Annotated in this window: 100 protein-coding genes (2 of these 100 running past the window's edge); 44 read left to right on the top strand and 56 right to left on the bottom strand. The window is 60.9% G+C overall.

Annotated features, from left to right (window positions below):
• Positions 1-570, bottom strand: the 5' portion of a protein-coding gene (locus tag ACQY1P_RS02340; protein ID WP_430253803.1) for a helix-turn-helix domain-containing protein. Its footprint begins 330 nt before the window's first position; only the first 570 of its 900 coding nucleotides appear in the window; it begins with the start codon at positions 568-570; the stop codon falls past the left edge of the window.
• A 116-nt stretch (positions 571-686) separates the two neighbouring features.
• Here ACQY1P_RS02340 and ACQY1P_RS02335 point away from each other — a divergent pair, with 116 nt between their 5' ends.
• The 3 genes from ACQY1P_RS02335 to ACQY1P_RS02325 are packed head-to-tail and all read left to right on the top strand — an operon-like array spanning position 687 to position 3,908.
• Positions 687-2,396 carry an FAD-dependent oxidoreductase gene (locus ACQY1P_RS02335; protein ID WP_430253801.1) on the top strand — a complete coding sequence of 570 codons (1,710 nt, stop codon included), beginning with the start codon at positions 687-689 and terminating at the stop codon, positions 2,394-2,396.
• Complete coding sequence (locus tag ACQY1P_RS02330; protein ID WP_430253799.1) at positions 2,393-3,172, top strand: SDR family NAD(P)-dependent oxidoreductase; 780 nt, start codon at positions 2,393-2,395, stop codon at positions 3,170-3,172. The genes ACQY1P_RS02335 and ACQY1P_RS02330 overlap by 4 nt, the downstream gene beginning before the upstream one ends.
• On the top strand, positions 3,165-3,908 hold the full coding sequence (locus ACQY1P_RS02325) for an SDR family NAD(P)-dependent oxidoreductase (protein WP_430253797.1): 744 nt from the start codon (positions 3,165-3,167) through the stop codon (positions 3,906-3,908). Before ACQY1P_RS02330 ends, ACQY1P_RS02325 begins: the two co-directional genes overlap by 8 nt.
• Positions 3,909-3,948: 40 nt before the next feature.
• On the opposite strand, the gene ACQY1P_RS02320 is transcribed toward ACQY1P_RS02325, so the two are convergent.
• The 8 genes from ACQY1P_RS02320 to ACQY1P_RS02285 form a co-directional block, all read right to left on the bottom strand.
• Complete coding sequence (locus ACQY1P_RS02320; protein ID WP_430253795.1) at positions 3,949-4,671, bottom strand: ABC transporter ATP-binding protein; 723 nt, start codon at positions 4,669-4,671, stop codon at positions 3,949-3,951.
• Between the two features lies 1 nt (position 4,672).
• Positions 4,673-5,431 (bottom strand): ABC transporter ATP-binding protein, encoded by a 759-nt coding sequence (locus ACQY1P_RS02315; RefSeq protein WP_430253793.1) that lies wholly within the window; start codon positions 5,429-5,431, stop codon positions 4,673-4,675.
• Positions 5,428-6,402 (bottom strand): branched-chain amino acid ABC transporter permease, encoded by a 975-nt coding sequence (locus tag ACQY1P_RS02310; RefSeq protein ID WP_092663273.1) that lies wholly within the window; start codon positions 6,400-6,402, stop codon positions 5,428-5,430. Before ACQY1P_RS02310 ends, ACQY1P_RS02315 begins: the two co-directional genes overlap by 4 nt.
• Positions 6,399-7,277 carry a branched-chain amino acid ABC transporter permease gene (locus tag ACQY1P_RS02305; protein WP_062459345.1) on the bottom strand — a complete coding sequence of 293 codons (879 nt, stop codon included), beginning with the start codon at positions 7,275-7,277 and terminating at the stop codon, positions 6,399-6,401. Before ACQY1P_RS02305 ends, ACQY1P_RS02310 begins: the two co-directional genes overlap by 4 nt.
• Before the next feature lie 101 nt (positions 7,278-7,378).
• A complete protein-coding gene (locus ACQY1P_RS02300) occupies positions 7,379-8,506 on the bottom strand; it encodes an ABC transporter substrate-binding protein (protein WP_174197604.1) in 1,128 nt (375 codons plus the stop codon).
• A 116-nt stretch (positions 8,507-8,622) separates the two neighbouring features.
• Positions 8,623-9,435, bottom strand: coding sequence for a shikimate dehydrogenase family protein (locus ACQY1P_RS02295; protein ID WP_325264729.1), 813 nt, complete (start codon positions 9,433-9,435; stop codon positions 8,623-8,625).
• Between the two features lie 108 nt (positions 9,436-9,543).
• Positions 9,544-10,431 (bottom strand): NAD(P)-dependent oxidoreductase, encoded by an 888-nt coding sequence (locus ACQY1P_RS02290; protein ID WP_325264731.1) that lies wholly within the window; start codon positions 10,429-10,431, stop codon positions 9,544-9,546.
• Positions 10,428-12,158, bottom strand: a complete 1,731-nt coding sequence (locus ACQY1P_RS02285; RefSeq protein ID WP_325264733.1) for an FAD-dependent oxidoreductase — start codon at positions 12,156-12,158, stop codon at positions 10,428-10,430. Before ACQY1P_RS02285 ends, ACQY1P_RS02290 begins: the two co-directional genes overlap by 4 nt.
• Positions 12,159-12,297: 139 nt before the next feature.
• Between ACQY1P_RS02285 and ACQY1P_RS02280 the strand changes: the two genes are divergently transcribed.
• The 6 genes from ACQY1P_RS02280 to ACQY1P_RS02255 all read left to right on the top strand — a co-directional run bounded on the left by ACQY1P_RS02280 (position 12,298) and on the right by ACQY1P_RS02255 (position 18,974).
• Entirely contained in the window at positions 12,298-13,395 is a 1,098-nt protein-coding gene (locus ACQY1P_RS02280; RefSeq protein ID WP_192087253.1) for a Gfo/Idh/MocA family protein, read from the top strand.
• On the top strand, positions 13,392-14,228 hold the full coding sequence (locus ACQY1P_RS02275; protein WP_192087254.1) for an IclR family transcriptional regulator: 837 nt from the start codon (positions 13,392-13,394) through the stop codon (positions 14,226-14,228). The genes ACQY1P_RS02280 and ACQY1P_RS02275 overlap by 4 nt, the downstream gene beginning before the upstream one ends.
• Before the next feature lie 51 nt (positions 14,229-14,279).
• Positions 14,280-16,022 (top strand): FAD-dependent oxidoreductase, encoded by a 1,743-nt coding sequence (locus ACQY1P_RS02270; RefSeq protein WP_430253788.1) that lies wholly within the window; start codon positions 14,280-14,282, stop codon positions 16,020-16,022.
• Entirely contained in the window at positions 16,019-16,630 is a 612-nt protein-coding gene (locus ACQY1P_RS02265) for an NIPSNAP family protein (protein WP_174197614.1), read from the top strand. Before ACQY1P_RS02270 ends, ACQY1P_RS02265 begins: the two co-directional genes overlap by 4 nt.
• Before the next feature lie 200 nt (positions 16,631-16,830).
• Entirely contained in the window at positions 16,831-18,000 is a 1,170-nt protein-coding gene (gene pobA, locus ACQY1P_RS02260) for a 4-hydroxybenzoate 3-monooxygenase (protein ID WP_430253786.1), read from the top strand.
• Positions 18,001-18,314: 314 nt separating this feature from the next.
• Entirely contained in the window at positions 18,315-18,974 is a 660-nt protein-coding gene (locus ACQY1P_RS02255; protein WP_082471789.1) for a helix-turn-helix domain-containing protein, read from the top strand.
• Here ACQY1P_RS02255 and cydC read toward each other — a convergent pair.
• Both cydC and cydD read right to left on the bottom strand, forming a co-directional pair.
• A complete protein-coding gene (gene cydC / locus ACQY1P_RS02250; RefSeq protein ID WP_430253784.1) occupies positions 18,968-20,629 on the bottom strand; it encodes a thiol reductant ABC exporter subunit CydC in 1,662 nt (553 codons plus the stop codon). The two genes, ACQY1P_RS02255 and cydC, sit on opposite strands and share 7 nt — an antisense overlap.
• Positions 20,626-22,392: a thiol reductant ABC exporter subunit CydD gene (cydD, locus tag ACQY1P_RS02245; protein WP_430253782.1), complete on the bottom strand. Its 1,767-nt coding sequence runs from the start codon at positions 22,390-22,392 to the stop codon at positions 20,626-20,628. The genes cydC and cydD overlap by 4 nt, the downstream gene beginning before the upstream one ends.
• Before the next feature lie 160 nt (positions 22,393-22,552).
• Between cydD and ACQY1P_RS02240 the strand changes: the two genes are divergently transcribed.
• The 5 genes from ACQY1P_RS02240 to ACQY1P_RS02220 all read left to right on the top strand — a co-directional run bounded on the left by ACQY1P_RS02240 (position 22,553) and on the right by ACQY1P_RS02220 (position 27,375).
• Complete coding sequence (locus ACQY1P_RS02240; protein WP_430253893.1) at positions 22,553-24,133, top strand: cytochrome ubiquinol oxidase subunit I; 1,581 nt, start codon at positions 22,553-22,555, stop codon at positions 24,131-24,133.
• A 24-nt stretch (positions 24,134-24,157) separates the two neighbouring features.
• Positions 24,158-25,306 (top strand): cytochrome d ubiquinol oxidase subunit II, encoded by a 1,149-nt coding sequence (gene cydB / locus ACQY1P_RS02235; protein ID WP_113166115.1) that lies wholly within the window; start codon positions 24,158-24,160, stop codon positions 25,304-25,306.
• A 12-nt stretch (positions 25,307-25,318) separates the two neighbouring features.
• Positions 25,319-25,477, top strand: coding sequence for a cytochrome bd-I oxidase subunit CydX (gene cydX / locus ACQY1P_RS02230; protein WP_062578213.1), 159 nt, complete (start codon positions 25,319-25,321; stop codon positions 25,475-25,477).
• The gene (gene hemN / locus ACQY1P_RS02225) at positions 25,474-26,805 is read left to right on the top strand and encodes an oxygen-independent coproporphyrinogen III oxidase (protein ID WP_430253780.1); all 1,332 of its coding nucleotides are present in this window, start codon (positions 25,474-25,476) and stop codon (positions 26,803-26,805) included. The genes cydX and hemN overlap by 4 nt, the downstream gene beginning before the upstream one ends.
• Before the next feature lie 123 nt (positions 26,806-26,928).
• Positions 26,929-27,375 carry a pyridoxamine 5'-phosphate oxidase family protein gene (locus ACQY1P_RS02220; RefSeq protein ID WP_430253778.1) on the top strand — a complete coding sequence of 149 codons (447 nt, stop codon included), beginning with the start codon at positions 26,929-26,931 and terminating at the stop codon, positions 27,373-27,375.
• Positions 27,376-27,459: 84 nt separating this feature from the next.
• Here ACQY1P_RS02220 and ACQY1P_RS02215 read toward each other — a convergent pair whose 3' ends face one another.
• Genes ACQY1P_RS02215 through ACQY1P_RS02205 form a run of 3 tightly spaced genes read right to left on the bottom strand, consistent with a single transcriptional unit; the run spans position 27,460 to position 33,079 of the window.
• The gene (locus ACQY1P_RS02215) at positions 27,460-30,528 is read right to left on the bottom strand and encodes an efflux RND transporter permease subunit (protein ID WP_430253776.1); all 3,069 of its coding nucleotides are present in this window, start codon (positions 30,526-30,528) and stop codon (positions 27,460-27,462) included.
• Positions 30,525-31,655, bottom strand: coding sequence for an efflux RND transporter periplasmic adaptor subunit (locus tag ACQY1P_RS02210; protein WP_430253774.1), 1,131 nt, complete (start codon positions 31,653-31,655; stop codon positions 30,525-30,527). The genes ACQY1P_RS02215 and ACQY1P_RS02210 overlap by 4 nt, the downstream gene beginning before the upstream one ends.
• Positions 31,655-33,079, bottom strand: coding sequence for an efflux transporter outer membrane subunit (locus ACQY1P_RS02205; RefSeq protein WP_430253772.1), 1,425 nt, complete (start codon positions 33,077-33,079; stop codon positions 31,655-31,657). Before ACQY1P_RS02205 ends, ACQY1P_RS02210 begins: the two co-directional genes overlap by 1 nt.
• A 145-nt stretch (positions 33,080-33,224) precedes the next feature.
• On the opposite strand from ACQY1P_RS02205, the gene ACQY1P_RS02200 reads away from it, so the two are divergent.
• The 5 genes from ACQY1P_RS02200 to ACQY1P_RS02180 all read left to right on the top strand — a co-directional run bounded on the left by ACQY1P_RS02200 (position 33,225) and on the right by ACQY1P_RS02180 (position 38,817).
• Positions 33,225-33,911, top strand: a complete 687-nt coding sequence (locus ACQY1P_RS02200) for a response regulator transcription factor (RefSeq protein ID WP_062459393.1) — start codon at positions 33,225-33,227, stop codon at positions 33,909-33,911.
• Between the two features lie 2 nt (positions 33,912-33,913).
• Complete coding sequence (locus tag ACQY1P_RS02195) at positions 33,914-35,206, top strand: HAMP domain-containing sensor histidine kinase (RefSeq protein WP_062578202.1); 1,293 nt, start codon at positions 33,914-33,916, stop codon at positions 35,204-35,206.
• An 83-nt stretch (positions 35,207-35,289) separates the two neighbouring features.
• On the top strand, positions 35,290-36,303 hold the full coding sequence (locus ACQY1P_RS02190) for an NADP-dependent oxidoreductase (RefSeq protein WP_062578200.1): 1,014 nt from the start codon (positions 35,290-35,292) through the stop codon (positions 36,301-36,303).
• A gap of 251 nt (positions 36,304-36,554) precedes the next feature.
• On the top strand, positions 36,555-37,676 hold the full coding sequence (locus ACQY1P_RS02185; protein WP_184655454.1) for an alpha/beta hydrolase: 1,122 nt from the start codon (positions 36,555-36,557) through the stop codon (positions 37,674-37,676).
• 127 nt (positions 37,677-37,803) lie between these two features.
• Positions 37,804-38,817, top strand: a complete 1,014-nt coding sequence (locus ACQY1P_RS02180) for a DUF4105 domain-containing protein (RefSeq protein ID WP_430253769.1) — start codon at positions 37,804-37,806, stop codon at positions 38,815-38,817.
• Positions 38,818-38,841: 24 nt separating this feature from the next.
• Here ACQY1P_RS02180 and ACQY1P_RS02175 read toward each other — a convergent pair whose 3' ends face one another.
• The 8 genes from ACQY1P_RS02175 to ACQY1P_RS02140 all read right to left on the bottom strand — a co-directional run bounded on the left by ACQY1P_RS02175 (position 38,842) and on the right by ACQY1P_RS02140 (position 50,016).
• Positions 38,842-40,569 carry a M14 family metallopeptidase gene (locus ACQY1P_RS02175; protein ID WP_430253768.1) on the bottom strand — a complete coding sequence of 576 codons (1,728 nt, stop codon included), beginning with the start codon at positions 40,567-40,569 and terminating at the stop codon, positions 38,842-38,844.
• A gap of 31 nt (positions 40,570-40,600) precedes the next feature.
• Positions 40,601-41,449 carry an ABC transporter permease gene (locus tag ACQY1P_RS02170; RefSeq protein ID WP_062459423.1) on the bottom strand — a complete coding sequence of 283 codons (849 nt, stop codon included), beginning with the start codon at positions 41,447-41,449 and terminating at the stop codon, positions 40,601-40,603.
• Between the two features lie 6 nt (positions 41,450-41,455).
• Complete coding sequence (locus ACQY1P_RS02165; RefSeq protein ID WP_092663235.1) at positions 41,456-42,379, bottom strand: ABC transporter permease; 924 nt, start codon at positions 42,377-42,379, stop codon at positions 41,456-41,458.
• Between the two features lie 67 nt (positions 42,380-42,446).
• On the bottom strand, positions 42,447-43,979 hold the full coding sequence (locus ACQY1P_RS02160; protein ID WP_430253766.1) for an ABC transporter substrate-binding protein: 1,533 nt from the start codon (positions 43,977-43,979) through the stop codon (positions 42,447-42,449).
• Between the two features lie 42 nt (positions 43,980-44,021).
• A complete protein-coding gene (locus ACQY1P_RS02155) occupies positions 44,022-45,839 on the bottom strand; it encodes a dipeptide ABC transporter ATP-binding protein (protein WP_430253891.1) in 1,818 nt (605 codons plus the stop codon).
• A gap of 2 nt (positions 45,840-45,841) precedes the next feature.
• Complete coding sequence (locus tag ACQY1P_RS02150; protein ID WP_430253764.1) at positions 45,842-47,608, bottom strand: acetyl/propionyl/methylcrotonyl-CoA carboxylase subunit alpha; 1,767 nt, start codon at positions 47,606-47,608, stop codon at positions 45,842-45,844.
• Positions 47,605-49,203, bottom strand: a complete 1,599-nt coding sequence (gene pxpB, locus ACQY1P_RS02145; protein WP_430253762.1) for a 5-oxoprolinase subunit PxpB — start codon at positions 49,201-49,203, stop codon at positions 47,605-47,607. The genes ACQY1P_RS02150 and pxpB overlap by 4 nt, the downstream gene beginning before the upstream one ends.
• A 45-nt stretch (positions 49,204-49,248) precedes the next feature.
• Positions 49,249-50,016, bottom strand: coding sequence for a LamB/YcsF family protein (locus ACQY1P_RS02140; protein WP_062578181.1), 768 nt, complete (start codon positions 50,014-50,016; stop codon positions 49,249-49,251).
• A 309-nt stretch (positions 50,017-50,325) separates the two neighbouring features.
• On the opposite strand from ACQY1P_RS02140, the gene ACQY1P_RS02135 reads away from it, so the two are divergent.
• Positions 50,326-50,988, top strand: coding sequence for a GntR family transcriptional regulator (locus tag ACQY1P_RS02135; protein WP_430253889.1), 663 nt, complete (start codon positions 50,326-50,328; stop codon positions 50,986-50,988).
• Positions 50,989-50,992: 4 nt separating this feature from the next.
• Here the strand turns inward: ACQY1P_RS02135 and ACQY1P_RS02130 are convergent, their stop codons facing one another.
• The 4 genes from ACQY1P_RS02130 to ACQY1P_RS02115 form a co-directional block, all read right to left on the bottom strand.
• Positions 50,993-51,973 (bottom strand): L,D-transpeptidase family protein, encoded by a 981-nt coding sequence (locus tag ACQY1P_RS02130; protein WP_430253759.1) that lies wholly within the window; start codon positions 51,971-51,973, stop codon positions 50,993-50,995.
• 109 nt (positions 51,974-52,082) lie between these two features.
• A complete protein-coding gene (locus tag ACQY1P_RS02125) occupies positions 52,083-52,679 on the bottom strand; it encodes a hypothetical protein (RefSeq protein ID WP_430253757.1) in 597 nt (198 codons plus the stop codon).
• On the bottom strand, positions 52,676-53,866 hold the full coding sequence (locus ACQY1P_RS02120) for a glycosyltransferase family 4 protein (protein WP_430253887.1): 1,191 nt from the start codon (positions 53,864-53,866) through the stop codon (positions 52,676-52,678). Before ACQY1P_RS02120 ends, ACQY1P_RS02125 begins: the two co-directional genes overlap by 4 nt.
• Entirely contained in the window at positions 53,866-54,936 is a 1,071-nt protein-coding gene (locus ACQY1P_RS02115; protein ID WP_430253755.1) for a glycosyltransferase family 4 protein, read from the bottom strand. Before ACQY1P_RS02115 ends, ACQY1P_RS02120 begins: the two co-directional genes overlap by 1 nt.
• A gap of 31 nt (positions 54,937-54,967) precedes the next feature.
• On the opposite strand from ACQY1P_RS02115, the gene ACQY1P_RS02110 reads away from it, so the two are divergent.
• Genes ACQY1P_RS02110 through ACQY1P_RS02095 form a run of 4 tightly spaced genes read left to right on the top strand, consistent with a single transcriptional unit; the run spans position 54,968 to position 59,681 of the window.
• The gene (locus ACQY1P_RS02110) at positions 54,968-57,034 is read left to right on the top strand and encodes an HAD-IIB family hydrolase (RefSeq protein WP_430253753.1); all 2,067 of its coding nucleotides are present in this window, start codon (positions 54,968-54,970) and stop codon (positions 57,032-57,034) included.
• Positions 57,016-57,882, top strand: a complete 867-nt coding sequence (locus ACQY1P_RS02105; RefSeq protein ID WP_430253751.1) for a galactosyltransferase-related protein — start codon at positions 57,016-57,018, stop codon at positions 57,880-57,882. Before ACQY1P_RS02110 ends, ACQY1P_RS02105 begins: the two co-directional genes overlap by 19 nt.
• A 12-nt stretch (positions 57,883-57,894) precedes the next feature.
• Positions 57,895-59,031 (top strand): glycosyltransferase, encoded by a 1,137-nt coding sequence (locus ACQY1P_RS02100; protein ID WP_430253749.1) that lies wholly within the window; start codon positions 57,895-57,897, stop codon positions 59,029-59,031.
• A gap of 2 nt (positions 59,032-59,033) precedes the next feature.
• Positions 59,034-59,681, top strand: coding sequence for a hypothetical protein (locus ACQY1P_RS02095; protein ID WP_430253747.1), 648 nt, complete (start codon positions 59,034-59,036; stop codon positions 59,679-59,681).
• Between the two features lie 30 nt (positions 59,682-59,711).
• Here ACQY1P_RS02095 and ACQY1P_RS02090 read toward each other — a convergent pair whose 3' ends face one another.
• The 3 genes from ACQY1P_RS02090 to ACQY1P_RS02080 form a co-directional block, all read right to left on the bottom strand.
• Positions 59,712-61,508, bottom strand: a complete 1,797-nt coding sequence (locus ACQY1P_RS02090; RefSeq protein WP_430253745.1) for a PAS domain-containing protein — start codon at positions 61,506-61,508, stop codon at positions 59,712-59,714.
• Between the two features lie 137 nt (positions 61,509-61,645).
• Entirely contained in the window at positions 61,646-62,053 is a 408-nt protein-coding gene (locus ACQY1P_RS02085) for a response regulator (protein ID WP_062459470.1), read from the bottom strand.
• Between the two features lie 13 nt (positions 62,054-62,066).
• A complete protein-coding gene (locus ACQY1P_RS02080; RefSeq protein ID WP_430253886.1) occupies positions 62,067-63,176 on the bottom strand; it encodes a PAS domain-containing protein in 1,110 nt (369 codons plus the stop codon).
• Between the two features lie 377 nt (positions 63,177-63,553).
• Here ACQY1P_RS02080 and ACQY1P_RS02075 point away from each other — a divergent pair, with 377 nt between their 5' ends.
• Positions 63,554-63,856 carry a hypothetical protein gene (locus ACQY1P_RS02075; protein WP_156461779.1) on the top strand — a complete coding sequence of 101 codons (303 nt, stop codon included), beginning with the start codon at positions 63,554-63,556 and terminating at the stop codon, positions 63,854-63,856.
• 465 nt (positions 63,857-64,321) lie between these two features.
• The gene (locus ACQY1P_RS02070; protein ID WP_430253742.1) at positions 64,322-65,143 is read left to right on the top strand and encodes a DUF1206 domain-containing protein; all 822 of its coding nucleotides are present in this window, start codon (positions 64,322-64,324) and stop codon (positions 65,141-65,143) included.
• A gap of 157 nt (positions 65,144-65,300) precedes the next feature.
• On the opposite strand, the gene ACQY1P_RS02065 is transcribed toward ACQY1P_RS02070, so the two are convergent.
• Together ACQY1P_RS02065 and ACQY1P_RS02060 are read right to left on the bottom strand one after the other, a co-directional pair.
• Positions 65,301-67,394 carry a catalase gene (locus tag ACQY1P_RS02065; RefSeq protein ID WP_430253740.1) on the bottom strand — a complete coding sequence of 698 codons (2,094 nt, stop codon included), beginning with the start codon at positions 67,392-67,394 and terminating at the stop codon, positions 65,301-65,303.
• Between the two features lie 248 nt (positions 67,395-67,642).
• Complete coding sequence (locus tag ACQY1P_RS02060) at positions 67,643-67,927, bottom strand: hypothetical protein (RefSeq protein ID WP_062578156.1); 285 nt, start codon at positions 67,925-67,927, stop codon at positions 67,643-67,645.
• Positions 67,928-68,147: 220 nt separating this feature from the next.
• On the opposite strand from ACQY1P_RS02060, the gene ACQY1P_RS02055 reads away from it, so the two are divergent.
• The 5 genes from ACQY1P_RS02055 to ACQY1P_RS02035 all read left to right on the top strand — a co-directional run bounded on the left by ACQY1P_RS02055 (position 68,148) and on the right by ACQY1P_RS02035 (position 74,628).
• Complete coding sequence (locus ACQY1P_RS02055) at positions 68,148-69,347, top strand: efflux RND transporter periplasmic adaptor subunit (protein ID WP_113111521.1); 1,200 nt, start codon at positions 68,148-68,150, stop codon at positions 69,345-69,347.
• Positions 69,348-69,359: 12 nt separating this feature from the next.
• Positions 69,360-72,494, top strand: a complete 3,135-nt coding sequence (locus ACQY1P_RS02050; protein ID WP_062459487.1) for an efflux RND transporter permease subunit — start codon at positions 69,360-69,362, stop codon at positions 72,492-72,494.
• Between the two features lie 26 nt (positions 72,495-72,520).
• Entirely contained in the window at positions 72,521-73,132 is a 612-nt protein-coding gene (locus ACQY1P_RS02045; protein ID WP_062459490.1) for a TetR family transcriptional regulator, read from the top strand.
• A gap of 5 nt (positions 73,133-73,137) precedes the next feature.
• A complete protein-coding gene (locus tag ACQY1P_RS02040) occupies positions 73,138-73,683 on the top strand; it encodes an RNase H family protein (RefSeq protein ID WP_430253737.1) in 546 nt (181 codons plus the stop codon).
• Between the two features lie 189 nt (positions 73,684-73,872).
• Positions 73,873-74,628, top strand: coding sequence for an outer membrane protein (locus ACQY1P_RS02035; protein WP_062578150.1), 756 nt, complete (start codon positions 73,873-73,875; stop codon positions 74,626-74,628).
• A gap of 54 nt (positions 74,629-74,682) precedes the next feature.
• On the opposite strand, the gene ACQY1P_RS02030 is transcribed toward ACQY1P_RS02035, so the two are convergent.
• The 6 genes from ACQY1P_RS02030 to ACQY1P_RS02005 form a co-directional block, all read right to left on the bottom strand.
• Complete coding sequence (locus ACQY1P_RS02030) at positions 74,683-74,820, bottom strand: hypothetical protein (protein ID WP_156461778.1); 138 nt, start codon at positions 74,818-74,820, stop codon at positions 74,683-74,685.
• Between the two features lie 24 nt (positions 74,821-74,844).
• Positions 74,845-74,994, bottom strand: coding sequence for a hypothetical protein (locus tag ACQY1P_RS02025; RefSeq protein WP_156466530.1), 150 nt, complete (start codon positions 74,992-74,994; stop codon positions 74,845-74,847).
• Positions 74,995-75,004: 10 nt separating this feature from the next.
• Positions 75,005-75,172 (bottom strand): hypothetical protein, encoded by a 168-nt coding sequence (locus ACQY1P_RS02020; RefSeq protein ID WP_325264804.1) that lies wholly within the window; start codon positions 75,170-75,172, stop codon positions 75,005-75,007.
• Positions 75,173-75,186: 14 nt separating this feature from the next.
• The gene (locus ACQY1P_RS02015) at positions 75,187-75,357 is read right to left on the bottom strand and encodes a hypothetical protein (protein ID WP_156461775.1); all 171 of its coding nucleotides are present in this window, start codon (positions 75,355-75,357) and stop codon (positions 75,187-75,189) included.
• 183 nt (positions 75,358-75,540) lie between these two features.
• A complete protein-coding gene (locus ACQY1P_RS02010) occupies positions 75,541-76,617 on the bottom strand; it encodes a catalase family protein (RefSeq protein WP_430253734.1) in 1,077 nt (358 codons plus the stop codon).
• Between the two features lie 116 nt (positions 76,618-76,733).
• Positions 76,734-77,303, bottom strand: coding sequence for a type 1 glutamine amidotransferase domain-containing protein (locus tag ACQY1P_RS02005; RefSeq protein WP_430253732.1), 570 nt, complete (start codon positions 77,301-77,303; stop codon positions 76,734-76,736).
• A gap of 499 nt (positions 77,304-77,802) precedes the next feature.
• On the opposite strand from ACQY1P_RS02005, the gene ACQY1P_RS02000 reads away from it, so the two are divergent.
• Entirely contained in the window at positions 77,803-79,500 is a 1,698-nt protein-coding gene (locus ACQY1P_RS02000) for an FAD/NAD(P)-binding protein (protein ID WP_430253730.1), read from the top strand.
• Between the two features lie 453 nt (positions 79,501-79,953).
• On the opposite strand, the gene ACQY1P_RS01995 is transcribed toward ACQY1P_RS02000, so the two are convergent.
• The 4 genes from ACQY1P_RS01995 to ACQY1P_RS01980 all read right to left on the bottom strand — a co-directional run bounded on the left by ACQY1P_RS01995 (position 79,954) and on the right by ACQY1P_RS01980 (position 82,870).
• Positions 79,954-80,202 carry a hypothetical protein gene (locus ACQY1P_RS01995; protein ID WP_062578146.1) on the bottom strand — a complete coding sequence of 83 codons (249 nt, stop codon included), beginning with the start codon at positions 80,200-80,202 and terminating at the stop codon, positions 79,954-79,956.
• Between the two features lie 48 nt (positions 80,203-80,250).
• Positions 80,251-80,769 (bottom strand): YidB family protein, encoded by a 519-nt coding sequence (locus ACQY1P_RS01990; protein WP_113166086.1) that lies wholly within the window; start codon positions 80,767-80,769, stop codon positions 80,251-80,253.
• Between the two features lie 252 nt (positions 80,770-81,021).
• The gene (locus ACQY1P_RS01985; RefSeq protein ID WP_062578142.1) at positions 81,022-81,459 is read right to left on the bottom strand and encodes a BA14K family protein; all 438 of its coding nucleotides are present in this window, start codon (positions 81,457-81,459) and stop codon (positions 81,022-81,024) included.
• Positions 81,460-81,571: 112 nt separating this feature from the next.
• Positions 81,572-82,870 (bottom strand): Gfo/Idh/MocA family protein, encoded by a 1,299-nt coding sequence (locus tag ACQY1P_RS01980; RefSeq protein ID WP_430253728.1) that lies wholly within the window; start codon positions 82,868-82,870, stop codon positions 81,572-81,574.
• A 249-nt stretch (positions 82,871-83,119) separates the two neighbouring features.
• Here ACQY1P_RS01980 and zwf point away from each other — a divergent pair, with 249 nt between their 5' ends.
• A complete protein-coding gene (gene zwf / locus ACQY1P_RS01975; protein WP_343060980.1) occupies positions 83,120-84,631 on the top strand; it encodes a glucose-6-phosphate dehydrogenase in 1,512 nt (503 codons plus the stop codon).
• A 118-nt stretch (positions 84,632-84,749) separates the two neighbouring features.
• Here zwf and ACQY1P_RS01970 read toward each other — a convergent pair whose 3' ends face one another.
• From ACQY1P_RS01970 to ACQY1P_RS01920, 11 genes are all read right to left on the bottom strand, one after another.
• Positions 84,750-85,604 (bottom strand): D-amino-acid transaminase, encoded by an 855-nt coding sequence (locus tag ACQY1P_RS01970; RefSeq protein WP_430253725.1) that lies wholly within the window; start codon positions 85,602-85,604, stop codon positions 84,750-84,752.
• 27 nt (positions 85,605-85,631) lie between these two features.
• Positions 85,632-86,546, bottom strand: a complete 915-nt coding sequence (locus ACQY1P_RS01965) for a LysR family transcriptional regulator (protein WP_092663154.1) — start codon at positions 86,544-86,546, stop codon at positions 85,632-85,634.
• A gap of 5 nt (positions 86,547-86,551) precedes the next feature.
• Positions 86,552-87,211, bottom strand: a complete 660-nt coding sequence (locus ACQY1P_RS01960) for an aspartate/glutamate racemase family protein (protein ID WP_430253723.1) — start codon at positions 87,209-87,211, stop codon at positions 86,552-86,554.
• Entirely contained in the window at positions 87,208-88,668 is a 1,461-nt protein-coding gene (gene hydA / locus ACQY1P_RS01955; RefSeq protein ID WP_430253721.1) for a dihydropyrimidinase, read from the bottom strand. The genes ACQY1P_RS01960 and hydA overlap by 4 nt, the downstream gene beginning before the upstream one ends.
• A 12-nt stretch (positions 88,669-88,680) precedes the next feature.
• Positions 88,681-89,607 carry an N-carbamoyl-D-amino-acid hydrolase gene (locus tag ACQY1P_RS01950; protein WP_430253719.1) on the bottom strand — a complete coding sequence of 309 codons (927 nt, stop codon included), beginning with the start codon at positions 89,605-89,607 and terminating at the stop codon, positions 88,681-88,683.
• 22 nt (positions 89,608-89,629) lie between these two features.
• Positions 89,630-90,295 carry an amino acid ABC transporter permease gene (locus ACQY1P_RS01945; protein WP_192087302.1) on the bottom strand — a complete coding sequence of 222 codons (666 nt, stop codon included), beginning with the start codon at positions 90,293-90,295 and terminating at the stop codon, positions 89,630-89,632.
• 9 nt (positions 90,296-90,304) lie between these two features.
• On the bottom strand, positions 90,305-90,979 hold the full coding sequence (locus ACQY1P_RS01940) for an amino acid ABC transporter permease (protein ID WP_430253717.1): 675 nt from the start codon (positions 90,977-90,979) through the stop codon (positions 90,305-90,307).
• A 5-nt stretch (positions 90,980-90,984) separates the two neighbouring features.
• A complete protein-coding gene (locus tag ACQY1P_RS01935; protein ID WP_430253715.1) occupies positions 90,985-91,728 on the bottom strand; it encodes an amino acid ABC transporter ATP-binding protein in 744 nt (247 codons plus the stop codon).
• A gap of 145 nt (positions 91,729-91,873) precedes the next feature.
• Positions 91,874-92,725 carry a transporter substrate-binding domain-containing protein gene (locus ACQY1P_RS01930; RefSeq protein ID WP_430253713.1) on the bottom strand — a complete coding sequence of 284 codons (852 nt, stop codon included), beginning with the start codon at positions 92,723-92,725 and terminating at the stop codon, positions 91,874-91,876.
• Positions 92,726-92,904: 179 nt separating this feature from the next.
• Complete coding sequence (locus tag ACQY1P_RS01925) at positions 92,905-93,960, bottom strand: sensor histidine kinase (protein WP_082471784.1); 1,056 nt, start codon at positions 93,958-93,960, stop codon at positions 92,905-92,907.
• A 305-nt stretch (positions 93,961-94,265) separates the two neighbouring features.
• Positions 94,266-97,268: a DEAD/DEAH box helicase gene (locus tag ACQY1P_RS01920; protein ID WP_430253711.1), complete on the bottom strand. Its 3,003-nt coding sequence runs from the start codon at positions 97,266-97,268 to the stop codon at positions 94,266-94,268.
• 493 nt (positions 97,269-97,761) lie between these two features.
• On the opposite strand from ACQY1P_RS01920, the gene ACQY1P_RS01915 reads away from it, so the two are divergent.
• The 3 genes from ACQY1P_RS01915 (at position 97,762) to ACQY1P_RS01905 (ending at position 100,375) form a co-directional block, all read left to right on the top strand.
• The gene (locus tag ACQY1P_RS01915; RefSeq protein WP_325264835.1) at positions 97,762-98,166 is read left to right on the top strand and encodes a gamma-glutamylcyclotransferase family protein; all 405 of its coding nucleotides are present in this window, start codon (positions 97,762-97,764) and stop codon (positions 98,164-98,166) included.
• Positions 98,167-98,190: 24 nt separating this feature from the next.
• The gene (locus ACQY1P_RS01910; protein ID WP_092663136.1) at positions 98,191-98,460 is read left to right on the top strand and encodes a hypothetical protein; all 270 of its coding nucleotides are present in this window, start codon (positions 98,191-98,193) and stop codon (positions 98,458-98,460) included.
• Positions 98,461-98,581: 121 nt separating this feature from the next.
• A complete protein-coding gene (locus tag ACQY1P_RS01905; protein ID WP_430253709.1) occupies positions 98,582-100,375 on the top strand; it encodes a YbhB/YbcL family Raf kinase inhibitor-like protein in 1,794 nt (597 codons plus the stop codon).
• A 74-nt stretch (positions 100,376-100,449) separates the two neighbouring features.
• On the opposite strand, the gene ACQY1P_RS01900 is transcribed toward ACQY1P_RS01905, so the two are convergent.
• Both ACQY1P_RS01900 and ACQY1P_RS01895 read right to left on the bottom strand, forming a co-directional pair.
• Positions 100,450-100,887: a BLUF domain-containing protein gene (locus ACQY1P_RS01900; protein ID WP_062459555.1), complete on the bottom strand. Its 438-nt coding sequence runs from the start codon at positions 100,885-100,887 to the stop codon at positions 100,450-100,452.
• A gap of 13 nt (positions 100,888-100,900) precedes the next feature.
• Positions 100,901-102,439, bottom strand: coding sequence for a putative bifunctional diguanylate cyclase/phosphodiesterase (locus ACQY1P_RS01895; RefSeq protein WP_430253707.1), 1,539 nt, complete (start codon positions 102,437-102,439; stop codon positions 100,901-100,903).
• A gap of 422 nt (positions 102,440-102,861) precedes the next feature.
• On the opposite strand from ACQY1P_RS01895, the gene ACQY1P_RS01890 reads away from it, so the two are divergent.
• Complete coding sequence (locus tag ACQY1P_RS01890; protein WP_430249777.1) at positions 102,862-104,679, top strand: methyl-accepting chemotaxis protein; 1,818 nt, start codon at positions 102,862-102,864, stop codon at positions 104,677-104,679.
• A gap of 153 nt (positions 104,680-104,832) precedes the next feature.
• Here ACQY1P_RS01890 and ACQY1P_RS01885 read toward each other — a convergent pair whose 3' ends face one another.
• Positions 104,833-105,588 carry a GntR family transcriptional regulator gene (locus tag ACQY1P_RS01885; protein ID WP_062459564.1) on the bottom strand — a complete coding sequence of 252 codons (756 nt, stop codon included), beginning with the start codon at positions 105,586-105,588 and terminating at the stop codon, positions 104,833-104,835.
• A 162-nt stretch (positions 105,589-105,750) separates the two neighbouring features.
• On the opposite strand from ACQY1P_RS01885, the gene ACQY1P_RS01880 reads away from it, so the two are divergent.
• From ACQY1P_RS01880 to ACQY1P_RS01855, 6 genes are read left to right on the top strand one after another with little or no spacing between them, the layout of a single operon-like run.
• Positions 105,751-107,016, top strand: coding sequence for a M20 family metallopeptidase (locus ACQY1P_RS01880; protein ID WP_430253705.1), 1,266 nt, complete (start codon positions 105,751-105,753; stop codon positions 107,014-107,016).
• 39 nt (positions 107,017-107,055) lie between these two features.
• The gene (locus tag ACQY1P_RS01875; protein WP_430253703.1) at positions 107,056-108,606 is read left to right on the top strand and encodes an ABC transporter substrate-binding protein; all 1,551 of its coding nucleotides are present in this window, start codon (positions 107,056-107,058) and stop codon (positions 108,604-108,606) included.
• 58 nt (positions 108,607-108,664) lie between these two features.
• Positions 108,665-109,612 (top strand): ABC transporter permease, encoded by a 948-nt coding sequence (locus ACQY1P_RS01870; protein WP_092663122.1) that lies wholly within the window; start codon positions 108,665-108,667, stop codon positions 109,610-109,612.
• Positions 109,605-110,429 (top strand): ABC transporter permease, encoded by an 825-nt coding sequence (locus ACQY1P_RS01865; RefSeq protein WP_062459577.1) that lies wholly within the window; start codon positions 109,605-109,607, stop codon positions 110,427-110,429. Before ACQY1P_RS01870 ends, ACQY1P_RS01865 begins: the two co-directional genes overlap by 8 nt.
• A gap of 10 nt (positions 110,430-110,439) precedes the next feature.
• Entirely contained in the window at positions 110,440-112,083 is a 1,644-nt protein-coding gene (gene nikE / locus ACQY1P_RS01860; protein ID WP_430253701.1) for a nickel ABC transporter ATP-binding protein NikE, read from the top strand.
• A gap of 22 nt (positions 112,084-112,105) precedes the next feature.
• Complete coding sequence (locus ACQY1P_RS01855) at positions 112,106-113,326, top strand: M20 family metallopeptidase (protein WP_430253699.1); 1,221 nt, start codon at positions 112,106-112,108, stop codon at positions 113,324-113,326.
• A 58-nt stretch (positions 113,327-113,384) separates the two neighbouring features.
• Here the strand turns inward: ACQY1P_RS01855 and ACQY1P_RS01850 are convergent, their stop codons facing one another.
• Positions 113,385-114,308 carry an AraC family transcriptional regulator gene (locus ACQY1P_RS01850; protein ID WP_325264855.1) on the bottom strand — a complete coding sequence of 308 codons (924 nt, stop codon included), beginning with the start codon at positions 114,306-114,308 and terminating at the stop codon, positions 113,385-113,387.
• Positions 114,309-114,430: 122 nt separating this feature from the next.
• On the opposite strand from ACQY1P_RS01850, the gene ACQY1P_RS01845 reads away from it, so the two are divergent.
• Positions 114,431-114,885, top strand: the beginning of a protein-coding gene (locus ACQY1P_RS01845) for an NAD(P)-dependent alcohol dehydrogenase (protein ID WP_325264857.1). 583 nt of this gene lie beyond the right edge of the window; 455 of the gene's 1,038 nt are visible here — the first part of the coding sequence; it begins with the start codon at positions 114,431-114,433; the stop codon falls past the right edge of the window.

Raw genomic sequence — 114,885 nt, 5'->3', positions numbered from 1 at the left:
ACCCCGGTCTGGCGTGGATATACCGGTCTCGTCGTGGGTGATGTTAAGCCTCAGCACGATCACGAGCAGCCGCATGTAGTGCGCCATCATCGATATGCGCCGGCCGGGTGCCGACCAGATGAATTCCCGATGCAGCCAGTGAAACGTATCGACGACGGCCGGAATGCTGACGCCGGTTCCTTCGATCGGGTAGACTGCCGGTCTCGATGCGGCCGTTTCGAGCCGCGGGTCCGAGCTTGACGCTGCCTTCAGGCAACCGAGTGCGGCCGTCACCACGTAGCCGTCAGTCCCCGGATCAAAATCGATCTGGTGAACAATTCCGGCTGGAACGACCATGATCGCAGGCGCAGGTATGAATGAGATCTGATCCTCCATGCGGATCGTTCCACCCCCCTCTCTGACGAGCAGAACCTGCATGTGGTCGGGATGGGCATGCGGACGAATTCTCCAATCGTTTGGCCCGCTGCGGTCACGCAGGGGTTCGATATGCAGGAAGTCCAGATCGACGTCGGCATCCTGATCGCCATAGAGATAGTAAAGCGGAATGCCGCCTGCGGCCAAGCTTCCCATGTGTCCTCCTCATTATCTCCCTGCCAAATAGTGCAACAATTGCGCGACGGCGTCCATTGGTCATCCCCGGTATGCGGGTTAGCAAGATCTCCATCAAACGCGACCGGGAGAAGCGGATGGAGCCGAAGAGGGAGGAGGGGCACGTCTGTGACGTGCTGGTCGTCGGATCGGGCGCGGGAGGGCTTGCCACCGCGATCACGGCGAGGAAACACGGCCTGTCCGTGATCGTGATCGAGAAGGAGCCTGTGTTCGGAGGCACGACGGCGTTTTCGGGTGGCGTGCTGTGGATACCCGGAAACCGGCACGGGAAATCGAACAACCCGAGCGATACGCGCGACGCGGCGCGCCGTTACCTCAAGGCCGAGACCGGGAACTGGTTCGACGCGCAGACGATCGACGCGTTTCTCGAGGCCGGTCCGAAAATGCTCGACTGGTTCGAACGCGAGACGGTGGTGAAATTCGTCCCCACGCTTTACCCGGACTATCACCCGACGGTGGATGGCGGCGTCGATGTCGGGCGCTCGGTGCTGGCGGCGCCTTTCGACAGCAGCGTGCTCGGCAGCGATCTTGCGCGGCTGCGGCCGCCGCTCGGCTCGATCACGTTCATGGGCATGATGTTCAACTCGTCCAATGCCGATATCAGGCATTTCTTCAACGCCACCAAATCGCTGACCTCGTTTTCCTACGTGATGAAACGCCTTGTCGCGCATGCCGGCGAGGTTGTGCGTCACGGCCGCGGCGTCCAGGTCACGAGCGGCAACGCGCTGGCAGCGCGGCTGGCCGCAGCCTGTCTCGATCTCGATATTCCGATCCTGACCGATACGCCGGCGCTACGGATGACCAAGGACGGTGGTCGTATCACCGGTGTCGAGGTCGGTGGCGCGTCACCCGGCCTTATCGTCGCCCGGCGGGGCGTAGTCCTTGCTTGCGGAGGATATGCGCAGGATCTCGCGAGGCGAGCCGGGATCTACGCCCATCTCAAGGCAGGCGGTGAGCATTTTTCGCCGGTACCGGAGGGCAATACCGGTGACGGCATCCGTCTCGGCGAGGAGGCAGGCGGCGCATTCGATGCCGAATTCGCCCAGCCGGCCGCCTGGATGCCGATCAGCCGCGTGCCGGGCAAAGGCTATTTTCCGCATCTGCTCGATCGCTACAAGCCGGGCATGATTGCCGTTCTGTCCAATGGTCGCCGATTTACCAATGAGAGCGAGAGTTACCACGATGTCGGCGCTGCCATGGTTGCGGCGGGCGAGGCGGGGGCGTGGCTGATCTGCGATCATCGGGCGATCCGCAAATATGGTCTTGGCCACGCAAAACCGGCGCCGGTGCCACTTCTGCCGTGGCTTCGCAACGGGTACCTCAAGAAAGGCAAGACACTTGCCGATCTCGCCAAGGTCTGCGGGATCGATGCGACCGGTCTGGTGGCGACCGTGGCCGAATTCAACCGGGGCGCCAGGCACGGACGGGACGAACAGTTCCATCGCGGCGAGACGACCTTCAACCGATACCTTGCCGATCCCGACCACAAGCCCAACCCTTCGGTTGCGCCTGTGGAGCAAGGGCCGTTCTACGCCGTCCGGCTGGAAATCGGCGACCTCGGAACGTTCGACGGATTGAAAACCACAGTGGAGGGCGCGGTCGTCGATCGGGATGGCCGGGTGATCGATGGCCTGTTTGCGGTTGGTAACGACCGGGCCTCGATCATGGGCGGCAATTATCCCGGTGCCGGGATCACGCTCGGCCCGGCAATGACATTCGGCTGGATTACCGGGCGCTATCTCGCAGGGATCGCACCGGCGGCCACGGGGGAGGGAGGCGCGGCATGAGATGGCTTGGACTGGAGGGAAAGACGGCCGTCATCACCGGAGCTGGAGGCGGCATCGGTCAGGGGCTGGCGCGCGCCTTCGCTGCGCAAGGTGTGCGGGTCGTGCTGCTCGACCGTGACGAGGCGCAGACGGCGTCGCTCGCTGTCGAACTGGGTATGGGGAGTCTTTCGCTTAGCTGTGATGTGTCTCGGACAGACGAAGTTGCAGCAGCGGCGGAGGCGGTCGAGGCGCAGGGAGGCGCTGATATCCTCATCAACAACGCCGGAATTCTGCGGCCCGGCCCGCTCGAAATCGTGTCCGAGGCCGACTGGTCGGCGATGCTTTCCGTCAACCTTACGGGTTATCTCGTGACCGCTCAGGCGTTCGGTCGCGGCATGATGTCCCGCGGACGGGGCGCCTTGGTGCATGTGGCTAGCATCTCGGGCAGCCACCCTCAGCCTGCAAGCGGCGCCTATTCAGCGTCGAAGGCGGCAATCCTGATGCTGTCGCGCCAGCTTGCCTACGAATGGGGACCCAAAGGCATCCGCTCGAACACGTTGAGCCCGGGACTGGTGCGAACGGCGCTTTCCGAAACCTTCTACGCCGATCCGCAGGTCAAAGCGCGACGCGAAGCCATGGTCCCCGTCGGCCGTATCGCAAGCCCCGAAGATCTGGCAGATACAGCCTTGTTTCTCGCCTCGCCGCGCGCATCCTACATCACGGGACAAGACATCCTCGTCGATGGGGGGCTGTCGCAATCGCTGATGGGACTGGTACCGAGGCCTGGTTATGCGTGAAGCCCTCGTCACCGGCGGCGCCGACGGGATCGGCCTGGCAATTGCCCAAGCGCTTGCTCAAAGCGGCCACCGCATCACCATCGCCGATATCGACGGCGATAAGGCTGCTGAGCGGGCGGCCGAATTGGGCGATGTCCATCGCGGCATGGCCTGCGATGTGACCGATGAGGCGCAGGTGGCCGCGGTCGCGGGTTCAGCTCCGTTCGATGTCCTGGTCAACAATGCCGGGATCGGCGACAGCCACCTGCCAACGCTGGAGCAGGGGATCGAGGTTTTCCGGAGGGTGCTCGATGTGCATCTGGCCGGCACGTTTCTGATGTCGCGGGAAGTGGCGCGTGGCATGGTCGCGCGGGGTGATGGCGCAATCGTTAACCTGTCCTCGATTGCAGGGCTGACCGGTCTTCCCAAGCGCAACGCCTATGGCGCTGCCAAGGCCGGGATTGTTGCAATGACACGGGCAATGGCCTGCGAGTGGGCAGGGCGGGGTGTGCGGGTCAATGCCGTTGCGCCGGCTTTCGTGCAGACCGCGTTGGTGGAAAAGCTGGCCGCCGCAGGCCGGATCGATCTGCCCACGCTTCGCCGCCGCACGCCGATCGGGCGACTGATCATGGCCGAGGAGGTGGCTGCCGCCGTCAATTTCCTAGCCTCACCAGCGGCATCGGCGATCACCGGTGTGGTGCTGCCGGTCGACGGCGGCTGGACCGCGTTCGGTGATTTCGGCGACGCGTCCCCTTGAGAACGCTTCGCCGAAAAGGTTATGCGATCGCGAGGATCAATCAGGCGGCATCCTCGATGTGACCGCCGAGGAAGAGCTGGCCCACACGCGGGTCATTGAGCAGCTTGTCCGACCTGTCGAACATCCGCGTCTGGCCGAGTTCCAGGACCAGACCATAATCGGACATGGCGAGCGCCGCCTTGGCATTCTGTTCGACCATCAGGATCGTTACGCTCTGGTCGCGCAGGCGGGTCAGCGTCTGGAACACTTCCTGCACGAGATTGGGCGACAGGCCGATTGACGGTTCGTCGATCAGGATCAGCTTCGGATCGAGCAGCAGCGCGCGGGCGATCTCAAGCTGTTTCTGCTGGCCGCCGGAGAGCTCGATCGCCTTCTGGTCCTTGCGCTGGCGCAGCATCGGGAACTGGTCCATCACCTGTTCCATCCGCATTTTCACCCGCGCCTGATCCTTGGCGGTAATGCCGCCGAGTTCGAGATTGTGCAGCACGGACAGTTGCGGCACGACATTGCGGCCCTGCGGCACGTAGGTAACGCCACGGGCAATCATGTCGGCCGGGCGCTTTCGCGTCACGTCCTCGCCTTCCAGGTGGATGGAGCCGGAATTGATGTTGAGCAGTCCGAAGATCGCCTTGAACACTGTGGACTTGCCCGCGCCGTTCGGACCGATCACTGTGGTGATGGACGCCTTCGGTATGCTGAAAGACGTCCCGTTGAGGATTGTGATACGGCCGTAACCGCCATTGAGGTTTTTCACTTCCAGCATGTCAGCCTCCGAGATACGCGTCGATGACCAATTGGTTCGCCCGGATTTCATCCGGTGTCCCCTCGGCGATGATCTCGCCCTGCGCCAGCACGATGACGCGGGTGCAGAGCGACATGACGAATTCCATATTGTGTTCGATCACCACGAAGGTTGTGCCGTGTTCGCGGTTGTAGGTGATCAGCCGGTCCTTGAGGTGCCCAAGCATGGTCAGGTTGACGCCGCCCGCCGGCTCGTCGAGCAGCACGATCCCGGGCCCTGCCATGAAGGCCATGGCCGCATCGACCAGCTTTTGCTGGCCATAGGAGAGCGAGCCCGCCGGCGTATCGCGGTAAGGCGTCAACCGGAAGAACTCGATCAGCTGTTCGGCCTTCGTCGTCAGTCCCGCATCCGATTTGCCGAACAGGCGCGACAGCATCGAGCCTTCATGTTCCTGGCCTGCCACAATGATATTGTCGAGCACCGTCATGTTGGGGAAGACCGAAAGCTGCTGGAAGGTGCGGCCGACACCCATCAGAGACAGGTCGGCAGGCCTTACGCCGTCGGTGGACTTGCCGTTGATCTGGCAGTGACCCTCGGTCGGCTTCGACTGGCCGAGAATGCAGTTGAACAGCGTCGATTTGCCAGATCCGTTCGGGCCAATCAAACCAAGAATTTCGCCTTTGTGCACGTCGAAGCTGACCTGGTGGACGGCACGGATGCCGCCGAACCGTTTCGAGATGTTGTGAACCGAAAGAATGACCTCCTGGGCCGCCGCATTCATAGCTGGACTCCCTGTTTGAGATCGCGGCGGGCCTCATGCTTGGGCCGGAACCTTTCCGCGAGTTTCTTGCCGGCCCCGATCAGGCCGGTTGGCGAAAACACCATCAGGACGATCACCAGCGTCGAGTAGATGATCAGGTAATAGCCTTCCGTGAAGCGCAGCAGTTCCGGCAGGAGAATCACCACGGCGGCACCCAGCATCGGGCCGAAGAAGAAGCCCGAACCGCCGACCACCACCATCAGCAGGATTTTCAGGGAATGGATCAGTGCAAAGCTGCTGGGCTCGATGAACTGCACCAGCGGTGCCTGCAGCGCGCCGGCAAGACCGCCGAACGCAGAGCCGATGGCAAAGGCGAGCAGTGTCTGGCGTCGAACCTTAAGGCCGAGGCTTTCGGCGCGGATTGGATTTTCCCGCAGCGCCCTGAAGGCTCGCCCCCAGGGAGAGCGCAGGATCCACCACATGGCGCCGGCGGAAACGATGAAACACACCAGCGTGAAATAGTAAAAGGCGATGTTGCTGTCGGTGGTGATACCGAAAAACGACGGCCGAGGCATGCCCACAAGGCCGAACGACCCGCCGGTTATCTCTTCCTCGTTGCGCAGCACGAGGAACAACAGCGTGTTGAAGGCAAGCGTGACGAAGGCGAGGAAGTGGTGCTGAACCCGCAGCGCGGGGTAGCCGAGCAGCAAGCCGACCGCGAAGCTTGCTGCGATCGACACGATCACGGCCAGTCCCCAGTGAATGCCGTTGAGTGTCATCAGCGCGGTGATGTAGGCGCCGATGCCCATGAAGGCGGCCTGCGCCAGGCTGACTTGGCCGGCATAACCGAGCGTCAGGTTGAGACCCATGGCGGTGATCGAGAAAATCAGCCACGAGGCCAGCGTGTAGACAATGTAGTTGCCCTGGCCGATCGGAGCGGCGACGAGGGCAGCAATACCCAGCAGAAGCAGAAACGGTTTCAGGCGGATCATACGGTTCTCCCTTCCGAGGTGCCGAGCAGGCCCTGCGGACGCAAGAGGATGATGGCGATCAGCAGCAGAAGCGGCATGGCCGAGCGGTACTGGGCGGAGATGTAAACGGCTGACAGATTGTCGATCACGCCAATCAGCAGACCGCCGACCAGAGCGCCACGGATCTGGTTGAACCCGCCGACGATGGCGGCGATGAAAGCGACGAGGCCGAGCGTTTCACCATTGGAAAACTTGGCAAGATAGATCGGCGAGATCAGCACAGAGGCCACGGTGGCAAGGCCGGCATTGATCAGAAATGTATAGAGCACCATGCGCTTGACGTTGACGCCGAGGATCTCGGCGACCGCCGGATTCTGGGCGCTGGCCTGCATGCATCGGCCGGTCCGTGTTCGGTTGAGAAACAGCTGCAGGCTGCCGATCGCGAGCATCGAGACAACGAGATTGCCGATATCCTGCATAGAAACGCTGGCGCCAGCGATCTCGTAGACCGTCTGCGGAAAGATCGCAGGGAAGGGCTGTGCGGTGGCGCCGTAAAATTCCTTGACGCTTTCCTTCATCAGGAGGCCGAGCGAAATGGTGGCGATGACCAGCGGCAGCGTTCCGTGCGGCAGCATCGGTTCCACGATCAGCCGCTTGAAGGCGACACCCAGAATGAGAAGAGACAGGGCGAGCGCCAGCGCCACGGACGGCCATAGCGGCAGGCCAAACACTGTCATACCAACCAGCACGAAAAACGCTGGCAGCATGACGAACTCGCCCTGGGCAAAGTTGATGGTTTGCGATGCCTGCCACAACAGGGTGAAGCCGACTGCCGCAAGCGCGTAGATGGAGCCGGCGGCGAGACCGGAGACAATAATCTGGATAAACTCGGCCATGGGGTCGTCCTCACGGGCTGGTAATCGGCGTGACGTGCAGGATTGATGACGACGTGCCGGCGGCGCGAACCGCCGGCACTTGTCTCGTCATGCGATCAGCATCAGTTCGGCGGCAGCACCGCCTGGACAACCTGTTTGCCGTTCTCGACTTTCACGACAAAGCTTTCGCGCGACATCTCGCCGGTGTCGTCCCAACTCACATCCATCAGGACGCCGGGATGCTCCTTGGCTGTCAGCTTGAGACCGTGCAGCTTTTCCGCGATGGCCTTGCTGTCCGGCTTGCCGACCATTTCCGTGACGTATTTCAGCGTCCAGGCGGCGGTGTAGCCTTTGATTGCATTGTGGTCGGGCGTGTACTTGAACTTCGTCTTGAAGCGCTCGACCATTTCCTTGACGGCGGGGATATCGGCATCGGGCGTCAGGCCGACATGGCCCATAGCGCCGTTGGCCGCATCGCCGGCAAGTTCGATGACCTTGTGGCCGATCAGAGTAGTTTCGCCGAGAAGGGGTTTGTTCAGGCCTTGCTTGCGGGCTTCGCGCAGGAAGCGGGCGCTTTCTTCCTCGGTGTAATAGATGAAGAAGGCTTCGGCCGTGGAGCCCTTCAGCTTCAGCACGTCGGCGGAAAAGTCAGCCTGCGCCTGCTCGGACGGCACATCGACGACGATCTCGATATTGGCAGCCTTCATCGCATCGACGAAAGCCTTGTGGCCGCCCTTGCCGAATTCGGTATTGGCCCAGGCGACGCCGACCTTTTTCAGGCCCATCGTCTCGGACATGTATTTGGCAAGTTTCGGCACGCCCTTCTGCGAGCCGAAGGCGGTGCGGAAGATGTAGGGGTTTTTCATGGCAACGATGGACGGAGCCTCGGAGCCGGTGAACTGCGGAATGCCGGCCTGACGCGCGACCAGCATGTTGACCACGGTTGATGACGAGAACACCGTTCCCATGATCGCGTAGATACCGTCGTCAATTCCCTTCTGGACCATGGCGCGCGAAACCTGTGGGTCGGTCTGGCTGTCATATTCCAGAACCTTGACCGGCTCCTTGAGAATGCCGCCCTGGGCATTGATTTCCTCAAAGCCCATCTTCACGCCATCGCGGAAGTTGGTGCCGGCCGCGGCGCCGGGTCCGGACAACTCGACGATCGAGCCGACCTTCAGTTCAGCAAGCGCCGGCATTGCGCCGAGCGCCAGTACCATTGCAGTCGTGGTGATAAGTTGTCTGATCATGACCTTCCTCCTTGGCTGATCGATATTTCCGTCCCGGCGGCCAGGTCTCCTCCCTTGTCGCCGTATCCTCATGCCCGGGCGTAGACCCGGGCCTGCGGTGTCTCCGTCTCGATCGCCTAGGCGTCGATCGTGCGTGTCCCCATCAACAGATCGGCCAGCAGCACGGCCTGGGCGTCGAACATGCCTGACCCCGACATGGTGCCGCAGCCCTTGTCGCGGGCAGCAGCAATCAGCGGCGGCACGGCCGGCCGCGTCACGACGTCCGAGACGAACTGGTCTGCGGTCAGAAGATCCGTCTGCACCGGCAGGGGATCGGTCTCACGCATGCCAAGTGGCGTGGCATTGGCGACCAGTGCAAAACCGCGTGGATCTGTTGAGCCTATCCGCGCACGACCCGGAAATGCCTTGTTCAACTGCGCGATCAACGCATCGCGTTTGTGCGTGTCGAGATCGTGCAGGGCCAGTTCCGAGGCGCCGCGTGCCAGGATTTCGTAGGCGATGGCCGCTCCGGCGCCGCCGGTACCCACCAGAAGCGCAGACTTGCCGGCGATCTCGAAGCCTTGGGCCGCGACACCGTCAAGGCAGCCGTGTCCGTCGGTTGCGTCGCCCACCCAGTCGTCGCCATCGCGGATCATGATGTTGACGGCGCCGGATGCCTTTGCGCGGGCCGATATGCGGGCGCAGAATTCGAGGCAGGGGACTTTGTGCGGTACCGTGACAATGATGCCCGCGACATTGCGCATGCTCTTTGCCTGCGACAGCCAGCCGGCCAGGTCTTCGGGGAGAATATGGACCGGTGCGACGATGCCGTTAAAGCCGCGATCGGCCATGATCTGGCTGAGCGAAGCGGGCGATTTCACCTGTCCGATCGGATGGCCGATGATCGGGAAGAGCTTGGTCTCCCCATCGACCTTTATATGTATACTCACGCCTTCCTCCCCTCGGCATGCGATCCGACCCTTGTCCGGTCGTTCTCAAGCTCGACAAAAACATAGGCCCCGTCATCGGCAAATGGACGATGGGGGCGAAACGTTGGACTATTCAACACCGGCGGTCTCCTTCAGTTCGGCCAAGGCCCGGGCGATGCCGTTGCTGACGGTCGTGACAGGCTGATTGCCGAGGATGTGCGGCACCGGGTCCGACGCCAAATCGGCGGGAATACGCAAGGGCGGTCCGCTGATCCGGATCTCGTTCCAGCCGGACTGGTGACTGAGTTCGGCGACAAAATCGGTCATCTCCACCGTATCGCCGACTATTGTCAGAACGGTCGCTCCTTCCAGCGGCACTGTCATCGCGGTCGAAAGGATCCGGGCCACGTCGTCGACGTAAACGAAGCCGACGCGGCCGGAAAAACGGATTTCAGCCGGTTCGCGGCGCACGGCTGCTCCAAGCGCGATCGACGGACCAGCCGCGATGCCAGCGCTTTCGCCGGGGCCGTAGACGATGTAGGGGCGAAGGCCGAGGCTCGGGATGCCGTGGTCGAGCAGATAGGCCCGCGCCATGCCTTCGACCGCAAGCTTTGTCGCCCCATAGACCGTCATCGGCCTCGGATTGACGGCATCGTCGAGTCCGAACACGCCGGCCGAACTCAGATAGGCAATCGGTAGGCGCTTTGCCTTTGCCGCCTCGAACACGTTGATGCTGCCTAGAAGATTGACGCGCGTGCCGAGCGCCGGGCTGCGGGCACAATCGACCGTCATCAGGCCGACGAGATGGACAATTCCGTTGCATCCATCGGCAGCTTTCGCCACCGCGGCGGCATCGGTGATGTCGCCCGAGACGATCTCAACGCCATCCATGACGGATAGTCGTTCCGGCTTGGGAGCTAGGTCAAAGATCCGGACCCGGTGCCCGGCCGCCTGCAATGCCCTGACGGTTCGCAGGCCGACGAAGCCGGTTCCGCCGGTCACAAGGACGAGGCTCATGCAGCTTTCCCCTTGCGAGCAGCGACGGCGCGGCGGGCTGCATGACGGGCGGCGATGGCCCCGAACACGATAGCCGGGCCAACCGTGATGCCTGGGCCGGGATAGACCCCGCCCATGATCGACTGCAAATCGTTGCCGCAGGCGTAAAGGCCTGAGATCGCCGATCCGTCGCGCCGCAGAAGCTGGGCATTTTCGTCGCCGACCAGGCCTATGGCCGAGCCGATATCGCCAGGCCAGAGTTTGACGGCATAATAGGGAGCCGTCTCGAGCGGCCCGAGCGTCGGATTGGGCCCATGCGTCGGATCGCCATTGGCCTTTTCGTAGACGGTGGTGCCGCGGGCGAAATCGGCGTCCGTGCCGCTCCTCGCATAGGCGTTCATCCTGGCCACGCTGTCGTTCAGGCCGGCAGCGTCGATGCCGAGCTTTCCTGCCAGTTCATCGAGCGTTGCAGCCTCGGTCAGGTAGCCATCGGCAAGATAGGGGGCAATGTTCGCACCGCCGGGCCGTATCATCCCCATGCCGTATTTCTTCAGCGCCGCAGCGTCGGCAATCAGATAGGTGGGCACATGGCTGCCGTCCTTGTTCGCCGCATACATGGCCGACACGAACAGGTGGTAGCTGGTGCTTTCGTTGACAAAGCGACGACCGTCGCGGCCAACCGAGATGATGCCGGGTTTGGAACGGTCGAAGACGAAATGCGGAAAAACCGCGATCGAGCCATCGGCGCGCTTGCGATGCGAGACCGGCGCCCAGAAGCACGGCTGCGCCGCCGTGTCGCCGTGATAGGCGCCCGCGTTAAAGGCGAGATCATGCAGCGTGCCCGTATGACCGGGTGCCGACGGGCTAAATTCGGGCAGTGGTTGCGGCAACTTGTCTGCACGCATGGTCGGGTGACGGGCAAAGCCGCCGGAGGCGAGGATCAAACCGCCCGTGACGTGAATCTGCCGTTCGGTATCCTTCTGACGGAGTGTCACGCCTGTTACGCCGTGAGGCCCGGTCGTGAACGCCAATGCCTCGGTTTCGGTGAGGATGGCGACCCCAAGCTTGCGCGCGGCAAGCAGCATCCTGCCGATGAGAGCATTGCCCATCACCAGCCGCGTTCCGCGGCCATGGCGGATCTTGTCCAGGTAGTAATGTCCGATCAGTCGAGCCGAGTAAGCGGTCGACTTCGCCGATTTGCCGATTTTCATCAGATGGGCGATGTCGTCACGGTCCACCATGAGGCCGCCGAGAATAGTAAATTCCGGGATGGGCGGACGGATGAGATGCAGGTCTTTCCCGAGCGCCGATGCATCGAACGGCAAAGGTTCGAGAGCCCGCCCGAAGGACGTGGCGCCCTCCAGCTCGTAAAGATAGTCGGGGTGAAAAGGGCGCGCACGGAATTTGACGTCCGTTTTGTCTTCCAGCGCATCGACCACACCTGTGCCGGCTGCAACAAACGCATCACGCACGGATTTGGAGCTGTGGTTGCCGACAGAGCGATCGAGAAAGCCTGAAACCTTATCGCGGCTGTCGTCGGCACCCATGGCCTGCGCGTGACGGGTAAGCGGGATCCACGTGGTCGCGGCGGAATAGGAGGTCGTGCCGCCGAGATATTCGGTGCGCTCGACCAAAAGGACACGTGCGCCTTCCATTGCGGCAAAGATGGCGGCAGACATGCCTCCTGCGCCAGCTCCCAGTACGACGACATCGTAATCCGGCCCGACCTCCGTCAGTGCATGTTGCATGTGGCAATCCTCCCAAAAGACGAGACAGACCAATCTTCTATGGCCACCATCACAAATAATGGAATGACATTCAAGAATAAAAACCAGTTCCATTTTTGTTATTCGTCTGATACCTCACATTCGATCGGGGAGGATTTGGATGGGACGTGTAATCGACATTGCGGTAATTGGTGCCGGTGCCATCGGCGGTACGCATATCGATACGCTGGCCGGAATGCCCCGTTTTCGCCTGACTTCGATCGTCGACCCGATGCCGGCGGGAGCTGTTCTCGCTGCCTCGCTCGGCATTCCCTGTCTTCCGTCCGCAGAGGCGTTGATCGATTCGGGTCTCGCTCGCGCGGCGATCGTTGCTACGCCGAACGAGACGCATCTCCCCGTATCCGAAGCTTTGTTGCGGGCCGGTATTCCTGTGCTTCTGGAAAAGCCGGTCGCCGAAAGCCTGGCTTCGGCGCTGAGGCTGATCGCGATTGCCGACGAGACCGGTCTGCCGCTTCTGATTGGCCATCACCGCCGCCATAACCCGATCATCCGCGCAGCCCATGCGGCGGTCCATGCCGGCCGGATTGGCGATCTGGTGATGGCGACCGTGACCTGTTCGCTGGCCAAGCCGGCCGGATACTTCGAGGCCGCGTGGCGCAGAACTCCGGGAGCCGGCGGGCCACTGCTGATCAACATGGTCCATGAAATCGATCTGCTGCGGCATTTCTTCGGCGAGATTGCGCAGGTCCAGGCGATCGCCAGCCATGCGCGCCGCGGGTTCGCCGTCGAGGATACGGCGGCGGTCAATCTCTCCTTCGTCGATGGCGGGATCGCGACCCTGTGCATATCCGATGCAGCGGTCGGCCCCTGGGCCTGGGACCTGACAGCGGCCGAAAATCCGGCACGCTTTCCGGCTCATCCGGTAACCGCCCATCATTTTGCCGGCAGCAAAGCTGGCCTCTCGCTGCCCGATCTGACGCTCTGGGAACCGAAGGGCGAGCCGGACTGGACTAAAGAATTGCGGCCGACCGTACTCGATGTCATCCAGGCCGACCCCTACGAGCGGCAGCTTTCCCATTTTGCCGATCTGATCGACGGGTCAGGCACGCCGATCGTGTCAGTGCGGGACGCGACGGCCAACCTGATCGTGCTCGATGCGATCCGCGCGGCAGCCGATACCGGACAGTCCGTCACAGTTGACCTTTCACCGCTCGAAAGCCTTAGTGGAACCGTGTTCAACAACGGAATGGGTCCATGAGCAGCGTTCTCGGAAAATCCCTCGCCATCATCGAACTGCTGGTCAATCATCCGGCCGGCCTCACCGTGTCGGCGATCGCCAGCGAAATCGATCAGCCGGCAAGCGGCGTACACCGGACTTTGCAGGAGCTCGCGCGGCTCGGTTACGTGCGCCAGGCGCAGGCGCAGGGCGATTACGCCCTGACTATCAAGCTGCCGGCCATGGGCGTCGGGTTTCTCGGCCGTGCCGGCATTACGGATGTGGCGCAGCCGGTGCTCGACGAACTGGCAGCCCATTCCGGCGAGTTGATCCGGCTTTCGGTCATCGATGGCGACCGCTTGACCTGGGTGGCGGTGGCGCAGGGGGCAACACGTGGCCTCCGTTACGATCCGGGCCAGGAACAGGGCGTGGTCGTGCATCTGGCGAGTTCCGCCGGCGGTAAGGCGTGGCTTTCGTCGATGAGTGATGAAGAGGCGCTGTCGCTTGTCTCCGGCCAAGGGCTTTTGCGACAGGCGGAAGGCACGGGACCGAACGCCCCGCGCAGCCTTACGCTCCTGTTGGAACAACTGGCTCAGGCCCGCGCGCTCGGTTACGCGACGGCGGTGGATAGCTATATCGCCGGCATGGCGGCGATGGCCGTTCCGGTCCGGTATCACGGCCATGGTCAGGTGCTCGGATGTCTCTCGATCGCCGGCCCGGCCGTGCGGATGACCGCGGAGCGGATGGCGGTGCTCGCACCCCGGCTCCAGGCCGCGGCCATCGAACTTGGCGAGGCAGCCTCGGGATCGCAATATTTTCAGGCAGTCGTGAAGGCGGTTGAGCCGGCCAGCGGAATGGAACGAAAGACCGCGTAGCAACGCGCCGTTCCACTGTCTTGTCCGGGCATGTACGTAAGGCGGGGATGGATGGAACGGCAATCTGTGATTACCATGACCTGTGATGTTCTCGTCATCGGTTCCGGCGCTGCCGGGCTCGCGGCGGCGGTGACGGCAGCGCACTACGGCTGCAAGGTCATCGTCGCTGAAAAGGCTTCTGTTTTCGGCGGCACATCAGCCTGGTCGGGCGGCTGGCTCTGGATACCCCGCAATCCTCTGGCGCGGGCCGCCGGAATAGACGAACCACCGGAGGGGCCCCGCGGATACCTGCGCAGCGAACTCGGCAACCGTTACGGTGATCCGCGCGTCGCGGCCTTCCTGGACAATGGTCCGGAAATGGTTTCCTTCTTCCAAGATCATACGGAGGTCCGCTGGGTGGACGGCAATCGCGTGCCGGATTTCCACGACACGCCCGGTGCTCTGATGGGTGGCCGGTCGGTGACGGCAGCTCCGTATGACGGGCGGCGGCTCGGGCCATGGATCGACAAGCTTCGCCCGCCGCTCGACGTCGCCAGCCTCTGGGGCATGGGGCTCGCAAGCGGTGCCGACATCGGACATTTCTTCAAGGCAACCCGCAAGCCGCGTTCGGGGCTCTACGCAGCGGGCCGTCTCGTCCGGCATCTCCGCGATCTTGCCCTGCACCGCCGCGGCATGCATCTCGTCAACGGCAATGCTCTTGTTGCACGCTTGTTGCGATCAGCGCTCGATCTCGGCGTGTCGATGATGGAACAGGCGCCGGTAAAAGAGCTGTTGCGGAATGGCGATCGGGTCGTCGGCGCGCGGCTGGGCACCGACGGTGGCGATACGATCGTTCATGCGGCGCGGGGCGTCGTGCTGGCGACCGGTGGTTTTCCGCATGACCGCGACCGTCTGACTGCGCTTGCCGGATCGGCCGGCGGCGGCGAGGGGCATTTTTCGGCCGCACCCAGCAGCAATACGGGCGACGGATTGCGGCTGGGGGAAACCGTCGGCGCCACCGTTTCCGCAGATCTCGCATCGGCCATGGCGTTGGCGCCGGTGTCGCTGGTGACACGGCCGGATGGCAGCGTTGCCCATTTCCCGCATCTGATCGAACGCGCCAAACCCGGCATCATCGCCGTCAACGCGTCGGGCAGACGGTTCGTCAACGAGGCGGACAGTTATCACGACTTCACCAAGGCGCTGCTCGATGCGACGCCGCAGGCAAGCCCGCCCGTTGCCTGGCTGATTGCCGACCACAAGGCACAGCGGCGCTGGGGCCTTGGATGGGCAAAGCCGTTTCCGTTTCCTCTCGGCCCCGCGATCCGTTCCGGCTACCTCAAGAGAGGTCGAACGCTGGCCGAGCTTGCCGCGGTCTGCGGCATTCCCGAAGCAGCTCTCACAGACACGGTCGCGACTTTCAATCGACATGCCGAGCGTGGCGAAGACCCCGAATTCGGGCGTGGCCGGTCCGCCTACAACCGGGTCCAGGGCGATGCCGACCACGCGCCCAATCCATCGCTTGCCCCGCTTACTCATGGGCCGTTTTACGCGGTGAAAATCGTGCCCGGATCGCTCGGAAGCTTCGCCGGCCTACGCACCGATCCGCAGGCGCGGGTTCTGGACGCGGGCGGCGAGGCAATCCCCGGTCTGTTTGCTGTCGGCAACGACATGACGTCGATCATGGGCGGCAATTACCCGTCCGGCGGCATCACACTCGGTCCGGGCATGACGTTCGGATACATCGCCGGTCGGGTTCTGTCCGGCCAGCCCGTCACGGTATCCGAGACAATTTCACAGGAGGAAATGGAATGAGCCTTTATGAACTTGCGACGCTCGACACGGTGATCTTCGGCGCTGGCAAGGCAACGCCTGGGATCGAAGCCTGGGTTGCCGCAGGCGAGGGGCGCCTCTGCGGAGCCTGGGGCACCGATATCGGCTCGCTGAACCGTATCTTCCTGCTGCGCGCCTTCGACAGTCTCGATAGTCTCTACGGCGAGCGCGAGCGGGCGTTGCGTAGCGACAACCCCTTCGGCTGCGTCGAGCAACTGGTTTCGCTCAGCATGGAAAGCTACCGCGCGCTGGAATTCCTGGCCCCCATCAAGGCCGGCACGTTCGGTCCGATCTATGAGTTCCGCACCTATCACACCCGGATCAACGGCATCACGCCGACCGCGGAAAAATGGGCCGATGCGGTGCCCGGGCGCGAGGCCTATTCGAAGCTCACCGTTGCCATGTATGGGCTCGACGGCAGGCCGCGGCTCACCCAGATCTGGCCCTATGCCAGCCTTGCCGCCCGCACCGACGCCCGCGGAAAATCGGTCGCCGACGGCAAGTGGCCACCGAAGGGCGGTCCCGACTGGCTGACACCTGAAATGACCAGCCAGATCGCCATGCCGCTACCCTTCTCGCCGCTGAAGTGAAGGCACTGATCGGGCAGGCCATCATCGCGACGGCCTGGTACGAGACGTCTGGACGTCATCCTACGGCTCTCCGTGTCCGGCGAGCGTTGCTTTTCTCCGTGAAGGTGGACCGGCATTAGTCCTATAGATTGGCCGTATAATCCATTGTTCAAACGCCTGCGGGTGCGCTTAAAGAGACCCCAAGATCTACGGAGGATTTCATGCGCACCCAAGTCGCCATCATCGGTTCTGGCCCTTCGGGTCTCTTGCTTGGCCAATTGCTGACCAATGCCGGTATCGAAAACGTCATTCTCGACAGGGTGAGCAAGGACTACATCCTTGGCCGGGTGCGGGCGGGCGTGCTGGAGGAAGGCATGGTCAGCATGATGGAGCGTGCCGGTGCGGCGGACAGGATGCACAGGGACGGCCTCCCACATGACGGGTTCTCGCTTGCCTTCGACGGCCGCGACCACCGCATAGACCTGTTCGGGCTAACAGGAAAACGCGTGCTGGTTTACGGCCAGACCGAAGTCACCCGCGACCTGATGGATCAGCGCGAAGCCTCCGGCGCAACCACGATCTATAGTGCCGAAAACGTAGCGCCGCATGACTTCGATGGAACGAACCCGTACGTGACATTCGAAAAAGAGGGCGTCAGCCACCGGATCGACTGCGATTTCATCGCCGGCTGCGACGGTTACCACGGCATCAGCCGTAAATCGGTGCCGGAGCACAGTCTCACGACGTTCGAACGGGTCTATCCGTTCGGCTGGCTCGGGATCCTGGCGGATGTGCCGCCGGTCAGCCACGAACTGATCTACGCCAATCACAGCCGCGGTTTCGCACTGTGTTCGATGCGCTCGGCCAGCCGCAGCCGCTACTATATCCAGTGCGGACTGGACGAGAAGATCGAGGATTGGTCGGATGAGCGCTTCTACGACGAACTGCGTCGGCGGCTGCCGGCGGAGCATGCGGAAAGCATGGTCGTCGGCCCCTCATTCGAAAAATCGATCGCGCCGTTGCGGTCCTTCGTTGCCGAGCCGATGCGGATCGGCCGCCTGTTCCTGGTCGGCGATGCCGCCCATATCGTGCCCCCGACCGGCGCCAAGGGGTTGAACCTTGCAACCAGTGACGTGTTCTACCTGTTCGAAGGTCTGCAGGAGTATTTCTCAGAGAAATCAGCCGCGGCAATCGACGCCTATTCGATGCGAGCCCTCAAACGGGTATGGGGCGCCGTGCGCTTCTCCTGGTCGATGACGACGATGATGCACCGCTTTCCCGAAGCCGGCGAGTTTGACCGGAAAATCCAGGAAGCGGAACTCAATTACCTCGTAGGCTCGAAGGCTGCCGCAACAGCACTCGCCGAAAACTATGTCGGCATTCCCTATTAGGCTCCGTCGGAAAGAGTTGTAGGCCGAAGCTGCGGAGCGGCCGCCATACACGCCGATCGCGATCATTGCCCATCGCAAACGTGATAATATGTTGTATTCGTCGACATGCGTCATACACTTGGCAGGATGGTTGGGCGTTCCTGATCGTCGGCATCCGCAATATCGGTTGTGTGTCCCACTGAATATTTTATGTTGAAGTGACAGCAGACGAGAACGATCGATTGGTAGATACGCACGACAGTCCTTTCACCACTCAGAAATCGGTACATCGGCGGAAAGCGTGCAGCGCTTGTGCCAACTGCGATGTGCGCACAATGGCTGTTTGTGCTGCGTTGGCTGACGAGGAACTTTCCGAACTCGACAAGATCATGACCTCTCGGCATCTTGCTCCCAACGAGATGCTTGTGAGTGAAGGCGACCCTTTGCATCGGACCTACAGCCTTACTGCAGGCATGTTGCGACTATCGATCGCGCTCCCCGATGGACGCCGCCAGATCACCGGCTTTCTGCTGCCGGGCGACTATCTTGGCCTGGCGGATGAGGACGTCCATTCCTCCACGGCGGAAGCGATTGGTTCAGTCCAGCTCTGTTCGTTCTCGACGCGCGAAATGCATGCGCTGATGGAACGCTACCCCAAGCTGAAGGACCGGCTGCATTCCTTTACCCGCTCGGCGCTTCGCCAGGCCCGTGATAATCAGATGATCCTCGGGCGCCTGGCGCCGGTCGAAAAGCTTGCGAGCTTTCTTCTGGCGCTGTCTGCAAGGGCTGCGGAGCATAAGCTTTCCGCCAATCCTCTGTCACTGCCAATGTCGCGGACCGACATAGCGGACTATCTTGGGCTGACGATCGAAACCGTCAGCCGCTCCTTCACCAAGCTGCGCAATACTGGCATGATCCGGCTGCCCGATCCGCAAACCGTCGAACTGATCGACATGTCCGCGCTTGAGGCCGTTGCAGGCATCAACGTTCACTGATCTTCGCGCAGACGTCCGTCCGTCAGATGGAGGATGCGGTCAACGATCCCGACCGGCAAGTACGCATGGCTGATGAGGAGGACGGTTCGTCCCACCGTCGCGTTCCTGAGATCACTGAAGAACGAGAGTTCGGTTTCCCGGTCGAGACCGCTGGTCGGCTCATCGAGAACGAGGATCTCCGCCTTGGACAGAAGTGTTCGGGCGAGGCAAAGCCGCCGCGCCTGTCCAACGGAGAGTGTATGACCGGCTTCTCCGACCGGCGTTTCCAGACGGGAAGGCAGACTGCGCACAAAGTCGGCGAGACGCGCCTTGCCGAGAGCGAACCAGCATTCGTCATCGCTCGCTCCGTTGCAGCCGATCCTCAGATTGCCACCGATCGTGCCGATGAAGACCGGCGCGTTCTGTTCGAGCAGGGCGATCCTGGCGTGAAGATCGGACTGCGCGATGTCGCGGATATCCGTACCCGCAACGCGCACGGCTCCCGCGATGGGATCAGCGAGGCGCAGGAGAAGGGCGCCGAGTGTGGATTTTCCGGCGCCGCTTTCCCCCATGATGGCGACGCTGCTTCCGGCGTTCACCGTCAGATCGAGGTTCCGTAGGACAGGCCGCCGCGGATTGTAGCCGAAGGTCAGGCCTTCGATTGAGATACTTCCCCCGGCGGGAAGGGCTGCCGGGTGGAGCGTATCGACGACAACAGGTGGTGTCTCCGCCAGTCTCCTCAGTCGCTCCGCCGCGGCGATCGCGCTACCGAACTTTGCGACCTGACGGGTGACGGCCGCCGTTGCCTCGAAGCTCCCGAGCGAGGCGAGAAGAAGGCCGACGAGAATAGGGCCGCTGATCAGGCCACGTTCCAGAGCCGTCAGCCCGGTCAGCAATGTGCCGACGACTGCAAGTCCTCCGAGGACGGCGATTGCTGTTGACGCCGATGCCGAGGCACGGGCGAGACGCAGCCTCGTCCTTGAAAGATCTGCAGCGATTGCATCGGAGCGTGCCCGCATCCGATCGGCAGCACCGAATGCAATCAGATCGGCGTGGCCGTCGACCATGTCGAACGCCGCCACACGCAGTTCGGTCGAGAGGTCTATGATCCGGGCGCCCAGCCGGCGCGTTCCGCTTGAAAGCAGAATCGGAACGACAAACAGAGCTGTCGCCATGAAGACCGCATATAGGACTGCAGCTGCCGGCAGCATGACGGACAGGAAAACGGTCACTGCCGTTGCTGTGAGTACACCCGTCACGAGCGGACCGGCTGCAACGATGAACACACTGTCGAGCGCATCCACGTCTGCCGTTAGCCGTGAAACCGCATCGCCCTTGCGGAGCGTCTGGCTGGCTTGGTGCACGCCGGGACCGAGGCGTCTGAACAGCCATTCTCTGATGTCGGCCAGCACTCGAAGCGTCGTGTCGTGACCGACGAGCTTTTCGCCGTAGCGCGACAGAATACGCAGCATCGACAGGCCGCGGACGGCAGCCGATGGGCCGAATAGGTTAAAGCTCATGGCAGCCGTGGTCAGGAATGCCGCGGTCAGGAACCAGCCGGACAGGCCCAGCAGAGCAACGCCCGCGAGAAGCGTCGCAAGCGAGAGGCCAAGGGCAATGGCGAAGCCTGCCAGATGCCGCCGAAACAGCGGGTGGAAAGACAGGAGCGCTCTCATGCGGCAAACTCCCGACCAGAGGAAACGACAGACAGGGTCGGCTTCATTGGCAAGAGATGTCCGTTCTCGAACCGCACTGTCGCGTCCATGCGGGAAGCGACCGTCATCGAATGCGTGGCAATGATCATCGTCCGCCCTTGGGCGAAACCCTGGAGGCGATCGAGCACGGTCGCTTCCGTCTCGGGATCGAGATGCGCGGTCGGCTCATCGAGCAGGATGATGGACGGATCCGTGAGATAGAGGCGGGCCAGGCCGACGCGATGAGCCTCGCCGCCCGACAGGCCGAGACCACCTTCTCCGATGCCGGTGGCAAGGCCGTCCGGAAGGCCATCGCTGAACGCCGTGACCAGGGCCAGATCGGCCGCGCGGCGGATCTCGTCGTCGCTGGCGCCGGGATTAGCAAGGCGGATATTGTCGGCGATCGTGCCGTGAAAGAGATGCGGTTTCTGACTGACGAAGGTCAGCATCCGGCGGAGCTCGCGCTCATCGATGTCATCGAGCCGGCGATTGCCGAACTCGATTGTTCCCTCAGTGCGCGCAAGCCTTGCCAGCACATTCAGCAGCGTCGACTTGCCGATGCCACTGCGGCCGACGAGAGCGATATGCTGGCCAGCCGGGATGGAAAGTCTGCTCGATGTGAGCAGAATGGAGCAACCGTCCGGCGTTTTGATGCTGAAATTGGTGGCGAGGATCGGGACCGCGGAGGAGACAAGCCGCACCGGTGCCGGAGGGATGATCACAGCCGCGGGCATGGGAAGCTCGCCGAATTGCCGCACGATCTCTGCGACCGCCCCCTTGGCATGGGCGCGGTCGTGGTAATGTGCGGCGAGCGATCTAAGCGGAAGATAAACTTCCGGAGCCAGCAGCAGACAGAAAAGCCCGGATTGGAGCGACAACTGCGTACCCGGCAGGTCGACCATGCCGAGATAGCTGAGGCCGACGTAAAGTGCGACGCCGGCAACGCCGAGCGCTGCGAAGAATTCGAGCACCGCCGATGACAGGAACGCGATGCGCAGCACGCGCAGCGTCCGCCGGCGAAGCTGGTCTGTCGCTTCGTGCATGGCTCCAGCCTCGATCTCCATTCGTCCGAACAGCTTCAGCGTGAGGAGGCCGCCGAGACGATCGGCAAAATACTCCGACAGCCGCGACAGCGCATTGGCCTGTGCATCGCTCGCGGCCTGCGCCCCGAAGCCGACCAGCGCCATGAACAGCGGGATCATCGGCGCAGTGAACAAGAACAACAACCCGACCACCCAGTCGAACGGCATGACGGCCGCGGCAAAGACGATGGGGAGCAGCGCGGCCTGAATGGTTGCGGGCAGGAACCGCGAAAAGAATCCCTCCAGAGCCTCGACCTGATCGACGACCGTGCTGGCAAGCGCGCCGGACGACCGGTCTTGTCTCCAGTCTGGACGGGGGGCGAGCAGCCGTGTGGTCAGGCTGTCGCGCACCGTTCGCTTGATCTTTTCGGCAGCGAACGATCCCGCCACTTCGGCAGCAATGGAGAGGGCGATACGGAGTGCAACGAGGGAGGCGAAACCGAAGATCTGCGGCCAGAGCTGGTCTAAGGGAACGCCATCCTCGATCGCCCGGCCAAGCACCTGCGACAAAAGCAGCACCTGCCCGATCAGCAGCAGGCCGGAGAGTATAGGGAGTGCGACCGCGATGCCGAGGGCGATGCCGCCGTGTCGGCGCAGGGCGGAAAGCGCTTTCCGGTCGCCGCCATCTTCACCCATTTCCTGCTCGTCTGTGATTGTGGTCATCGGTTTCCGCACTGCCCTGATCGTCGTGGGACTATCTAATCCGGCATGCAGGAGGGCTCATTGATTGCAATCAATGCACGGGGCCCGTGCGGTGGATTATGCCGCTTTCAGACCGGGGATTTCGAACCGGAAAACCTGAAAACAGGCGGGTAGACACATGATCGACTTTACGGTTGTCGACCTTTCGCGACTGCAGTTCGCGGCGACGGCAATGTACCACTTCCTCTTTGTTCCGCTGACCTTGGGGCTGTCCTTCCTGATGGCCATTATGGAAAGCGTCTATGTGATGACCGGGCGCGAAATCTGGCGGCGCATGACACTTTTCTGGGGCACGCTGTTCGGCATCAACTTTGCGCTGGGCGTCGCAACCGGCATCGTCATGGAGTTCCAGTTCGGCATGAACTGGAGCTATTACAGCCACTATGTCGGCGATATCTTCGGGGCGCCCCTGGCGATCGAGGGCCTGATGGCCTTCTTCCTGGAAGCCACGTTTATCGGCATCTTCTTCTTTGGCTGGGACAGGCTTTCCAAAGTCGGCCATCTGGCCGTGACCTGGCTCGTGGCGCTCGGCGCCAACTTCTCGGCCCTGTGGATCCTGATCGCCAACGGCTGGATGCAGAACCCCGTCGGCTCGACCTTCAATCCCGATACCATGCGCATGGAAATCACCGATTTCGCCGCTGTCATCTTTAATCCCGTGGCGCAGGCAAAGTTCGTCCACACGGTCAGCGCCGGCTATGTCACCGGCTCCATGTTCGTCATGGCGATCAGCGCCTGGTTCCTGCTGCGGGGACGCCATCTGGATCTAGCCAAGCGGTCGATGGCGGTCGCTGCGAGCTTCGGCCTCGCCTCGGCTCTTTCCGTCGTCGTCCTTGGTGACGAGAGCGGCTATGTGGCGACCGAGCACCAGCAGATGAAGATCGCTGCGATGGAAAGCATGTGGGAAACAGAACCGGCACCTGCCGGCCTCAATGTCTTTGCCATCCCGGGCGTCCGCGAGAACAGCTATGAGGTGAAAATCCCTTACGTCCTTGGCCTCATCACCACGCGATCACTCTCCACCGAGGTGCCCGGCATTCTGCCCTTGGTCGAGCGTGCGGAAGTCCGCATCCGCAACGGCATGACCGCCTATGCGGCGCTGGACCAGATTCGTGCCGACCGCAACAATGCTGCTGCCCGCCAGACCTTTGCCGATACCTGGCATGACCTCGGTTATGCACTCCTGTTGAAGCGTTACGTCGATGACGTGACGGCGGCGACCGACGAGCAGATCGAAAAGGCCGCCTGGGATACGGTGCCGGACGTGCCGACGCTGTTCTGGAGCTTCCGGTTCATGGTTGCGATCGGCATTTACCTGATCGTCTTCTTCGCGGTGGCTTTCTATCTGGCCTCCCGCCACAGGCTTGGTGAAAACCGCGTGCTTCTGTGGATCGCCCTGTTCAGTCTGCCGCTGCCATGGGTTGCCATCGAATTCGGCTGGCTCGTTGCCGAATACGGGCGTCAGCCTTGGGTGGTCGAGGGAGTGCTGCCGACCTTTTATGCCGCGTCGGGCCTAACCCTCGTGGATCTGGCGATCAGCCTCGGCTTCTTCCTCACGGTCTACACGACGCTTGCCGTCATCATGGTTCTGCTGATGCTCAAAATCATCAAGGCAGGTCCGAGCGAAAGAAACGTGCTGATCGACGGCATTCGCGGATCGGCAGTGGTTCCCGAACGCGCCGCCGCTGCGCCGCAACGCTGACCCTCTCATTCGAAAGCAAGGTCCATGTCCCATTTACCTCTCGATTATGAAACATTGCGGATCATCTGGTGGCTGCTGCTCGGCGTCCTCCTGATCGGCTTTGCCATCGCCGACGGCTACGATCTCGGCGTTGGCGCCCTCCTGCCATTTGCGGCCAAGACGGACGAGGAGCGGCGCATCCTGCTCAACCTGATTGGGCCGACCTGGGAAGGGAACCAGGTCTGGCTCGTTCTGGGCGGCGGCGCCATCTTTGCCGCTTGGCCGGCGCTCTACGCGGCTTCTTTCTCCGGCTTCTACCTTGCCATGATCGCCATCCTGCTGGCCCTCATCCTCCGGCCGGTCGGTTTCAAGTTCCGCGGCAAGGTCAAGGATCCGCGCTGGAGAAGCACCTGGGACTGGGCGCTGTTCATCGGCGGTTTCGTGCCGGCGCTGATCTTCGGTGTAGCGGTCGGTAACGTGCTGCTCGGTGTGCCCTTTGGCCTCGACGGTACGATGAGGGCCCATTATGACGGCAATTTCTTCGGGCTTCTTCGTCCCTTTGCCCTGGTCGCGGGCCTCACCAGCCTGTCGATGCTGGTCATGCACGGGGCTGTCGTCATCGCCATGCGCTGCGCCGGACCGGTCGCCGAACGCGCAACGCGCTTTGGCCGGATGGCGGCCGCAGCCACCGTTGCTCTCTTCGCGCTCGCCGGCTTGTGGGTCGCCTTCGGTATGGACGGCTATGTCGTCACCAGTGTTCAGGAAGCTGCCGGTCCATCCAATCCGCTGGCGAAAACCGTCGTCACGCAGGCTGGAGCATGGCTGAACAACTACCATGCATATCCCTGGATGATCACCGCGCCGGTTCTCGGTTTCGTCGGGTCGCTCGTCGCCCTGGCAGGACTTGGCAGCCGCCGGTTCAAGATCGCACTCGCTGGATCGAGCCTTGCCATCTTCGGCATCATCTCGACCGCCGGCCTGTCGCTGTTTCCCTTTCTTCTGCCGTCGTCGATCGATCCGGCCGTGAGCCTGACGGTCTGGGACGCGTCATCCAGCCACCTCACCCTGTTCATCATGCTGCTGGCGACCGTCGTCTTCCTGCCGATCGTGCTCGCCTACACAGCCTGGGTCTACCACGTGATGCGCGGTCCAGTGAACGCGGCCTCGATCGGTCGCAATCCGAACGCTTACTGAAGGAGATCATTCATGTGGTATTTTTCCTGGATCCTCGGCGTCGGCCTCGCCTGCGTCTTTGCCATCCTCAACGCCATGTGGTTCGAGATGAAGGAAGACCGGCGCCTCTCGGCGCTTCCGGACCCCTCAAACAGGCCAAAACGCAGCGCCGTCGGAGATCCGGCCGCATGAAACCGGATATGGTCGAGCGTCTCGCGGAAATGCCGGTTCCACGATACACATCCTACCCCACCGCCGCGGATTTCAGCGAGGCGGTGGGACCCAAGGAACAGGCCGCCTGGCTCGGCCAACTTGATCCGGCCGAACCGGTCTCTGTCTATCTGCACGTTCCCTATTGCCGGCAGCTTTGCCACTACTGCGGTTGCCATGCCAAGGCGGTGCGGAGGGCCGAGCCGGTCGAGGACTACCGGACCACGCTGGAGGCAGAGATCGCGCTGGTTGCCGCTCACCTGCCAGCCCGGCTGAAGATCGGCCGCATCGCCTGGGGCGGCGGCACGCCCTCCATTCTGGGCGAGGCAGGCTTGAGCTCCGTTCTCGGTATGCTCAAGAAGCATTTCGACCTGGAAGACGACTACGAGCATTCGATCGAACTCGACCCGCGGATGCTCGGGCGCGATCTTTGCCAAGCGCTCGGCCGGCTCGGGATCAACCGCGCCAGTCTCGGCGTCCAGGATCTCTACACCGTTGTGCAACAGGCAATCGGGCGGGAGCAGCCGGAAGAAAAGGTGGCCGCCGCCGTCCGCGACCTGCGCGACGCCGGCATTTCACGCATCAATTTCGATTTGATCTATGGTCTGCCGAACCAAACCCAGGAAAGCTTGCTGACGACCTGCCGTTCCGTCGTGGACCTTAATCCGGATCGCATCGCCTTTTATGGATACGCCCATCTTCCATCACGAAGGGCCAACCAGGGCCTGATCGATAGCGCATCGCTTCCTGGACCCATCGAGCGTTTGCAGCAGGCAAGCGCGATCGCGTCTTTCTTCATCCGCGCGGGCTATCAGGCGATCGGCATCGATCATTTTGCCAAGCCTTCCGATCGACTGGCGGCTGCCGCAAGAGAAGGTCGGCTCCACCGCAATTTTCAAGGCTACACGGACGACGATCGCCCGACCCTGCTGGGGTTCGGGTGCTCTTCCATCTCGCGGCTCCCCGGTGGCTACACGCAGTCGGAATCCGGTATCGAGGCTTACAAACGCCATATCGCGGAGGGGTCTCTACCCACACGACGCGGACATGCCTTTGTCGAGGACGATCATGAACGCGCGACAATCATCGAACGCCTGATGTGCGATTTCTCCGTCGATCTGGGACAGAATGCCGCCGGTTATGCCGACGAACTGGCCTTGCTGCGACCGTTCGCTCTGAGCGGTCTGTTGACGGTGAGGGCGAACCGCATCTCGATGACGGCAAAGGGGAGACCCTATGTTCGCACTGTTTCGGCGATCTTTGACCGGTTCAGAAGCCAGGGGCAAAATCTGTTCAGCCCGAGCGTATGAACGTCACCACTGAACGTCATCACTGACATAATGAATTTGAGGATTTCGGCTTGAGGAGCGGAAAGCGCGCCCTCACGAAAGGCAGACGGGATGAATATAAGAGAACTTGATTATCAGGAGTGCATGGCATTTCTTTCAAAAACCCGGATGGGGAGATTGTCCTGCGTCCTCGAAGGCCGCCCGTACACGGTTCCGATTTCTTTCATCATTGAGGACGACTGGTTCTACAGCTTCTCGCTCGAGGGCAAGAAGATCTCGTGGATGCGCGAGAATAACTCCGTCTGCATTCTGGCAGACGAAATCGCCAGTCCGCAACAATGGCGGACCGTGATCGCGAATGGGCAGTTCAAGGAATTCGATCAGGCTGCCGAATGGGCGAAGTATGCGCGTGCATGGTCTCTTCTGCAGTCCAGCAACGCAACCTATTGGTTGCCTGGAGGACTGAAAACAGCAGCGGCCGGGGTGCAAAACAAACCCGTCTACTATGGAATTCGGATCGAAAGCGTCTCGGGGAGAGAGGCCTATCTCCCGACCGAAACCGGACGTGTGTCCGGCATGCATCCGCATTGATGCGCGCGATGTCGCCCGGCTCACGCGCCAGCCGGGCGACATCAAAGCCGTCCGGCTTCGGCTGCCGCCAGACTTAGACTGGCGCTACTCTGCGGGGTGCTGCTTGCGCGAGTGGAACCGTCCCTTCAGCCAGACCAACAGATCATCCAGGAATGTGAACACGACTGGGATGACCAGCAAGCTCAGGAAGGTTGAGGTGATGAGGCCGCCGATCACCACGATGCCCATCGGCTGGCGGAAGCTTGAATCGCCGGATACGAGGCTGAGGGCGGCGGGCAGCATGCCGCCCGCCATGGCGATCGTCGTCATCACGATCGGCCGCGCCCGCTTGTGGCAGGCATCCACCAGCGCGTCATAGCGTGACATACCGGCGCGCCGCGCCTCGATCGCGTATTCGACGAGCAGGATCGAGTTTTTCGACACGATGCCCATCAGAAGCAGCAGGCCGATGACCGCAGGCATCGAGAAGCTTGTTCCCGTCAGCACCAGTGGCAAGAGCGCGCCGCCGAGAGCCAGCGGCAAGGCCATCAGGATCGTGACCGGCTGCAGGAAGTCATGGAAAAGCAGGACCAGCACCGCGTAGACGCAGAAGATGCCGATCGCCATCGCCAATCCGAAACTGCTGAACAGCTCGCTCTGGCGCTTCAACTCTCCCTGCTCGACGAATTTCACGCCCTGCGGCAGGTTCTTGTAGCCGGGAAGCTGCGCTGCCTCGTTCGTCACTTCCGAAAGGCTCCGGCCGTTGAGCTCGATCGTGAGCGAGACGTTGCGCGACCGGTCGAGCCGGTCGATCTGGCTGGGGCTGGAGCCTAGCGATATGTCGGCGATGGCGCCGAGCGCGACATTGCCGTCCTTGCCCTCGACCGGGATGAGCGACAGCGCATCCAGCGATTGCCGGCTCGCCGTGTCGAGCATGACCCGGATGGGGACCTGGCGTTCCGGCAGGTTGAGCTTCGACAGGGCCGCATCATAGGCGCCGGCCGTTGCGACCCGAATGGCGTCGGCGATCGCCTTCGAGGTCACACCCAGAGATGCGGCTTCCGCGAGATTAGGGCGGATGGTGATCTCCGGCGATTGGGTCGCGGCCGACGAGGTCACGTTGCCGATGCCGGGCAGCGTGCGCAGGTCGGACTCGAGGCTGGCGGCCGCTTTTTCCAGAAGGTCGGAATCGTCGCCGGCCAGCGTCAGCGTCAGCTGCGTACCATTGCCGCCGGATCCGATCTCAAGACGGACGCCGGGCAAGGTTTCCAGCGCCTTGCGCAAATCCGCTTCGATCTGAGATTGCTTGACGTCACGGTCGTCGATCGACGTGAGGTTGACGACGAGCGTCGCACTGTTGGTGCTGGCATTCGAGGTGCTGTTCATCCCGCCCGTGGAGGCCGTGCCCGTTGCCTGGAAAACCGAGGTAACGTGGTCGACGCCGGCAATGACCGCGGACGCCTTTCGCGCCGCTTCGTCGGTCGATTCAATGGTCGAGCTTGGAGGCGTCGTGATCGTGACCTGGGTCTGGCTGCTATCGGAAGCCGGAAAGAACCCGGTCGACAGATGGCTGAGCAGCAGGATCGTGAAGGCCAGAAAGCCGACCGTGCCGAGGACCGGTATCCAGCGCCGACGAAGCGCGCCTTTGACGGCCCAGAGGTAGGACCGCATCAGGCGACCGTCGCCTTCGTGTGTCTTGCCGCTCGGCTTCATGATGTAGGCCGCCATCATCGGCGTCACCAGACGCGCGACCAGAAGCGAGGCGAGGACGGCGACGGAGGCCGTGATGCCGAACTGCTTGAATATGATGCCGGGAATACCGCCCATGAAGGCTGTCGGCAGGAACACGGCGACCAGGGTGAAGGTGGTGGCGATCACGGCGAGGCCGATCTCGTCGGCCGCTTCCATGGCTGCATCCATGGGGCTTTTCCCCATGTTGAGATGTCGCTCGATATTCTCGATCTCGACGATCGCATCGTCGACCAGGATCCCGACCACAAGAGACAGCGCCAGAAGCGTGATCGTGTTCAGTGTATAGTCGAGGAGATACATCACGAGGAACGTCGGGATGATCGACAAGGGCAAGGCAACAGCGGCCAAAAGCGTCGCCCGCCAGTCACGCAGGAAGAGCCAGACCACGAAGATTGCAATCAGCGCGCCCTCATAGACCATATGCATCGACGATTCGTAGTTCTGCTCGATCGGTACGATCGTGTTGTAGGCCTCCTCGATCGTCACTTGCGGATTTTCTGCCGCGAACGACTTCATCTGTTCGCGGATACTGTCCGTGACGGCAACGTCCGAGTAGCCCTTGGACCGCTTGATCTGCGCGGCAATCACCGGCTTGCCGTTGATATAGGCAAGCGAGCTGAGATCGCGGTGGGAATCGGTGACCGTGCCGAGTTCGTCCAGCCGAACCCAGTTTCCCGCCGGCAATGGTATCGGCAGTGCGCGGAGCTGTTCAACGCTGCCGACGGCCGCCAGCGTTCGGACAGACTGGCTTTCGCCGCCGATCCGCCCCTTGCCGCCCGACAGGTCAGACTGCACTGAATCGAGCTGCCCGTTGACGTCGTTTGCAGACAGACCGAGGCCATCGAGCAGATTGGCGTTGAGTTCGACGCGGACCTCCCGGTCGACACCGCCCAGGCGCCCAACTTCGCCGACGCCTTCGACAGCCATCAGGGCACGCGACATATTGTTGTCGATGAACCAGGAGAGTTCGGCCGCATCCAGCGTGTCTGACCGCACCACGTAGGTAATCAGCGGCGATGCATTCAGCGACTGTTTGGAAACCGTCGGTGCGTTCATTTCTTCCGGCAAGTCGTCCTGCGCCTGATCGACGGCGCTCTTTACCTCGTCGAGTGCCTCTTGCGTGTTCTTTCCAACTTCGAAGGCGACGGAAATACTGACGGAACCATCGGTGACCGTCGTGGTCACGGAATCGAGCCGTGTCAGTCCCGTCAGTTCGTCTTCGATCTTGCGGGCGACCTCGGTCTCAAGCTGTGAGGCTGCGGCCCCGTCGAGCGACGCACTGATCTCGATCGTCGGAAGATCCATGTCGGGAAAGTTCTGGATGTCGAGACGGTTGAACGCCCACAGGCCGCAGGCCGTCAGCAGGACGAACAGCAGGATTGGCGGAACGGGATTGCGGATGGACCAGGAGGAAAAATTCACTTCGTCGCCTCCGTCTCGGCTGCGGCGACCGTATCGACCACCCGCACCACGGAACCGTCCGCAAGAAACGCGCCGCCGGAGACGACGACTTCCTCGGTCGTGTCGATCCCCGATACGATCTCGACCCGGTCGCCTTGCCGCCGGCCGGTCTCGACGCGCTTGCGGGTTACCGTCGGCTGATCTGTCGCGTTGAGGACGAACGCGTAGGAAAAGCCGTCCCTCAGGGTGACGGCCGTTGCCGGAACTGTCAGCGCATCGGTGGCGCTGAATTCGAAATTGCCGCTGACGAGTATGCCGGTCTTCGGTTGTGGCATTCCGACTGCGGGCTGCAGGGCGACATAGACAGTGACCCGACCGTTGGCGGTCGAGCTCGTGGGCGAGACAAGCCGCACCTCGCCACGGACATCGCCGAGCGGCGTTGGGATGACCGCTTTGGTGCCTTCCTTGACATCGGCCAGCCGCTTGACCGGCAGCTCCGCCTGCCACTCGATGCGATTCTGGCGGATCAGCTTGAACAGTTCGTCGCCGGCGGTCACCACTTTCCCAAGCGACGCGGACCGTTCAGAGATCACGCCATCGTCGTTCGCGTAGACCTTCGTGCGGTCAAGGGTCAGCTGCACGGACGCCAGCGCGGCCTTCGACGACGCAAGGGCTGCTTTCGACTTGCGCTCCGTGATCAGATACTCCGTCGTCTGCTGGGCGGAGATCGCACCGGAGCCGGTCAGCCCGCGGGCACGGTCGGCATTCGCGACCGCCTGATCGAGATCGGCCTTTGCCTGCTCGACGCTTGCCTGCTGTTGCTCGAGCTCGGCCTGCGCGGTTTCGGCGTCGAATTGCACCAGCAACTCACCTTTCTTTACCGTCGCTCCCACATCCGCATTGATGCCGATGATGCGCAATCCACTGACTTCGGCCGAGATCACCGCTTCATGCCAGGCCGCAAGCCGCCCGCTTGCCGGAATGAGCACCGGCCACTGGGAAACCTCCGGTTTCGTCACGCTGACCGTGAGGGCGGCCGCGCCGGCGGTCGTCTGCGTCGCGTCCTGTGCCCGGCCTGCGGGCGTGAAAGCAAGACAGACGACGCAGGCAAGCGCCATCGTCGTGAGCGGGTGTGATGTTTTAAGCATTAGTTGAGTTCCCGTGCAGAAGAGGCAGCGGCGGTCGGAATGGACCAGCCTCCGCCAAGCGCTTTGTAGAGGGCGATCCAGTATTGGACGGCGTCGCGCCTGATTTCGATGAGAGTGATGGCCGCCGATTGCGCCGATCGGCGGGCTTCTTCGCGGTCGAGAATGCTGACGCCTCCGGACGCCCAGTTCTGGTCGACCGCGCGAAAATAGCGCTGATAGTTGTCGGCAGCGCTTTTTGCGTCGGCAATCCGCCGCAGCGCCGTGTCGACCCGCAACAGCGCCGTCTCGACTTCGGCAACGGCGCCAAGCACGCCAGACATATAGTTCGCAACCGCGATATCGTAGTCGGCAACCGCACTGCGCACAGCCGCCCGTCGTGCACCGCCATCCAGCAACGGCACCGACAGCGCCGGTCCGAAGGACCAGGGAACGGACCGGCCGGTCACGCTGGACTGGCTGATCGAGATTGATCCGCTGAGGCTGAGGCTGGGGTAAAGATCGGCCTTCGCCGCGCCGACGTCCGAAATCGTTGCGGCGACTTCAGCCTCCAGCGCATTGACGTCGGGCCTCTGTCGCAGGACGTCGGCAGGCACGGCAGTGATCCGCACCGCAGATGGCTGCGGAATACGCCGTTTGCCCTGATCGAGTAGCCGGCGGACCGCCGGTTCGTCTCCGCCCGTCAATTGTGTGATCGATTTGATCAAAATCTCGCACTCGCCGCGTTGGGCCGTCAGGCTTGACGAGGAGGCAGCAGCGCTTGCCCGTGCCAGCGCCAGGTCAGCTGTGGACGTAAAGCCTGACTGTGCCGACCGTTCCGTGGCGCGGATGGTGGCCGTCTGCGATGCAAGCTCGTCGCGGTAGAGGCGCTCCAGTTCGCGGCAGGCGCGGTACTGGACATAGTCGTCGCCCACTTCGGCGGCAATCGAAACGCGGGCATCGTGCCAGGACCAGACTTCGCCAGCGGCCCGCGATGCAGCGGCGCGCACCTGCTTCTTGGTCTTGCCGAACAGATCGACTTCCCAGGCGGAATCAAGCCCACCGCTTTTTGTCGTCCCGGCGGTCAGCCTGTTATTGTCGTTACCCTTATTGCCCTCACGGCTCGCCGATGCAGAGCCGTCGAGCGATGGGAAAAGCCCTGAGGCGGTGCTGTCGAGCGTGGCGCGCGCCTTGTCGATATTCGCCACCGCTTGCTCGATGGTCGGGTTTTCGCGGTCCGCCATGTACAACAAGGCGTCCAGCGAGGGATCCTTGAAGCTTGCCCACCAAGTCACGAGATCGGCTGTTCGACCGCCATGCGGAAGCGTCGCGTGCCAGAAGGCGGCAACAGCTGGCGTCGCCGGCTTGAGAGTGCCAAGGCTCGTGCAGCCGGTAAGCAAGGCCGCGACGGCCAGGACTGGTAGAACTGAAGAAAGAGTGCTGCGCATCGATTGGACACCGCCTTAACTGAAGGCCGCAGTATAGGGATCGCCATGTTAATGTCGGTCAAGAGCAGGTTAAGTTAGGTAAAACTGCTGTCTTCGCAGCCTCAAGGTCGTAAAGCTGAATTTATCGAAGGAGCAAGAGCAGGGCATGACCAAGCTACTATTGATCGATGACGATGCCGAGCTGACCAACCTGCTGGGCGAGTATCTGACAGAGGAAGGCTTCGCCGTCGAAACGACTGCGGATGGTCGCGTCGGCGTGGCCGAGGCCATGTCCTCCTCGACGGATCTGATCGTGCTCGACATCATGATGCCGCGGATGAACGGCATCGAGGTTCTCCGCAAGATCCGGCAGGTGAGCGACGTGCCGGTGCTGATGCTGACCGCGAGGGGAGACGATATCGACCGCATCGCCGGCCTCAATCTCGGCGCAGACGATTACGTCTCAAAGCCCTGTTCGCCGGGAGAGCTGGCCGCCCGCATTCGCGCCATCCTGCGCCGCTCGGGCCGAACCGAGCGGGACGGCACCGTCAATGAGATCAGGACGGGCGAACTGGTGCTTTATCCGTCGAACCGCAGGGCGATGTGGCGGGCGGCACCCCTGGAACTGACCGGAACCGAGTTCAGCCTGCTGGAAGTGCTTGCCCGCTCCTCCGGCCAGCTCGTCTCCAAGCAGGAGATATCGTTGCGGGCGTTTGCCAAGCCGCTCACCGCGTTCGATCGCCGGATCGACGTCCACATCAGCAGCATCCGGCAGAAACTCGGCGCCCGCCCGGATGGGCAGCCCTGGATCCAGGCCGTGCGCGGCCGTGGCTACCAGTTGCTGGAAGGCTGACCATGCATCGCCTGTTCTGGAAATTCTTCACCGTCGTCTGGTTGGCCATGGCCGGCTCGATTGCGATCCTGTTTGCGATCAGCACGCTGTTCCAATCACCGTTCGAGGAGGAGGTTGCTGGCCGGGAACTTAGCCTGACGCTGGAGACCGCAGCCCAGGTGCTCCAGTCGGATGGCCTGGAGGCGACGGCCAGGCTGGTGGCGGCGGTTCGGCGGACCGGTCGCGACATCCCGGTTACCGTCACGACCGACGGGCCGGCGATCGATTGTGCCGAACAAAATGAGGAGGCGCTCGTTCGGACCGCCGTGCGCGACGGAGAGTGTTATCGCCTGGAAATTGCCGGCGCAGCGCCGAGCATGATGGCTAAAACCTGGCCTCGGGCTGTTCCGTGGCTGGCAGCCCTTCTTGCGGCAGCAGCTGCGGCCTATTGGCTCGCCCGCTATTTCATTACCCCGGTCGAGCAGCTGCGCTATGGGCTGCGCTCGCTTGCTAGGGGAGAACTGGACGTGCGGATCGCCCACAAGATCGGCGCCAAACGCGACGAGATCGCGTCGCTGGCGCACGATCTGGATATCACCGCTGCCCGGTTGCAGGAGCTCCAGATGGCTCAGCAGCAGCTGTTCCACGATATTTCACACGAACTGCGCTCGCCTTTATCGCGTCTGCAAGCTGCTATCGGCGTTTTGCAACAGAACCCCGTACGGCTGGCGGTGATGATCGAGCGGATGAGCCGCGAGGTCGAGCGGCTCGACGAACTGGTCGGCGAAATCCTCACTCTCGCCCGGCTGTCGGATCGCGATACACCGAGGTTCGAGCGGCAGACGCTCGACCTTGTCGATCTCCTGCGTGAGATTGTGGACGATGCCGGCTTCGAGGGACAGGCACGCGGGGTAACCGTCCAGTATGAGGGCGTCGACACATTCGTGGCTTCCGTCAACGGCGAGCTGATCTACCGCGCGCTGGAAAATGTGATCCGCAACGCCATTACCCACACGGGACCAAGCACCGCTGTCCGTGTGACGTCCAAGGTCTTGGACCGGAAGCTGATCGTGACCGTCGAGGACGACGGCGAGGGTGTGCCGGAGACGGAACTGGAGGCGATCTTCAAGCCGTTTTCGCAAAGTTCAACCGTCACCACCCGTTCCGGCTTCGGCCTTGGGCTTGCCATTACCCGGCGTGCGGCGGAATGGCACGGCGGGGGCGCAAAGGCAGAAAACAGACCGGCCGGTGGTCTGTCCGTCCAAATCACAATTCCGACCTGTGCTGCCCCACGAAAGCTTGTGGCAGCAAATTAATCGCCCATTACGGTTCGGCCTTGGCAAATCGGTGCCGCCGACTACTTCACCCGGGAGTCGACAACGACAAGGAGACACACAGGATGACCGCCATTCGCCGCATCGTCTTGGCAAGCCGACCGACCGGTCAGCCCGAGGCTGAGAATTTCCGCATCGAGAATTTCGAACTCCCGGAAGCAGCAGAAGGAGAGGTCACCTTGCGATGCCTCTATCTTTCGCTCGACCCTTACATGCGCGGTCGCATGAGCGACGCAAAGTCTTATGCAGCGCCCGTTCCCATTGATGGCGTTATGGAAGGCGAAACGATCTGCGAAGTGGTGAAGTCTCGCCACACAGCCTTTTCGCCCGGCGATATCGTTCGTGCTCGGACCGGATGGACGACCAATGCGGTTGTCCACGGAGATACCCTGACTCGTGTCGAAACGCACGGCGCAACGCTGACGACGGCACTCGGCGTGCTGGGAATGCCCGGCTCGACCGCCTGGAGCGGAATGAAGTTCATCGGGAAGCCGAAGCAAGGCGAGACCGTCGTTGTCGCCGCTGCCTCCGGGCCTGTCGGTTCGCTGGTCGGCCAGCTTGCGAAACTTGCCGGGGCGAGGGCAGTCGGGATTGCCGGCGGACCGGACAAATGTGCGTATGTGAAAGATGGCCTCGGCTTTGACGCCGTTGTCGATCACCGCTCGAAAGATTTTGCGTCCGATCTCGCTGCTGCATGCCCTGACGGCGTCGATGTCTATTTCGAAAATGTCGGCGGGCACGTTTGGGACGCCGTCCTGCCGCTGCTGAACCAGTTTGCCCGTGTCCCCGTCTGCGGGCTTGTCGCGCACTACAATGGCGCCGGATCTGCGGAAACGGACAGGCTTCCGATCACCATGTCGGCGGTTCTGAGGCGCAGCCTTCTCATCCGCGGCTTCATCCAGACTGAATTCATCAGCCACTTTGGAGACTTCCTCGATGAGGTCGGCCCGCGCGTCGCGTCCGGCGACATAAAGTATCGGGAAGATATCGTTGACGGCCTCGAACGTGCGCCCGAGGCTTTCATCGGCATGCTCACCGGCGGCAATTTTGGAAAGCTGATCGTGAAGATCGCTGACTGACTGGCTCAAGCAGCCTAATCCGGCCATGAATTCGCCGTGTGTAACAAAGACTAGACCCCGGACCGTGGCAGCACCGTCCGGGGTCTTCAAAGCCAGGCCTCCCTCTAATTTCAGCTTGAATGATGCACTCGCGTTCCGGTCGACTGGCCAGGTGGTGCAGGCGAATTTAGCGTGGGTTTCAGCCAGTTGAGTTCGGCAACATTTCGTGGCATCTACCGGCACCATTCACCTTTCGAAAGTCGCTGGTTACGATGCAGTATTCCGTATTGACGCGGCGATGGATCTCGGCTGCGATTGTCGCGATCGTGTCCGCTCAGCTCGTTGCCTGTGCCAACAGGCCTTCGGCCTCTGTTCTCGATCCGGTCGCGGTCAACCCGGCATCCAGCCGTCAGCTTACCGTCCTTACTGCGACGAACCGGTCGCGGGACGGCGACGGATACTCGTCCCGCCGTAACGCAGATCCGGCCTTCGAAACGTTCACGGTCGCAATCCCGCCCTCGCACCGCCCGCCGAAGATCGAATGGCCTGTCGGTAAACCCGACGCGTCGACGGACATGGTTGTTTCCGAAAGACGCTCTCTCGACCAAAAACAGTTTCTGGCGTTGGCGGACGCGCCCAACAAGGATGGGGCGGTTGGCATCTTTGTCCACGGGTATAACTATACGTTCCAGGAGGGTCTGTACCGGCTCGCGCAGGTCGCCGCCGATTCCAAGACGGATGGAAAGCCCGTCCTTTTCTCTTGGCCGTCGCAGGGATCCCTTGCCGGATATCTAGCGGATCGTGACGCGGCCCTGGCTTCGCGTGACACCCTGGTCTGGCTCGTCAAATCGATGGCAGCCAAACGCGATGTGAAACGGGTCATCCTGTTCGGGCACAGCATCGGCGGCTTCCTGATCATGGAAACACTTCGCCAGCTGAAGCTGGAAGGCCGCGGCGACGTCCTCGACAAGTTGGTCGTCGTGCTCGCGGCTCCAGACATTGACGACGATCTGTTCAGGTCGCAGCTGGAGGTCGTTGGGCGGATGCGTACCCCCATCACGCTGTTTGTTTCCAAGGACGACAAGGCGCTCAAGATCTCCAGTTTCATCAGCGGCGAGAAACCGCGCGCGGGATCGCTCAATGTTGATAGCCCTTCGGTGCGCGACGCAGCCTTGCGCTATGGTCTGCGGATCATCGACATCTCGTCGGTCAAGGCAGCAGATGGGGTCGGGCACGACCGGTACGCCAATCTCGCACAACTGGGTCCGCAGCTTGCGCAGGCGGGTGGCGGGGCGGTTTCGGTGCCGGAGGCGGGCGCCTTCGTCTTCGACGTCGCGGCATCGGTCATTTCAAGTCCGTTCAGATTGGCAGGCGCGGTCGTCGGCGGGCGCTGAGCTTGCGGTTTCTGGCGATAGACCGGGGAAGAATGCTTGATCCTTCTCTCTCATTCTTGTGTCCGTGCGTGGTCGCACTTGTCGATTGTCACCCTATGTTGCGTGTGTTGAACCGAGAGACACCGATTTGCGCCGAGCATTCCACTTCCTCGCCCTGACGGGCGTTTTCATCGTCATTCTACTCGTCTCGGCGTGGTCATCGCTGGCACTGTGGTACCGTCTGCCATTGCCAATCCCGGCAAGAGCGATGTTCGCTGCGCTGTTTGCCGCTCTCGGTGTCTGGACCATCGTCTCTGTGATCCGCCACCGATGGCGGGCTCCGACGGGCGTGTTCTCGGTGGCCTTCGCGATCGTGCTTTCGTGGTGGTTCACGCTCGCGCCCCCTGCGGTAGGAGACTGGTCGCCGGACGTTGCGCGACAGGTCACCGGAACGATTTCGGGCGACACGTTGACCCTGAACGGTGTGCGGGACTTCACCTGGAGAAGCGATACGGACTATACCGAAAACTGGAAGACCAAGACGTATGATCTGACGACGCTGACGTCGGTTGATCTCTTCATGTCCTACTGGTCGGGACCACTGATGGGCCACATGCTGGTCAGCTTCGGCTTCTCGAGTGGCGAGCACGTCGCCTGGTCCGTCGAGGTCCGTCGCCAGCGCGGCGGCGCGTTTTCGCCGATCGCCGATCTCTTCAAGGCCAATCCGCTCGTGATCGTCGCGGCAGAGGAACGGGATATCATCGGGGTTCGCTCTATTGTGCGCGGTGAGGACGTCCAGCTCTACCGGGTAAACGTCTTGCCGCAGACAGCACGCAACCTCCTGGTCGCCTATGTCGAGGATGCAAACAGGCTGTCCCGCCAGCCGCAGTGGTACAACTCGCTGATGACGAACTGCACGACTGCGGTTGTGGCCATCGTCAGAACGCTTGGAGGCACGGTCCCTCTCGACTGGCGGCTGTATGTGAACGGCTATCTACCCGAATACGCCTACGATCAGGGCATCCTCGACACTGGGTCCCCGATGGCGGTGCTCAGGAAGCAGTCCCATATTGCCGAGAAAGCCAAGGCGGCGGGCATGTCCGAGGACTTTTCAGAGGCGATCAGGCGAGATCGGGTAACCGAACCGCCTGCAACGAACTAGACGCAGCACCGGGAGCCTGTCACCTTACGCCGTACAGGCGTTAAGCGTCTGCCAGACATCGTAGGCCGAGATCACCGTCTCCATCTGCGCCGTATGGCCCGTGACGAAATCGTCGCCGTAGATAGTCTCGTCAGGATATTCGGTGATCAGCGTCAGCGGTACGGTATGGCGATCGTCGACGGACGACAGGCACGGGAAGCCGTTGATGATGCGGAAACCCGTCTCGCCGGCATGGGTTTCGTAGAGTACGATCTGGCGATTGTTGTAATCGAGAATGCCTGGAATTGCGCCGAGATGGCGGGTGACGTGGTCGAGTATGGCTTCGGCCTGCTGCGTCCAGCCGGCGTGGTGGCGCATGATCAGGAAGAAACCCTTCGGCAGCGTCCACATGCCAAAACCGCGCGGCACGTAGCCGGAGAGCGGCCGCGTCCATTCATGCGACGGATAGCCGTGCAGGTTGATATGCAGCTGGGCCTTGCTCAGTTCCTGCGCCGTGAAGCGGATTGCCTTCTCGTTCAGATGCGCGCCGGAGTTTTCCAACGTCCGGTATTCGAGATCGTCGCCGAGCGCCGTGTAGCGGGCGGCGTGATGCATGTGGCGCGGGTTATCGACACGCAGGCGCTGGTGCAGCGCGTAGCCATCCGGGTTCTCGATCGGCGAGATGGTGAAATGGGCGCCGGCACGCTGCTTGAGCGCACGGGCAGCGCGAATGGCACCGACAATGCCGGTCGTCTCGTTCGGATGCTGGCCGCCGCTGATCATGACCGCCGTGTCGCTGCCACGCACATAGTGCGCCGAGAGAACGCGGCCGGAGCGCGACCGGGCATCGAATTCCTCTCCGCCGATGTCCGACAGCAGTCTCGACATCTGCGCAACGGCCGGTGGTTCGCTGGCCGTATCGATCTCCTGTTCGGGGCCATCCCTAAAACCTGTGCTCAGCGGCCGGGTTTCGACACGCACGCTGATCTCACCGTTGCTGCGCACGATCTCCGGCACGATCTGGCCGGGCTTCAGGCCACGGTCGCCGAGCGGACGTCCGGACTTCTTCTGGAATAATTCCAGCAGCGAGAAATAAAAATCCTCGTGCAGGGCCTCGCGGAGGCTGACGACCTCGTCGCCAACCGCCAGCGGCATGTCTTCCGCCGGATGGGAAACGGCGATGTTGAGTTCTTCGAAATAGGGTTCTTCGTTGCCCCAGTCGTGGTTTGCGATCGCGTCGATTGCGAGGCTGAACAGGCGCTCGTAATCCGTCTCCAAGCGCTCGCCGGTCGCGCCATCGCGGCTGATCCAGCCGGTCGGGGAGAGATTGGTTTCCCCGACCGCATCGGTATGCACGCGGTTCGGCGCCTGGACCTTCAGCGTTTCCGTCTGGCCGTTGCGGGTGAGCGTGACGTCATAGACCAGTTCGTCATCTTCCCGCGCGATGAACGCGATATCAGCGTCTCCGACAAGTGCCGCAAGCGGATAGGCCTCGAGCCGGAAACGGTTGGCCGGGGCGTCCGCATGTATGGGATAACGCACCTCGATCGCTGTGACGCCTTCAAGGTCGATCTCTTCCAAAAACGCGAACAGAAGCGGCTTGTGGGCGCTGTGGATCCGCGCCATGACGCCCTTGTCCTTCAACGCCTGTTCGGCGGCACGACGGCTTTTCGCATCGTCGAATGTCCAGGCGTCGATGGACTGCCCGGGCGTCGCGCTTGCAACCAGCGTGTCGAGCGTACGCTCCAGTTTGGTTTCAAAGATCGAAGTCATGACGCTTAACCCTTGTTGATTGCCGTGCTGGTTATCGGGACGTGCGGCCGGTCGGATCGAGGCTGTCGCGCAGCCAGTCTCCGAGAAGGTTGAGCCCGAGCACCGTGAGCAGGATCGCAAGACCCGGGAAGACGCTGACCCACCATGCGGTCTGCAGATAGGTTCGGCCATCGGCGAGCATGCCGCCCCAGCTTGGAATGGTGGGATCGACGCCGAGACCGAGGAAGGTCAGGCTGCTTTCGAGCAGAATGTTGTTGGCAACGTTGAGCGTCATCAGAACGATCACCGGTCCGATCAGGTTCGGCAGCAGGTGCTGGATGATGATGCGCCAGTCCTTCACCCCGATCGCGCGGGCCGAGAGGACGAACTCGCGCTCCCTCAGAGTCAGCACCGAGCCGCGCACCAGACGGGCATACTGCACCCATTGCGATACAATCAGAAGGATGATCGTGTTGGTCAGGCTTCCGCCGACGATGGCGATGAATGTGATAGCGAGCAGAATGAACGGCATCGCGAGCTGCAGGTCGGCAAAACGCATCACCAGCATGTCCCAGAAACCGCGGTAATAGCCGGCAATCAGGCCTACCAGCACGCCGAAGACGACGGCGCCGATGACGGAGGTGAAGCCGACCAGGAGCGAGATCTTTCCGCCGGCAACGACACGCGCCAGCACGTCGCGGCCCAGCGGATCGGTTCCGAACGGGTGAGCGGCGGTCGCAAAGGGTTTGGCAAGCCGTGCCATCAGGTCGATCTTGTCGGCGCCGCCCGGAAACAGCAGGTCGGAAAACAGCACTGCGAGGCAGATGACGACGGTGAGGGACATGCCGAGAACGAATTCAAGGCTCGCGAAGCGCCAGCGGCTAGAGGTTTTGGTTGCCATTGCCGGTTACTCCGTGCGGATGCGGGGATCGACGAGGCCATAGGCGATGTCGACCAGAAGGTTGATGCCGACGATCATCAGCGACAGAACGGTGATGACGGCCTGAAGCACGGGAAAGTCGCGGGCGCCGACGGCGTCGAAGGCAAGCGTGCCCAGTCCCGGCCAGTTGAAGACACGCTCGATGACGACGATGCCGCCGAGCAGGCCACCGAACTGCAGGCCGAAATAGGTGATCAGCGGAATGGCGCAGTTGCGCAGCGCGTGCTTGTAGAGAACCTTGCTCTCGCTCAAGCCTTTGGCGCGCGCGACCATGATGTATTGCGACTGCAGCGTTTCCAGCATCGAGGTGCGGACAAGACGCACATTCGTCGCGGTCAGGATCACGCCCATGGTGACGGCCGGCATGACATAGCTCGAAAAGCCCGACATGCCGCTTGGCGGCAGCCAGCCGAGCGTGATGGAGAACAAGAGGACCAGCATGGTGGCGAGCCAGAAATTCGGAAACGACAGGCCGATCAGCGAGAAGATGCGGATGGCCTGGTCGGCAGCCTTGCCGCGCGAGGTGGCAGCCTTGATGCCGAGCGGGATCGAAAGCGCGATCGACACGAACATCGAGATAAAGGCGAGCAGCAGGGTCGCCGGCAGGGCATTGCCGATCAGCATCGAGACCGACGTGCCGCCGGAAAAGCTGCGGCCGAAATCGAGCGTGACCAGCCCCTTCATGAACGTCCAGTACTGGACGAGGAACGGCTGGTCGGTTCCGAGCGCTGCGCGAATGCGCGCCAGATCGTCTTCCGTCATGCTGCCGCCGCCCTGGAACATCGTGACGGCCGGATCACCGGTCAGGCGAATGGCGAACGAGACGATGAGCGTGATGGCGATGACGACGAAAATCGCCTGTAGCAATCGCTTGATGAGGAAACCGGCCACTGTGTTGTCCTTAAAGAGAAGTTCGGCCCCGCCCGGGTTGGCCCGGGCGGGGTGGCTTTTCAGATGACTACTCGACGGTGACGTCGGTCAGCTTCAGGCGGTTGTCCGGGGGCGCGATGAAGCCCTTGACCCGCTTGTTGATGCCGAAGATGGCGTTGCTGTTGTAGAGCGGCAGTTCGAGCGCGCGTTCCGACGCATAGGCGCCGACTTCCCGCAGGATCTTTTCGCGGGCCGCACGGTCGGTCAGCGGACGCTGCGATTCCAGCAGCTTGTCCAGCTTTTCGTCCTTGTCGTACGGGTTCCACTTTTCACCCGAGTGGTACATCGAGTAGGCGGTGTTGTCGTAGTCGAAGGTCCAGCCGCCCCACTTCTGCTGGAACATCGCGCCGGTCTTGCCCTGCGGGATGATGTCGTTCAGCAGAACGTTGGTCTCGTAAGGCTTGATGGTGGCGGTGATGCCGACCATCGACAGGTAGCTGGAAATGACCTGCGCCACTTCGTTCATCGTCGCATCATTGCCGCGGATATCGATCTGCAGCGTCGCACCAGCCTTCACGCCGGCCTCTGCCAGCAGCTTCTTGGCACCGGCCGGATCATAAGGGATTGCCTTGAGATCAGGATCGAAGCCGAAGGAAAGCGCGCTCTGGAAGCTGGTGATCTCGGAGGCCTGGCCGGCGAGGATCGACTTGACGATCGTGCCGCGATCGACAGCCATGATGATCGCCTTGCGCACCTTCGGGTCGGCTGTGATGCCGTCACGGGTGTTGAAGCGCAGCGCGTCGACGGTCGGGCCGGGAACGGAAACGATTTCCAGCTTGTTGTCGCCTTCGATGACCGGCAGCATGCCGATCGGAATGGTCGGCGGGATCACCAGATCGACGCGGCCAGCCTGCAGTTCGGCAACAGCGGTTGCCGGCTCAGCGATAAAGCGGAACTGGAGTTCCGACAGTTTCGGCGCGCCGCCCCAATAGTCGGCATTGGCTTCGAGCTTGATGTCGACCTTGGGCTGGTAGGATACGAACTTGAACGCGCCCGTGCCGACCGGGTTGAGGTTGAAATTGTCCTCACCCTTTTCCTGGATGTATTTCGGCGGAACGATCATCGCGCCGTAACCGGCGAGCTTGGTCAGAAGAACCGGATCGGCAGCCTTGAGCTTCAGGTCGACCGTATAGTCGTCGATGACGTCGATGCTCTCGATCGAGATGTAGTTCGAACGCTGCGGTCCCTTGGCACCCTGTTCGCCGAGAAGGCGCTCGAAGGTGAACTTGACGGCGGCTGCGTTGAAGGGCTCGCCGTTGTGGAACTTCACGTTCTGGCGCAGCTTGAAGCGGATCCGCTTGCCTTCGTCGAGTTCTTCCCAGGATTCAGCGAGACCCGGAACAAGCTTCAGGTCCGGACCGCGATAGGTCAGACCGTCGAAGATGTTCGTGGCAACGGCTGCCCATTGTACCAGAAACGTATCGATCGGATCCCAGCTGCCCGGATCCTGCGGGCTCGAAATGGTCAGCTTTCCGGCAGCGAACGCAGGCGCCGACGCAAAGGCAGTCGAGAGCGCAAGCGCCACTGCGGTCGCCTTCAGTCCCCGTTTGATTGTTGTCATTGATCTGTTCCTCTTCAGATGGTTGCGATTGTGTCGCTGGTTTCAGGCGCTCTTCGCGACGAAGTGGCCTGGATTGATTTCCTCGTGCACGAGGATGGCGGGCTCGTCACCGACGCGCCTCACCGGATTGGGAATTTCGCCCTCGATCATCGCCGACTGGCGGGCAACGGTCGGATCGGCGACCGGTACCGCGGACAGAAGGCGACGGGTGTAATCGTGGGCAGGCGTCTCGAAAACCTGGCGTCGTGAGCCAAGTTCCATGATCTGGCCGAGAAACAGAACCGCGACGCGGTGGCTCATTTTCTCGACCACGGCCATGTCATGGCTGATGAACAGGTAGGCGAGACCGCGTTCGGCCTGCAGATCCATGAACAGGTTGATGATCTGTGCCTGGATCGACACGTCGAGCGCCGACAGCGCCTCGTCGGCAATGATCAGCTTCGGATCGGAGGCGAGCGCGCGGGCAATGCAGACGCGCTGCCGCTGGCCGCCGGAAAACTCGTGCGGATAACGGGTCGCGACGTCGGAGGTGAGGCCGACACGCTCCAGCAGTTCGTCGACGCGGCGGCGGACGGCCTTGGCATCGGAGATAAGGCTGTGTGTGTTGATCGGCTCTGCGATCGAGAAGCCGACGGTCTTGCGCGGGTCGAGCGAGGCGAACGGGTCCTGGAAGATGTACTGCACATCCTGGCGCAAGCGGAATCGCTCGGCAGCGGACATCGACGAGAAGGTTCGGCCATTGAAGGCAATGTCGCCGGACATGGCAGACTGAAGCTGCTGGATCGTCCGGCCGATCGTCGACTTGCCCGATCCGCTTTCGCCAACCAGTGCCAGCGTCTCACCGGGGTTGATGTCGAAACTCACTTTCTGCACGGCGCTCAAGCGATGGGTGGCCTTGCCGAACAGGTTCTTCTTGATGTCGAAGCGGACGTAGAGATCCTTGACGGACAGGAGCGGCGTTGCGCCATTCTTGACCGTGTCCTGGATCCGCTCCACGCCGACGACGGTCGGCTTGCCATCCTGCAAAATGGTCAGTGGCAGACGCTTCGGGAAAGCCTCTCCCATCATGCTGCCGAGCTTCGGCACGGCCGAAAGCAGGGCCTGAGTATAGGGATGCTGCGGGTTGGCGAAGATCTCGCGAACCGGACCTTCCTCGACTTTCTTACCCTTCCACATGACGACGACATGGTCTGCCATTTCGGCAACGACGCCCATGTCATGGGTGATGAACACCATGCCCATGCCGAGGGTCTTCTGCAGATCGCGCATGATGTTGAGGATCTGCGCCTGGATGGTGACATCAAGCGCAGTCGTCGGCTCGTCGGCAATCAGCAGCTTCGGGCGGCAGGCAAGCGCCATCGCGATCATCACACGCTGCCGCATGCCACCGGAAAGCTGGTGCGGATAGCGGGTCAGAAGTTCTTCAGAGTCGGGCAGTCGCACCATGTCGAGCAGCCGGCCGGCCTCAGTCAGGGCCGCGCTCTTGCTCATCTTCTCGTGCAGGACAAGCACTTCGCAGATCTGGTCGCCGATGGTGAAGACCGGGTTGAGCGAGGTCATCGGCTCCTGGAAGATCATGGCGATCTCCTTGCCGCGGACCGACCGCATCTCTTTCTGACTAGCTTGCAACAGGTCGCGGCCGTTGAACATGATACGACCGGACGCATAATTCGCACCCATCATGTCGGCGAGACGCATGGTCGACAGCGAGGTCACCGACTTGCCCGAACCGGACTCGCCGACCACGGCAACGGTTTGCCCGGCCTCGACCGTAAACGACAGGTCGTCGACCACGCGGCTTGCGCCGAATTCGACGCTCAGGCCCTCGACCAACAGGAGCGGCTTGCTGTTTTCGGTCATGCTCATGTCCGCGTCTCCGTCGGGCTATTGGTTCCGGCATTGTCCGGGGCAATGCGGGCAATGACTGCGCCGGCAGTCTGGGAGGATCCGGCCTTCGCCAGAAGGCTGATGATGCCGGTAACAGGTGCGGTGACGGCGGTTTCCATCTTCATCACGTCCATCATGGCGAGAACCTCGCCCTCTCGGACGGCTGCACCATCCTCGACATTCCATTGCACCAGCAGGCCGGGAACCGAGGCGCGGACCGCGCCGGCATCATTATTGGCAGCTTCCGGTCCGGCGCTCGATGCCGTCGAAGGCATCTGGCCCAACAGGCGAAGAAAAGTATCGGGAATGCCGATCTCGACACGTTTGCCGTCGATCTCGACATGGCCGCGAAGAAGCCCGCTGGCGGGTGCCGGGGCAGGGCGGGCAGCGTCTTCGAGCGTCTCGGCGAAATCCGTTTCGATCCAGCGCGTGTGGACGCGGAAGTCCGCGCTCGAGAAATCCGCGTGGTCGAGCACTGCGCGGTGGAACGGCAGGACCGAAGGCACGCCTTCGATCGCAAATTCGCTGAGCGCACGGCGGGCACGGGCAATGGCCTGGTCGCGGGTCGCACCCCAGACGATGAGCTTGGCTGCCAGCGAGTTGAACATCGGCGGAATTACCGAACCTGACGTGACGCCGCTATCAAGACGTACGCCTGGGCCGGACGGCGCCGTGAAATTCGAGATTTCGCCGGCGGACGGCAGGAAGCCGCGACCGGGATCTTCCATATTGATGCGGAATTCGATCGCGTGGCCACGCGGCTCCGGCATCGTGGTAACGCTGATCGGAAGCCCTTCGGCAATGCGGAACTGTTCGATGACGAGATCGAGACCAGTCGTCTCCTCGGTAACCGGATGCTCCACCTGCAGGCGGGTATTCACCTCGAGGAAGGAAATGACGCCATCGGCGCTGAGCAGGAATTCGACGGTGCCGGCACCGGTATATTCGGCCTCCGCGCAGATATCGCGCGAGGCCGCGTGGATCTTCTCACGCTGTTCATTCGACAGGAACGGTGCGGGCGCTTCCTCGACGAGCTTCTGGTTGCGGCGCTGCAGCGAGCAATCGCGGGTACCGACGACAACGACATTGCCGTGGCTGTCGGCCAGCACCTGCGCTTCGATATGCCTCGGGCGGTCCAGGAACTGCTCGACATAGCATTCACCGCGACCGAAGGCTGCGACGGCTTCCCGCGTTGCCGATGAGAACAGTTCCTCGACCTCATCGAGATCGCGCGCGATCTTCATTCCGCGTCCGCCACCGCCATGGGCCGCCTTGATGGCGATCGGCATGCCGAATTGGCGTGCGAAAGCCAGGGCCTCGGCAGGCGAGGTGATTGCGCCGTCGCTACCGGCAACCAGCGGCGCGCCGACCTTTTGGGCGATCGCGCGGGCCTGCAGCTTGTCGCCGAGCGCCTCGATCACGTGAGGGGCAGGGCCAATCCAGATCAGCCCGGCATCGATGACAGCCTTCGCAAATTCCGCGCGCTCGGAGAGAAAGCCATAGCCCGGATGCACGGCGTCAACGCCGGAGCGCTTGGCGACGGCGATCAGCTTGTCGATGTCGAGATAGGTTTCCCGGGCCGTGGCACCGTTCAGGGAATAGGCTTCGTCTGCCTGAGCCACGAACATCGCGTCTGCATCGGCATCCGCGTAAACGGCAACCGAGGTCAGGCCATAATCCTTGCAGGCCCGAATGATCCGCACCGCGATCTCGCCGCGGTTAGCTATCAGAACCTTCTTCATGGGTATTTTCCTACAATGGACCGGGGAGCGAAGGCGCTGATCGCGTTGAAACGGATCTTCGCTCCGACAGGGATCTGGCCTGCGAGATCGAGATGATGGCGGGCGACATTGGCAATGACCGGATAACCGCCGGTCAGCGGATGATCGGCAAGGAAGAGGACCGGCTGGCCGCTCGCCGGCACCTGAAGCGCGCCGCGCACGGTCGCCTCGCTCGGCAACTCTGCGTGGTTCTGGTGCTCCAGCGCTTCGCCTGAAAGACGGATGCCGACCCGGCTTGATTGCGGTGTCACCGACCATTCCTGGGACAGGAAATTCTCGACGGCGCTTTGTGTGAACCAGTCGGTGCGCGGCCCCATCACTACGTCGAGAACGACGGTCTCCACAGTGTCCGGCATGTCGAACGCCGGTAGTTCTGGCGCAGCAACGGTCGATCCCAGCACCGGCGGGTGAATTCCGATAACGGCGCCCGCGCCAAGTGCTGCAGGGCCGATCTGCGCCAGGGTATCCGTCGCCGCGCTCCCGAGAACCGGCGTCACGTCAAAGCCGCCGCGCAGGGCCAGATAGGAGCGCATGCCGGCCGTCGGCTGTCCGAGTGAAACGATGTCGCCATCATCGAGCGCGATCGCCTCGCCATGCGCTGCCGTCAGCTTTTTGCCCGCGGTGGTGGCGATCGTGATCGGCGCCAATGCACCCGTCACCGCCATCACGCCGCGGCCGCGCATGCGAAAACGGAAGCCGCCAAGGGAGATCTCCAGCGCCGGAGTGCCGACCGGATTGCCGACGAGGCGGTTGGCCGCCTTGAAACTGCTGCGATCGACTGCGCCAGATACGCTGATGCCCTGGTTTGCTTGACCAGCGCGGCCGAGATCCTGAAACAGGACCGGCAGGCCGACGGCCACAACCTCGATTGAGCAGTTTGAACAGCTTGCCGCAACAGGAGCAGTCGCAGTTCTCGCAGGGGCCGAAACTTCGTAGGCTTTGTCGGCCGCCATATCGCGAAAACGCACGCGACTTCCCGGCTGGAGAAGCGAGGCGGGTGCGCGATCGATATCGAACATGGCAAGCGGCGTCGTGCCGATCAGCTGCCAGCCGCCTGGGCTGGTCTTGGGATAGATGCCGCTGAATTCTCCGGCAAGGCCGACGGCGCCGGCTGGAACCCGTGTCCGGGGCGATTTGCGTCGGGGTACGTTAAGCCGCTGATCGCCGCCGGAGAGATAGGCGAAACCGGGCGCGAAACCGGTAAAGGCTGCGACATACTCACTTTCGCCGTGCAGGCGAATAACGTCCGCGACGCTCATGCCGAGGATGGTGGCAACTTCGCCAAGATCCTCGCCATCGTAACGAACTGGGATTTCGACCAGCGGACCAGACGCCGCCTTGCGCTCGCCACCCGCGAGTGCGGCAACCGCATCCGTCAGCGCATCGTTTGAAATCATACTAGGATCGAACGCAATCAGCAGCGTGCGTGCTGCCGGGATGATCTCGCGGATACCGTCGACTGGGTTGGTTTCCAGCGCATCGAACAGCGCCAGCGCCTCGGCCAGATCGGCGAGTTCGACCAGAATGCTGTCGTCACGCACGGGCAGAAAGCGCATGGATGTATCACGAGGCATGGACGGGGGAGCGATATGCATGCCGGGTTATACGGCCGGCGCGAAGGGCTGGACGGCATGGCCGGATTCTTCCAGAAGCGCGCGCAGCCGCTGCGCGATCGCGACTGCGCCTGGGCTGTCGCCATGCACGCAGATGGACTGCGCATCGATCTTCGTCATCGTGCCGTCGATCGCTTCGATCGCACCGTCGCGGACCATGCGCAGCATCCGCTGGGCCACGAGTTCGGGATCATGCAGGACCGAGCCTTTTTCGCGGCGGGAGACAAGGTTGCCTTCCGGCGTATAGGCGCGATCGGCAAAGGCCTCGGCAACGACGGTCAGGCCGGCACTACGGGCCTGCTCAACCAGCTGTGAACCGGCCAGCGCCATCAGCACCAGCGAAGGATCGATGGCCCGGATTGCGGCGATCACATCGGCTGCCTGCCGCGCGTCTATGGCGATCGTATTGTAGAGCGCGCCATGCGGCTTCACATAGGTAACGCGGGTGCCGGCAGCCTTGGCCAGGCCCTGCAAGGCGCCGATCTGATAGATCACGTCGCCAATCAGTTCTTCGCTCGAAGGATCCATGTTGCGACGGCCAAAGCCTGCCAGATCGCGATAGCCGACATGCGCACCAATCGCCACGCCACGTTCTGCGGCGGCCTTCACTGTCTTGAGAATCCCTGCCGGATCGCCGGCGTGGAAACCACAGGCGACGTTGGCGCTGCTCACCACGTCGAGCATGGCGGAATCGTCACCCATCTTCCAGGCGCCGAAGCTCTCGCCCAAGTCACTGTTGATGTCGATGGTCAGCATACTGTCCGCGCGCCCTCATCCTCGTTGACTAGACGCTAACAAAGGCGAACAATGCTGTCCAGAGTGTTGAACAATTTTTATATGTTGCTCTACAGTTAGGCAAATGCGCAATAATGATGCGTCACCCGCGTTTTGCACGGTTTAGTGGACCATGCGGGTTCGAGTTCGGCTCATTTCGCTTGTGACGGGGTTCGAAGCACTTTACCGAAAATTGAGACGAGATCCGGAGCGAGGGGCAAAGGCTTGGCTGAACGCAAACTGCAAGGCGCTGATAAAGGCGTGCTTTCTGTTCCAGACGGCAACGGTCCAGTGATTGCGCGTCCGGGCGAGCCGGTGCAGACGCTTGCCGAAAGCGTTGCCAGTCGTATCCGCGAACAGGTTATCTCCGGCAGGCTTACCCCCGGCAGCCATCTTTCAGAATTGACTCTCAGCGACGAAATGCAGGTATCACGCAACACGTTGCGCGAAGTATTCCGCATTCTGACCAAGGAAGGGCTGCTGCGATACGAAGCCAATCGGGGCGTTTTCGTTTCGACTCCCAGCATGGCAACGATCATCGATATCTACCGCGTCCGGCGGGTCATCGAATGCTCGGCAATTGCCAATGCGCATCCGCGCCATCCGGGCGTGGCCAAGATGCGGGCGGCCGTCGAGGCGGCGGCACTCTCGCGGGAGACGAAGGACTGGTTGAGCGTCGGTACTGCCGATATCGCATTCCATTCCGCCGTCGTCGAACTCGCCGACAGTTCGCGCCTTTCGGCCTTCTACGCACAGATATCCCTGGAACTGCGCCTCGTCTTCGGCCTATTGCGCGATCCGGAGCTGCTGCATGGTCCGTTCATCGACCAGAACGTCGAAATCCTCACCGAACTGGAAGCGGGTCGCGCGCAGGAAGCATCCATCATGCTCGAGGCCTACCTCCTGCGAGCCGAACGGCTCATTCTGGGCGCCTATGCGCGCGTGACGAAGTAACGCTTTAGTCTTCGAATTCGACCATCACGCCCGGCTTCACCATGCTGGCCAGTTCCTCGGCGTCCCAGTTCGTGAGACGCACACAACCGTGCGAGCCCGCCTTATCGATCAGCGACGGCTCCGGCGTTCCGTGAATGCCATAGGTCGGCTCCGACAGATCGATCCAGACCGTTCCGACAGGATTGTTGGCACCGCTCGGGAGTGTGAGCTTGGACTTGTTCTTTCCCTGCTGGAAGTTGATTTTCGGATTGTATTCATAGGTCGGGTTACGGGCGACGCCGTTGACCTTATGCTTGCCGGAGGGCGAAGGGTTGTCCTCGCTCCCGATCGTGGCCGGATAAACCGCGATGATAGCATCCTGATCGTCGTAAGCGACCAGCTGTCCTTCCTTGCGGCGAGCTTCTATCCGTTTGACGACGCCGGCCCGGGGCGCACCGATGTTGGCGACCAAGATGGTTTCGCCTGCCTCGAATTTCGCCGATGGGTTCAGCGCATGCACGAGGTCCACGTCCATATGGAACCGTTCGGCGAGCTTTTCAGCGACGCTGGTAAAGCCAAGATGCTCCATCTTGGCCTGTTCGGCATAGTCCTTCGGAATCTCGGCGACGATGTCTGCAGCATCATCGGGATCGATCTGGTATGGACCGACGACATGCTGATCGTCTGCCAGACGCGTGACCACTTCGGGGTCGACTTTTCCGTCGACGGGAAGGCTCTGGAGCGCTTCGAAACCCGCGACAGCCTTGCGAACATTGTTTCCGTCCAGGCCGTCGATCACGCCCGGGGAAGCGCCGGCGCGATCGAGGAGAACCTGAAGGTGAATGATCGCGGGATCCGGGGCAGGCTTCTCCTGCTGCTGGACGGGCTCTGGCGGAACAGCCGCAATATTCGCGTTGTTGACCGCCTCAGCGGTCAATTCCTGCGCTTGCGCGGCTCCGAATGTGATTGAGGATAGAAGCGAGACGAGCAGGATTTTGTTTTTCATGGCGTTAGAAGGCGTGAGTCCGACCGAAGTTCCGTCCATTTAGAAATTCTGGTCGGGCAAGCGGCTTGGACAGCCACAGAACGCGCCAGCCGTTATCCTGACGACGGGTTTACAGCCCGCGAATATCGAGCCGTCCCGACTTCTGCATGTCTTCGAACCAGCGCTTTTCGGCGGCCCAGGCATGACCGTCCCAGCCTTCGAACGAAAAGCCCGCCACGATCACAGGCGGTGCATCTTCCGGGCGATTGAGGAGGGTTTCGAACGCATAGACAAAGCCCGAGCTCAAGGCTGCGTCCGGCGCCGCGCCACGTGCCTCCAGCTCCTGTCGGGCCTGATCGTGAACGGATTGCTCGATATAGCGCACGCGTTTTCCGATGCCCTCCAGCAACGACGTCAGCTCCAAGGCGCCGCATTCGTCGCCGGGATCCGAACTCGGCGGAAAAACCAAGGTAATCAGTGCGGCTTTTCGCATCGCGGGGCGATTGGTGAACTCCGGGTCGGCCAGCCATTCGGTCGCCTGTCCGCCGCGGCTGACGAGAACCAGTTCGGAGATCTCCGTCCCCGAGACGTCCATGAACCCAGCGGTATTGTTAAAGCGCGTGACCCAGTCACAGCGATCCGTCATCTGCCCGGCATCGACGAAGTCAGGAGAGTTGCCGATGATCGCGATATGGCTTTCGTCTCGGATGTTTGTCTCGTCCTTCACGGTTTTGCCTTTCCGGACTTGGCTATTGCCTGCCGGTAGAGCGCCATGGTCTCGCGACCGAGATAGGGTCTATCGAAACGGCCGGCGGCCAGCACGGCGCGGTGATGCAGTTGTTCGCGCAACTGTGGCGACTGGATAAGGGATCGCAATGAGGCTGCGATGTCCTGGGGAAGCGTTCGTTCCGCGAGTAGCCCGGCTCCGGTCGCTCCGACGAATTCCCGCGCGCTCGGATCTTCAGCCGACGCAACCACGGGCCGCCCGAACGCAATCGCCTCCTGGTAAACCAGTCCGAAGCTTTCGTATCGCGACGGTGCCGCAACGATATGAGCCTGCCGATAGAGGTCGTGGAGCATTTCGTCGGGTTGGCGGCCCAGGGCGGTTACCCGTTCGCGCGCAACAGCGCTCATCTGCGACGGCAGATCGACGGACGGCACGCCGAGCAGATTGACGTGAAACGGAGGAAGTGTTCCGGAAGCGACTTCGGCGGCCAGGAGCTCTACCGCGCCCATCAGCTCTGCAAAACCCTTGCGCTGTTCCGCACGTCCGACGAACAGGATTCTGACAGGTTCCTCTCCAGCCGGGTAGGGCGATGACTGTGCCGTCTTCAGCAATTCAGGCGGCAGCGAAAGACCGATCGTCCGATGCGGTATTTGGCTGTTGATCTTATAGAGGTCGACGATCCGTCGACCGTGTTCGTCCGTATTGGAGATCAGCCCGGCGCTCGACCCTGCCTGCTTCTTTTCCAGCAAGTCCGCAGCAGCCGCGTCCAGCTTGTCTCGAACCGGCAGCTCAGCCATCCTGCTCCAGGCAGCGGGCGTCGAATTGCGCGTCACAAGCGCAAATCCGTGCCGACCCGTCAGCAAACTCGCTGGCGCGTACCAGTTGGTTGCTTCCACCACGTCGAAGGGCTTTGCCGCATGATCACGCAAAACGGCCTGGCGGAACCGCAGCGGTGCGGCGGCGTGACCGATCGCTGCCCATTTGCGCAGGCGGCCGATACGGGATTGATCCGGGATATCACAACCGACGACGTGAACGCCGTCTATGTTCTGAGCTCCCGAGCGATCGAGCGTAAAGACAGTCACGTCGCAGCCCTCGCCAGAGAGCGCCATAGCGATCTCCCTGGCCGCCGTCGAAAGTCCGCTTGGAGACGGCGGGTAGTCCCAGGCGAGAAGCGCTGTCCGCATCACGACTTCAGCATCCTCTTGTACATCTCGATATAGTCCCGCGCCATGCGGTCTGCGGTAAAGCGCTCCTCGAACCGGGCGCGGATGCGGTGGCGATCGAGGCTTCCCACCTTGTTGACCGCTTCGACTGCTTGCGCTTCGTTCTCGACGATAAAGCCGGTGACACCGTCTTCCACCACTTCGGAGACCGAACCCTTGTTCCACGCAATCACGGGCGTGCCGCAGGCCATGGCCTCGATCATGACCAGACCGAACGGTTCCGGCCAGTCGATCGGAAACAGCAGCGCTGTCGCACCGCGGAGCAGCTCGCTCTTGGCCGCATCACCGACCGGGCCGACATACTCGACACCATCGCCAAGCTTCGGCCGGACATAGGTGTCGAAGTAGAGCGGATTGCCGACGTCAACCGTACCGGCGAGCTTGATGGGGTGACCGCACTCGACCGCAACGTCGATTGCCTTGTCCGGCCGCTTCTGGTCGGTCATGCGCCCGATGAAGGCGAGATAGGACCCGGGCTCGAAGGAGGGCTCGAAGCGGTCTCCGTCGACGCCGTGAAGGACGACGCCGGCGCGGTTGGCTTCTGGGATCCCACGTTGCTGGGACGCTGAAATGGCCGCGACCGGCAGGTCGGGGAAGGCATTGAAGAACAGCTTCCGGTCAAGCTCGTCGACGCGCCAATGGATCGTTGTCAGCGATTTCGAGCGCTGATCGCCCAGCAGGGTCGCGTGAAAGAACTCGCCGTGGAAATGCAGGATGTCGAACTCGTCGAGCCTCTGGCGAACCTCATCCAACGTCACGCTTTCGAGCACTGCCGGTATCGAAGGCGGCACGGTGCCGTGTTCGCTCTCCAGAAACTGCAAGCTCGGCAGGGACCCGATGCGGGTGACCGGCGTGGTGCTGTCGGATGCCGCAAACAGGGTAACCTCACAACCCTGGCGTTGCATCGCTACGCAGAGATCGTGGATCACACGCTCCGTTCCGCCATGATCGCGGGGAGGAACGGGGAAGATACTTGGTGCAACCTGCGCAACCCTTATCGGCTTCGGGAGTTCCGGTGCGCATTCTAGCATTTTGTATCCTTGTTGCTCAGAAAGGTTGTGTATGTTCGTTCTTCATGTCGCACTTCAAGGGTGTCTGCGCGGAAATAATGTCGAGTATGGGCTAACGGCCGATACCGGCGGGCATATCCGCTACTTGATGGATCTTGTCAGCGCTTGTGAAGCCTCTGACACCGCCTCCAAAATAATGATCGCAACGCGCGCCTTTCACGGCCACGGCGAGGACTATCAGCGGCCTTCCGAGGTCGTGAGCCCCCAGATTTCGATTGTACGGTTGCGTACCAATCGCCCCGATTATGTCAGCAAAGAGGATATGCATGCGGAGGTTGCATCCTTCAGCGACGCGCTGATCGCGCACCTTCGCGAACATGGGCTTCCTGACATTCTCCATGCGCATTACGCCGACGCTGCGGTCGTCGCTGCGCGGATCAAAACAGAGTTGGGCATCCCTTTCGTTTTCACGGGGCATTCGCTCGGCAGGGTGAAAATTGCGGCCATGCCGGAAATCGCATCGGACGCATCCATGACGCATCGTCTTGCGGCGGAAGAATGCGCGCTTGAACAGGCGTCCCTGATCATTGCGTCCTCGCGCGACGAGGCTGAGCTGCAGTACAAGGGGTATGACAACTACGACGCCGGCAAAATCCGCGTGCTTCCGCCCGGCAGCGACCTTGATGCTTTTCAGGGCGCCCAGTCATCGGAAACTGTCGAGGTCCAGCTCGCCCGTTTCCTCGCTGAACCGGAAAAGCCTGTCTTGCTTGCCATCGCGCGCCCGGTCACCAAAAAGAACCTGATCGGGCTTGTACGGGCCTACGGAAAATCGCCAGCGCTCCAGGAAGCTGCGAACCTTGTGATCCTCGCCGGCAACCGCTGCGAAATCGACGAGCTCGAACCGGATCTCGCGGACAACCTGCGCGAAATCCTTCATCTCGTCGATACCTACGATCTGTACGGCAAGATCGCCTATCCGAAGATGCATCGACCGGATCTGGTGCCAGCCTATTATGCCTATGCTCGCGATCGCGGTGGCATTTTCGTCAATCCGGCACTCAACGAACCGTTCGGATTGACGCTCCTGGAAGCCTCGGCCGTTGGTCTGCCGTTGATCGCGACAGACAGCGGCGGCCCCAATGATATCGTCGAGACCTGCGGCAACGGTGTCTTGATAGACCCGCGCGACGAGGACGGTCTTGCTTCCGCCGCGCTGAAAATTCTGGGCTGCTCCGAAACGTGGCAGACTTACTCCAAGGCCGGCGAACGTGCTGTCGCCTGTTATGACTGGGCTCGACATACCGAACGGTATCACGGCCTGCTCTCGGAGCTGATCGACAAGCCCGCAGCCAAGACGGAAAAGCCCTCGCAGCTACTGATCAGCGACATCGACAACACTCTGGTGGGATCGGTTCCGCATCTGCATGCCTTTGGCAATTGGCGGCGACAGCAGAGTGGATTGTCTTTCGGGGTCGCGACCGGTCGTTCCTTCCACAGCGCCATGGCCATTCTCGAACAGGAGGATGTACCGAGGCCGGAAGTCATGATCACCTCGGTCGGATCCGAGATCTATCACCTGAGCGAGAACGGCGTCTCCTACGAGTATGACCGGCATTGGGCCGAGCGCATCGCCGAGAACTGGGACCGAAGCGGCATCGAGAGAGTTGTGCGCAAGGCAGGCTTCCTCACCCCGCAGGCGTCGCTCGAACAGCGCGATTTCAAGCTCAGCTATTTCAGTGACGGCTCGAGCGGCGTCGTGGCACGCATCAAGGAACTGCTGGAAAAGGCCGGTTTGCGCGCGTCGGTGATCCACAGCCATCGACGGTACCTCGACGTTCTGCCGCTCAAGGCATCGAAAGGGACGGCCGTTGACTACGTCCGTCGTGGTGCTGGACTGTCTGAAAACATGGTGTTCGTCGCCGGCGATTCCGGCAACGATATCGAGATGCTTCAGGCCATCCCGCAGTCGATCATCGTCGCCAACTACTCGGATGGACTGGCCACGCTTCCTGCACTCAGCCATTCCTATATCGCCTCAGAAACCCATGCGGCAGGCATCATCGAAGGCGTTCTCCACTTCCGCAGACAGGCGGAGGCTGAATGTCTCTCAGTGTCCTGACCCTGGTTCGTGGCCGCGAGCGACATCTCGCCAACCTGATGCGCAGCCTTGGGGAGCAGTCGTGCCTTCCCAAGGAGCTCGTGATCACCTGGATGCAGCCGGAGCCTTTCGAGGATCTGCCGAGCCTGCCGTTTCCGGTCAAGCACGTGTTCGTCGAGGGAGAGGACTTGCCGCTTGCCAAGGCGCGGAACGCGGCGGCAAACGCGGCGTCGGGGGATAGACTCATGTTTCTCGACGTTGACTGCATCGCGTCGCCAACGGTTGTTGAGTCCTACTCTGCCGCCTTGAACGAGCATGACGGTATCTGTCTGAGCGAAGTTCTGTATCTGCCGGCAGAAGTGACCGATTTCCGGGGAGACTACGGTGTGCTCGACGAGCTCGGCAAACCGCATGTCTCCAAGCCCCGGTTTCCTGAATTCGGCCGTGTCGAGCAGGAACCGGATGGCGGCCAGCTTTGGGGCCTGTCCTTCGCGCTGCGAAAAAGCACGTGGCTAGCGATCGGCGGTATGGATGAGCGCTTCGTCGGTTATGGCGGGGAAGAAACCGACTTCGCCGCATCGGCAGAGCAGGCCGGAGTGAAGACCTACCGGGTGGGTGGCGCGCGCGTCTACCACCAGCATCACCCGGTCCTCATACCGCCTCTGCACAACTTCGACCCGATCTTGCGCAACGCCCGCCTCTTTCAGGAAAAGCATGGCCGCTGGTGCATGGGCTACTGGCTTGGCCAGTTCCGCGAGGCGGGGCTGATCCGATGGGAGGAGGATGGCGATGCGCTGGACGTCCTGCGCTTTCCGGACCCGACTGAAATTGAGGCCGCGCGACAGCCCGGTACCGTTCTGTATTCATAGGAATTATCGAGTATGAAAAAGCCAATCGCGTTTTTCGCCCATCATCAGGGCCGCGGACATGCCAACCGTATCATGGCCATTGCCGAGCATTTCAGCCAGGACAGGCAGGTCTCTGTTCTGACGGCCGGGCCGGACTATTTCGAGTCCGTAAGCTCAAGCGTCGAAGTCGTCGCACTGCCGAACATGATCGGCGAAACGGTCCCGACCGCGCGGCTGTTCGATGAGCCTACACCATCGGTCATGCACTGCGTTCCCTTGGGCCTGCCGTCGATGCGGAAAACGATGCGCACCATCGTCGAGCATCTCGACGACCGCGATATTGGTCTGTTTGTCGTGGACGTGTCGTCGGAGATCGGAATGTTGGGTCGGATCTGCTCGACCCCAACGGTTCAGATGCGCCTCCACGGCGACCGCAACGACGTCGGTCATATCGGATCCTACGAAGCGATGGTCGGCATTCTGGCGCCGTTCGACGAGCGTATGGAGCAGCAGGACTATCCGCGCCATCTTCGCGACAAGACGTTCTATACGGGCGGTCTTTGCACCACCCGCGATCAGGTTCTGTCCCGTGCAGAGGCACGCCAGAAACTTGGGCTGCCCTCGGATCAGAAGATCGTGCTGGTCATGACAGGTGGCGGCGGCAGCGGCACGCCCTATGCGCCGCTGACGATTGCCGCACGGGCCGTCCCGGATGCGCTGTGGCTCGTCGCCGGTCCTGTTCTGCGGGAAGGCCATGAGACGGATTTCCCCAATTTGAAGGAACTCGGCTGGGTCGACAACGTCACGGACCATATCGCAGCGGCCGATATCGTTGTGGCCTCCGCTGGCGACAACACGGTTCATGAGATTGCGCGTGCGGCCCGGAAATTCGTGGTGATGCCCGAATGGCGGTATTTTTCCGAACAGCATCGCAAGGCATCCGAGCTCGTCCGACTTGGTGCAGCGGTTTCCGCTCCATACTGGCCGGGAGATTACGAGGGATGGCGGGGGCTTCTGCAGCGTGCCGAAGAGCTCGACACGGAAGCACTTGCAACTCTGCACGAGCCGGCCGCTGCGGCCAAGGCCGCAAACTGGCTGGAAGAGCTCTGCGACCAGCTCTGGATGGGTGGTGCGCAGCGTATTGCAAGCCCGTTGCTCAAGGTCGTCTGATCATGGTCACGTTGACGACCGTCCTGCGCTCCGGGGGGCGCTACGAGCCGATCTGGGTGGAACGCCTTGCCCGCGGGGCGAGGCGGCATATTGCAGGCCTTGATCGCATCGTCTGTGTCACGGATTTCAATGAGGCAATGGCCGGTGTCGAGACCGTCAAATTTCGCCATGACTGGCCGAAGTGGTGGTCGAAATTCGAGGCTTTCCGTCCCGAGCTCTCCGACGATGTCAACATACTCTGCGACCTGGACACGATCTTCATGTCCTCGGCCAGCGAGCTTGCATCAAAAGGCGATGCCGTTGTGATGGAGGATCATTTCCTGAAGTCTCGAGCGTCGACCGCGTTGATGCGCTGGAACAAAGACGATTTCTCGTTTCTGTACGAGCGGTTCAAACGTGATCCGGATCACTGGATTGCGCCGGGAAGTTGCGGAACCGTTCCCAACTCCGTGCACGGCGACCAGGTCGTGGTCGACCATTTCCTACGCGACCAGCAACCGTTCCCGGGCTTCATCCAAAACGAGTATCCTGATCTACTCGATTTCTACGATCCGGTTCGCAAGAACAGCGGACCGGTACTGATCTTCATTGGGGATTCCAAGCCCGACAACGCGACGGCCGACGTCAAGGACGCATGGCTGAACAGCTAGCACTGTCGGGAAGTGCTAGCTGCTGCCACCTCAGACTTTGAGCACCGCCCCGATTTGAGCCATTGACGCATCCATCTTCAGCACAAGTCCTGTGGGATTATATGCGACATCAACAGATCCCATCGAGCCCAGGCTCGACTTGATCAGTTTTGATCCGAAACCCTTGTGCTCTGGAACGGCGACGATTGGTCCGTCCACTTCGATCCAGCTAAACTGAAGCCTGTTCTCGCCACCCTGTGGCACGACAGACCACTCGATATCGATATGGCCAACCTCGTTGGAAAGCGCACCGTATTTGACGGCGTTGGTCATCAACTCGTGAAGTACCAGGCCGAAGGACATGGCAGCCTGGGGTCCGAGCATGACGGTCGTCCCACGAACCTTGATGCGGTCGCTGTCCTGCATCCCGATATTGCAGACAGTGTTGGCCACCACATCGCGCAATTCGGCTCCGCGCCAATCCTCTTGCGTCAGCATGTCATGCGCTTTGGAAAGAGCGGAGAGGCGCGACTGGATCTTGTCGCGCGCATCGTCCACCGTCTGGGCATTGCGCAAAGACTGGGTGGTGATGGCCTGCACCACGGCAAGCGTGTTTTTGACCCGGTGCGCGAGTTCGTGCATCAGCAGCTTTTGCGTTTCTTCGGCCTGCTTACGCTCGGTGATTTCGACCGATGCACCCGAAAAACGCACGGGCTCGCCCGAGGCGTCGCGGATGAGACGGCCCTTTGCGTGGACCCAGCGAACACCGCCACCTGGCTGGATGATGCGGTATTCGTTATCGAAGGTCGACTGTCCCTCGAACAACCGCCCCAGTTCCGCTTCGAACGCTGGCATGTCGTCGGGATGGAAATTCCGTGTGTATTCCTCAAGCGGCGCGCCAGCGGCTGCGCGACCCGGTTCTACCGTATAGATCTCGGCGAAGTTGGGGTCGGCATAGATCAGGTTCGTCTTCAGATCCCAATCCCAGATGCCGACCATTGTCGATGCGCCGAGAGCAAGCTGCAGGCGCTCTTCGCTTCGTGAAAGCTTGTCCTGCATGGATTTAAGCTCGGTGATATCGAGCGATACGCCGCACATCGCGACGGCCAGCCCCCGGTCATCATGGACGAGCTGGCCACGCGCGAGCACCCAGGCCACAACACCGTCGGGACGGATGACGCGGTACTGGACATCGTAGTCCGAGCTTCCTGCCAGGGTTTCCTCCACCGCGGCTTGCATGCGGGGCAAGTCGTCGGGATGGATAGCGCTCTGCAGATCGTCATAGCTGAGGGACTGGTCCCTGTGACGACCGAAGTTTTCCCGGCACACGTCAGAGGTCTGGAGTGCCATGGTCGCGAGGTCGAGCTCCCAATACCCAAGGCTTCCAGCCTCGAGAGTTTCCTTCATCCGGCGCTCGGAGCGAATGGCTGCCTGTTCGGCTTTTTTCGTTCCCGTGATGTCGCGGGAGATGGACAGGATCCGATCGGGCTTGCCGTCTCCTCCAAGGATTGGGGAAACTTTCACTTCCCACCACCGCGAGTTTCCTTTGGCCGTTTCCGCCGTCCCGACAAAGCTACAGCTCCGTCCGGAGCGCGCAGCCTCAAGCGCTTCGCGCGCTGCCGCGTTCCCGTCGTCTTTCCAAAAATCAGGCCAAGGACAGTTGCGGATGGTTTCGAAATCGTCAATTTCCATGACGCGCATGCCGCCAGCGCTCATGAACGTAATGTTGCCGGCGAGGTCGATAACCTTGATACAGTCGTCGCTTGCGGACAGGATTTCCGCCATGAGAGCAACGTCCATCGTGTTTGCCAATGCGACTTCGTGCGGTCGCTGGGATACCGTGTTCATTGTGTATCCGATCGCAAGCGTATGGATATCCGTGTCGAAGTCATTGTCGGCCGTTTCTGAACTGCGAGTGCAAGGTAGCCGCGAGACGGCAGTGGGCGAATGTTGCGGGGAGTTCCCGGTAGTTCAATCAGTCTGCGTTACGGTGCAGGCGGCGCGACGATAATGCTGGGTGGAACGCTCAACCCGATGTCGCCGCGCAGAAGTCGCGCGATGTATTCGAGAGCATTCTTCAAGCCGTTCATCGTATACGGCTTTTCGATTACACCGATTGCACCCACGAAATCTTCCGGAATGCGCTTCAGGTTTCCTGTGATGAATACGTACGGGATCCCCCGGTCGGCAAGGTGCCGCCCGACCTCGAGTCCGGTCGGGCCATCGGTCAGATGCACATCGACAAAGGCAAATTCCGGTATCTGGCCTTCCAGAATGGCCAGCGCCTTTTTCCGGTTCATGGCCTGACCGATTACAGAATGGCCCGCCGCCTCGACTTCTTCTTCGAGCTCAAGCGCCAGAAGGGCCTCGTCTTCAACGATCATGATTTTCAAGCTATGCTCCATATCAGCTATCTAGCGGCAAGATGATGCGGGCAGTGGTTCGCCGACCCTCTACCTCACGTTCGATCTCGGCCTCGACCTGACGGCAGCACGTCTCCAGCATCAGCCGTCCGAATTCGTTATCCTCTTCGTCGACGTCGACTGGATCGGCCGTATCGCGGACTTCGATAATGAAATGCCCGTTTGGACGATTGACCACGAGGTGGATCTCTCCACCGCCCACGCTCAATCCGCGTCGGACCGCATCGCCAATGAGTTCATTGACGATCAGAGACAGTGGGGAGGCCTTGGCGGCGGGCACAAGAACCGGTGACAGATCCATGGTGATCCGGATATCGTCGCGCCCGAGCGATCCCACAAGGTCGACAACGTGATCGCGGGCAAAGTCGGCGACATCGAAGCGACCGACGTCGTTCGACATGAAGAGCTTGCGTTGCACCGTGCTTAGGGCCTCGACACGGTTGAGGACCGACAGGAGCGTATGCCGGACCGTTTCGTCCCGTGTTTTCCTGGCCTTGAGTTTCACTATCGAAGCGATGGTCAGCAGGTTGTTCTTGACGCGGTGGTCGACCTCGTGGACGAGGGTCGTCTTTGCATCGAGGGCCTGGGTGAGTTCTGCTGTTCGGGCAGCGACCTCCGCCTCGGCTCTCCGACGCGCCGAAGCGGACTGCATCTCCAACGTCTTGTCATCTGTGAAATCAAGCTGCGACGCGAAGTAGTAGAGCGGATCGCCCTGATCGTCGAACACAGGGCTGATGAAAAGAGCGTTCCAGAACGTCGAGCCGTCTTTCCGGTGGTTGACGATATCAATCGCGATCGACCTCTGATCCCTGATTGCTTCCCTTATCTTCTGAACTGACGCTGGGTCGGTCTCGGGTCCTTGCAAAAAACGGCAGTTGCGTCCCACCAGTTCGTCCGCCGGATATCCGGTCAGGTCACTAAAGGCCTTGTTGGAAAAGATGATCGGATTGTCGTACTGGCGCGGATCCGTGATGATCATCGGCATCCGGGTTGCTTTGAATGCTGCGGAGAAGGGATCCGTGGAAGAATGCTCTGCAAGAAGCTTGTCCCCGGCGTCCTGTGCCCCCCTTTTCGCCGAGATCGAGTCGTTCATGAGCATGCCTAATTTACAATTTTCTTTCCAACGCGTGCTCTTGGCTAAATGTTCCGCGCGGTAAAGCCACACGACGGTTTGGGTGCTTTGTGTCACGCGGCCGCTTCAGACGCCGCATCTAAACAGCGCACAGATCTTGATCGTCGTGCAGGATATCACCGGGACAACACCAAAGACCGATGCAGTGGGAAACAAGCACTCGGCTGACAACCATCTCATATGATCGGTTCGCGCCGATATCCCTGAGCGCCTCTCGCTTGCTGATCAAGCGCTTTTCAGTAAGTGTAAATAACTGTAAATAAACGTAAATTTCAGATCCCTGATAGGAACCGCAAGGAGCTTTTGCTGTTGTTCGCTTGCTATCAAAGGAGCTGACATTGAAATACTCTGCATACCTCGCGACAGGATTGGTCGGCATACTCGTGCTGACCGGAATCTCCACTGCCAATGCCCAGATGATGGGGGCGAAGCCGCTTTCCAGGGGTGACGTTCAGCTTGTCCAGAAACAACAGGGCAAACAGCATATGCTTAAGGGCCACCGCGGTATGAAGGAACGCCGTCAGGGCTACCGGCGCCACAGCGACGGCTACTGGTACCCGCCCGCAGCATTCGCGTCTGAGGCTCCAAAGAAAAAACCAGGCCGATCCGACAAAGCTCCGTCACCGGTCAGAAAATTCTAGGAGAGAACGCGGCTCATGGGCACTCATCCTCAAGCCGTCAACGAGGTAGTGCCGCGTATTGTGCATAGCTGCACTGCAACATGCTGCCTTTCTACATTCGGATAAATGGAATATCCAGTCTTCCAACGAAGCAATGCACCTCCTCCCGCAGAGCTTCGTGTTCCAGGCGACCCACTCCTCCCAATGGGCGTCTGGCAGAACAGCGGCACTCCTCCTCCCAGCCGTTGTTCGATCTTTTCGAAAAGCCTGCCGCACCTCCTCCCGCGGCAGGCTTTTTCGTTTTGGGCGAGCCATAAGGCGCGCTCGACCGGCCTGCGCTTTGGCGCTGCAGCTTGCGCTTTGTGGCAAACAGGGATGTGAACGAAGGCGATGCGGTTCTTCTTTGAGGTTCACCTGTAGTTTTCGACAACCTTATGCCGTACCGAGCGTTTCGATCCTTTACCGACGTCGTCCAGGGAGAAGCGCGTGCCGCAGGAATTTCGTTTTGAGATGCTAGCTAAGTTCGGCTATGCCGCGCGAGGTGTCGTTTTTCTTCTGGTTGCGGCGTTGGCGCTGTTTTCGAGCTTCGGCGGCGGTCGCCCCGAAAGCAAGTCGGCCATATCGTCGTTGCTGGATCAGCCGTTCGGCAAGGTGTGGGTCGGGATAATCGGCATCGGGCTTTTCTGTTTTGTGGCCTGGCGGCTTGCCCAGGCTCTGGCGGACAGTGACGGACATGGCAGCGATGCCAAAGGAATGGTCATTCGGGCAAGCCTTCTCGGCAGCGCCGTGACCTATGTCGGTCTCGGGATCTACGCAATCGGGCTTTCGGTCTTTTCGGGCGGCGGAGGCGGTGGTTCTGGAGAGAAGGGCGTGGCGACATGGATCATGTCCCAACCTTTCGGCTCCTACCTCGCCATCATCGCCGGCATTGGACTGTTCGCAGGCGGTGTCGTTACCATGATAAAGGGCCTGACGCGGAAATTCGAGAAGTATATCAGCATCCCGAGCAACGCCAGCTGGCTTACTTATGTCTGTGTATACGGTCTCGTCGCCCGCGGTGTCGTCTTTGCCGTTGTCGGCATCCTGTTTGCCTATGCCGGCTTCAAGGTCGATCCTGATCAAGCTGGCGGCATGGCTGACGCGATGGACTGGTTGAGCGAGCTGCCGGGCGGTGCGACCATCTTCATCGTCATCGCAGCCGGGCTCGCAGCGTTCGGTATCTATAACCTTGTCGCCGCAAGATACCGGACAGTCCGTGGCCCCTCCATGGCAGACGTCAAGCGCACTGTCAGCCGGCCCTTCAACTAGCCGATCGGGACCGTTGACTGGGATCCTGCACTCAGCTGGTCATCGAAATCGCGACCATCATAAACGCGTGAGGGGGTGGGAACGGTCCGTTCCCACCCCCTCATTTGCTATATCCGGCATGCCACGAAAGCAGTGACACGCCGGGCTATTTATTGCGTTAGGCGAGCATGCGCACCTTGGGTTCGCGATCCCAGTACCGCTTTGCAGCGGCCTTCAGGAAGCCGTCCATCCCGACAACACCGTCATCGGTTTCGACGCCGGCTTTCTGCAGCAGTGGCTGGGCCTCGTTCGTGTGGCCAATAGCCTTGAGGTGGCCGAACGCATCCATCACCCACTGGACCGCTGCGGCTTCCCGGGTCAGCATGTCGCTGCCTTCCTTCGAGAGGAGAACCGCGACCGCGTCGAAGAGCTGTGACGGCGAACCGGCGAGCTGACCATCGGCTTTCGTTACGTTGCCGTCGGACAGTTTTGCCTTTCCGATCTTAGGCGCAACGACGAATGCGGTGGCGCCAGCCTGGCTGATGGCGTTCTTCAGATCACTCAATGCCTTCGCATCGGTGCCATCAGCAATAAGGATGCCGATCTTTCGACCCTTGACCGTCTCGACCATGTTCTTCTGGATCGACAGGGCTGGCGACGGATCGAGATCGACCGGTTCCCGTGCAGCCGGATTGGCAGCCGGAAGGTCGATTCCGAGACCATCGGCGACCCGCTGCGCCAACTCCTCGTCAACGTTCAGGAGATTGCCAATAACGCGCGGCGGAACGTGATCGAACTCGACCTTGGAAAGCTCGAACACGAAAGACGACGCGATATGCGCTTGCTCGGACGCTGTCTGCGACTTCCAGAACATCCGTGCCTGGCTGTAATGGTCGGCAAAGAGCTCGGCGCGGACCCGCAGCTTGTCGCCCTGTTCCTGATCACCTGTCGCCCGTTCGAACGACCGGAAGCCAGTTGCGGGACACTCGCGTGGGCCGCCTTCTTCTCCAGCCATTGAGAGGCTGTTGGGTTCGTAATTGGCACGACCCTTCGGGACGCTCATCTGCATCATGCCGTCACGCTGGAAGTTCTGCATGGGGCACTTCGGCGCGTTGATCGGCAGCTGATGGAAATTGGCCGTGCCGAGACGCGATTTCGGGGTATCCAGATAGGAGAACAACCGGCCCTGCAACAGCGGATCGTTGGAGAAGTCGATGCCCGGGACGACGTTCGACGGCAGGAAAGCCACCTGTTCCGTTTCGGCGAAGAAGTTATCGGGGTTGCGATCAAGCACAAGCCGACCGACGATCTTGACCGGCAAAATCTCTTCCGGGATGATCTTGGTGGAGTCGAGCACGTCGTAGGGGAGCTGGCTTGCGAATTCCTCGTCGAAAAGCTGAACGCCGAGCTCCCATTCCGGAAAATCACCACTGTCGATGGCTTCCCAGAGATCGCGACGGTGGTAGTCGTTGTCGGCGGCCTGAAGCTTGAGCGCCTCATCCCAGATCGTCGACTGAACGCCGAGCTTCGGCTTCCAGTGGAACTTCACGAAGGTCGACTTGCCCTCTTCGTTGACGAAGCGGAACGTGTGAATGCCAAAGCCCTGCATCATGCGCAGCGAGCGCGGAATGCCACGGTCCGACATGGCCCATAGAAGCATGTGGGTGGTCTCAGGCATCAGCGACGCGAAATCCCAGAAGGTACCGTGCGCGCTACCGGCCTGCGGATAGGCGCGGTCAGCTTCCATTTTCACCGAGTGAATGAGATCGGGAAACTTGATTGCATCCTGGATAAAGAAGACCGGAATGTTGTTGCCGACCAGATCCCAGTTGCCTTCCTGCGTGTAGAATTTGACGGCGAAGCCGCGAACGTCGCGAGGGGTATCGACAGAGCCAGCGCCGCCTGCAACGGTCGAGAAGCGGACGAAAACCGGAACCTTGTCCCCTACACGCTGAAACACGTCGGCTTTTGTCACGTCACTGAGGGATTCCGTGAGCTCGAAGTAACCGTGTGCGGCAGAGCCTCTGGCATGCACGATGCGCTCAGGGATGCGTTCGTGGTCGAAATGAAAGATTTTCTCGCGGAGAACGAAGTCCTCAAGCAGGCTCGGACCGCGATTGCCGGATTTCAGACTGTTCTGATTGTCGGAGATCCGAACGCCGTGGTTTGTCGTCAGGTGGGCCTGAGCAGGATGCGAGCCATCGGACGGAACATGCTGGTGGGTCTCGCCGCCTTCACCGCGGTCCGTATCATATGTCGTCGGGTCAGCCATTGGATGGTCCTTTGCTCGAATTCAATCCAGCAACAGATATGCCCGCGCGACGCTGCGGCAAGCGCCCGTCGGAGAGATTATCCAAGGGATTGCTTTCAAGGCTGCAGGTCAGGCACCGGAGTTGGCAGTGGGCTGAGCTCCCGAGAGTGGTCAGTAAAGGCGTCTCGTAGTCCGCTGTGCCTGCATTCGTGGCCTGACCGGCGTTCGATGAGGCGCTTCGGTGACGCGGGTCCGGCGGGGAGAGATGCCTATCCCACGCAGAACTTTCCCGATTGCTCTCGTAGCAAAGCAAGCCCTTGCTCTGTCACGAGGTTCATCCTCGGGTTGCCGCGGCGCCCCGCGAACAGGTCCGGATACTGGGATGACGTGACAAGTCTCACTTCCGTTCGCGGCAGCTTCTGCAGGTGAACACTTGCACCCTTACGCGCAATATCGACGCCCAGCGCACGAAGCGCGTCAGGTGCCGCGATCCAAAGAGTGCCGCTGATGTTCAGCATCCGAATGGTGTGTCCATGGCAGGTCACGGTGTTCATTGCTCGTCCTCAGCCGTCGCGACGTCAGCCAGGCCGTCGCTCGAAATCGCAACGACGACGGCTTTCGCCGGAGAAACAGGTGTATCTTCAACCGCTCCGAAAAATCCTGACAGCATCCGTAAATCCTTCGTGAACCACCGATTATGTGCATTGCACAAAACTAGACGGCGGTTATATACGTGCCCGACTGTATGTAAACTATCCTTGTGCGGAGCACTCGATGCCTAAGGCGTTGCGATCTATCCTGACCATCACCTGCCTCCTCGCCCTCGTCGGGTGCCAGAAGGAAGAAGCCGCAGCACCTCCGGCGCCGCCGCCATCGCCCGTTGGCGTGGTGACGGTACAGCCCGAGACCTTGCCGATCACCAGCGATCTGCCCGGACGTATCGCTCCGACCCGTCTCGCCGAGGTGCGCCCGCGTATCTCCGGGATTATCGTCGAGCGCGTCTTCGAACAGGGCTCCATCGTCAAGGCGGGCGACGTGCTTTACCGCATCGACCCGGCACCGTTCCAGGTTCAGGTCGACAGCGCGCAGGCCACGCTTCGGAGTGCGCAGGCAGCGCAGATGCAGGCTCGCCAGACCGCCGATCGTCAGACCCAGCTCAGCAAATCGAACGTCGCCACTCGCCAGGACCTCGATACCGCGATCTCTGCACTGGCGCAGGCGGACGCTCAAGTCGCCGTCGCCCAGGCCGGCCTTGCCCAGGCCGAGCTCAGCCTGCAATACGCCAATGTCACGGCACCAATCAGCGGCCGCATCGGCCGTGCGCTGATCACGGAAGGCGCCCTGGTCAGCTCGACTGGCTCTGAAAACCTCGCGACCATCCAGCAGCTCGACCCGATCTATGCGGACTTCACCCAACCGGCCGCCGATCTGATCCGCCTGCGCAAGGCGCTGCAGGACGGCAAGCTGATGACGGGACCGAACGAGGCGAACGCCTATCTCATGCTCGACGACGGCACCAAATACCCGGAAACGGGCCGTTTGCTGTTTTCGGAAGCAGCGGTCGATGAAACCACTGGGCAGGTGACCCTGCGCGGTGAATTCCCCAATACCAATGGGGATCTCCTCCCGGGCATGTATGTCCGCGTGCAGATCGAGGAAGGTCTGGAGCGCGACGCCTTCGCCGTGCCGCAGCAGGCCCTGCAGCGCGATTCCGGCGGCCAGGCGAGCGTGCTCGTGGTCGGCGCCGAAGACAAGGTCGAGCAGCGCCGCGTCACCGTCGGTCGTGCGCTTGGCGAACGCTGGGTCATCTCGCAGGGCCTTAAGGCCGGCGACCGCGTGATTGCGGAGGGGTTCCAGAAGACGGCTCCCGGCGCCACCGTCAAGCCTGAGCCCTGGTCCGCGGACAAGCCGGCGACGGAGCAGTCGGCGCAAGGCGACGCCAATGCGGCTCCTGCAGAGCCGGCGAAGAAGTAAGGACCAGGTTACATGGCAAGTTTCTTCATCGACCGGCCGATCTTCGCCTGGGTCGTCGCAATCTTCATCATGCTCGCAGGCGTGCTGACAATTCCGATGCTGCCGATCGCGCAGTATCCGAATGTCGCGCCGCCGCAGATCACCGTATCCACCAACTATCCCGGCGCTTCGCCAGACGATATCTACCAAGGCGTGACGCGTCCGATCGAAGAAGAACTGAACGGCGTTCCCGGGCTGATCTATTTCGAATCGACGTCTGAATCGTCGGGCCGCGTGTCCATCAACGTCACCTTCGCACCCGGTACGAATATCGGCGAAGCGCAGGTCGAGGTGCAGAACCGCATCGCCCGCGCCGAACCCCGCCTGCCGGGCGCCGTCACATCGCAGGGCGTGCGCGTCGAGCAGGCAGGCACATCGTTCTTGATGGTCGTGTCGCTGACCTCCACGGACGGCAATACCGACGTCATCGGTCTCGGCGACTATCTGAACCGCAACGTGCTTGGCGAGATCCGCCGCGTGCCCGGCGTCGGCAGTGCTCAGTTGTTCGCCACCCAGCGCTCCATGCGGATCTGGATGGATCCCGACAAGATGGTCGGCCTCAAGCTGACGGCCTCCGATGTTACGGCTGCGATCAGCGCCCAGAACGCGCAGGTCGCCGCCGGTCGTATCGGCGCGACGCCGAACCCGATCGGCCAGCAGATTTCCGCAACCATCAACGTCCAGGGCCAGCTGACCAATCCCGAAGCGTTCGGAGCGATCGTGCTGCGCGCCAATCCCGATGGTTCGTCGGTGCGGTTGCGCGATGTCGCCCGCATCGAGGTCGGCGGCGAAAGCTACAACTTTTCCAGCCGCCTCAACGGCAAGCCAAGCGCTGCCATCGGCGTCCAGCTGTCGCCGACCGCCAATGCACTCGACACGGCGAAAGGCGTGCGCGCGGTCATGACAGAGCTGCAGCAGTATTTCCCGTCCGGCATCGAATACGAGATCCCGTACGATACCAGCCCGTTCGTGGAAGTCTCGATCGAGAAGGTCATCCATACGCTGATCGAGGCGATGATCCTCGTCTTCGTGGTGATGTACGTCTTCCTTCAGAACATCCGCTACACGCTGATCCCGACACTGGTCGTCCCGGTGGCGCTGCTTGGCACCTGTGCGGTGATGTATGTCTCCGGCTTCTCCATCAATGTGCTCACCATGTTTGCGATGGTGCTCGCGATCGGCATTCTCGTCGACGACGCCATCGTCGTCGTCGAAAACGTCGAGCGCATCATGGCGCAGGAAAAGCTGTCGCCGAAGGAAGCGACCCGCAAGGCGATGGGCCAGATTTCGGGCGCCATCATCGGCATCACGCTCGTCCTGAGTGCGGTGTTCATCCCGATGGCCTTCTTCCCCGGTGCGGTCGGCATCATCTATCAGCAGTTCTCGCTGACCATGGTGGTCTCGATCCTGTTCTCGGGTTTCCTTGCCCTGTCGCTCACGCCCGCACTGTGCGGTTCGTTCCTCAAGCCGATCAAAGGCGATCACCACGAGAAAAAGGGCGTCTTCGGCATTTTCAACCGCGGTTTCGACAAGGCTTCGCATGGCTATTCCCGCACGGTCGGTGGCATCATCAAGCGATCCGGTCGCTTCATGGTCATCTACGTCGCGCTTCTGGTCGGCCTCGGCTGGGCCTATCTGCAGCTGCCGAGCTCGTTCCTGCCCAACGAAGACCAAGGCTTCCTGATCGTCGACGTTCAGGCACCGGCCGAGGCAAGCACCGACCGCACCACCGAGGTCGTCGCGCAGATCGAAAAGATCGCGCTCAGTGAAAAGGCTGTCGAGCGCATTATCGCCATCAACGGCTATTCCTTCTCCGGCAGCGGCCAGAATGCCGCGCTCGCCTTCATCACCCTAAAGGACTGGTCGGATCGCGGTCCCGAGGATTCGGCTGATGCGATCGCAAAGAGGATCAACGGCCAGATCTTTGGCATCCGCGATGCGATCGCGTTCTCGCTGTCGCCGCCGCCGATCCAGGGTCTCGGCAACTCGTCCGGCTTTACCTTCCGATTGCAGGATCGTGCCGGCAACGGCCAGACGGCACTTGGCGCGGCGCGCGACCAGTTGATGGCCGCAATCGCCAAGAGCCCGGTTCTCGCCGGCGTTCGCATCGAAGGCATGCCGGATGCGGCGCAGGTGAACCTCCTCATCGACCGTGAGAAAGCCAACACGTTCGGCGTCACATTCGGTGACATCAACTCGACGATCACCGCAAACCTCGGCTCGTCCTATGTGAACGACTTCCCGAATGCGGGACGCATGCAGCGCGTGCAGGTTCAGGCCGACGGCAAGCAGCGCATGAAGACAGAAGACCTGCTGCGGCTCAACGTCCGCAACGCCAATGGCGGCATGGTGCCGATGGCCTCATTCGCGTCGGTCGAATGGGTCCGGGGCCCGTCGCAGGTTGTTGGCTATAACGGCTACCCGTCGATCCGCATCGCCGGCCAGGCAGCACCGGGCTTCTCCTCCGGTGACGCCATCACCGAGATGGAACGGCTTGCCGGCGAACTGCCGAACGGTTTCGGTTACGAATGGACCGGCCAGTCGCTGCAGGAAATCCAGTCGGGGTCGCAGGCACCCGCCCTGATCGCGCTCAGCGTGCTCTTCGTGTTCCTGCTGCTGGCAGCCTTGTACGAAAGCTGGTCGATCCCGATCTCGGTCATGCTCGTCGTGCCGCTCGGGGTCATCGGTTCGGTTGCGGCCGTCATGCTTCGGGGAATGTCGAATGACGTCTACTTCCTCGTGGGTCTGATCGCCATTATCGGTCTGTCGGCGAAGAACGCCATTCTGATCATCGAGTTCGCCAAGGACCTCCGCGCCGAAGGCCGCTCCACGTTTGATGCGACGGTCGAGGCAGCGCATCTGCGCTTCCGCCCGATCCTGATGACGTCGCTCGCCTTCACCCTCGGCGTCGTCCCGATGGCGATTGCCACCGGTGCCAGTGCTGCCAGTCAGAATGCGATCGGCACCGGCGTGCTCGGCGGGATGATCTCGGCGACCTTGCTGGCCATCTTCTTCGTTCCCGTGTTCTTCGTCTTCGTGATGAAAGTCTTCCGCGTGAAGGAGCCGAACCACGAAGCAGAAAAGGCAGCTCCCAAACCGGCGGAGTAGGGGAGAGCGGGAAGAGGAGGACAAGGATGAGACGAACGAAAGCCGAAGCGGCCGAGACGCGCTGTGCCGTCCTGACCGCAGCCGAGCAGCTTTTCTTCGAAAAAGGCGTCGCCAACAGTACTCTGGACGAAATCGCGGCTGCCGCTGGTGTCACACGTGGAGCGGTCTACTGGCACTTTGCCAGCAAGAGCGACCTGTTTCTCCAACTCTACAACGCGGCGCAGCTTCCCCGGGTCGACATGAGCGACGCTGCCGGCTCGGGTTGCGAGGATACTGATCCGATCTCGGCGGTGGAAACCATTGCTCTCGACTGGTTTGGGATGCTCGCAAGCGACGTCCAGCGTCAGCGGCTCCTCACGATCCTTCTGAGAACGAACTTCGAACATGAGTTCGAACCTGTCCTGCAGGAGATGGACGCCCTCAGCGCTGAGCACACTAAAAACATGGAGCGCATCTTTGCCAAGGCTGAAGACAAGGGACAGCTGTCACCCTTGTGGACTCCTGCCGCGTGCAGCCGCGCCGTGCACTGGCAGATGAAGGGTATCTGTTGGGAGTGGCTGCTGTTTGGCCGGAAGTTCGACCTCGTCATCTTGGGCGGAGACAGCGTCCGAAAGCTGTTCGCGACCTTCAGGCGCTGATCGTGATGGATGGGGAGAAATCGGCAGGCTCGGTCAAGCAAGTGGACATTGTCGCCGGATCTGTCGATGCTATGCTTTTCCCGATGACCGATATCTTCCAGGTCTATACCGACGGTTCGTTCGACGCCACTTCCCGATCTGGCGGCTGGGCGATCGTCGCTTTCAAAGGTGACGTGCAGATCCATGTCGCCTCGGGGACGACGATCGGCAGCTCGAACAATTCGTTCGAGGTGCTGTCTGTCATGCGCGCGGCGTCTTGGCTTGAAGCCGAAGCGACGGGAATGGCTGCGGTGATCTGGACCGATTCCGCCCACGTCGTCGAAGGGTGTCGTCGATGGCGGTTCATGTGGCGCGGCAACGGCTGGAAGCGGGTAAGATCAAACCCGCACGAACGTCGTCGGCCAATCCCGGATGCAGATGTCTGGCGCGAATTGGACACTCTCCTGGAGCACAACCCGCTTATAGCAATTCAATTGTGCAAAGGGCATTCCGGAATCTCCGGAAATGAACAGGCCGATGCGGCAGCGAGATCCGCCTTGGGTCTGGGATAAGGCACGTTGCCGGCTCCCGAGCGCGAAAGACCTGCTAAACTTGACAGAAGTCATGTGGCGGACTTGCAACTGTGATTGTGCAGTCGCTACTGCAAGATCATCTTTATTAGCTCTTTCCGTTAGCAAACAGCGCGACTCTGATAGTGGATTGAATCACCGATCAGGCATCGGACCACTAAAGGATATGTCATGAACACTCTCTCAAAAGCCCTGGCCACCGTTCTCCTCGCCTCGGCAATCGCAGTCCCGGTGTCTGCCGCAGATCTCGCGCCCATGGAAACTCCGCTTGCCGCACCGGCGACGTCAGGTTTTTACTTTGGTTCGCTGAGCTCCGTAAACTTCCTTGACGATACAGGCTTTGATTTCGGCGCCGCGTCAGTGTCCACCGAGTATGACGTCGGCTACTACAGCGCACTGCGCGCCGGCTATAACTTCGGATCGATGGGCTTCGTTTCGCCGCGCCTCGAGCTTGAACTTGGTTATGGCAGCGCGTCTGTCGACGAACACAGCGTTTCCGGATTTGGCGGCGTTGGTGGTATCGACTCCTACGGCGACGCTCGCTCGTTCCAGGGCTATGTCAATGGCTATCTCGATATCCCGCTTGCAGCTGAAGGCGCAGTCAGCGCGATCACGCCTTACGTCGGCGGCGGTGCAGGTTTCATGAACCTGGAACTGCGCAAGCAGGGCGTCAGCGGAACCGGTACCGGCACGCTGATGGATGATTCCGACACCCAGTTCGCCTACCACCTTGATGCCGGCGTCGGCATCAATCTGCAGGCTATCGGTCTGTTCACGAACACTTCGCTGTTCGACAACACGACGTTTGATATCGGGTATCGCTTCACAGCTGCCGACGATTTCAACTTCGAGGCCCGCGACGGATCCACGTCGAGCACCGACTTCCGCAGCCATGCTGTGACATTCGGCCTGCGTCGCCAGTTTTGATCTGAGGGTCTGGCCGGTTTCGCGACCGGCCAGACCTATTCTGCTTGAGACGTTTCAGATCTCGCCCTCGGGCTTTTCGCCCTTGGCGTCTTCAAGGCCTTTTTCAGCCTTCTTCAGCAAATCCTCACGGTCCTTGTCGGCATTCTCGCTCGTGCGATCCGCATCGCTTCCGGTCTTTTTGTCGTCACTCATTTTATTCTCCTTCTGGTCAGAGATTCATGATGGCCAGATGGTCCAGAATATAATTCCGACCACCACGATGAACGACAGCGGCAGCGCCAGGAACCGCAGCATGCCAGTGCCTGTGTTGTCCCGGCCCAGCCAGGCGAACCACCAGTCCGGGCCTTGATTTCCGCTCTGTGACATCAGCGCCCTTTCACTTGGTTGTGCCGTATCCGGGCGTACCTGTTTTCTCCGAGGCGTCTTTGCGTTCCTGCTCCGGATTTCGCGTCGTGTCGACGCTTTCCTTGAAGCGCTGGTGCCCATCATTTTCGATCAGCGTTTTGTCGGCGTCCTCGGTAACCGGTGGGTTCTTCACGGTCATTCCTTCCAGTCCTGTCACGACGAGCTCATGAGCCCGTAGATGACGATTGCGATATACAGGCTGAAGGCGCCGAGCACGTATATGCCAAGCACGACGATCACTCCGCGGCCTAACAGTCCCTTCTTCTTTCGGACTTCAGGCGGGTCTCTCATTTTGTCGATACTGGGTTCATCTTCGGGCTTCATCGCATTTCCTTTCATTCAAGGAGGCGAACAGTCCGCAAGCCGCATAGTTCCGGCCGTTTCGAGGCGCAGCGGAATGTGAGGACAATCCGTGCGGCCTATCCACCAGTGCCGTCTTCTTTTGAAATTTAAACGTAAATTTCGGCGAGACGTCGATCTCGCCGAAATCCGGTGTTTGCCTTGCGGTTATTGCTGCGGTTCGTGGAACGGACAGCCGTTGAACCTGGCTCTGAAATCGGCAGAGTGGCGGTAGGTTTCGTTACGTGCCCGGTTGATGCCGCCGAGAGGCTGGTGATCTGCAAGGCCGGTCCAGACGCTGAACCGCATTTCCTCGTCGACCTTCTGCACCTTGGCGTCGCTCCAGCTATCCTGCGGAGCGGCGCTCAAAGTTGCAACGGTCACGAACGGAGCTTCGTCTTCCTTCCATTCTACGGTCGGGTCCTCGATCGGTTGCGCTTCGATATCGCGACAGAGCTGGACCTGGAATTCCCACAGGCCCCGCGTTTCCTGCATTTCCGCCTGGACCGTCTCACGGATGGCGTTCTCGCGGACGCTGGCATCGATTACGGTTCCGGTGCGCTTGGTCAGATCCGGTGAGATCGGCTTCACGCGGAACTTCGCGACGTAGTCACCATAGCGAAACGGCGTGACACTGAAATAGGTCTCGCCGAGCGGATCGACATTCGGCGCGCCGCCGAGGGACTGAATGGTGGGGCTCGTCACGCCGACGGCTTCGAGGCCCTTGTTGACGGTCTGAAGCACGCTGGACATCACGGTCTTTGTGCCTTCCATCTTGTCCGTGGTCTTGGCAAGGAGCTTGAGGCTGGAGAGAAATTTCTTCGGATCCGGCGTCTGGAAGATCGGGCCGTTGACCATCACGAAGTCCTGGTTATTGCCGTCCGCGCCCGGCAGGCGAGTACCCTCGACGCCGACAACCTTGATCGCCAACCCGCGTGGAAGAGCAACAGCGTCGGGCAAGATGTCGCCGGCGTTTGTGGAAAGACGCATGTAGACCGGATGTTCGCCCGGTTTGGCAAACAGACCTTGCGCGAACTCCGGCGGCAGCCCGCTCTTGACGGTCATTGTACCCTCAAGGATGCCGTGTGCTTTTGCGTGCACGGACCGAACGGCATGGCCGTAATCCTCTGCGGTCTTTTCAAGAATGATGTCGAACTGATCGATAAGACCCGAGATCGTCTCGCGCTCATCAGGTTTGACTGTTTCGAGGTCTGGGGAATAACGGACGGGCGTGGCTGCAATCATCTGGCGCTCCTTCAAAATCGAAAAACGCCAGAATAGTGCTCCTGGTTCCAGCGCAAGCTAATATGCTCGCCGGCTGAGGATGCGGCCCATCGGGGAGCCGCATCCCGAGTAGTCACTCAGGCGCTACGGGCCTGCTGTGGGTGTTTGCCCTCTTCGAATTCCTCGACGATCTTCGCACAGAAAGCCGGCAAATCCTTCGGGGTGCGGCTCGTCACGAGCCCCTTGTCGACAACAACTTCCTTGTCGACCCAGATGCCACCAGCGTTCTCAATGTCCTTGCGAACTGTCGGATACGATGTCACCGTCCGGCCATTCAGGACGTCTGCTTCGACGAGAAGCCACGGCGCGTGACAGATGACGCCCACGGGTTTTGCCTGCTGGAAGAATGCGTGCACGAAGGCGATTGTCGCCTTGTCGGCTCTCAGCTTGTCGGCGCCCACGCATCCGCCCGGAATGACGAGGCCGTCGAACTCGTCAGCCGAAACATCACTGACCGTCTTGTCAACGGTATAGCTGCTCCCGGCGTCGAGGTCGTTGTTGTTCGTCTGGGCCTGGCCGCTTTCAAGGCCGATGACAGTGACCGTGGCACCGGCTGCCTCGACCGCGTCTTTCGGCTGCTTGAACTCGGGCTCTTCAGTGCCGCGCGGAGCAATCAGAATGGCGATTTTTTTGCCTTGAAGGGTCATCGTGTTTCCTCACTTTTCTTGATGTGGAGGAGCGTTAATGACGGTTGGCATGAAAAGTTTCATCCAGCCGAACACTTCGACTTGTCACCTTGCTCTGCCGCCAGTCGAAGTTTCCGGAGGCGCTCGCTTTTTTCCTCCCGACGTCGCCGTTCGTCATCTGCAGTCTCGCGCGCAACGGCATTGGTGTGCTCGAAGGCGGCCGCGCGTTCGCCCATGGTCAGCGTTCTCCTGATCCTTGAAACCATCGTATCCATCTCTGTGATTGCTTCCCCAATACATGGGACTCGTTGAGCGCCTCATCAACATATTGCGCCTGTACGGTAGCGGACCGACACGACACGAAGGCACGTGGGACATCGCAGTTCGCGGAGAAATCCCCATATCAGCCAGGGTGAAATCCGGCTCGTTGCTGTTTGCTCAGTCTGGACAGATGGGGAACATCTTTCGATGTCGGTTGTTCTGTCAATGTGCGCCGCTTTCCGCGGGGCAGGAGATTTAGATGCGTAAACGCGTAGCCATTATTGGATCGGGTCCGACAGCCATATTCGCACTGCAGGACCTTGTGAAATGCAGCGCCTCTCTGGATATCGCAATTTTCGAGCGAACCGACGTCGCCGGCAAGGGAACACCCTACCAGCGGGGCATCAACGACCTCGCGATGCTGTCGAATATACCGAGCATCGAGGTGCCGGCTCTGCCGGTGATGCTCCACGACTGGCTGGCACTCCAGTCCGACGAGTACCTGAACGAGATTGGTGTTGATCGCTCGGGAATCACAGACCGTGCGTTCTATCCGCGTGTCGTGGTTGGCGATTATTTCAGATCTCAGTTCGACGCGATCATCGACGCATCGCGGGCCTCCAGGCATACGGTCGACGTGTTTGAGAACGCATCCGTCGACGACGTTCAGCCTGTCGGTGATCAGTTCAAATCGTGCCTGAGCCCTGAACACGGCGGCGCAGAGGCGCTGTTTGATTACGTCGTCATTGCGACCGGACATAGCTTTCCGTCCGAACCTGAGACGTCGCCCGGCTACTTCGAGGCGCCATGGCCCGCAACCGCATTGCAGAGCATCCCGAGCGGCAAGATCGGAATTTTGGGGACTTCGCTGAGTGCGATCGATGCCGTCATGACGGTCGCGACCAAGTTCGGTGAATTCACCAAAAGCAAGGGTGGCGAACTGGAGTACTCCGTCAACGCGGACGGCCAGGCTCTTGATATCGTGATGATGTCGCGCAAGGGTCTTCTTCCCGAAGCCGATTTCTATTTTCCGATCCCCTATCTTGAGCCGAAGATCTGCACGCAGCAGGCGGTCGATGACCGCATCGCGCTTGGCAGCAGCGGACTGCTCGATGACATTTTCGAGCTGTTTCGCCAGGAACTTGCTGTTGCCGATCCGGACTATTCCAAGGCCATCGGTCTAGACGGCTTGACCGTTGACACGTTCGCCGTTGCGTATTACGGGGTTCGCGACAAGGAAGACCCGTTCGAGTGGGCGGCGTCCAACCTTGCCGAAGCCAAGCGGAACTATGCCCAGAAGCACACTGTTCCGTGGCGCTACGCCATTCTCATTACCCATGAGATCATCGAGACGGCGGTCGGCTTTATGAACGCTGACGACCTTGGCCGGTTCAACCGGAACTTCAAGAGCATTTTCGCCGACGACTATGCGACCGTTCCGCACCTGTCGATCGAGCGACTACTTGCGCTTCATCGGAGCGGTTGTCTTGGTATCGTCGCCCTTGGCGATGACTCGGAGATCGTGAAAGAAGGTCTTGAACGGGGCGCTACTGTCGAAATCGCCGGTACCACCTTGCGCTTCGATACGTTTATCGACGCCACGGGCCAGAAAACTCTGTCGGCGACCGACCTGCCATTCCCATCCCTTATCGAACGAGGGCTGATATCCGAGGCAAAGACGATGACAGCCATTGGCAATCACCGCCGTACGGGCGGGATTGACGTGGACGACCAGTGCCGACCGCTGATCGCGGGCGTGCGACCGGTGAGGCGACTGTACGTCCCGGCTGTCTCATATCTTCTGCACAAACGTCCGTTCATCCAGGGCATCACAAGTGCTGCCGAACTCGGACAGATCGTTGCAGCCTCCATCATTGCCGAGGTGACAAGACCGGTCCGCAGCCGCCGCGTCAGGTCATCCGCCCGCGCACAGGCGCCAGCTGAGATCGCAGCGTAGGACCTGCGTGCTGGTGAGCGTTAGTCGCTGAAGTGATAATCCCGCCTTTCGAGGCGGGATTTTCTTTATCAGTGTTTGATCGCCGCGACGGTACGCGGCTATCGCTAACGGTTTGGGGTGTCTGATAACGCTAACCGAAACCACTCCAGCGTGGTGGCAGCGAAAAGGCACGCTTACAACCTTGAGCGATGACGAACCGAAGCGTCATACCCGCAGCGATCGCGCCGACCGGCGTCAGCGTGTCCGGCAATCTCTCGGCTGTGGCCCGGACCTGCGGATGACGAGCAGCGGGGCCCCCCTAAGATGCGTGTCGGACGAGAAACCTTCAGGACTGACCGAAGGGAACGCAACAAAGCCTCTGTCTCATTCCTGAGAGCAGAGGCTTGTTTCTTGAAGTAGAAGTAGGCTGGTCGAAGAAAACCAGGCCCTCAAACGCTGAGCTTAATCTCTGCTTCAACCCGCCGTGGCGTTTCGAATGGCATCGATGACAGTTGCGAGAACGTTTTGACCTTCGTCGGTAATCTCCGCTCTTTTTCCGTCGATGCGGATGAGGCCGCCGTCTTCGAGTTCTGCCTGGCCCTTCGAGCTTGCGTGATGACCAGCACCATCGTCCAGAACGACTTCCTTTACGGGGTCACCGCTGAGGAGTTGATGATAGGCCGCAAACACCAGGATGGAACGCGCATCGTCTGAAAGTTTCATAGGGATCTACCGTTTTGCTTGAGGATGAAGGGATGGTGCCCCTTCCAATCACACTGTCGATGTTGGGTCGTCTGCGGGGACCTTGCCATCCGGGGTCAGCTCATCGACCGCGCGGGGAAGATCCTTGCTCAGCCGCGCAAGTATCTCATCTCGCGACAGTCCTGTTTTCGCTGCCAGTTCATCGAGAACTTCGGGTCCGATCGCTTCGGCAAGCTGATCCCCATCGATATCCTCGTTGGATCCGGGCTTGACCCAAGATTCGGCCTTCTGACCATATCCGTTCTGCTGGAAGGTTTTCAGGAGGTCACCCAGACCACCACTCAAGACACCGCCGGACGCAAGTCCTCCCAGAATTCCGCCAAGGCCGCCTGCTTCCTTGCCGCCCGTAAGCTTGCCGAGCAGATCCTCAAGACCACTTGTCTGCCGGGGACTGGTCTCCGGAGCGGTGTTCGCTCCAGCCGGTTGGGTCTTGTTCACGCCCCGTAGGAGCTCTGCGATTTTGTCCCTGTTCTGAAATCCAGCAACAGCGAGTACGCCGAGCAGTGCTTTCAATTGACCGCTTGCCATGGTGTTCTCCTCGATTTCGCAGCCATAGCCGGGATGGCGTTACGGCTTCATGCAAAGCAAACGACCAGTCGGCGGCGAGGTTCCTGCAAGGGCACCCGTTGGCCGAACATTTGCTGCTGGGAGAGGGTTCGGGGCGGTTCGGAATAACTCCGAAGGTGAGGTGACACGGACGCCGATCCGCTGCCGTGGTCCAAAAAACGAAAAACCCCGCCATTGCTGGCGGGGTCTCTCATTTACGCACCGGTGAAGATGTTAGCGGCAAACCCGGCGTGGGCCCGAGTTCGGCTGGTAGGTGTTGTCCGAAGCGCGATACGAGCGGTAACGCGCTGCGCAGCTGCTGCTGCCGTTGCGGTTCTGCGAAGCGATCGCACCACCGATGAGGGCACCTGCAGCCAAGCCGCCGATGATGGCGCCGGTGTTGCTGCGACGACGGTTGTCGTAGCGACGGTCATGGCGGCGGTGGTTGCTGTAACGGTTGCGGCGATCATAGCGGTCACGACGATCGTAGCGGTTGTTGTATCGACGCTCGCCACGGGGGACGTAACGGCGGTTGTCGTTGCGGTACTGGACCTGCTGGACGTCAGCCGCGGGTGCAGCCGCGGTAATCGCTGCCTTCGGCATGGCCTGCGCGGGCACGTATCCGGTAAACGCGGTCATGATCGAAATGATTATAATTGCGAGCTTTTTCATCTGTCTCTTTCATTGTTGTAAAACGGAGATAGGGCGAATCTCCCGTATGGGTAGAGCGCTGGTTGAACTTGTGAACGCGTCCACGACACAAGCGCTTGCGCAAACACCGGCGTCAGAGTTCGACCGCAGCTGGTGGTCCGCGGAAGGCGTCGAGCCGGTCTGGGGCCTGGAGCCTCACGGGCGCTCCCGATCGCGCTGACTCGTAGATTGCTTCCATCACAACATGATCCTGCACACCTTCCTCGCCGGGCGTTCGTGGCTTGCGGTCCTCGATGATGCAGGTCGCCATGTGGTCGATCTCGGCCGCGAACTGGTTGTTGAGCGCGATCTCGACCTTTTTCTGCACGGATTTTTCGCCGTCCAGTTCGGTGACAGTCAGGCTCTGGCCGTCGTATTTGTAGGCGTTCGCCATATCCACGGTGGCCTTTTCGAAATTGAGCCGCTGATGCTTGTCGTCTCGCGCGCCATAGCTGGTGAAGCAGTTGGCGATGAAATTGGATGGGAAGCGCAAGGTGAACGAGACCGTTTCCTCGACCTCGGCATAGCGAGCGTCACCTTCGGGGCTGTATTGCGTCGCCATGACTTCGACCGGTTCCTCACCTGTCAGGAAGCGTGCGGTGTTCAGGCAGTAAAGCCCAATGTCAGGGAGTGATCCGCCACCGGCAAGAGCCTTCTTGTGCCGCCATTGCTCGGCACCGTTTTCGGCAACCGTCTGAACGTTGATCGCGGACATGCCGACAAGGCGGCCATAGGCTTTGCTGCGGACTTTTTCGGCGAGGTAGAGATTGGCGGCTTCGTACTGGATGCGGTAGGCCACCATCAGCTTGACGTTCTGCTCTTCGCAAACCTTGACCATTTCCTGCCCGTCCGCCGAGCTGATCGACATGGGCTTCTCGCAAAGGACATGCTTGCCTGCCCGCGCTGCCCGTTCGACATATTCGCGGTGCATGCTGTTGGGCAGAACGATGTAGACGGCCTTGATGTCCGGATTGGCCTTGATGGCGTCAAAGCTCTCGTAATCGTAACAGGCATCCTCGGCGATGCCGTATTGCCGCGCGACCGCCGATAGCTTCTCCGGCGTTCCGGACACGAGCGCCACGAGTTTCGATTTTTTCGTTTCGCCAAAGGCGGGAAGTATTTCTTCGAGGCTGAGACGACCGAGAGCTACGACCGCAAAGCCGACCCTATCTTCCAGAGGAAGCGGCGCTGACGGGTTTCCGCTCGGGGTCTCATCGGGCCCGCGCCATTCCGGGAACTTGACCTTGCCGTCCTCGACCATGCCGGTGTCCACCTGCGTCGGTGCGGGGTAGCTCTGAGCGCCGGCAACCGTCGTGGACAACACCACCCCCGTTGCGCCTGCGGCTCCAAGTTTCAGAAGATTGCGTCTGTTGAAAGCGCTTGCCTGATCCATGCCGGTCTCCAAATTGCTCGCCGCCTCACAAACAACGCCGTTTCGCCGATGTTCCTTTGCATTCTGCGTTTGTCGGATGCGGAAGGTGGCTTGGATATGCGGGTCCGGTGTGAGTATTCGTCGGGGCGCGGATGCCAAGTCGTCGCGGCGCCGACCCTTCTCGCAACTTGCCTCTATATCCCTTTCGAGAATTGCTGGTTGCACCGAGAAGCCTATATCCCCGTGAGGACCTCATGGAAGGAGCTATGCGTGATTCCGAAAAAAGCACCGCCCGTTACTCTCGTCATCTTCGGCGCCACCGGCGACCTGACGCGTCGCCTGCTCATTCCGGCGATCATCAACCTGACACGCAGCGGCCTGGTGGGAGACGATCTCGCTATTCTCGGTGTCGGGATCGATGAGGGCGACGACGAATTTCTGCGCGGTCGGCTCGATGAGTTCCTCACCCATCTCAGCCCAGACGGCGAAGAGCCTACCCGCAAAGACGACGCCTGGTTCAGTCTGCGATCCCGCATTTCCTATATGAGCGGCGATTTCACCAGGGATGATATCTATCAGGCGATTGAAACGCGGCTTGGATCGTCGGCAAATGCTGCTTTCTACCTCGCCGTCCCGCCCGTTCTGTTCGGACCGATCGTCGAGAAGCTGGCAGTGCATGGCCTGATGCAGGAAACCGAGACATGCTTCCGGCGCGTCGCGATCGAGAAACCCTTCGGGACCGATCTCTCCTCGGCGAAGGCTCTCAATGCCCGTATATTGTCGAATGTCGAGGAAACCCAGGTCTACCGGCTGGATCATTTTCTCGGCAAGGAGACTGTGCAGAACCTGATGACGGCCCGTTTTGCCAACATGATCATCGAGGGCCTGTGGAGCAACACCTATATCGACCATGTTCAGATCACGGCGGCGGAGGTTGTCGATGTCGGTAGTCGCGGCAGGTTCTACGATGCGACAGGTGCGCTTCGCGACATGGTTCCGAACCACCTGTTCCAGTTGCTGGCCATGATCGCGATGGAACCGCCGAACAGTTTCGATGCCGAGGCTATTAGAAACGAGAAGGGCAAGGTGCTGAAAGCGCTGCGTGTCTATTCGGCTGAAGAGGCCGCCGCAAACAGCGTGCGCGGCGCCTATGGTTCGGGCGGTCTCGGCGGCAAGTCGTTGTCAGCCTACCGGGACACCAAGGATGTCGCGCCCGACAGTCGGACCGAAACCTATGTGGCCCTCAAGCTTTATGCCGACACCTGGCGCTGGGCCGGTGTACCGTTCTACTTGAGGACGGGTAAGGCTTTGACCGCCCGCGACACTGAAATCGTCATCACGTTCAACAAGGTCCCATTTGCCCAGTTTCGCGAAACGGACGTGACGCGTCGTCTGCCGCCCAACCGGCTCGTCATCCAGGTTCAGCCGGATGAGGGGATGAGCATGGAAATCTCGATCAAACGCCCCGGCCAATCCGTCGAGACAGTGCCGGTGACACTGGATTTCCGCTATTCCGACAGGTTCGACATCGGCAACACGACGGGCTACGAATCCCTGATCTACGACCTGTTCATCGGCGATCAGGCGCTGTTTCAACGCGCCGACAGCATCGAAGCCGGATGGGCTGCCGTCCAGCCTTTCCTGGACGCCTGGGCAGAAGACGGCTCGGTTCCAGAACCCTACGCCCCCGGCAGCATGGGTCCAGCCTCGGCCGATGACCTCATCCGCAAGGACGGTCGTGAGTGGCATGAACTTGGAGTGGTTCTGCATCAGAGGAAGTGAAGCGGGTGTCGTTGCGGGCGGACGGTGCTTGACGGTCGATCGGTTAGAGGCGCCATACCACAGATGACCGACTTTCGGTTTGGCGCCATCTTATGATCAACCAAAGCTGCTCAGTGGTTCAGATCGAGTTGGCGATCTTGTCGGCGATGTAGAGTTCACGCAGTTTGAGCGTTAGAGCCCCCGGCTTGCCGTCGCCCACAGGTGCGCCGTCGATACGCGTGACGGGCATGACGAAGTTGGTGGCCGAGGTGATGAAGGCTTCCGCGGCATTCATCGCTTCATCGGGTGTGAAGGCGCGTTCTTCGTAGGGAATGCCGGCCTTTTCGGCGAGATCAAGCACGCTTGCTCGGGTAATGCCGTGCAGGATTGCGTTCGACAGCGGGCGGGTGATCAGCCTGCCGCTCTTGTCGATGATATGAGCGGTCGCCGAGCTTGCCTCGGTCACGAAGCCGTCTTCCACCAGCCAGGCGTCATCGGAGCCTTTCTCCATCGCCTGCATCTTCGCCATCGAAGGATAGAGCAACTGCACTGTCTTGATGTCGCGGCGCTCCCAGCGCCAGTCGGGCAGCAGAGCGACGGACAAGCCAGTCGCGAGCTTGGGGTTCTCGATGACAGACTTTGCCTGGGTAAAGAGAACCAGCGTCGGCGTCGGATCCTTCGGGAAGGCGAAGTCGCGATCGGCGGGGCCGCGCGACAGCTGGAGGTAGATCAGGCCTTCCTTGAGTTCATTGCGTCTGATGATCTCGCGGTGAGCCTCCAGAAGCTCGCTGGCCGAAATCGGCAGGTTCAGGCCCAGTTCCCCGATCGAGCGCTTCAGGCGGGCGGCGTGGCCGTCATATTCGAGAAGCTTGCCGTCGATGACGCCGGTCACTTCGTAGATGGCGTCTGCGAACAGAAAGCCGCGGTCGAAGACGGAGACCTTTGCGTCGGCTTCGGGCAGCCATTCGCCATTGAGATAAACGATACGGGACAAGACAATCTCCTTCAGTATGTCGGGAATTCAAAACACATCGCCGGCGGCTCGCTTCAGTTCGGCGATGAACCCGTGCAGCAGGCGTGAGCGCGGTATGCCTTTGCGGGTAATCAGGACGGCCGCGACTTCTCGGGGTGGCTGGAAGGGCAGTTGCACCAACCCCTGTAATGACTGGTGGGCTGCACTATAGGGATCGACGACCGCCGCTCCGACGCCTGCTCCGGCCAGAACCGCAGCCGTTGCGCAATAGCGCACCTCGACCCGCGGCTCGTAATCGATGCCCTCGCGATCGAAGGCATCGCGCAGCATCTGGCCCATGCGCGATTCCGCTTCGAGGCCGATAAAACCGTGTTCGGACAAATCACTGACCGTCACCTCCTGCCGACTAGCGACCGGGTGGTCCTTCGGCACGAGCGCGACCATATGGGTGCGCGACAGGATCTCTACGTTCACAGACGGATGCCGTTCCAGCGCGATCGCAAGACCGACGTCGGCGGCCCCGCTCTGCACAGCTTCGATGACGTGTTCGAGCCGGCGGACATCGTAAGCGACGGACACATCCGGACGATCTTTCAGGAACCGTGCGAGCGCCACCGGTGCGACCGTATTACCAAGCGGCGGCGTCGACATGACACGCAGCCGTCCCGATGTGCCATGCCGGATCGAGCGGGCGCGGGCGGAAAAGCTGCGCAGCATGCTGAAGACAGGCCGCACCTCTTCAAACAGAAGCGTGGCTTCTTCGGTTGGCTCAAGCCGCCGGTGCAGGCGCTCAAACAGCGTTATACCGAGCTGGTTTTCCAGCTGGCGGATGCCGTTCGAAACGGCGGGCTGCGAGATGCCCAGCTGCTCGGCTGCCTCCACGGTCGTTTCGCAACGCATCATGGCCCCGAAGATTTCGAGGAGGCGCAGCGAGATATCCGGCTTCTGCTCGGTTTCGGTCATGGCGTTCAGGTGAGAACTGCGCCAAGCGCCATCGCGACGGCGGCCTGGGTCGGATCGATCACGCGGATGCCGAGCTCATCTTCGAGTCTGCGGCGGTGGCCGGACATGCCGGCACAGCCAAGCACGATCGCGCCGGCGCCCATGTGCCGCAGTTTCAGCCCGGCTTTCACGAGAGCCGCATAGCTTTCCTCTCCATGGCCGCTGTCGGCGACGCTGATTGCGCCTTCAAGCGCGACCTCGCCGGCAAGCCTGCCATCGACGCCGAGGCGGCGAAGGTTGCGCATGTGACGGGGGATTGAACCTTCGGCGACTGCGATGACGCCGAAGAGATCTGCAAGCGCCAGGGCGCTCAGTACGCCGGCATCCTGGATGCCGTAGACCGGCTTGGTGGTGATCGACCGTGCAAGGTCCAGCCCGGGCTGCGAATAGCAGGCGAGCACATAGGCTGATGCATCCGGCCGGGTTTCGATCAGGTCGGCAGTGCGCAACGCGGCTTCATCCACATGGCGCTGGGTGACGACGCCGGGCGGACCCTCATCGATCGTGACGCATTCGATAACGGGACCAGCCGGAAACTGCATTCCGGAGAGCGCCTCGCGCAGGCCTTCGGTGACGCTTTCCGAACTGTTCGGGTTGATGACGAGGATCCGGCCGACGGTTCTCATGGGGCGATCTCCACGCCGAAATTCTGCGCCGGATCGAATTCCTTGGCACGGTAGCCGGGCTTGCCGGTCAGGTCGATGGGGCTGCGGGCAATGAAACGACCACGACCACGGTCCGCCTTCAACTCGCCGTTCTCGACGATGACATCGCCGCGGTTCATGGTGAGGACCGGCCAGCCTTCGATCTCCATGCCCTCAAACGGTGTGTAGTCCATATTGTCGTGCTGATCGGCAAGCGTTGCCTTGCGGCGGGCTTCCGGGTCCCAGATGCAGATATCGGCTTCGTAGCCGGGTGCGATCGATCCCTTTTTAGCCATACCGAATGTCTTGGCCGCATTGGTGCTTGAGAGTGCAACGAACTGCTGCAGCGTGATGCGGCCTTTAGCGACGCCCTCCGAAAACAGATAGGGCAGGCGCATGGCGATGCCGGGCATGCCGTTGGAGATCTTCGGGTAGTGCGCATCGGCACCATTGGCAAATTTTCCGCTGGCATCGAAACGGTAAGGCGCGTGGTCGGAGGAGACGCTCTCGAACGTGCCTGATTGTACGTGCCGCCAGAGCGCTTCCTGTGTCGCCGCGTCGCGGAGCGGTGGAGAGCAGATGAATTTCGCCCCTTCCATGCCGGGCCGGTCGAGATCATCGCGGGTCAGAGCCAGGTATTGCGGGCAGGTTTCGGCAAACAGTTTCGTGCCGGCAAGCTTTTCGCGCTGGACGATGGCAGCGCCGCCCGCCGTCGAGACATGGACGATAAAGAGGGCTGCATCGACCAGTTTCGCAAGCGAGACGGCCCGGTTGATCGCTTCTTCTTCCGCGAGCTCCGGACGGCTGATCGCATGGTATTTTGGCGCGGTGAGGCCGGCAGCCGCCATCCGCTTGTTCATCCACTTCACCATGTCGTTGTTTTCGGCATGGACCATGGTGAGCGCCCCATGGGTTTTGGCAACGGTCAGGATATCGAGCATGCCGCCGTCGCCAATATTCATCAGGTCGTAGGTCATGAACACCTTGAACGACGTGATGCCCTTGGCAAACACGCCCGGCAGCTCTGCAAGAACTGACGCCGAGGGGTCGGAAATGATCAGGTGGTAGGAATAGTCGAGCACCGAGTGCGGCGCGGCGCGGCCGTCATAGGTGGCGATGACTTCGGCAATCGACTGGCCGCGATGCTGAGCCGCGAACGGGATGAATGAGGAATTGCCACCGAAGGCGGCGGAGACCGAGCCCGAATAGTAGTCGTCGGCGGTCATCACGCCCGCGGAGCTTTCCTGGGCGATATGGGCATGCGCCTCGATGCCGCCGGGAACGACCAGCTTGCCGCCGGCATCGATCCGGCGGCTTCCTCCAGCGATCTTCTCGCCGATCGCCGTAATTCGACCGTCGGTAATGCCGATATCGCCATCGAATATGTCGGATGCGGTGACGATGCGACCGCCATGGATGACCGTATCAAACGCTGTCATGTCGGTCTTTCCTTACACTTCGATGATCACGCCGGTCTGGCTCGTCAGGCGACCGTAATGCTCGATACGACGATGGCGCTCGAAATCAAAGATCGTCTTCTTGCCGAAGTCGCATTTGGAGAAATCGCATTCGGCGATGATGAGCTCGTCTTCCTCGGTCACGGCGCGGGCGAGAACGAACCCGTCCGGATCGACGATAATCGAGCCGCCCATCAGCGGGTGGCCGTCCTCATTGCCGGCCTTGGCGACGCCGACGACATAGGTCGAGTTCTGGTAGGCGCCGGACTGCATGGAGAGGTCGGAATGGAAAAGCCGCTTCTCCAAACCTTCGGCGCTCATCTGGCTGTTCACCGACGGCGTGTTGTAGCCGATCGTGACCAGCTCGACGCCCTGCAGGCCCAGGCAACGGAAGGTTTCCGGCCAGCGGCGGTCGTTGCAGATCGCCATGCCCATGATGACGCCTTCGTTACGCCAGACGTTGAAGCCGAGATCACCGGGTTCGAAGTAGCGCTTCTCGAGATGCTGGAAGGCGCGCTCGGTATCGTATTCGGAATGACCGGGAAGATGCACCTTGCGATACTTGCCGACGATATTGGCTTGCCGGTCGGTAACGATCGAGGTGTTGTAATAGTGTCCGTCCGGCGTCTTCTCGCCGTAGCCGAAGGTGATGGCGATGTTGAGCTCGTGGGCGCGATCGAACAGCGGCTGCGTGGCGGCGTTCGGCATTTCCGTCTCGAACCAGAAATCGATTTCGGCCTGGTCTTCCAAGTACCAGCGGGGAAAGAAGGTCGTGAGCGCCAGCTCTGGGTAGACGACCATGTCTGCGCCCTTGGATGCGGCTTCATCGAGAAGCGCAATCATGCGGATGACGACGCTTTCGCGGCTATTGGCTTTCTGGATGGCGCCGAGCTGGGCACCTGCGATCTTCATGATGGTCATCGGAGTTTCCTTTCGAAAGCGATCAGGCGGCAAGGCGCCGCTGGAAATGACTGACGAGGCGCACCAGCGGCCACAGCAGCACGAGGTAGATGAGAGCTGCCAGCACCAGCGGCGAGGCATTGTAGGTGACCGACCGCGCCATGCCGGCATTGTAGAGAAGCTCGGACAGCGAGATGACGGAGGCAAGCGAGGTGAGCTTGACGACTTCCACAGTGTTGGACAGCAGGTCCGGCAGCACGTTGCGGATGGCCTGCGGCAGGACGACATGAGCGAGCGTCTGCACAGGGCTCAAGCCCGTCGACTGGGCAGCCTCCCACTGTCCCTTGGCGACCGAGATCAGACCGGCGCGATAGACCTCGGCGTAATAGGAGGAGTTGTTGAGCAGGAAGGCGATGACGACGGCGTAAAACGGCGAGATGTTGACCCCCGCAAAGGGCAGGCCGGCATAGATGAAGATGAGCAGCACCAGCGGCGGCAGGGCGCGGAAGAGATCGGTATAGGTGATCGAGATCCAGCGTAGCCATCGGCGCTCGCTCATATTGCCGAGCGCGACAAACAGGCCGCCGATCAGGCCGAGCAGAATGACGGCGCTGCACAGCTTGAGCGTCATCCAGAGGCCGGACATCATCAGCGGCAGCGACTGGCGCATGATGCCGATATTGAAGAACTGGTCGATGAAGATATCCATGTCAGCCTCCTATCGCTTCTTCCAGGCGGTCCGGCTTTCCATCCAGCGGGCGAAGACCACCATCGGCAGGAAAATCACCAGATAGGCGACAACCGACATGGTGAGCGGCGTGGCACTGCCGGAAAAACTCTGCGCCGTCGTGGCGCTCGACAGGATTTCCGAAACGCCGATGGCCGAGCCGAGCGCGGTCATCTTGGTGATGGCAAGCACGCGGTTGACGAGCGGCGGAATGGCAAGACGGACAGCCTGGGGCAGCGCCACATAGGCAAGCGTGCGGGTAAAACCGAGCCCGGTTGCGATGCCGGCCTCCCATTGGCCCTTCTCGACAGACGAGAACCCGGCCCAGAATATCTCTTCGGCAAACGCTGCAAGGGTCGCCGCCAGAACGAGGAAAAGAACCATCGGGCCGGACAACTGGATGCCGATCGAGGGAAAGCCGAAATAGAGGATCAGGATGACGACCAGAGGCGGCAGGGCGCGAAAGATGTCGGCGTAGCAGATGATGAAGAAATTGAGCGTCTTGACGCCATAGCTGCGCAGGCAGGCGAGCGCGAGGCCCGCCAGGATGCCAGCCACGATCACCGCCGCGGCAATCTGCAGCGTGACCCAGATTCCGGCAATGATGTCAGGCGTATATTTCGCCATCACCACCGGGTTGAAGAAGGTCTCGAGGAACCGGTCCATAGCCGTTACCCGGAAACGCGCGAGAGAAAGGCGCGGGTGCGATCGGCCTTCGGGTTGCCGAAAAGCTCGTCCGGCGTGCCCTCTTCGACGACGACACCGCCATCCATGAAGATGACCCGGTCCGCGGTCTCGCGGGCAAAGCCCATCTCGTGGCTGACGACGACCATCGTCATGCCCTTGGATTTGAGGTCTTTCATCACCTTGAGGACGGAGCCAACCAGTTCCGGATCAAGCGCCGAGGTTGGTTCGTCGAACAGCATGACCTTCGGGTCGAGTGCCAGCGAACGGGCGATCGCCACGCGCTGCTGCTGGCCGCCCGACAGTTCACCGGGATAGGCATCCGCCTTGTGTGCGAGGCCAACCTGTTCGAGCATATCCATGGCCCGCGCATCCGCCTCGACCTTGGAACGCTTCAGCGCCTTGCGCTGCGCAAGAGTGACGTTCTTGAGGACACTCATATGCGGGTAGAGGTGAAAACCCTGGAACACCATGCCGATCTGCAGCCGCATCCGGTCGAGATCGCGGCGGGTGCCGGCCATGATATTGCGGCCATTGACGATGATGTCGCCGGAAGTTGGCTCCTCGAGCCGGTTACAGCAGCGCAGCATCGTGCTCTTGCCGGAACCGGATGGCCCGATGGCGAACACGAGTTCGCCCTCTGCGACCCTCAGGTCGATCTTCTTGAGAACGGTGGTGGTACCGAAGCGCTTTTCCAGCGCGACGACTTCGAGCATTGGGCGATTGGCCATTGTGGCACCTCCGGCAGGCACGATGCAGGCAGCTTTGCCGGCCAACCGCGATCTCCGATGGGAGAAACGATCGGCGCGGCTGCCGCATCCTGTCTGATCAAGGGGGAGGGCAGGCGACTGAAGCGCCTGCCCATGCTGCAGAACGTTACTTCAGGTTATCGCAGGAGGCCTGGTGGGCGTCGTCCTTGTAACCGTCGAAGCCGGGCGTCCCGAAACCCTTGGTCGGGGTGACGATCGTGGTGCCAGCTTCTGGCGTGACGCCGAACCACTTGACCGAAAGCTTCGCCATCGAGCCGTCGAGCTTCAGGCATTCCATCGCACGATCGACGAGATCACGGTTCTGCCCGTCTCCCTTGCGGAAGGAAAGGGCCCAGACGAGGCCGGTTTCGTATTCGAAGGAGAGTTTCAGGCGCGGGTTCTTCTTGACCGCCCATGCAGCGGCAGTGTTGCCGGCAAGGTTGGCATCGGCACGCCCCGCGATAACGGCTGCCACGGCGTCGGTATTGGTGCCGTAGCTTTCGACCTTCCAGCCGAATTCCTTTTCCTTCTCCCGCAGGAAGCTATCGTAGGCGGAGCCCTTGTTGACGGCGATCGTCTTGCCCTTGAAGTCTTCAAGCGTCTTGTACTCAGGCGCATTGGCGGGCACGACGAAGCCGAAATTGGTATCCATGAAGCCTTCGGTGAAGAGAAGGTTCGCGGCGCGCTCCTTGTTCACGGTGACCGGTGCGACAAGGAAGTCATAGGTGCCGGCCTGAAGTGCTGGGATGAGGCCGGAGAACTGCGCTCCGGTCAGATCGACTTTCTTGCCCAACCGTTCACCGATCAGGTTTGCCATATCGACGTTGAAACCCTCGATCTTGCCATCGAGGGTGGGCATGGCGTGCGGCGCGAATGTCGCGTCGATCGCGGTCTTGATCGTGTCTCCGAGGGAGTAGGCTGGCGTGCAGGCAAGCAGAGTAGCTAAGCCGACAGCGCCGGCCCTGATAAATGGTTTCATCGATGTTCTCCTACTGGCGGCTCCAGGCCTTTGCGGCCCTTGTTATAGCCAGTGTTCCACCGAACCTGCTGCGCTGCAATATAATTGATTATTATAATCGAACTAGAATTATACGGTTTCCAAATAGTGATTGTGTCGATGGTCCTCGTTGTCGCAGCCGGTCAACGGCGCATATTGCGTCAGCTCTGAAGAGGCTGAGGCTCTTTCGGAAGAAGTTCGCCTTCGATGCGGTAGTGCAATCCATCCGCGCGGTAGTCCACGTTGGCGACGCCGTTGAAATAGGTCGGCACAACGCGCTCCATCAGGCGGGAGCCGAACCCACGCCGCGTCGGTTCGCTCACGGCCGGCCCCTTGCTTTCGATCCATGTGAAGGCAAAGCCGTTTTCGCCGGGCGCCGTCCAGCGGATCTCGACCTTGCCGTCGGCCGTGCTGAGCGCGCCATATTTGGTGGCATTTGTCGCAAGTTCATGGATTGCCAGTGCCAAACCCATGGAAGGTTGTGCTTCGAGCACCATCGGAGGCCCGAAGATATCGAAGCGGTCGGGGCTGTCCTGGTGCGGTTCGACGGATGTCCGTACAATCGTCTCGACATCTGCTGCGGACCAGTTCGTTGCCGTCAGCGTATCCTGTGCCCGGGCAAGTGCGTCGATGCGGGCCGACGCCATTTCACCGGCAAGCTTCACGTCTGTCGCATTGCGCAGGCTCTGGGATACGACGGCTTGAACCATCGCCAGCGTGTTCTTCATTCGGTGGGACAATTCGCGCTGCAACACACGCTGTTGGCGCTCCCGTTCCTTTTGCTCGGCAAGAAGGCGCTGCTGTTCGCGCACCAGATCTTCGCTGCGCAGGCGTTCTTCCTGAAGATCATCAACCGCCTTGTGCATGACCTGGATCAGCAGAATGTCCACGATGACCACGCACGCGTAGAAGGTCAGAGCCACGAGGACCGACCCGTTGATCTCGAACATCGCAAACGGCGGTATAAACCAGTACCAGGCAGCCACGCCACAGGCCACGGCGCAAACGGCCCCGGGCCAGACGCCCGCCAGAAACGTCGTCAGGATTACCGCGGGGAAGAAGGTCAGATACGGGAAGCCCGGCGGCAGGAGATGGTCGCAGAGAAACCGCGCGTAGAGCGCAAGCCCGAACGCTGCAACCGCCACTCCCCAGCGCTTTCCCGGGGAAGCGCGGACGTGGTCGCTCATCTCGAACAATTGCATACGTAAGGGCTTCATTCCAAGTGGGTTCCCGCGGCGTTGCTTGTTCTTGGCTTGTTCGGGGTGTTCCGTCAATCAGCAACTAGAAAGGTACGTAATGTCCGACGGGATAAGGGACAAGTTTGGCAACACCGGTGAAAGCACGGCGTATGCGGACAACAAACGTGACGAGCACGTTGAGGCATCAGAGGCGCGATATGCGGGGACAGGAGGCGCTCCGCGAGACTGACAGATCGTCAGCCTCCGACGCGGGGTTCTGACAAAAATTCGCGGGCCCACAGTACGGGCCCGCGCTATCGTCGATCAAGTCAAACCGTAAAGCCTCAAGGCCTTCGCGCCGCCAGAATGAGCCGCTCGAAGAACTTCAGCTGCTCGTCGCAGGTCTGGGCGACCGTCTCAAATATCAGCCGGTCTTCCCGCCGGATTGCCGCAATCTTCTTCGTCAGGGCCGAAATCACCCTTGCCGGCATCTTGGCAATGGTCATCGCAATCGCCTTCGGTCCGGCTTCGAGTTTGGCGATACCGAGATGGCCTGCTGCAAGCTGCAGCCTGGTTGTGCGCAACAACAGCAGCGTCTCCTGCGGCAACTCGCCGAAGCGATCCTCGAACTCTTCTTCCAGATCATTCACGTCGCGCTGTGAGGATGCCCGCAGAAGTCTGGCATAGAGATTGAGCCTGACAGCCGGATCCGGCACGTAATCCGCCGGTATCGTGCCCGCGACGTCGAGATGCAGGATTGCGCGCTTTCTGGTGGCCGAAAGTCGTTTTCCCAGTTTCGCGACGGCACGCGCGAGGAGCTTCTGGTAAAGGCCAATGCCGATGACCTTCATATGCCCAGCCTGATCCTCGCCGGCGATGTCGCCCCCGCCGCGCAGATCGAGATCGCGCAGACTGATCGCAAGCCCGGCGCCCAGGCGGTCGTTCTCTACGAGTGTCAAAAGCCGCAAGCGCGTTTCCTCGGGCAGTTCTGCACCTTCTTCCGTCAGAAGCGTGGTCATGCCCTGCGCGCCTCCACGGCCGACCCGTCCACGCAACTGGTGCAGCTGGGCCAAACCGAACCGCTCCGCATTCCAGATGAACATCGTATTGGCGCGCGGCACATCGAGGCCGTTTTCAATAATGTTGGTGGCGAGAAGGACATCGCCATCGCCGTCCGCGAAACCGACGATCGCTTCGTCGATCGTCGCCGCCGGCATCTTGCCATGCGCGACCTTAACCAAGAGCTCGGGAACAATCTTGCGCAGGATCGCCTCGACGGCTTCGATATCCTCGATGCGCGGCACCACGACGAAGCTTTGTCCGCCCCGGCGGTATTCTCGCATCAATCCGGTGCGCATCGATGCGTTGTCGAATGCTGCAAGCGATGTGCGAACGGGTCGGCGCCGGGCGGGCGGAGTCGTCAGGAGGCTGACCTCCTGAACTCCGACCATTGCCGACTGCAAGGTGCGTGGGATAGGTGTTGCCGACATGGCGAGCGTGTGGAGGGTCGGCGCGAGCGCGCTCATGGCCCGTTTATCCTTGAGCCCGAACCGATGTTCCTCATCCACGATCAAAAGCCCGAGATGCGCAAAGCGCACGTCTTTTGCAAGGATCGCATGGGTCGCGACGATAACGTCGATTTCACCCTCGGCCAACGCCGCCTTGACCTGCTTCGCCTCGCTTGGCTTGACGAGCCGTGACAACATTCCGACAGAGATGCCTGTTCCTTCGAAGCGTCGCTTGAAGGTGGCGAAATGCTGACGTGTGAGAACAGTCGTCGGGGCGATGACGACCACCTGGCCGCCCGCTAGTGCTACCGCTGCTGCGGCGCGCAGTGCGATCTCTGTCTTGCCGAAGCCGACATCGCCGCAGACAAGGCGGTTCATGGCATGCCCGGACGCGAGATCGGAAAGCGTGGCCTTGATGGCTTCGGCCTGATCTGGTGTTTCGGCGAAAGGGAACCGTCGGGTGAAGGCTGAAAATTCGGCGCGGGGAGGAATGAACGTCTCGGCCGGCGAGGCCTGCCTGTGCTTTGCGATGGTCGAAAAATGACGCGCCGTCGATTTGATGTCCGCGACAATCTTCTCGTGCTTCTTTTGCCAGGCGTCGGTGTGAAGACGATCGAGCGAGACCGCCTCGGGTTCGGAACCGTAGCGCCACAGCTTTCCGAATTCTTCCATCGGAACAAGCACGGAAGCACCTTCGCGATATTCCAGACGGGCAGCGTCACGCGCGACGCCTGCAACGGCGATGCTTTCCAGATTTTTCAAAATTCCAATGCCGTGATCTTCGTGGACGACGACGTCGCCGATCCGAAGCTCTGGTTCGGCAAGAAAGGAAGTTGCACTTGAAACATGTCGGTGTTCATCGCCCGCGGCGATGACAGCAACATTTTGCGCGACGTCGAGGAACCCGTGATCGAGGGCGCAGGCGAGCTTCAAAAGCGCGCCGGATTCGGCGTCCATCACCTTCGTCCAGCTGTCGACGGACCGAGGCGATACACCAGTTGCTTTCGCGACACGGCGGCAAAGCGCCTCTGATGCCTTGCCATGCCCGGAGATTACAACCTTCATTCCATCGCCCAGGCGTTCCTGTGCAGATTTGACCAGTGCCTTGCGCGGGTCCGCATCAGACGCCCCGGAAGGCAGTTCACCCCCTTGTTCGAGATCCAGTGCGCTGGTCTGCACGCCGGTGAAGCGCTGTTCCCACTCCTCGCTGTCAAGATAGAACGAGCAAGGAGAGGATGTTCCGGTCTTACCGAATTCCGTGCGGGACTGGCGGGCGTCGTCGATGATTTCCAGATTCCGTACGACCCGGTCTGCTGCGCCCGGAGCCGCAGTCAAAGCGGCATTGCCGAGGATATCGAAAACCGTCACCATGTCCGGGTAGAGGCGGGAAAGCTGGCGCTCCATCGTCTCAGATTTTGGAGTAGGGGCTACCGCAATGACGTCTGCGAGTATGGCTTCGGATGCCGGACCGAAGCTCAACCGTTCAAGGTAGCTCTCGGTTCGCTGCGAGACGCGGTCAAACCCACGCAATTCGGTCACGTGGTCGTCTTCCGACAGGACGATGCGCATTGGGCCCGGGGCGCCGGCGGGATAGATGTCGATCATCCCGTCGCGCACCGCCAGTTCGCCGGGATCGTCGGCAACGCCCTCTTCCACATAGCCTGATCGTCTGACGAAATTCAGGAATGCCTCGCGATCGAATGGCTGGCCGACCACCAGTTCGATCTGGCCATCTGCGATGACCCCCGCCGGCGGAATGCGCTGCAGCGTCGCGTCGATCGATGTCAGCAGCAGTCGCGGCGTGTCGCTTGGCCTGGCCCATATCCGCAATGCGTCCATGCGTCGACCCATGCAGTGCCGCGAGGGCGGAACCCGATCATAGGGAAGGCAGTCCCAAGGCGGCAGAACAATGAATTGGACCGAGGGAAAGAGCGCTGCCATGGCATCCGCTATTTTTTGCGCAGCATTTTCGCTCAATGCCACGTAGCAGAGCGAACGACCGGAGCTCCGGAGCGATGCCTCAAGCCGGGTTGCCACCAAACCCGGCGGCAGTTTCAGATGCGGGCTCTGTTCGGATGCGGGGAGGGGAGAGGGGGCGTTTTCATTTCGGAACTCAACGATACTCACATGAACCTGCCATTCTCGCGTCAGCAATTTTATCAGGCTGCAAGAACTTAGTTTGTCGCGCCCTGTTCCCTTCGAACTATGCGTTTTCTCTTCACGCGGTCAGGCCGCTATGGCGGTGAGACATCAGCGACCGGATGCCGCGTTGCCGTGCACGGAACAGGTCGATGTCGAGCGGGTTATTCGACCTCACGGATAGGAGAACCATGTGAAAGTGTTCATTTACGGCACCCTGAAAAGAGGCTTTGCGCTTCATGATAAGGGGCTTGGGAATTCGGAATATATCGGGGATGTAGTGACGGTCGAGCCCTACCCCCTGTTGATAGCAGCACCATTCTACGGACCGATGATGCTCGAACAACCGGGAACCGGTTTGCAGGTGACAGGGGAGTTGTTTGAAGTCCCTGAAGACGATCTGCCGGTTCTGGATAAGCTGGAAGACGTGGGTGAAGAGGGCAGTTTCCGGGCAATGCTCAAGGTTCAGGCATCGGGTGGCGGTCTCGTTCATGACGCCCTTGTCTTTTTGAAAGACGAGAACTGGCTCGACCCCATCCATTCCGGTTTCCTGTCCGCCTATAACGACCGCAGATTTATCCCGCCATGGGACCGGTAACGACAAGACAAGAGGGACGTCACGATGCGCTACGAGGCAAAGCCCGGCGATGTCAGCCTATTCGAAAATGAAAAAGCCGGCCACGAGCGCGCACCGGACCACCGCGGCTATTTCATCGCTCACAGAGATATCAAGGCCGGAGAAAAGATCGAAATGGTGCTGTGGGCCGGAAGGCCGAACAGTTCACGCTCATTTGGTGGCAGACTATCCGACGACCAGAAGGCGAGCGCGTCAGCGGTTCCCGACCCGGTTGATCTGTTTGGCAACCCTTTGCCAAAGCCACCGAAAGCGTGACGCTACGTTCTCGTTCGATTTGACGTCTCAAACCACGGCTGTGCTCTCGCTTCGCGTCTCGGTGGAGGAACTATGGCTCCGGTTGCTGGTTACGGGGCGAGTCAACGAGAGAGATACAGTGATGAAATTTGGACTTCTTGGCGTCGCGTCGGTCGCGACCGCGGTATTCTTGAGCAGCGCAGCCTATGCACAGCAGGGCGATGGAACCGAAGTCCAGATCACGACCAACGTGTTCAAGCCGAACAAGATTCCGGCAACCGCGGAACGGATCGCCACCTTGAAGGCGCCGGAAGGTTTCACCGTTGAGCCTTTCGCCCAGGGTCTCGGAAACAGCCGCATCATCGCCGTGTCGGATAAGGGCTATATCTATGTCAGCCGCCGCGAGGAAGGCGAAGTGCTGCTGCTGAAGGACGAGAACGGCGACGGCAAGGCCGACGGCGCTCCGGTGAAAGTGGCAGCGCGTGCGCAGGCCCACGGTCTGGCAATCAAGGATAACAGGCTGTATCTCGTCACGGTCAAAGAGGTGTTCGTCGCGGACATCAAGGACGACGGCACGGTCGGGCCACTTGAAATGATCATTGGCGATCTGCCGGATTCCGGACAGCATCCCAACCGCGTCATGGAGTTCGGTCCTGATGGCATGCTCTACATAAGCGTCGGTTCCACCTGTAACGCCTGCAACGAAAGCAATGCCGAAAACGCAACGGTGCTCCGGGCGACCCCTGATGGCAAGAGCCGCACCATCTTCGCGTCCGGCCTTCGCAACACGATCGGCTACGACTGGAACCGCGAGACCGGTGAACTTTGGGGGCTCGACCATGGCATCGATCTCCTCGGTGATGAGGTGCAGGCAGAAGAGCTCAACCTCATCGAACAGGGAAAGCAATATGGCTGGCCGCATGTTTACGGAGCAGGCGACATCTATCCGCAGTCGACACCGGTCGGCGGGGTGACCAAGGAGGAGTGGAAGGCGCAGAGCGATCCGATGAAACTCGGCTACACGGCACACGCAGCCCCCATGCAGATGAAATTCTACAGCGGAACGTCGTTTCCGGCCGAGTTCTCGGGCGATGCGTTTGCAACCATGCGCGGATCCTGGAATCGTAACCCGGCATCCGGATACGAGATTGTTCGCATTCACTTCGAAAATGGCAAGCCGAAATCCTTCGAACCTTTCGTCACCGGCTTCCTCAGCGATGGTGGCAAGACGCATTTTGCACGACCGGTCGGACTGGCCGTCGCCAAGGATGGCGCCTTGCTGATGGCCGACGATGCAAACGGTGTCATCTACAGGGTGGCTTACACCGGCGACGCGCAAAAGGCACAAGCGCAGCCCGCTGCGCCCGTTGAACCTATGAAGGCGCAGGCCGCCAAAGGTATCGATGTGCCACTTGCCATGGATCGCCCGGAGACCAAGACGGAAGGCAGCGTATCCGTCTCGTCCTCGTCTTTCGACAACGACGAACTCATGCCGCAGCGTCATAGCGAATATGCCGAGAGTGTCTCACCGGCGATCAGCTGGAAGGCCGTCCCGAAGGCCGCGTCCTACGCGATCATCGTAGAGGATCCAGGCTCCTCACCAACCAAGCCGTTTGTTCACTGGCTGGCGTGGAATATCCCGGCAACGGTGACGTCCCTGCCGGAAGGGTTGCAGGAACAGCTCCGCCTCGTCGAACCGGAAGGCGTCCTTCAAGGCCGCAACACATCCGGCAGTCACGGCTATTTCGGACCAAAGCCGCCGGCCGGCGACCCGGCGCATCACTATCACTTCCAGGTTCTTGCGCTTGACGAGATGCTGGCTCTTCCCCCGACATCCGACCGGGATGCTCTTCTCGCCGCAGTGGCCGGTCATGTGATCGGCAAGGGTGAGATCGTGGGTCGCTACCAGCAGAAGGTCGATCCTGCGAAGAAGTAAGGCTTCGTCCGATCACGCCCCGATACAACGCTCAGCAGTAGACGATGTTTTTATAGGAGGAGGCCGTACTGGAATCAGGCGGCCTCTTCTTCGATTGCGAGGTCTCGCAACAGGGTATGGATCTGCTCGCCGCTCAGCCGGGACGGATCGAAACCGCTTGACGAGCCGACGTCGGCGAAGCGCTTTGCGTGGGCTTCGGATGTCCCGATAAAACCCATTGCCCAGTTCGGGAAATACCGATGGCTGATCGGGTCCACGGCCAGCAGCGAAACTTCGCCATGGCGTTCGTCCTGCTGGATGCGCTCGAATGCGGCTTCCACCCGCTCGAGCGGACCTTCCAGAACCTGGGCGAAGCAGCCCGCGTTGAACAGAAGCGCCCCGGTGATCTCGTCACGGAGATTGTTCACCCGACTTTTCGCCAGGATCTCGTCGACGTTTGAGCTAAACGCCGCGCCATCGTCGCCGATCTGGTTGCGGCTGTAGTAGACCAGGCGATACAAGCTGTTATCCATTATCAGTTCCCCTTTATAAAATGTGTTGTGCCAGGAACGCCGGAATCTGATCCGTGCCCATCGGCCGTCCCGTCAGATAGCCCTGCACATGGGTGCAGCGTTCGCCACGAATGCGCGCCAACTGTTCCGCCGTCTCGACGCCTTCAGCCGTGATCGACATCCCGAGGCTCGTCCCGAGACTTGCGATTGATCGCAGGATCGCCTCGCTGTCTGCGTCGTCACAGGCAACAAACGAGCGATCGATCTTCAGTTTGTTGAACGGAAACTTCTGCAGGTAGCTCAAGGACGAATAGCCAGTGCCGAAATCGTCCATGGAGATTCTGACGCCAAGTGCGCGCATGGCATTCAGCGTCTGGATGACGTTATCTGTGTCATCGAGTAGGGCGCCCTCGGTAATTTCGATTTCCAGGCGATGGGCTGGCAATCCCGAGTGCCTTAGCGCCGATGCGACCGTTTCCAGCAGTGTGTCCGCTTTGAACTGAAGCGGCGAGACGTTGACGGCGACGATCATATCATTCGGCCAGGACATGGCCTCCAAGCAGGCTGTGCGCAAAACCCATTCGCCGATCTTGACGATCAGGCCGTTTTCCTCTGCAAGCGAGATAAAGGAAAGAGGCGGGATGTTGCCTTTGACGGGATGTTCCCAGCGGAGCAGGGCCTCAAAGCCATCCACGCGTTTGGTCGAGACATCGAGGAACGGCTGATAGTTCAGCTTGAACTGCTTCAGGGCCAGCGCGCGGCGGAGATCGATCTCCATTTCCCGACGTCCGAGGAGTAGAGCGTCCATCCCGCTTTCGAACATGCGGTAACGTCCGCGCCCGGCCTTCTTTGCCTCGTAGAGAGCAAGATCACCGTTGCGGAGAAGGTCGTCTGGCTGGAGCGCATCAGCGCCAAAGGCGACGCCGACGCTTGCGCCGATATTGATTGTGTGACCGTTCAGAACATAGGTGCGGCCGACAAGGTCCACGATCCGCGAAGCGAGTTTTTCGGCCGCAGCAAGATCATCGACATCATGCTGGAGGATCACGAACTCGTCCCCGCCAAGACGCGCAACGACATCGCTTTTGCGGCACGCGGCCTTGAGGCGGTCGGCCACCTTTTTCAAAAGAAGGTCGCCTGTTGCATGTCCCAGCGTGTCGTTGACCATCTTGAAGCGGTCAAGATCGAGGCAGTGGACGGCGATCGATGAAGATTTAGAACCGTTATTCAAAGCGGACGACAGGTGCGACAGCAAGGCGTTCCGCTTGGCAAGGCCCGTCAGTTCGTCGACATCGGTCTTGATGGCGATGCCCTGGTTCTGCGATGCAGGTCGCAGGTCAACGAGATACTGCCCATCGTCGAAAGAGACGAACGCGGCATCGAAGCTCTCACCGCTATGGATGGACGTGACTGAAACCGGGGCGCAGCTGGTGTCGGGCAGGTCTGTGCCCAGGCCCGTAAAAAGCGCGTGGACGGCGCCCCCGGGAAATGCGCCGAATGAGACTTCGCTCGCCTTGTTGGCGTAGACGACGAGACCATCGGATCCGACAACCAAGACCGGGCGCGGCAACATCTCTAGTATTTTCTCGGTGTTGAGAAGCTGAAACGGATGAGGTTCCAATGTGTGGAGGATAGACGTCACAGCGTTCATGGTTGGTTACCGTTCGGAGTTGACCGAGAGGTAATCCGCAAACGTTTCTAGGCAATGGATGCCAAGCCCCGGGACATGACTGTTTGTCGAGAGAGGGTTATCGATTGCTAAAGATGGACTGATGGCGGCAGGAAGGGCACGCCGCGCAGGATGCTCGCCTCTACTTCCGGCAACCTGAACGTGAGACTACCCAACCTAGATTAGGTAATAGGAATATATTATTGATTAACGCTTAAATGTATTTTTACAAAGGCTTATTCTTGTTTTTTGCCAAGTCTTAATTACTAATTTAATAATTGTTTGCGATGAAGGTTGACCAATCACCTGTATTGCAAGGCTTCGTAATGTTCGATTTTTTCGGCGCAAACTCTAATCAAATCCTTTCAGCCTTAGACCTGTCCTTCGCGATCATCGAGTTCGATACCGAAGGACGCATATTGCGAGCCAATACAAACTTCTGCGATCTGATGGGATATAGCGAGCAGGAGATTATCGGTCAGCATCACCGGATCTTTGTCGACGGAGATTACGCTGCAACGCCGGAATACAAAGCCTTCTGGAGCAAGCTTAAGGGCGGCACGTTCGAGTGCAGCGAATTCAAGCGCATTGCGAAAAACGGCCAGGAAATCTGGATCCGCGGCAATTATAATCCGGTGAAGAATGCCAGCGGCAAGGTCTTGAAGATCATCAAGTTTGCTAACGACATCAGCGAAACAAAGATGAATGGGCTCGACAGCGCGGCCAAACTTTCAGCTGTTTCCCGCGCGCAGGCAACCATCGAATTCACGCCCCAGGGTGAAATCCTCACCGCCAACGACAACTTCCTGTCGGCGCTCGGATATTCCTTGAACGAGATCGTGGGTAAGCATCACCGGATCTTTATGGACCCGACCGAAGCGGCATCCCCGCAATACACGCAGTTGTGGGAGCGCCTGCGCGGCGGCGAATATGTTGCCGACGAGTTCCGCCGCATCAGCAAGGACGGCCGTAGCGTTTACATCCAGGCTTCCTACAACCCCGTTTTCGATCCCAGTGGCAAGGTCATCAAGGTCGCCAAGTTTGCCACCGATGTTACCGGCCGGGTCGAGAACGTCGAGCGCCTCGCAGAAGGCCTGACGCGTTTCGCCGATGGTGACCTTTCGCAGCAAATTGCAAAGCCGTTTATTCCATCACTGGAGCGCTTGCGGACCGACTTCAATGCGGCGTCGCAGAAGCTGAAGCAGGCCATGGTGATGGTTGCCGAAAACGCGAAGGCTATTTCGGCCGGTTCCAATGAGGTTCGCACATCGGCGGACGATCTGGCGAAGCGGACCGAACAGCAAGCCGCATCGGTCGAGCAGACCGCAGCTGCTCTGGAAGAGATCACCACGACCGTGAAGGATTCCAGCCGACGTGCCGAGGAAGCCGGCCAACTGGTTGCCCGCACGAAGGAGCATGCCAACCATTCCGGTGACGTGGTGCGTGAAGCGATTGGTGCCATGGACCAGATCGAAGCGTCGTCGAAGGCAATCTCGAACATCATCGGCGTGATCGACGAAATCGCCTTCCAGACCAACCTGTTGGCGCTGAACGCCGGTGTTGAAGCGGCGCGCGCAGGGGAGGCCGGAAAAGGCTTTGCCGTCGTTGCGCAGGAAGTGCGGGAACTCGCGCAGCGCTCTGCGACAGCGGCGAAGGAAATCAAGACACTCATCACGGCCTCCAGCACGCATGTCGGAAACGGCGTCTCGCTGGTCACGAAGGCAGGCGCCGCCCTTCGCGAGATCGCGACCCATGTCGAAGGTATCAACGGCGACATCACCGCGATCGTCGAAACGTCACGCGAACAGTCCACCGCGCTGACCGAAATCAACCGTGCGATCAACACGGTCGATCAGGGCACACAGCAAAACGCCGCGATGGTCGAGCAGCAGACAGCTGCGAGCCATGAAATGGCAAGGGAAGCGGCCGCGCTGTTCCAGTTGCTCGAACAGTTCAATTTCGACAACGATCGGGCCCCGGCCCAGACATTGCAGAAGCGCAATCCGATCGCCCATCGCCCCGTCGCTTCAAGACCGGTCGCACAGCCCATTTCGGATCGCCCTGCAGCCGTCGCAATGCCGCGCAAGATCGCTAACGCCTCGTCTTCCGCTGCCCTGGCGGTTGCGGACTGGGAAGAATTCTGAGTTAACAATAGGCTCCAAGCCGTTGAAAATAAGCTGTTACCGCCGCGAGCCTGGATCACGCTCGCGGCGGTTTCGCCATCTCGTTTTGGTTTGCTAGACGTTGCGCTAATGTAGCGAAGCTCATCGCTTCAGTGTTGAAGCTTGATCGCGCGCTTACTGTATCTCGTTGACGTAGCGGTGGTCCGCAGTCGTCGCCCGGTGCGCAGAGATGAGCACCGGCACGGCCATCTGGTCGTAGGCCACTTCGTCGATCGTCATGACTGCGGCTGGAAGCGTCAGGTTCAGCCAGCGTGCATCATCCTCCGATGCCAGGTCCGCGCCGATCTGTTCACGGATCGCCGAAATCCGGATCCCGTAGTTTTCGAGGAGATGCAGATAAAAGAGCGGCGGGATGTCCTCCTGCTTCTGCGGAAAGCCGGGGACGCGCTCGCGCGGCAGCGTCAATGTTTCGTGCATGATTGGCCGGTCGTCGATATAGCGGACGCGGTGGAAATGCACGATCGGCCGGCCCGTTTCAATCTGCAGCTTCGCCGCTGTTTCGTCCGAAGCCTCGCCGAATTCCAGCGACGTGACCTTGGTAACGGATTTGCTCAGCGAGCCGTCCAGCCCGTGAAGACGAAAATACTGGAAGAACAGGCGTAATCCGTGCTGCGGTTTGCGTCCGGTCACTACGGTCCCGGTCTTGCGGCGTCGGCTCAAAAGTCCGTCGTTGGTGAGATCCATCAGCGCGCGTCGAATCGTTCCGACAGCAACGCCATAGGTTTGCGCCAGGGCGATCTCGCTCGGCAGCACGGAGCCGGGCTCCAGGGCGCCGATCATGATCGCCTCGGTGATCTGTCGTTTCACGACCTCATAGAGAGGCAGAGACAGGTCGCTCAGTCGGGCGGCATTTGCTGAATTATCAGGCAATGAATTGCCTCTTCTTTGGAGTTGACACGTGATGCTGATCTACGCTGTATTACTATATAGTTTATATTAATGAGCCGAGTTGTGAAGGCTGTCGGAATGCGGAGGACGACCGAGATGAGCCTACAGCAACCAGGCACCACTTCTGAGCCCCTGACGTCTGCCATGGCAGCGATTGACCGCGATGTCGAGATGGCCGTGCAGGATCTTGCACGGATGGTTGCGGTCGACACCACCTTTCCACCGGGCGAAGGCTATGGCGCGTTTGCGGATCTGATGACCGAGTTGCTGATGCCGCTTGGCTTCGAATTCGAGCGCGTGACGGTGCCTCACGACCTCTGGCATGTCGAGGGCGGACCGGCGTCCGGCGAACGCATCAATCTCGTTGCAAGGCGCGAAACGGACCTGCCTGTCTGCGGTCTCTACTATCATGTCGATACGGTGCCTGTCGCTCCCGGCTGGAGCCGCGATCCGCTGAAGCTGACGGTCGAAGGCGATGACCTTTTCGGGCTTGGTGCTGCCGACATGAAGGGCACAATCGCTGCGACGCTTCTGGCGCTTCGGGCGGCACGCGAATGCGGCGTTTCTCTCGCTTACGATCCGATGCTGCTCCTGTGTACGGATGAAGAAGGCGGTCTCTATCCCGGCATCCGCTATCTCGCGGAACAGGGCATGCTCAAGGGGCATATCCTCAATTTCAACGGAACGGCCGCACCACGCATCTGGGCGGGCTGCTTCGGCATCTTCAACCTGCAGGTCACGATTACCGGCCATGCGGTCCATGCCGGCGAGGGCAATCGCACCGGCGCGGGTGTGAATGCCATCGAGGGGGCGCTGCCGGTTCTGAACGCGCTCGCAGCCTTAAAACCCGAAGTGGCAAAGCGCGCATCCAAGCTCGCTCCGCCGCCGCATGCAACCGGGCCGCTGCGGCCACAGCTGACCATATCCGCCGTCAACGGCGGCGCAGCGGGCGGGCAGGTTCCGGCCGAGGTGAAGATCCTCGTCAGCCGTCGATATGCCCCGGAAGAAAGCTATGAGGACGCACGCGCCGAGATCGAAGCGACGATCCGAAATTGCATCGAAGGGACAGAGCTCGGGCTCAAAGTCGATCTTGTCGGTCATCTGATCCCGACCGACGATCCCGATGGCCCGCACTGGCCGCGCTGGCAACAGGCGCTTTCGCTCGGCGTCGGATACAAGCCGAACGATTTTCAGAAATGGGGCGCCGCCAGCTGTTCGGACTTCGGCTATGTCCAGAAGGCCGGCTTTGGCCCTGAAGTATTGCTCGGTGGCCTCGGCCGCCCGGAAAGCTGCATCCACAGCCCGGAAGAGCACACGACCCGACAGGACATCATCGCACTCGCAAAAAGCATTCTCGCCTATCTCGCGGCGGATTTCGCTGCCGAGGCCATCCCCGAACATCGCAGTTAATTCCACCAAGCAGCACCGAATCATAAAGGGAACAAAAACATGCTGGAAATGAAACGCCGCTTCTTCTTGGCCGGCACTGCCGCCATTCTCGCAACGCCGTCGATGGGCTTTGCCCAGGCCGCAGCACCTGCCAAGGGCGGTACGCTGAAGATTTCCGTCGACCAGGCCGTCAGCGTCATTCACCCGCTTCTGACTCGCGTCAATCCGGAATACCTTGTGACCGAGCTGCTCTACAGCAACCTCACCCGCCTCAAGGTCGACATGTCGGTCGAGCCGGATCTGGCCGAAAGCTGGACACCGAACGAGGCGCTGACCGAATGGACGTTCAAGCTGCGCACCGGCGTTACCTTCCATGATGGCTCGCCGTTCACGGCCAAGGACGTCGTCGCAACCTTCAAGGCAATCCTTGATCCAGCGACAGCATCCCCCGGCCGCAACAATGTTGGCCCGATCGCCGATATCGTCGCCGTCGACGACGCAACCGTCATGTTCAAGCTGACCGGCGCCTATGCCGACCTTCCCGTCTCCATGGCCTATACAAGCGCCCGCATCATTCCGGCATCGATCGCCACCGGCGACCTCAAGAGTCTGTCGACCAAGGCCGTCGGTACGGGTCCGTTCAAGCTGGTCTCCTATGAGCCCGATCGCCTGATCGTCGTCGAGCGCAACGAGAAATATTACGACCCGGCTCGTCCCTATCTCGACCGCGTCGAAGTGCAGGTCTTCCCGGACATTTCCGCTGAAGGTTCCGCGATGATGTCTGGCGATGTCGACATCGTCTCCACCATCCAGCCGACCGAATATCTGCGCCTCGACGGCAGCGATGGCGTCGATGTGCTGCGCACGCCGTCCGGCCAGTTCTGCAACATCAATTTCGGTTGCGATACGGCGCCGTTCAATGATCCTCGCGTTCGCCGCGCCATCGCACTGACTGTCGACCGGGAAGCAATGGTCGGTTTCGTCACCGAAGGTTTCGGAACGCAGGGTAACGACACGCCGCTCAACGGCTCCTACCAGTTCTTCAAGGGCGTGAAGCAGCGCGAGCAGAACATCGAGGAAGCCAAGAAGCTGCTTGCCGAGGCCGGGTTCCCGAACGGTTTCGAAGCCACCCTTGTCGCCTCCGACCGCCCCGCGGTCCGCACGCAGCTTGCCGTTGCACTGAAGGAAATGGCCAAGGAAGTCGGCATCACCATCAACGTGCAGACGATGCCGCATGCGACCTACCTCGAGCAGGTCTGGAAAAAGGGTTCGTTCTACGTCGGCTTCTACAACATGCAGCCCACCCCTGACGGCATCTTCAAGCTGCTCTACACGTCGGATGCATCCTGGAACGAGACGCGCTGGAACAACAAGGCCTTCGATGCCCTGGTCAACGAAGCGCGCGGAACGATCGACACCGACAAGCGGACCGAGCTCTACACCAAGGCGCAAGAGATCATGAACGAGGAGGTTCCCTCGATCATTCCGTCCTTCTTCGACGTCCTCTCGGCTAAGCGCAGCTGGGTTTCAGGTTACGAAGCGCATCCGCGCGCATCCGTGTTCCGTCTCGACTATGTCTCGCTGACATCTGACGCACCGAAGCGCGGCTGATCTTAAAACCTGCCGGACGCCGCCAGGCGTCCGGCTCTCTTGTCAGAGGAACACGACCCTGTCCCCGAATTACATAGCCAAGCGGCTGGTGATGATCGTCTACACGCTGTTCGTCGTGTCGCTGATCGTCTTTGCCATAACCCAGGTCCTGCCGGCCGACGCGGCCGTCATGATGTTGGGTGAAAACGCGACCCAGGAAGCGCTCGACGCGCTGCGTGCGACCATGGGCCTGAACGCGCCGATCTGGCAGCAGTATCTGACCTGGCTGTGGCATGTGGTTCAGGGTGATCTCGGAACATCTCTGCGCACCGGCCAACCGGTGGGTCCGGTCATGTTCGAAGCGCTCGGTCGTTCGCTGCTTCTGGCCTTCCTGTCGATCGGCCTGATGCTGGTTCTCGCGATCCCGCTCGGCATTATCGCCGCCATCCGCCGCGGCAAGGTCGCCGACATGGTGGTGAGCCTGATCTCCTATGCGGGCGTCGCACTTCCGGAATTCGTGACGGCAACTGTCGCCGTGCTGTTCTTCGCCGACTGGCTGAAGTGGCTGCCGCCGACCGGTTACGTGCCGCTGACCGAGGACTTTTCCCGCGGGATCGCCCATCTCGTCCTGCCCGTCTGCGTCATCTCGATCATCCTAATTGCCCATGTTTCGCGCATGGTTCGGTCCGAACTGGTGGACGTGCTGCATACCGACTATATCCGCGCCGCCCGGCTGAAGGGCATTTCCCGTGGACAGGTTCTGCGCCGCCATGCGCTGCGCAACGCGCTTCTTCCCACCATCACCATTGTCGCGCTCGATGTCGGTTATCTTCTGGGCGGCGTCATCGTCGTGGAAGAGATCTTTGCCATTCCGGGCATCGGACGCCAGCTGATCGTCGCCATCCAGGCCCGCGACTTGCCGGCGATCCAGGCCGGCGTACTGATCATGGCTGCCACCTATTCGATCGTCAATTTCATCGCGGACATCCTCTATGCCTGGCTCGACAAGAGGATCCAGTATGATTGATTTCACGAAACGTCTGTTGAAGACGCCGCAGGGCGCGATCGGAATTTTCCTCGTCGTGTTCGTGCTGCTAGTCGTCGTCTTCGGTCCTCTGGTCGCGCCGCACGATCCGGAAAAGCTGTCACCTCTTGCACGCTATAAAGGTCCGAGCCTCACCTACTGGCTCGGCACCGACCAGTATGGTCGCGATATTTTCAGCAGGCTTCTGATCGGAGCGCGGGCAACCGTCGTCATGGCCGTTCTTGCCACCATCGTCGGTACCCTGATCGGGGCGCTGATCGGAACCGCATCCGCCTTCCTCGGCGGTCGTGCGGACGAGTTGATCATGCGCACCATCGATGCGGTCATGTCGATACCGAGCCTGCTGTTTGCCCTTCTGGTGGTCAACCTTCTCGGCTCCAGCACCGTCAATGCCCTGGTCGCCGTTGCGATCGCGTTTGCGCCGGGCATGGCCCGCATCACCCGCAGCGTTGCGCTGTCGGTGCGAAAGCAGGACTATGTCAACGCCGCCGTCGCGCGGGGCGAAAGTGCTGGCTACATCATCCGCCGCGAAATGCTGCCCAACGTGATTGCGCCGATCATCGTCGAGATGACCATTCGCGTGTCCTTCGCGGTAATGCTGTTTGCGACCTTGAGCTTCCTCGGTCTCGGCGCCCAGCCGCCGGCTGCCGAATGGGGCCTGATGGTATCGGAAGCGCGGCGCTACATGCATCTTTCGGCCGGCATCCTGATCTGGCCGAGCGTGGCGATTGCCATCGTCGCCGTCGGTTTCAACCTCCTGGGCGACGGTCTCCGCGATGCCCTCAATCCGCGGGCCTGAGGTGAAAATCATGACCAATACCGAACACACTTCGGCCGCTACCTCAGTTCTCACAATCGAGAACTATTCGCTCGATTACGAAACCGCCAACGGCCCGTTTCACGCGCTGAAGAATATCGATCTTGCTATCCACCGCGGCGAGATCCTTGGCCTGGTCGGAGAGTCCGGATCCGGCAAGACCTCGCTCGCATGGTCGATCATGCGCTACCTGCCCAAGAACGCCCGCGAGCCCGGCGGACGCATCTTGCTCGGCTCCGACAATCTGCTGGAGAAGGCGGAGCGCGAAATGGAAACGTTTCGCGGACGCCGTATCAGCATGGTGTTCCAGGATCCGAGCACATCGCTCAATCCGACCCTCTCGCTCGGCAAACAGCTGGCCGAAGTCCTCGTTCGCCACCGCGGCCTGTCCTGGCAGCAGGCGTGGACGGAAGGAGAGGCGCGGCTTGCGCATGTCGGCCTGAAGACGCCGGCACAGATGATGCATCGCATGCCACATGAGGCATCGGGCGGCGAAAAGCAGCGTGTCGTCATCGCCTCGGCGTTTGCCTGCAATCCCGAATGCATCATCTTCGACGAGCCCACCACGGCACTCGACGTGATCACCTCGCGCCAGATCCTCGATCTCTTCGTCGAACTGCAGGCCGAAACAGGCGTCGCCTCGCTTTACATCTCCCACGACCTTGCGCTGGTCGCCCGCACCGCTGGCCGCGTCGCCGTCATCAAGCGCGGCGAGATCGTCGAGCAGGGCACCACCCGCGAGATCTTCACCAATCCGCAACAGGACTATACCCGCGAGCTGATCAACGCGGTGCCCGATCCTTCCCGCCGGCTGGTGAACGATGATGTAGCTCCGACGGACAAGCCGCTCGTTGAGGTCGAGAATGTCAGCGTCCATTTCGGTCGCAAGCCGTTTCTTTCGGCCCTGACCGGCCGGAAGACCGAGCGCGTGACCGGCAACAATGCGATCAGCCTCAGCATCAGTCCTGGAGAAATCCTCGGCATTGTCGGTGAATCAGGCTCGGGCAAATCGACGCTCGCCAAGGCGATGACCGGTCTCAACCGGTTTGAGGGCAAGATCCGGTTCGAAGGACGCGAGATCCGCAATCTCGGCGATATGGACAATGCCTATCGCAAGGACGTGCAGATCATTTTCCAGCATCCGGATGCCTCGCTCAATCCGCGTCAGAAGATATTTGAGATCCTGTCGCGGCCGCTAAAACTGTTCGGCGATGCCAGCGATCTCGAGCGGCAGGTCGGTGACATGCTGGAGCAAGTGCGCTTGCCGCGCACCCACGCAAACCGCTATCCGCATCAGCTCTCGGGCGGCGAGAAACAGCGCGTGGCGATTGCCCGTGCCTTCGCCTCCAAACCGAAGCTGGTCATCTGCGACGAGATCACCTCTGCGCTCGACGTCTCGGTGCAGGCCTCGGTCGTGGAGCTGCTGCTCGAACTGCAGAAGGCCAGCGGCACGGCATACCTGTTCATCACCCACGACCTCAACCTGATCCGCCAGATCGCCCACCGGATCGCCGTCATGTATCGCGGCGATCTGATCGAGGTGGTGAAGGCGTCCGAGATCGATAGTCCCGACCGGGCGGAATACACCCGCCGCCTGATCGAGGCGGTGCCACGCGCCGCCGCTCAATACCAGTAATTGCGCATCAAGGAGCATGACAATGGACCCGAAGTCCCTCGTGGATCGGATCGACGAAAAGGCCTGCCTCGATTTTCTGTCGAAGATGGTTCAGCACAAGAGCCATTCGGAGACGGAAGGCGAGAAGGTTCTGGCGCGCTGGATGGCGGCTGAGCTCGCAAAGATCGGCGTCGAAGCCGAGCTGCAGCCCTTCGACGATGGCCGGCGGTTCAACACGATCGGTCGCCTGAAAGGCCAAGGCGGCGGCAAGAGCCTGCTATTCAACGGCCATCTCGATACCAATCCGGTCACCGAAGGTTGGACGGTCGATCCCTATGCCGGTCTCGTCGACGACAAATTCATCTACGGTATCGGCGTTTCCAACATGAAGGCCGGCGATGCCGCCTATTTCTGCGCGGTGAAGACGCTGCTTGAAGCGGGCGTCAAGCTCAAGGGCGACGTGATCCTGACCTTCGTCGTCGGCGAATTGCAGGGCGGCGTCGGGACACTTGCGGCGATCAAAAGCGGCGTGAAGGCCGACTATTTCATCAACAGCGAACCGAGCGACCTCGTTGCCGTCACCATGCATGCGGCAGCGCTGAGCTATGTCATCGAGCTGACCGGCGACACACGGCACCTGTCGAAGCGCGAGGAATCCGTCGACGCGATCGCCGCCGCCTGCGATATCATCCCGCGCATCAATGCGATGACCTTCAGCGGTGCCAGAAGCGAAGTGCACCGCTCGATCAACCGCGGCCATGTCGGCGTCGTCCACGGCGCGCTCGGTCGCGACCTCGAGGAATGGCGTCCGCCGCAAGTGGCCGACTTCGTGCGCCTCAAAGGATCGTGCCGCTATGCGCCCGGCCAGACGCAGGAAGGCGTTCTCGCCGATCTCGACAAGGAGTTGCGGGCACTTGAGGGCCGGTTCCCGGGCCTGAAGGCAAAGCTGGTTCCCGAGATGATCGAAGGCCGCCCTCTGATGCCGCCCTTCGAGGTTTCGCCGGATAGCCGCATCGTCAAATCGATCAATGCGGCCTATGAGGCTGTCCGAGGGGAGAAGCAGCCGACCGGCGCGATCACGCCGACGCGTTTCTACGGCACAGATGCCGGCCATCTCTACCACGAGCTTGGCATGGAAGGCATCGTCTGCGGCCCGGGTGGTCGCTACAACACCATGCCGGACGAGCGCGTCGACATCGTCGATTTCCTCGACATGATCCGCGTCTACATGCTGACCATCCTCGATATTTGCGAAGTGGCCTGAGACCTGTTCCCGGGCGTGTCGATCGCCCGGGACACCCGTCTTGCTGACGCTGGTTCCCTTACGCAGCGGCAACGATCGATCGGCCCCGGATACGGGCTGCCATGCGATAGGCGCGCGGTGTCAGCCCCGTTTCCATCCGGAAATAGCGGTTGAAATTGGAGAGGTTGTTGAAGCCTGCTTCAAAGCAGACGCCGGTGATCGGCATCTCCGTTTCCGCTAGCATGGTCCGAGCCCGCCAGACCCGGACCGAACGGCTGTAATGGGAAAAGTTCATTCCCGTGAGGCGTCTGAAGGCGCGGGAAAATGCGGAGGGCGCCAGACCGACCATATCAGCCACCTCGTGCATCTGCTTGACCGGATCCGACTGCAGGATCTGGATTGCCTGATCGATCCGGCGATGCCGTTTGTCGGACTGTTCGTTATAGAATGAGATGAAGTGCTCGCTGGCAAGCAGGCGCTTGCGCGGCGCGGCTTCTATCTCGTTTAGGATCTCCAGAAACAGCGTCAGCCCGCCGCGGCCACCGGTTTCGTACAGGCGGAGAACCTTGTTCCCGATCTGCGCCGCCTCCGGTCCGACGATCTCGACGCCACGCGTTGCCAGCGGACCCAGCCTGTGCAGCACATCGAATTCCGGGCACACATGACGGATGCCGATCAGCGCGTCCGCATCGAACTGCAGGACGAGATCGCGGCCGGGAAGCGAGGGATCCCCGGGCGTAATCCAGTTATGCGGCAGATTGGTTCCGGTAAGGACCAGATGCTCGGATTTGAACGGGCCCACATAATCGCCCACATAGGCAAATCCCTGTCCTTCCGGGATGTAGTGTATCTCCCATTCCGGATGGTAGTTCCAGATGCAGATCGGGCTCGGATAATCGTCGCGGCGGATCAGATAGGACATGCCGCCGGGCAGAACGATCTGTTCGCGCATGGCCGCGTGCGAAACAGGCTGCGCCAAATTCCGTTGGTTTGTTGTCGCCATCCCGTCACCTTGCATCGCAGCATGTCAAATTAATACCAGTTGAGAGCAAGAAGCCAACTAGTTTCATGTCGTAGGAGCGTTCACAGTGGCGATGTCTGCGGCATGGAAGAAAGATAAAGATCATGAAAGCACTAGTTCTCGAACGCGTCGGCGAGCTCATCCTGCGCGATATCGACCTGCCGCAAAACCTCGGTCCTGATGACGTCCGCATCAAGCTGCACACGGTCGGCGTCTGCGGAAGCGATGTGCATTACTACACGCACGGTCGCATCGGCGATTTCGTCGTCAACGAGCCGATGGTGCTGGGCCATGAGGCCGCCGGCACGGTGATCGAGGTCGGCGCAAACGTCAGCCACCTAAAAAACGGCGACCGTGTCTGCATGGAACCGGGTATTCCCGACCCGAATTCCCGCGCGTCCCGCCTCGGGATCTACAATGTCGATCCCGCGGTGACATTCTGGGCAACGCCGCCGGTTCATGGCATCCTCGCCCCGGAGACCGTCCATCCGGCAGCCTTCACCTACAAGCTCGCCGACAACGTTTCGTTTGCCGAGGGTGCTATGGTCGAGCCCTTCGC

Source organism: Neorhizobium sp. DAR64872/K0K18 (assembly GCF_050500175.1).
GTDB classification, from domain to species: Bacteria; Pseudomonadota; Alphaproteobacteria; order Rhizobiales; family Rhizobiaceae; genus Neorhizobium; species Neorhizobium soli.
Note: the sequence above shows the minus strand (reverse complement) of the source record. Positions and strands in the feature narration are given on the sequence as shown.

Bases quoted from the DNA above. Each gene is read 5' to 3' on its own strand.
- ACQY1P_RS02020 (WP_325264804.1), bottom strand. From the start codon at position 75,172: ATGACCGTGAAGAACCCACCGGTTACCGAGGACGCCGACAAAACGCTG.
- ACQY1P_RS02055 (WP_113111521.1), top strand. From the start codon at position 68,148: ATGCCTAAGGCGTTGCGATCTATCCTGACCATCACCTGCCTCCTCGCC.
- ACQY1P_RS02155 (WP_430253891.1), bottom strand. From the start codon at position 45,839: ATGACCGAAAACAGCAAGCCGCTCCTGTTGGTCGAGGGCCTGAGCGTC.
- ACQY1P_RS02030 (WP_156461778.1), bottom strand. From the start codon at position 74,820: ATGAGTGACGACAAAAAGACCGGAAGCGATGCGGATCGCACGAGCGAG.
- ACQY1P_RS02000 (WP_430253730.1), top strand. From the start codon at position 77,803: ATGCGTAAACGCGTAGCCATTATTGGATCGGGTCCGACAGCCATATTC.
- ACQY1P_RS02160 (WP_430253766.1), bottom strand. From the start codon at position 43,979: ATGACAACAATCAAACGGGGACTGAAGGCGACCGCAGTGGCGCTTGCG.
- ACQY1P_RS02005 (WP_430253732.1), bottom strand. From the start codon at position 77,303: ATGACCCTTCAAGGCAAAAAAATCGCCATTCTGATTGCTCCGCGCGGC.
- ACQY1P_RS02280 (WP_192087253.1), top strand. From the start codon at position 12,298: ATGGGACGTGTAATCGACATTGCGGTAATTGGTGCCGGTGCCATCGGC.
- ACQY1P_RS02205 (WP_430253772.1), bottom strand. From the start codon at position 33,079: ATGCGCAGCACTCTTTCTTCAGTTCTACCAGTCCTGGCCGTCGCGGCC.
- pxpB (WP_430253762.1), bottom strand. From the start codon at position 49,203: ATGCGCTTTCTGCCCGTGCGTGACGACAGCATTCTGGTCGAACTCGCC.
- hydA (WP_430253721.1), bottom strand. From the start codon at position 88,668: ATGACAGCGTTTGATACGGTCATCCATGGCGGTCGCATCGTCACCGCA.
- ACQY1P_RS02110 (WP_430253753.1), top strand. From the start codon at position 54,968: ATGTTCGTTCTTCATGTCGCACTTCAAGGGTGTCTGCGCGGAAATAAT.
- ACQY1P_RS02325 (WP_430253797.1), top strand. From the start codon at position 3,165: ATGCGTGAAGCCCTCGTCACCGGCGGCGCCGACGGGATCGGCCTGGCA.
- ACQY1P_RS02050 (WP_062459487.1), top strand. From the start codon at position 69,360: ATGGCAAGTTTCTTCATCGACCGGCCGATCTTCGCCTGGGTCGTCGCA.
- ACQY1P_RS01960 (WP_430253723.1), bottom strand. From the start codon at position 87,211: ATGAGAACCGTCGGCCGGATCCTCGTCATCAACCCGAACAGTTCGGAA.
- ACQY1P_RS02285 (WP_325264733.1), bottom strand. From the start codon at position 12,158: ATGCAACATGCACTGACGGAGGTCGGGCCGGATTACGATGTCGTCGTA.
- ACQY1P_RS01850 (WP_325264855.1), bottom strand. From the start codon at position 114,308: ATGGCGACAACAAACCAACGGAATTTGGCGCAGCCTGTTTCGCACGCG.
- ACQY1P_RS02195 (WP_062578202.1), top strand. From the start codon at position 33,914: ATGCATCGCCTGTTCTGGAAATTCTTCACCGTCGTCTGGTTGGCCATG.
- ACQY1P_RS02275 (WP_192087254.1), top strand. From the start codon at position 13,392: ATGAGCAGCGTTCTCGGAAAATCCCTCGCCATCATCGAACTGCTGGTC.
- ACQY1P_RS02255 (WP_082471789.1), top strand. From the start codon at position 18,315: ATGGCTGTTTGTGCTGCGTTGGCTGACGAGGAACTTTCCGAACTCGAC.
- ACQY1P_RS01980 (WP_430253728.1), bottom strand. From the start codon at position 82,870: ATGGATCAGGCAAGCGCTTTCAACAGACGCAATCTTCTGAAACTTGGA.
- ACQY1P_RS02095 (WP_430253747.1), top strand. From the start codon at position 59,034: ATGGTCACGTTGACGACCGTCCTGCGCTCCGGGGGGCGCTACGAGCCG.
- ACQY1P_RS01965 (WP_092663154.1), bottom strand. From the start codon at position 86,546: ATGACCGAAACCGAGCAGAAGCCGGATATCTCGCTGCGCCTCCTCGAA.
- ACQY1P_RS02335 (WP_430253801.1), top strand. From the start codon at position 687: ATGGAGCCGAAGAGGGAGGAGGGGCACGTCTGTGACGTGCTGGTCGTC.
- ACQY1P_RS02130 (WP_430253759.1), bottom strand. From the start codon at position 51,973: ATGAAAAACAAAATCCTGCTCGTCTCGCTTCTATCCTCAATCACATTC.
- ACQY1P_RS02065 (WP_430253740.1), bottom strand. From the start codon at position 67,394: ATGGCTGACCCGACGACATATGATACGGACCGCGGTGAAGGCGGCGAG.
- ACQY1P_RS02320 (WP_430253795.1), bottom strand. From the start codon at position 4,671: ATGCTGGAAGTGAAAAACCTCAATGGCGGTTACGGCCGTATCACAATC.
- ACQY1P_RS02170 (WP_062459423.1), bottom strand. From the start codon at position 41,449: ATGGCAACCAAAACCTCTAGCCGCTGGCGCTTCGCGAGCCTTGAATTC.
- ACQY1P_RS02060 (WP_062578156.1), bottom strand. From the start codon at position 67,927: ATGAACACCGTGACCTGCCATGGACACACCATTCGGATGCTGAACATC.
- cydC (WP_430253784.1), bottom strand. From the start codon at position 20,629: ATGAGAGCGCTCCTGTCTTTCCACCCGCTGTTTCGGCGGCATCTGGCA.
- ACQY1P_RS01900 (WP_062459555.1), bottom strand. From the start codon at position 100,887: ATGGATAACAGCTTGTATCGCCTGGTCTACTACAGCCGCAACCAGATC.
- ACQY1P_RS01905 (WP_430253709.1), top strand. From the start codon at position 98,582: ATGAAATTTGGACTTCTTGGCGTCGCGTCGGTCGCGACCGCGGTATTC.
- ACQY1P_RS01920 (WP_430253711.1), bottom strand. From the start codon at position 97,268: ATGGACGCATTGCGGATATGGGCCAGGCCAAGCGACACGCCGCGACTG.
- ACQY1P_RS02035 (WP_062578150.1), top strand. From the start codon at position 73,873: ATGAACACTCTCTCAAAAGCCCTGGCCACCGTTCTCCTCGCCTCGGCA.
- ACQY1P_RS01995 (WP_062578146.1), bottom strand. From the start codon at position 80,202: ATGAAACTTTCAGACGATGCGCGTTCCATCCTGGTGTTTGCGGCCTAT.
- cydB (WP_113166115.1), top strand. From the start codon at position 24,158: ATGTCCCATTTACCTCTCGATTATGAAACATTGCGGATCATCTGGTGG.
- ACQY1P_RS02185 (WP_184655454.1), top strand. From the start codon at position 36,555: ATGCAGTATTCCGTATTGACGCGGCGATGGATCTCGGCTGCGATTGTC.
- ACQY1P_RS01875 (WP_430253703.1), top strand. From the start codon at position 107,056: ATGCTGGAAATGAAACGCCGCTTCTTCTTGGCCGGCACTGCCGCCATT.
- ACQY1P_RS02310 (WP_092663273.1), bottom strand. From the start codon at position 6,402: ATGATCCGCCTGAAACCGTTTCTGCTTCTGCTGGGTATTGCTGCCCTC.
- ACQY1P_RS01950 (WP_430253719.1), bottom strand. From the start codon at position 89,607: ATGACCATCATGAAGATCGCAGGTGCCCAGCTCGGCGCCATCCAGAAA.
- ACQY1P_RS01990 (WP_113166086.1), bottom strand. From the start codon at position 80,769: ATGGCAAGCGGTCAATTGAAAGCACTGCTCGGCGTACTCGCTGTTGCT.
- ACQY1P_RS02140 (WP_062578181.1), bottom strand. From the start codon at position 50,016: ATGCTGACCATCGACATCAACAGTGACTTGGGCGAGAGCTTCGGCGCC.
- ACQY1P_RS02330 (WP_430253799.1), top strand. From the start codon at position 2,393: ATGAGATGGCTTGGACTGGAGGGAAAGACGGCCGTCATCACCGGAGCT.
- ACQY1P_RS02265 (WP_174197614.1), top strand. From the start codon at position 16,019: ATGAGCCTTTATGAACTTGCGACGCTCGACACGGTGATCTTCGGCGCT.
- ACQY1P_RS02200 (WP_062459393.1), top strand. From the start codon at position 33,225: ATGACCAAGCTACTATTGATCGATGACGATGCCGAGCTGACCAACCTG.
- ACQY1P_RS02270 (WP_430253788.1), top strand. From the start codon at position 14,280: ATGGAACGGCAATCTGTGATTACCATGACCTGTGATGTTCTCGTCATC.
- ACQY1P_RS02010 (WP_430253734.1), bottom strand. From the start codon at position 76,617: ATGATTGCAGCCACGCCCGTCCGTTATTCCCCAGACCTCGAAACAGTC.
- cydD (WP_430253782.1), bottom strand. From the start codon at position 22,392: ATGACCACAATCACAGACGAGCAGGAAATGGGTGAAGATGGCGGCGAC.
- cydX (WP_062578213.1), top strand. From the start codon at position 25,319: ATGTGGTATTTTTCCTGGATCCTCGGCGTCGGCCTCGCCTGCGTCTTT.
- ACQY1P_RS02080 (WP_430253886.1), bottom strand. From the start codon at position 63,176: ATGAACGACTCGATCTCGGCGAAAAGGGGGGCACAGGACGCCGGGGAC.
- ACQY1P_RS01865 (WP_062459577.1), top strand. From the start codon at position 109,605: ATGATTGATTTCACGAAACGTCTGTTGAAGACGCCGCAGGGCGCGATC.
- ACQY1P_RS01910 (WP_092663136.1), top strand. From the start codon at position 98,191: ATGCGCTACGAGGCAAAGCCCGGCGATGTCAGCCTATTCGAAAATGAA.
- ACQY1P_RS01895 (WP_430253707.1), bottom strand. From the start codon at position 102,439: ATGTTGCCGCGCCCGGTCTTGGTTGTCGGATCCGATGGTCTCGTCGTC.
- ACQY1P_RS02175 (WP_430253768.1), bottom strand. From the start codon at position 40,569: ATGACTTCGATCTTTGAAACCAAACTGGAGCGTACGCTCGACACGCTG.
- ACQY1P_RS01985 (WP_062578142.1), bottom strand. From the start codon at position 81,459: ATGAAAAAGCTCGCAATTATAATCATTTCGATCATGACCGCGTTTACC.
- pobA (WP_430253786.1), top strand. From the start codon at position 16,831: ATGCGCACCCAAGTCGCCATCATCGGTTCTGGCCCTTCGGGTCTCTTG.
- ACQY1P_RS01880 (WP_430253705.1), top strand. From the start codon at position 105,751: ATGGCAGCGATTGACCGCGATGTCGAGATGGCCGTGCAGGATCTTGCA.
- ACQY1P_RS02090 (WP_430253745.1), bottom strand. From the start codon at position 61,508: ATGAACACGGTATCCCAGCGACCGCACGAAGTCGCATTGGCAAACACG.
- ACQY1P_RS02115 (WP_430253755.1), bottom strand. From the start codon at position 54,936: ATGCTAGAATGCGCACCGGAACTCCCGAAGCCGATAAGGGTTGCGCAG.
- ACQY1P_RS02300 (WP_174197604.1), bottom strand. From the start codon at position 8,506: ATGATCAGACAACTTATCACCACGACTGCAATGGTACTGGCGCTCGGC.
- ACQY1P_RS02105 (WP_430253751.1), top strand. From the start codon at position 57,016: ATGTCTCTCAGTGTCCTGACCCTGGTTCGTGGCCGCGAGCGACATCTC.
- ACQY1P_RS01925 (WP_082471784.1), bottom strand. From the start codon at position 93,960: ATGAAGCCCTTACGTATGCAATTGTTCGAGATGAGCGACCACGTCCGC.
- ACQY1P_RS01855 (WP_430253699.1), top strand. From the start codon at position 112,106: ATGGACCCGAAGTCCCTCGTGGATCGGATCGACGAAAAGGCCTGCCTC.
- ACQY1P_RS01935 (WP_430253715.1), bottom strand. From the start codon at position 91,728: ATGGCCAATCGCCCAATGCTCGAAGTCGTCGCGCTGGAAAAGCGCTTC.
- ACQY1P_RS02040 (WP_430253737.1), top strand. From the start codon at position 73,138: ATGGATGGGGAGAAATCGGCAGGCTCGGTCAAGCAAGTGGACATTGTC.
- ACQY1P_RS02045 (WP_062459490.1), top strand. From the start codon at position 72,521: ATGAGACGAACGAAAGCCGAAGCGGCCGAGACGCGCTGTGCCGTCCTG.
- ACQY1P_RS02015 (WP_156461775.1), bottom strand. From the start codon at position 75,357: ATGAAGCCCGAAGATGAACCCAGTATCGACAAAATGAGAGACCCGCCT.
- ACQY1P_RS01940 (WP_430253717.1), bottom strand. From the start codon at position 90,979: ATGGACCGGTTCCTCGAGACCTTCTTCAACCCGGTGGTGATGGCGAAA.
- ACQY1P_RS02290 (WP_325264731.1), bottom strand. From the start codon at position 10,431: ATGAGCCTCGTCCTTGTGACCGGCGGAACCGGCTTCGTCGGCCTGCGA.
- ACQY1P_RS02210 (WP_430253774.1), bottom strand. From the start codon at position 31,655: ATGCTTAAAACATCACACCCGCTCACGACGATGGCGCTTGCCTGCGTC.
- ACQY1P_RS02150 (WP_430253764.1), bottom strand. From the start codon at position 47,608: ATGAAGAAGGTTCTGATAGCTAACCGCGGCGAGATCGCGGTGCGGATC.
- ACQY1P_RS02025 (WP_156466530.1), bottom strand. From the start codon at position 74,994: ATGTCACAGAGCGGAAATCAAGGCCCGGACTGGTGGTTCGCCTGGCTG.
- nikE (WP_430253701.1), top strand. From the start codon at position 110,440: ATGACCAATACCGAACACACTTCGGCCGCTACCTCAGTTCTCACAATC.
- ACQY1P_RS01890 (WP_430249777.1), top strand. From the start codon at position 102,862: ATGTTCGATTTTTTCGGCGCAAACTCTAATCAAATCCTTTCAGCCTTA.
- hemN (WP_430253780.1), top strand. From the start codon at position 25,474: ATGAAACCGGATATGGTCGAGCGTCTCGCGGAAATGCCGGTTCCACGA.
- ACQY1P_RS02120 (WP_430253887.1), bottom strand. From the start codon at position 53,866: ATGCGGACAGCGCTTCTCGCCTGGGACTACCCGCCGTCTCCAAGCGGA.
- ACQY1P_RS01930 (WP_430253713.1), bottom strand. From the start codon at position 92,725: ATGAAACCATTTATCAGGGCCGGCGCTGTCGGCTTAGCTACTCTGCTT.
- ACQY1P_RS02100 (WP_430253749.1), top strand. From the start codon at position 57,895: ATGAAAAAGCCAATCGCGTTTTTCGCCCATCATCAGGGCCGCGGACAT.
- ACQY1P_RS02315 (WP_430253793.1), bottom strand. From the start codon at position 5,431: ATGAATGCGGCGGCCCAGGAGGTCATTCTTTCGGTTCACAACATCTCG.
- ACQY1P_RS02190 (WP_062578200.1), top strand. From the start codon at position 35,290: ATGACCGCCATTCGCCGCATCGTCTTGGCAAGCCGACCGACCGGTCAG.
- ACQY1P_RS01945 (WP_192087302.1), bottom strand. From the start codon at position 90,295: ATGGATATCTTCATCGACCAGTTCTTCAATATCGGCATCATGCGCCAG.
- ACQY1P_RS02305 (WP_062459345.1), bottom strand. From the start codon at position 7,277: ATGGCCGAGTTTATCCAGATTATTGTCTCCGGTCTCGCCGCCGGCTCC.
- ACQY1P_RS02220 (WP_430253778.1), top strand. From the start codon at position 26,929: ATGGCATTTCTTTCAAAAACCCGGATGGGGAGATTGTCCTGCGTCCTC.